This window comes from Microcoleus sp. D3_18_C4 (genome assembly GCF_036702355.1).
Lineage (GTDB): Bacteria > Cyanobacteriota > Cyanobacteriia > Cyanobacteriales > Microcoleaceae > Microcoleus.
In genome coordinates this window covers 1-115,343 of the sequence record NZ_JAUBTF010000010.1, presented here as the reverse complement: position 1 = coordinate 115,343, position 115,343 = coordinate 1, and the positions used below count along the sequence as shown (strand labels likewise).

Sequence of the window (115,343 nt, the reverse complement as noted above, 5' to 3'; positions counted from 1 at the left end):
GTCCGGTCCATTACCCTTAATAGGGTAGGGGCGGGTTCACGAAAAATATCTGCCAATAATTGACAATCTCAAAAACCCGCCCTTTTAATCGCTCGATCAGACATGATATGAGCAAGTGCTAATTAAGTTTGTCGTAATGAAGTCGTTTTTCTCTCGTCTGCCAAGAGCTAACTCTAAACGGTGAGTTTAACAATTGATTTACTGGGTACAATTTAACTGGGGCGAAAGGATTCGAACCTCTGAATGGCTGGACCAAAACCAGCTGCCTTACCACTTGGCGACGCCCCAACGTCTCAACATTTAATATAGTAACACCCAGACACGGGAATCTGTCAAGCATTTTGACAATAAAATTTAAAAAATGTTTTTGGAACCGATCGCCCGCAGGTTTATGCTTTGATCGCACGGGGGCGCGCCACGGGGATTTCAATCCTGAAATCCGCTCCCTGTCCAGGTTTCGAGATACAGTTCAAGCTTCCTCCGTGTTTTTCCACCACAATCTGGTAGCTGATAGACAAGCCGAGTCCCGTACCCTTGCCCACAGGTTTAGTGGTAAAGAAAGGGTCAAACAAGTGGCATTTAGCTTTTTCGGCCAATCCGGGCCCGCTGTCTTGAATCCGAATCACCACAACTTGACCCCTCGACTTTCCTGACTCATCAGCCTCCGAGTCTGGGTTCACCACCGCCGTCGAGATTTTGATCGTCTTAGGTGGAGGCTGATTTTCCAAAGAGTCGATCGCATTCGCCAAAATATTCATAAATACTTGGTTGAGCTGTCCGGGATAACACTCTACCTTCGGCAAGTCGCCGTAGTCTTTAATTACCTCAATTCCCGGCACTAGCCCGTTTGACTTCAAGCGGCTCTGCAAAATCAGCAGCGTGCTGTCAATCCCTTCGTGAATGTCCACCGGCTTCATCTCGGCTTCGTCGTGCCGCGCGAAGTTCCGCAGAGACAGGACAATTTGGCGGATGCGTTCAGTTCCCATTTCTATTGAAGACAGAATTTTCAGCAAATCCGGCACTAGGAACTCAACATCGATTTCTTCGTTTTTGTCGAGAATTTCGGGGCAAGGCTCCGGGTAATGCTTTTGATACAAGTGCAGCAAATCCAGCAGATTTTTCATGTACTGCTTGCAATAAGTCAAGTTGCCGTAAATAAAATTAACCGGATTGTTAATTTCGTGGGCGACGCCGGCGACCATTTGACCAAGAGAGGACATTTTTTCGTTTTGGATGAGCTGAGCTTCTTTCTGCTGCAACTGCTGCAAAGTTTCCGTTAGTTGGCGGGCTTGAGTTTGGGCTGCTAAGGCTGCCGCCCGCGTTTGGGCGTAGAGTTCGGCTTGGTCGATCGCTATCGCCAGTTGATCCACCACCGCTTGCAGCAATTCCACTTCGCTCGTCGCCCAGGAACGGTGGCTGCTGTAATGGTTACAAACTACAGCACCCATTTGACCGGAGCGAGTCTTGACTGGCAGCAGCAGGTTAGAAACAATCCCGATACTGCTCAAAAAAGCTCGCGTGGGCGGTTCGATGCACAGTGCTGTTGCAGCGTCGCCGATCCGGAGCGTTTGGCGGTGGCAAATTTTCTCGGCCAGCAGGGTTACTTGTTCGATCGGGTATTCTGTGAGCCGCTCTTTCAGTTCGGGATTTGCCGCCTCGTGGGTGATGGCAAAGCTTGGCTGCCCGTCTCGCGAGATGGAGTACCACAAAAAGTAGCACTGGTCAACCTGCAACAAGCTGCGAATTTCGTTGACAGCCGTATCTAAAATTTTGTCGAGGTCGAGGGAATTCCGCATCTGGCTGGCGAGGCCGAAGAGCAAGCCTTCCCGGCGGCTCAACAATTCTTCTCGGGCTGCGTGGCGATCGATCGCCACGGCGATGGCGTTAGCCATGCAACCTAGAACTTCTAGCGCTCCCTCGCTTGCCAAAGCGCTACTGCACAGAGTCATCACTCCCACCAGTCGCTCCTCCACAATCAGCGGATAGGCAATGGTGCACAGAGACGGGTTCGACAGTAGGCACACAGGAGCAGTTTGGAGTTTTCCCGCTTCTGTTCGCACCCAATCTTCTATTTCTTTTGCCCACTCTTGGCTGCTAAGTCCTGAATTGGCCTGCAATTCTAACCGCTCTGTCTGCAGGTTAAAAGTCCAGATGCTCACCCCTGTGGCGTCGAGATACTCTACCATTGCCTCGGTGCAGCGGTTGAGGATGACCGATATTTTCCCGCCTTGTCCGAGGGCTGCACCGACTTTAGCTTGCAGGGAACCCAAGCGAGCTCGCTCTTGTAGGGACGTTGCCGTTAGTTGGCGATCGGATGTGTCGCGGGGGCCGGCAACGATTTCTCGGATTTGTTGGGTATCGTCCGCGCGCCCGATGCCCGCTGAAGCTTCCCACACATATTGAGATTTGCCTGTTTCTCCCAGCGTCGGGAGCTTTTTTGTTCCGTATATTGTTGTCATGCTGCTCTGTGGCGTATGTACCGCAGACAAGCTCGATCGGTTCGATCCAGGAACTAACTCCGAGATTTTCTGGCTGTCGGAAGTGATATCTTCTACCTCTGGCAAATGTTTCTGGGCTTTGACTAATTGCCAGCGCAGCTCCACCAAACTCGCAACTTGCCGACTCAAAGCTTGCAGACCTTCTATCGTTTCTTTTGTCAAGTCTCGCGACACCGAGTCCATGACGGATAGCACTCCCAGCATCTGCCCCTCTGAGGTCATGACTGGGATGCCGGCGTAAAATTTCACGAAGGGGTAGAAAACGATCAGCGAATGCTCGCCAAATCTCATATCTGTGGAAGCGTCTCGAACAATGGCGGCAGGCAGTTCTTTAAAGGAATTTATAGGGAGTTCGATCGCAAATTCGGGAGCAACTGGCGGTTGTTGTAGGGAAATTGCCCGGTCAAATTCCGAGTTTGAGTTTGAACTCTGGGCGAACTCTTCGGGAGTTGGGTCCAGGGCGCGAGCGCAAAAATTCAGGTAACGGTGAGCCAAAGTTCGATCGATACCTAATTGCGACTTTAACCAGTGGCGATTACCGTCAATCAAGCTCAAGAAAGCAATAGGAGTTCGGCTGATTTGAGCTGCCAAACCTACCAAATTGTCCAAGCAAGCGTCTGGAGCAGAGCCGAGAAGCTGATACAAGTCAATGTTATGGAGCTTGAACACTTTTTTACCAAGAGGCAAGGGTGATTTCATCATGTGTAACTGCCCGTCTAGTTGCTGGCAACCGCCCTTCTCAATACTTCCCTTGAAAAACAAGCTATGAATTCTGTGCTGGGAGACTCTGGGCGCAAGTTCAGCGCAGGTTGCTTGCGCCGAATTCAGACTAACCTCTTGACTGATCTGGAAACTTTTGAGTTATGGGAGTTAGATCACGCCAAATCTAAGACTATATAAATTATACTTCCAGTTGACTATGCTTTTGAATACCTCCGGCTCTCTAAATCTAAGAGCCTCTGTTGGGAGGAAGCAGGTTTCCAAAATATATGACGATTGCTTACCTAGAATTTTTTTATCAGTTTAATTGTATTTTAACAGACTTGTCTAATCGTGGGTAGCTGGCTTGCTGGTAGATTTAAATCAGGGGTTTGTGCCACAATACCAGTGTCCTTTACCGAGCTGTGCCTTAGCCGGGAGTTCAACTACAGTTAGGAGATTAATTACAAAAGATTGGTAAGATGTTAAACTTTGTAACAATAGTTGTTCAAACTCGACCTTTTAGGGTTTCTGGGCCCGGATGCACATTTTGCAACTGTTGTAATTGCCGATCAACCACTCTCCCAATCCCTTTTTTCGAGTTTGAGGTAAAAAAACGGGGGTAAAGTTTCAACTAACGCTCCAACGGAGTTGACAATTATTGGGTAGAGGCAACGCTCAAAAAATAACTGAACGAAGTATGTTTTGTATTTTCAAGAACTATAAATAAACAGGGAGAAGAATATGTCTGCAAGTAGCAGTCAAGTACCAACTATTTTGGCAGTTGATGATAGCGTCGTAATGCAAGGACTTGTTAAACAGGCCTTAAGCAAAGAGTTTCGAGTTCTCGTAACCGACAATGCAGTGGATGCTTTGTCAACGATTTATCACGAACAAATTTCTGTTTTGTTGCTGGATGTTTCGATGCCTGGTATTGACGGATTGGAACTCTGCCGCACGGTGCGGAGCTTGCCTCAGTTTCAGAATTTGCCGATCGTAATGCTGACAGCGCGAGATGGAGCATTTGATAAGGTACAGGGGCGTTTGGCGGGAGCAACAGAGTATTTAACTAAGCCGTTTGATGCTGATAAGTTGCGCGAGGTAATTGGTAAGTTTATCAAAATCAAATAATCGGACTTAGGAAAAAAAGTCAGTTTTGAGTAATTAATCAAGTAATTTGAGTAATTAATGAACTAAAAAGTTGCGATCGCGCTCTGTGATCCTCGACTTCTTTAACAAGTCGAGGGGCGGGGCATTCTGCACTATTTGCGAGGTAAGTCCTAAATTTTTAATTTAGCCAGGAGTAGGGGAGCGATCGCACTGACAGGTAAAACATATTGGGCGGCACCAAGGGCGATCGCCTCCTTGGGCATTCCGAAGACAATGCAGCTAGCTTCGTCTTGGGCGATTGTCAACCCCCCTTCTCTGGCGATAGCCAACATTCCGTCAGCACCATCTCTACCCATTCCTGTCAGCAAAACCCCCGCTGCTGCCCGACTATAAAAATTAGCTACCGACTTAAATGTCACCGTTACAGAAGGGCAGTGTCCCGCAGCATGAGCAGCTTCTGAATAAACAAATCTCCCTTGAGAGTCCAATTCTAAATGACGTTTTTCTGGCGGAAAATAAACAGTCCCTGCTTGTGGCAATTCCCCAAAAGAAGCTATCTTAACAGGCAGTTTCGATTCATTACCCAGCCAATCAACTAATCCTTGCAAAAAACCTTCACTGATGTGCTGGACACAAATTATAGGCACGGGAAAACTAGCCGGGAGTTTAGAAATAATCGCGTACAGTGCTTGCGGCCCGCCTGTCGAAGCCCCTATAGCCAATACTTTAATAGTTGGAAATTTAACATTTTCGTTGGAAAATTTGTAATTAGGAACAGGTGCTTGGTTGATTTTTACAATTTGATTATTATCTTGTGTTGGCATCTTTTTTTGATGCCGTGTAAATACTTTAACTCCTGACAGGATTTTAACTTTAGCTATTAATTGATTTGCTAGGCGAGCGTAATCAGATACCAACCCGCCAATCGGTTTCGGAAAAACATCCAATGCACCAGCATTTAACACTTGAAATACATTGTGAGTATCATTCGCTTGCACTGAAGCACTAATTACTAAAATTGGTAGCGGATATTTCTTCATTACTTCTTCCGTAAATTCTAACCCGTTCATTGGTACCATGTTCAAATCTGTACAGATTACTTGGGGCTGAAGTTTGGGGATTAATTCTAGTCCTTCTAATCCGTTGCAAGCGGTTCCTACAACTTGGATGTCTGGCGAGGACTCAAAAATTCGTTTGAGGACGAGCGTAACGACTGGAGAATCTTCAACTAACAATAGTTTAATGGGCGATAACATCAGTTTGCTGGGAAATGGGGAATGGGGAACGGGAAATGGGGAATGGGGAATGGGGAATAGGGCACTTGTACTGCCCTTCGACTTACTTTCCTTCGGCGAAGCTTAGCGGGCAAACCGCGCAGGGCGAGTGGCTAAGCTCAGCACGAGTCGCTCAGTAACCGCGTAGTCCAAGTATTGGGCATTGGGCATCGATGCACTGGTAATGGTGCACTGGGCACTGGATATTTGGCCTTGCTAATTGGTAGTAAATAACAAATGCCTCGTAACCAAGGAGTAATGACTAATGACTAAACTAACCTTTTTAGTGTCTCTACCAACACATCTTGATTAAAAGTACCTTTAGGAATATAAGCATTTGCCCCCGCATCAGCACCTCTTTTTTTATCTTCATCCGATGCCAAAGATGTCACTAAAATTATCGGCAACTCACTGTATTCTTTTTGCTCCCGAATCTTAATAGTCAGGGCCAAACCGTCTAAATTTGGCATTTGTATGTCAGAAATCACAGCATCAAAATCGCGAGTTTTTAATTTATGGAAAGCATCCAATCCGTCTACCGCAGTCACAACTTCGTAACCCGCACCTTCCAGGATGCGTTTTTCTTGAGTGCGCGTGGCGATCGAGTCTTCTGCTAATAGTATAACTTGTTTTCTGCTGGCTGTCTCAAGTTGCGATCGCGCACCAGAAACCCCACGGGACGAAACTTGCTGGCGTACAGATTTTATCAAATCGTGGGGATTGAGTACCATACAAACTTCCCCAGTACCGAGAATTGTGGCACCCGAAACATTTCGCACCCGTTTCAGCAATAGACTTTGAGGTTTCATAACCACATCCTGTTCGTCTATCAAAGCATCTACAAATAATCCCAATCTTTCCTCCCCAACTTTCAAAACAATACAAGGCATTTTTGAAGAACTTGAATTTCGGAAGTAGTTTTGATTTTTTGTCGAAATTTCGCTGCCGATTTCCTGTCTCAGATACCGATTTTTTTGCCAGCCTTTTCTATTGTTTAATGCTAGCAAATCTGTCAGATGAGCAACTGACAGAGGCTGACCCTTTGAAAGTATAGTTTCCTTACCTTCTATAGCAAATATCTCAGACTGAGACACCAGTTGTGCCGTGTCTACAAACTCGACTGGCAGACCATAAGGAATTTCTTCAACTGTGACAATTAATACATTTGCTGTAGCTAAAGACGTGCTGATTTGCAGCCTCAAAGTGCATCCTTGTCCCGGTAAAGACTCTACTTGAATACTACCTTTTAGGGCTTCAACATTAGTGCGAACTACATCTAAACCCACCCCGCGCCCCGAGACTTCGGTAACAAATTTTTTGGTCGAAAAACCCGGAGTAAAAATTAAAGATTGTACTTGAGTATCGGTCATTTCTGCCAGTTGTTCAAGCGTACAAACATTACGTTTTACAGCCGTTTGTTTAATGCTCTCTAGATTTAGTCCCCGGCCATCATCAGAAACTTCAATAATAATATTGCTAGCAATATTATAGCCTTTAATTCGGAGAGTAGCCACGGGAGGTTTACCTAGTTTTTTCCGCTCCTCAACAGTTTCAATCCCGTGGTCGATCGCATTTCTAATCATGTGCATTAAAGGGTCTTTCATTTCTTCTAAGATGCGTTTGTCTGCTGTAGTTTCGCCTCCTTCAATCACTAATGCAACTTCTTTACCTTCCCGTTTTGCTAAATCTCGAACAGTTCGAGGAAATAAATTAAAAATAGTAGACAAAGGCAGAAGTCTCAGAGTGCGAATTCCTGATTCTAATGCCTCAGTGATTAATTCGAGTCTAGCAGTATCTTCATAAACTCGATTTCTCAAGCGGTTGACTAAAGTTCCGAGACGTTCTAAACGTTCTTCTGTACGTTGATAGTAATCCTGCAATTGGCTAAATTTACCGCTGGCTTTAATACCGTTTTCAGCTATTTGCATCCGATCAACAGTCAAGCTCGTTACAAAATATTCTCGGCTCCACTCTTCCCACAAAGTTGTAATTTGTTCGATATCTGCAACTCGGTGTCCTAGCCGAGTTTTTGTGACAGTAAGTTCCCCTGCTTGAGTCATTAAATCGTCTAAATTTTGAGTAGCAACGCGAATGGTTTCAATGCGGTAAGATGAGGTTGAGGATGCAGTAACTGCCGACTGCGAAGCCGACTCAGTGGCGGGCCCAGAAGGTGCAGGCAAGTTTTGAGCTTCCAGTAGCAATTCTGGCTGGGATTGTAGGGGTAAAAAAGAGGAATTTTTCTCTAAGGTAAGGGCTTCAGAAGTTTCAACATTTGTTTCTAGTTCTTTGGTAGAAGGCTCAGTAAATTTCGCTTCTACCAAGGGTTGTTCTGGTACTTGTGAAGATGAGGGATCTACTATTGAGGCAGCCGCCTGTGGCTGTGGCTGACTAGAAGCACCCATCATGCTAGCGAGGATGTAAAAAGTATTAACGCCGGAATCTTCGCCGGTAACGGCTTCGTTAACGAGTTTCCGCATGGCGTCTAAACCTTGCAAAAGTCGATCGCTAATATCCGAATTCAGTTGAGTTTCTCCCCGTTTGACAGCTCCCAAAATATGCTCCATTTGATGAGCTAAAGATGCTACATTTTTTACTCCCAGCATCCCAGCATCACCTTTAAGAGAATGGGTTTCCCGCAACAATTGTTCTAACTTAGCTAAGTCGCTCGGATATTGTTCTAAGTACAGCAATCCGTCGTCGAGTTTCTGTAAGTGTTCTTGACTAGCGACTTTAAATACATCTCGAAGTTCTTGATCTTCAATCATCATATAGGTTATTAAGTAATAGCTGATTGGTTATGGCTTAAGGGTAATGATAATTCGTTAACTCCTCCGTTCATTACTAATGACTCATGACTACACTACTTCTTTAAGATTAAATGCAGCTTCTGTGAGTTGTTGAGTACCAATTTTAACTTGAGTAATGCCACTGACTGTTTGAGACGCGGATTCCTTCATAGAACTCATGGCATCACCTACTTGCTGAATTGCTATCGCCTGCTGTTTAACATTAAATGAAATTTGCTGGTTGCTAGCAAACACCAGATTGCAAGCTTCCCTCACACCAGTAAAAGCTTCTGCCGTATCTTGCGCTGTTTTTACCCCTTCTGCAACTGTTTTGCGACTATCTTCAGTTGCTTTTACCGTTGAGTCGATCGCGCCCTTAATTTCTGGAATAATACCATTAATCTTTTGTGCTGCTTGTTGGCTTTCATCTGCTAACTTACGAATTTCGCTTGCTACCACCGCAAAACCTTTACCGTACTCGCCGGCTCTGACTGCTTCAACAGCGGCGTTGAGAGCCAGCATATTAGTTTGGCTGGCTAAATCGCTAACCAAACTTGCGAGAGTCGATATATTGCCAATCTGACTCGTGCTGTCGTCGAGTCGATGATTTTGCTTAGAAATTGCCACCACAGCTTCTCTAAGATTCAGCATTTGATTGAGAGTTTGATCTACCTTTTTAGTACCTTCTTCGGCTAGATTTAAAGCTTGGCGAGCAGCAACGGCAACAGACTCAGCTTGCTCGGCTGTTTGCTGAGAAGATCTGCCCAAATTTTCTAGAGTTATAGTTGTTTGATTAACCGAGACAAATTGTCTATTTGCTATTTGCTCTTGTCGGTTCATATTAGATTCTATTTGCAGTGAAAATGACGATATTTGGTAAATCAACCCCCGAATGAGAGCAACAATTTTTTGCAAAAAAAACCATCCCAATCCCAGCACCACAGCCAGGGAAACAATAGCAATCAGGGCTGCTATTTTTTGAAGAGAATCGATGGAAGAAAATAGCAATTTTTTGGGTGAACTATCCACAATTACTAAAAAATTATTTGTATTTTGTTTGCTGGGGAAAACTGTATTATAGCTAATCACTAGCTCCCTATTATCAATATTTCCCTGACCACCTGAGAGTATTTTAGCAACAATGTCTGCAGAATAATCATTTTTGACATTTTCCTTAGTTTTAAGTTCAAATCCCCATGCTTTTTTAGGATTGGGATGAGCCAGATAATACCCATCTTGATTTAAGATAAAAGATTTGTCTGATAGTTCAGGATTGAAATTTTTAACCATATCGAGCAGAGTGCTACCCAGAGCATTCGTAATGAGAAAGCCTTGTCTTTCTCCTTTGGGATTAAAAATTGGAGTGGCATAGCGAATTGTTGGCTTATAAGGAATTTCTATTTTCCCCCTTTCCTTATTCAGATTTAAGGAAGACACATAGACTTCTCCTGATTTTAGCTTCATAGTTGCCGAGAAGTAATCTGTGTCTGCTTTATTTTGTAGTTGAGAATCTGGAATAACTTTGATATTTGTGCCGTCAGAATCTACGCGCACGATCTCTTTACCACTGTTATCTATATAACGCAATTGCATATAATATGGCTTGGCTTCCATCATGGATAAAAATGTGAGTTGCATTCGATAAACCCAATCTTTATAAGTTGAATTAGTTTGTTTGTCTAATCCATTTCCTTCTCTAGCTCTAATCATTCCCTGAACAGGGGGAGTTTTGCGGAGAAACAAAATATCGGCTCTCAGATTTTCCAATTTGTTACTCATTTGATTGGCGGTGGAATTAACACTGTCACTAAGGGTTATTAATGCTAAATTTTGCAGTGCTTCTGTTGAAGAAGAAATTCCATACCAACCAACAATAGATACGGGAATCAAGGTACTTAAAATTAGGAGTAGCAACAGTCGATGCTGCATTTTTTGGAAAAAATTGTTAATCATTAGTTACTGGGAATCGGTTACTGGTAACTTGTACGCTCGCATAGTCTAAGTATAGAGAACTGGAAAATTGTATGATCGGGTAGCCGAAGTATTGAAAATTGGGAAGTGGTAATAAAGAAAAAATAACAACTCCCTAATAATAACTCACAACTCACTACACTGCTGATTTGATATTAGGTTTTTATTGGCATTTGCCCATAAACAAGTTATTACTCCCGTTAATATCGCTGGAATTGTAGTGAGGTCGATCGCCAAAGCAATTGTTTTAACTCTTAAGGATATATTTGGCCTTTTTGGGGAACTACTCATAATTCATTGCTCTCCTACAAAACTGCTTTCAAATCTAACGCTGCTTCATTCAATTTTTGAGTACCGACTTTAGTTTGACTGATACCGCAAGCGGTCTGGGCTGCGGCTTGATTGAGAGAGTTCATAGCTTGCACTACCTGTTCGATCGCGATCGATTGCTGTTTGGCATTCAGCGAAATTTGCTGAGAACTCAAAACCACATTGTTAATGGCATTGGCAACTCCTGCAAATGCCGCTGCGGTTTCTGAGGCAATATTCACGCCCGATTCCACTGTTTTAGTTCCTTCGTCTGTCACCATTACCGTTGAGTTAATCGCCTTTTGAATATCAGCAACTAATAGATTAATTTGCGCTCCTGACTTTTTACTACGATCGGCAAGTTTGCGAATTTCTGACGCCACCACGCCAAACCCCTTGCCGTGTTCTCCTGCCCGCACTGCTTCAACAGCAGCATTGAGTGCTAACATATTAGTTTGATTAGCCAAATCGCTAACTACACTTGAGATATTACCAATGTGATCTGTTTGTTCGCTCAACTCTATAATTTGTCCTTGGATATCCTGAACTTTAGTTTTCAGAGTTGCCATTGCTTCTAAAGTTTGTTCTACAGCTTTTGTGCCACCTCCAGCTAAATTCAAAGCTTGCATTGCTTGAACCACGGCTGTTTCTATCTGCTGTGATGTCGCCCTGGAAGAGGCTCCCAATTCGTCCATTGTAGTAGTAGTTTGATTTACGGAAGCTGCTTGCTGACTTGCCATGCGTTCCTGTTCTTCCACGGTGGCTGCAATCTCAGTGGAAGAAGTGGCGATCGAGCTAATTGCCCGATCGATAGTTTGGGCAATTCCTGATGATATCAGCCAAGCTATAACCGCACCTAACACCAATAAAAACACGGAACCAAATACCAATGCCGATATCAAAAAAACTAAAGATTGCTTCGTTTTTTCTGTAGCTTGCTTAATCGCTTTTACTTCTACTTCGCGAAATTGCTTATTTACTTCCACAAATTCATCCACAAATTGTGTGTGTTTTCCGGTGTTAAAGAGAGCCAATGCTGCAGTTCTATTATTTTTTTGTAATAAAGCAACTATTTCGTTAGAACCGTCATAATATTCGTTGCAGAGTTTTAGCATCTTCTCTAAACGCATTCTCTGTTCAGGATTTTCCATCTTCAACTCCGCACTATTCCCCGAATCACGAGCTAATTCTCCACCCGTCTTAAAATCATTTAAAAACTGCGGATTTTTATTAATTAAATACCCGCGCATTCCCCGTACCATTTGTTCAGCACCTGCGGACATATCATTTGTGTCTCTGATCACATTTTCTATCCTTTCTACTTCTGCAAAATTATTCAACACTTGATTAGTAGTTGTATAAACTAGCACCGGAAAACCCAAGTATATAGTTGCGGGCGCTACATATGCCAGCAGCATTCTATTTCTAATATTTAATTTTATTAACTTAGAAAACATATTTTTCTCCTTAATTTAAGCACGTGAATATACGAATTAGATTGCTTAGTTAAATCTCGCTTGAAAAGCGGATTTGGTATAACTCAATACGCTTGGGTTAAAACTATTTATTCCTCAGAGATCCCCGTCGCATCCCCGCCCATCGTTGCGAGGACTTTGAGTAAGTTCTTGTCCCCCCATTGAGAAGGGGGGCTAGGGAGATCGAGCTTAACTGAACCGTATTGTGGTATAACTAACTTCTTTAGTCCTGGACGCATTTCAAGATAATTCTCTCATGCTAAGTCCCGCTCGTTACCAGTCTTGATCTCTGCGTTGGATCGGGATTGCGAAGGAAATGAAGTATCAAGCCAGATGGTTCACTGCACTCATGACAGATATACTTTGCGTAAGTCCTGTTCTGGATTCAAACCTCTTCATCAACAACTACTCCTCCTTTTGTCAGCAGTTTTTGCAAGTTGAGAATAGCCATCATTTTTTCCCCGTAAATAGCTGTCCCCCGTAGATATTCGCGGTTGGCAGAATGCAGTGCTGCCGGAACAGCCGCAATTTCCGACACATTTAAGTATATAATATCTAATATTTCGTCAACAACTATACCAGCGACAAAATCGGCCACTTCAACAACGATCGCCTTAGAGAGATAATTTGCAGTCTCCGACATATTTAAAGACATATTTAAAACACTGCGAATATCAATTAGCGTCACAATTTCTCCCCGTAAATTTATATTTCCCACTATGCGATCGGGAGTGCAAGGAACCGGAGTTACTTGGTTGATATCAGTAAATTCGCGGACTAGATCTAAATGAATACCAAAGTATTCGCTATTCAAAACAAAAACCGCCAGGGACATATTAATTGCAGCATCATTTTCCCCCTCGCCTCGCAGCCTCAAATGATTAGCGCGCGATTTAAAAATTGCTTTTTCTTCCGGGGTAGCCTGCGGGCCAAAAACGTGACGCTTGCTCAAATTTTTAGGATTTTTACCTAACAATTTTGAACTTATTTGCCCGTGTAAATTTTCCGTCTCTGCCTCACCTGCTGCTGCTTCACTACCTTCATTGCTTGGAGAAACAAGCCAGCTTTCCTCTGCCTTTTCGGGAGAATATCGAATTAAGTGATCGAGATTCAGCAGCATGATAATATCGGCTTCGCTGCGGGCTAGTCCAGCTACAAAATAATGAGAGGCTTCTGAATTCTCTCGCCCGTAAGATAGCTGCGGAGTGATGGCCTCTTCTGAGAGTTCCTTAACTTCGCGAACTTGATTGACAATTATACCAACTTTCGATTCTTGCCACTCTATGACGATCGTACTATCTGTCACAGAATACTCCTGCCAAACGTATCCGAAACGCAGATTCAGATCCATCACGGGCAGAATTTCGCCCCGAAGGTCGATCGCCCCAACAATATCTTGAGGTGCTTCTGCAATTGCTGTCAACTCCGGCAGAAAGAAAATTTCCCGAACGTAGCAGGCTTCTATACCGCAGAGAAAACCGTTCTGTTCAAAGATAAGATACGGTTTAGTTTCCATATTTTAGTGTACAGTTTCTTTACTGTATAATTTTAACAATTTTTTTTTAACATTCATCAGCACTTGACTAGCTGTCATTTTTCCCTGTGAATCTATGGGAGTGTTTGGCGGCAGCGCTTTCAGGATTTCACAAGATGAATGGTACATTTTAAGAGCTCTTTTTACTTGGCCTTCTTTATTGTATATATTCCCTAGCTCTATATAAGCTGAAACAAAAGATGGACACATATAAATAGTCCTCTTTAATAAATTCTTTGCTGTTTCTAATTGACCCTGTTCTTCAGCAATTTGAGCTTGTAAATAATCAGTATATACTGAGCCAGGCTCTACTTTTCTAGCTCGATTACAGTATTCTATTGCCTGAGAATAATTGCCCGCATTGGCCTGAACTTGAGCGATTAAAAAATAAGCATCAAAATTATGTCCCTGCAAGTCTATTGCCTCTTGTGCCTTGTTGATAGCCTCAGCATAATCTTGATTTTTAAATAATTTCTTAGCCTCTAAAATTAGCATTTGAGGTGTTCTATTTTGAGTATTTTCTGCTATTATTTTTTCTGTAACTGACACGGGATTGTTCGGTAAGCCGTCCTCCAGATAGCGAGATGGCAGCATATTACCCAGCAGATTACTTATTTTTAATCCGGGCGGCATCTCTATCTCTGGAAAATTGCTGTTAGTAGTAAAACTAGGTGGCATAGTTTCCCCTGTTAGCAACTCACCACTATCATCGCCCATAGTATCTGCTTTCGGGAATTCCCGAAATGCCGAGTTTGCTTCCCCTACAGTCGCAACCCTAGACTCTATTTGACAGCGTTCCTCCGGTACTGCATCCCGACGCTGATACACCACTGACTCCGGGAAAATCTTGGGTTCAAACTCGTTCATAATTTGACCGTAAACTTCAGCGTGACCGGTCATTAAGTATCCTCCAGGTCTCAGTGTCTTGGAAAATTTTTGCAGTACCAGTGAAATATACTTATGTTCAAAATACACAAAAACGTTTCTACACAAAATTAAGTCTATGTTATAAAGATTTTGGTAAATATTAGGAAACTCATCTTTGATTAAATTTACACAGCTAAAGTTGACACTTTCGCGCAATTCTAGATTAATTTCCCAATCATTTTGCCTCTGATGAAAATACTGCTTTTGTATCTCCGGTTCAACCAAGCGAAACGACCAATGACTGTAAACTCCTTGGGGGGCTTTTTTGATTACTTTTTCATTGATATCTGTACCTAAAATTAATATTTTCCATTGCTCCCAATCGGGAATCAATTGTTTTAAAACAATAGCTAAAGAATAAGGTTCTTCACCGGTGGAGCAGCCCGCACTCCAGATTCGCAGTGTCGGCTGCATTCCCAAGGTCTTGTGCAAGTTTCTTTTCTGCTCTATCAATTCAGGAAAAATTACTCTTTTTAAGAGAGCAAACTGTCCTTTATCTCGCATAAAATAACTTTCAGTTGTTGTTAATAGCAATACTAATTTTGCCCATTCATTTATACTTTCAAAAGTTTTGGCGGTTAAAAGTTGATAATATTTTTCGGGTTCTGCAATTTTTTTGTCTCTCATTCGAGTCATGATTTTATGAGACAAACCAGCCCGATCTTGGGTTCTAATTCGCACACCAATTTCGGTAGTAATTAAGTTAATAAATAGCTGAATTATGGAATCATTCATTTAATAATTTGGGAAGTGGAAACTTTTACTGAGCTGGTGCTGAGTTTGGGCTGAGGATAGCTGCTAGCCTGCGGCTCGTCGGTTCGCAAAGCTGCAGGGAGCCGAAGGAAGTGCGTAGCTGAACTATTGGAAATTGGGGAACTTGTAAGCTCGTGTAGTAGAAGTATTGGGAATGGGGAATTGGGGAATTTGGAATTATAAATCGGGAATTTAGCCGATCGCCTTAACAAGAACAGTGTTACACCACATCATATCAGAAACTTGCCAGCTACTTAAAGGAAAAAGGCAAAAGGCAGAAGGTAGAAGCCAGGAAAAGAATATTCCTTCTGCCTTCTACCTTCTGCCTTCAAAGGCACTAATCTCCAACTTTAAGCTGGATATATCCGCAGGCGGCGATTGGGTTCTTCCCCAAAACTGTGGGACTTCAGGTGATAGTGTTCCACAAGTTCGTGCTGCATTTTTCGGACGTTGGGAGAACGGGGCAGGAGTTCCACCGGCTGTCCCTTGGGAATGACAATTTGCTCGACTGCCAAGCGGGTTTCTTCGAGAGCTTCGAGCTCGTCAGAAGAACCGCTGCGGGCGAATAAGGCGAGGTCTGCCACTTCCGGGGTACCTGGGTCATCCATGTCCAACAGGCGCCGCAAAGCTCTCGCTACGTGGGGAATAGTGGCGGCCTTAATTGTGTGCAGGGGAACTTGGCGAGTTTTGGCCAAGTGCCTCAATTTTGACTGGTTCCGAACGTTCGATCGTAAAGCCACAACCACGTCAGCACTCTCAATATCCTTCGTCAGCAGTACCGGCAGGTTCAGCGTCGAAATCACCTGTTCGAGCTGGTGGCGAGGTATGCCGTAAGGATAAACGTGGAGGGGCAAATCTTCGCCGTTAGGGCCGACATTATGGGAATAGCGTCCGGCCTTGGGTACCGGTTCGACGGACAGGGATTCTTCGAGCAGTTGCTCGAAATACCGAGTCTCAGAAACCGGCGCGCTCTTAGCAGCTAAGTTCTCGCTGGGAGCGGGCATCGGCACCATTTTGCCAGCACTCCGCCACCCTGAGATCGGTGTGACGGGCCGGATTGCTGATACAGCAGCCGGGCCGCTGGAAGCTGCCATCCCCGGAAACCGGGCGGGGGGAGCGGCTGACTCGCGCTCGATAATTATTTCTCCAGTCTCGCTGACGCTTCTGATTTGCTGGCTCGGTTCGCGTCCCCGCAGCAGAGTGTCGATCGCCTCTGCAACTCGCTCGTGGATTACCCAGCGCTCGCGTTCGAGCATTTCGATGGCAATTTCAAAAGTTGGCGGTGCTTTGCGCTCCAAAACCGTCTTTTGAGAACCGCGCCGTCTTGCTTCGTCATCTCCCAGCGTCACCGCTTGGATGCCCCCAATTAAGTCTGCCAGAGTCGGGTTTTTCATCAAGTTTTCGATCCGGTTCCCGTGGGCGGTACCGACCAACTGCACGCCCCTTTCGGCGATCGTCCGAGCCGCCAAAGCTTCGAGTTCCGTACCGATTTCGTCAATCACGATCACTTGCGGCATATGGTTTTCCACTGCTTCGATCATGACTTGGTGCTGGAGTTCGGGACGGGAAACTTGCATTCTGCGAGCTCTGCCGATCGCTGGGTGGGGAATATCTCCATCTCCGGCAATTTCGTTGGAGGTATCGATGATTACCACCCGTTTTTCCAAGTCATCGGCGAGCACGCGGGCAATTTCCCGCAGGGCCGTGGTTTTGCCAACTCCGGGGCGGCCGAGCATCAAAATTGACTGACCGGTTTCCACTAAATCGCGGATAATGCCGATCGTCCCGAACACAGCGCGGCCCACCCTCAAAGTCAAGCCGATAATCTCGCCGCTGCGGTTGCGAAGGGCGCTAATTCGGTGCAGGGTTTGCTCGATACCGGCTCGATTGTCGCCGCCGAAGTGGCCGACTCGCTCGATGCAATAGTTGAGGTCTGCCTTGGAAACTGGCGTTTGAGAAAGAGGTTCGGCCAAGGATGGAAAACGAGCTTCAGGTTGGCGGCCCAAATCCATGACAATCTCAATGAGATTGTTGCGCTGCGGGTGCTGCTCTAAGGGCTGCCGGATCTCATCTGGCACGATGTCTAATAATCTGTTGAGGTCGTCTGTAATCTGCATTCGCCTCGATGTGTTCGGTGACGTTTTCAACTTTTTAGTCAGTTAACAGTTGTCAGTTGCCAGTTGCCAGTTGCCAGTTGTTTTTTACTTGTAACTAATGACTCATGACTAATGACTAATGACTTCTGACTTCTGACTAAAATTCTTTGATCTGGGAAACTAGAGAACGAGCTAAACTCACGGCCTGTGAGAGAAGTTCTGGGACGGCTTCGAGCTGAGGTAGCCGAGATGTTTGAACTCCGGCTCCTGGCCGCGTGACTGCCACCGGAACGGCATAGGCTCGATCGGTCTGCATTGTTTCTAACTGTTCTAAAATTGGCGATAGCAAAACCCTGGCATAGCTGCCGTAAGCTATACCTGCAATTTTTGGGGCATCAGGAATTGACAAATTTTTCCCATGCTCCCCGATCAGTCCCTCGGCTCTGAGCTTGCTGACAGTGTGAGCATTAGTGCCGCCTGCAAGTTGCACGTATCCCGGCAACTGGGCAGCCAAAACTTTTTGACCGAGTTTGACCGCGGCTCTAGTAGTTCCTGTTCCGATATCTCCGCTCATTGGCCTACCGTCTGTTTGCCAAATTAGGGGACAAGGAAGGGGGGAAATTAGTTGATACAATGTCCGCAAATAATCAATCAAACCGTCTCCATCGGGGCAACTAATTGCTATTACCTTGAGTTGAGCGACCCAAGGAGCTATACTCGACCAAAGTCGCGCAAAATCTGCCTCTCTGCCTACTTGCGTGTGGATTTCTAGGGCGTCCGCACCGGATTGCAAGATTAAAGGTGCGATCGCGGCTGGAGCAGACACGTAAGAACGAGTATAAATCAGTTGGCTCGGACAAATCGGCAGACAGCGACCGCAGCCATAGCATTGCTGGTCTATCACCCCGGAAAAACCACTGCCAGCACTCTGAAAAACTATTGCTTCGGCTGGACATATTTTTTCGCACGGCCGCCAGCAGTCCACCGGACAATCGGCTGGGTTGAATTCGGCTTTGCGAAAATGCGGGTCTTCCCCATCATTTAAACTCACCATCAGCAACGGCAACCCTTTGCCGCCAAACCTGCGGTTTTGAGTTCTTGCCTGTAAGTCGCTGGCCACTTGTAGGGCTTCTTTCGCTGCGGCGACGGCGGCGGGATCTGCCGCGACATCGATACAGTCAGCGCCTGCTAAGGTGTAAGCCAAGGTGAGATTCCGTACAGCAGGCAGGTGTTGAAAGCTCGCCCCACAGATCAGCTTGAACCAATGGCCATCTTTTAATGAGTTTAGGGGATGATAATGTTCTGTCACCCTTATATGCTAATCCTTTCAGCTAAAAATTACTATGTGGAAATTTCTACTTAATTTGAAAATTTAGGCGGTTACAAGCTGGAAACGCTACTGATAGCAGTAGCTGTTGCGCTGTTGGCTCTATATGTAGAGTTCTGCCTTAATTTTTTTTCCTAAATTTGATTTTTTTGAGAGCGACTGCTGAGGGGGATTTGGAGATGGGGCGATCGGTTTTAGTTACGGACAGACTCTCTATTTTATCATAGTTGGGTGGATTTGGCAAGGAAAAAGTAGACTAGAGATTTTTTTTGGAAGTGGCCGTGCAGTGGTCATTGCCATAAAGTTCGATCGAGCATTGAAACCCAGCGACGAACCGCAGATGAACATTCTACTCCCTAACTTGAAGCTACATTCATCTGCGTTAATCTGCGATTCAACGAGCTCTACTACTTGCTCAGCCGCTTATAAACCGTAGCCAAAGCATGGCTATCCCCCACATTTCCCGGAAACAAAACCACGGGTAAATTGGGAAACAGAGGATGATCTGCATCGGTTTTCACCACCGAACAACCTGCGATAATTTGACCGATTTGCCTGACACTTTTTAGCGACAAACCTGTACTCAAAACATCATTAGAAGTAATGCCGCCCTTGCTAATCAAAAACCCGATATCGACAGGCAGTCCCCGCACGATATCCATCAGTAAAGCAGAAACCGCCTCTCCAAATTTTAACCTAATTTCTGCATTGTCAAATTCGAGTTCCTTGCGGCTGGTATAAATTACAGGCGTTTTACCATCGGCATGAGAAGTGCGGACTTTTTCGAGAGTTTCATCGAGCATTTGGGTGCGATACTCTGGTGAATCTTCTAGCAAGTGAGATACATCTATTTCAATGCTAACTATATTGGGTTCTTTTAACAAGCGTTCCAATTGTTCAGTAGTTTTCTTAACGTGGGAACCAACTATTACTGCACCCGGTTTGCCATCTCTCACGTATTTTGCCATTTCGTCGGCTGCTACTGGCTGCGGGCCGAGGTCAGCTAAGGATGTTAAAATACTCGCCCCGCTGCGGAATAAAAACTTTTTTCCTTGACTGGCGGCAGCGAGAATGTGTTTGGCAAATGTGTCTAAATCCCCTTGGCTTTCGCCGTCAACAACTGCACATTGGTTGTCTTTCATCTCCATCAGTCGATCTAAACTTCCGTAGCGGATGTCTGCGAGTAAAATGCGATCGACTGCATCAGCTTTGATGCGACCTTTGGTTTTTTCTTCTACGTAGTCGGGCAAGTAACTGTGACTGTAGCCGAAGACTGAATCTTTGGCAAATTCGGTTTGGTGAACAGGCGTTGCGACGCTGTTAACCATTAGGTAATGCACGCTGTGGCGGGTAATTCTGCCTCCTTCAAAAAAGGCGGGAATTAAAAAATGAGCGTCGAAGGGGCCGAGTTCTTCGGCGATCGCGTCGGTTTCGATGGGATAGTGGCCGCGCAGGGTAGAATCGGAACGGCTAACTATTAGGAAGTCTTCGATTTTTTCGCTGGCGATCGCCCTTTTTAGATTTTGGCACACTTCGCGGGTGACGGAGGCTGCTTTTTCGGGAGTTAGCGATCGAGTATTTGTCAGTATGAAGAAAATCGGGCACTTGTCCCGCAGCCCCAAACGCAGGGTGTCTTCGTCCCAACGTGTCAGCAGCAAGCAACTGTGCACGGTTTGAGAACCAGTCGGATCGTCGTCGAGAACTATAATCTTGGGTTTAACAGAAGACATACTGACCTGGTTGTTAACGTCACCTTTCCAAGATATCCTTAGTTGTTACGTAACAGGAAAAAATTTACAATAATTATGATATTTGTTTCACAATTCTCATAACTTATAATTTGCAGAATATGTTTGAGTTATATCGCTTCAGTAAGCTGCATATTGCTACTGGGTAAGAGGCGCACGCAGCCTTGCACGTTACTAACTTTTGCCCTTTTTAAAATTAGCAGCGTTTCGATCTTGCAACTTTTTCATTTCTGCTTGCACTCCCACGGCTACCTGCAAAGCTTCGTTGAGCAATCGTCCTTGTTCGCTGGCTCGATCGCTAATTTGCAGGGCATTCAAAGTTCTCAAATTATTGGCAAACAATTCGGAGTTAGTAGCGACAAATTTTTTGTTTTCCCTGAGAATTCTTTCGGTTTTCAAAGCTCTAACTAAATCGTCTCTGATGAGCTGCAAGGCTTCAATAACTTTTGCTCGATCGCCTATTTTGACTGCCACATTGCCGGCATCTTCTATCCTATCGTTAATTTCGATCGCTTTGATTATACCATTATAGCGATCGACATCATCAAAAAGATTGATTAAATGTTGGTTTTGGCGGCTGCACTGAATTTTCCACGCATCCTCAAAGATTAAACCGACGATCGCAGCGAAGTGAAGGGCGAACCACCACAAATAAGCTCTAGGAAATATCGCAACCAGCAGCCAACAACTGATGAGAACCAAAACAATTAAACCGACAGTTTTCAAAGCTTCGCGGGCAAACTTAGTCGCTGTCGGCGGCCGGTATACGCGATCGGGCCCGGCGCCGGTGAGGTGCTTGAGCTCACCGAGAGTAATTTCTAATCCCTGAATGTCAGCTCGCATAAATCTTTACAAATATATGTTAATTATAAAGTTTTGTAGTAGAACAAAGAGCTCGTCTACAATAAACCTAACACTTTTTCAAACCAAAACTGCACTATGTCTGCACGTCCTATATACCTCGACAACCACGCCACAACCCCGGTAGATCCACGGGTACTTGAGGCGATGCTGCCGTATTTCACCGAACAATTCGGCAACGCAGCCAGTATCAACCACGTCTACGGCTGGGAAGCAGAAGCAGCGGTAAAACAGTCACGACAAATCATAGCAGAAGCGATCAATGCTTCTCCAGAAGAAATTGTTTTTACCAGCGGCGCAAGCGAAGCAAATAACTTAGCGATCAAAGGCATAGCCGAGGCTTATTTCAGTAAAGGAAAGCACATTATCACAGTAAAAACCGAACACAATGCAATTCTCGACCCCTGTACCTATTTGCAAAAATTGGGGTTTGACATTACTGTTTTACCCGTGAAAAGCGACGGGCTGATTGATATAGGCGATTTGATCAAAGCGATTCGGGCAGAGACAATTTTAGTTTCAGTGATGACAGCTAACAACGAAATTGGCGTCATCCAGCCGATCGCAGAAATTGCTGCAATTTGTCGTGGAAATGACATTCTTTTTCACACAGATGCGGCACAGGCGATCGGCAAAATCCCCCTCGATGTAGAGGAGATGAATATCGATCTAATGTCCTTGACAGCCCACAAAATCTACGGGCCAAAAGGCATCGGTGCTCTCTACGTGCGCCGCAACAAACCGAGAGTGCAGCTAGCGCCGCAGATGCACGGAGGAGGGCACGAACGGGGAATGCGATCGGGAACTCTCTATCCACCGCAAATAGTTGGGTTTGCCAAAGCAGTAGAATTGGCAATTGCAGAAATGCCCTCGGAAACAGAACGAGTTGTGAATTTGCGGCAGCGTTTGTGGGAAAAATTGAGTGAATTGGGCGATGTTTTTCTTAACGGTCACGCTACTAAGAGATTGCCGGGGAATCTCAATATTAGTGTAGCCGGGGTTGACGGTCAAGCGTTGATGTTGGGTTTGCAACCGGCGGCGGCAGTTTCTTCGGGATCTGCTTGCACTTCGGCGAAAATATCTCCATCTCATGTTTTAGCAGCGATCGGGCGATCGGACAAATTAGCTTATGCTTCAATTCGGTTTGGTATTGGCCGCTTCAATACCGAAGCCGAAATAGATGCAGTCGCCGAACACGCGATCGCAACTATTACATCTCTCCGACAAGCTCAAAAAGTTAATCAATTTTAGATTTGAAATTTGAGATTTTAGATGAGAGAATTGAAGATTAGGAAGTAGTTTTGAGTTTTGAGTTTTAAATTATTTAACTTACAACTCAAAACTTTTCCTCTTTTTATCACCGAGTATAATTTGGATCAACCCCTTCCTTATTTAGAACCAAACACCTCGCGCACCCGATAAATCGGTTTTCCCTGCGACTCGTGATAAGTCCGCATCATCACTTCCGCCAGCAAACCAAAACAAAATAACTGCACGCCAGTTAACAGTAAAACCACAGCCAAAATCAGCAGAGGACGATTGCCAATACTTTGACCAAAAGCAAATTTCAGGAAAGTCAAATAAATCCCTAAAACCGTTCCCAACGTCATAGAACTCAGTCCCAAAAGTCCAAAGACGTGCATCGGTCGAGTCAGGAACTTTTTCATAAAAGAAATAGTTAACAAATCCATCAACACGCGAAAAGTCCGCCAAATTCCATACTTACTTTGACCGAAACGGCGGGCGTGGTGTCGCACCGGCAGTTCTGCAATTCTCGCCCCTTCAATAAACGCCAACGCTGGCAAAAAGCGGTGCAATTCCCCGTACAGATTCAAGTCTGCTACCAACTCGGATTTATAAGCTTTCAAAGAACAGCCGTAGTCGTGCAAAGTTACGCCTGTAACGCGACCAATTAACCAGTTCGCAATTTTAGAAGGAATCAATCGGCTAATAGTATTGTCTTGCCTATTTTTCCGCCAGCCGCTAACTAAATCGTAGCCTTCATCTAACTTTGCCAACAATAGCGGAATATCAGCCGGGTCATTTTGCAAATCGCCGTCTAGGGTAACAATAGCACGACCGCGAGCGCGATCGAAACCTGCGGACATGGCAGCAGTTTGCCCGTAATTGCGGCGCAAAATTACAGCACAAAGGTCATCGCGAGTGCTGGCTAACTGCTGGAGAAGTTCACCAGAACCGTCCTTAGAACCGTCATCTACACAAATAATTTGATAGCTGAGTCCAGATGGTTGGATAGAAGAGGCGATCGCCTCAATCAAATGAGGCAAACTTTCCACCTCATTATACACTGGCACCACCACCGAAATGTCGAGAACAACCTCAGCGCCAGCCTGCTGTGCAGCCAATTTTTCCAAAAACAATGCAGCGTCCATTTCTTTGTTAGATAACATCAGTAATCATTAGTCATTAGTCATTAGTCATTAGTCATTAGTTAACCGTCAACCGTCAACCGTCAACCGTCAACCGTCAACCGTTAACAACTAACTAGGCTGATAACTTGCCACAACTTTACCATATCCCCGCAGTTGCTGGTAATAAGCTTGACTGACTCGATCGCCATCCTCCGACAAAACATCGATACCGATACCGTTGCGACCTTGTGCTTTTCCAGAACTGTGAATGTAGCGATTATCTCCGAGATATAATCCTACATGAGTTGCTTTTTCGGGCGAACCAAAAAATACTAAATCCCCCGGTTCTAAAGCAGTGATACTAATAGGTTTAGTAAAAAATTCCTGCTGATAAGCATCCCTCGGCAACCAGATGCCCGCAGCAACAAAAGCAGCTTGCATCAAGCCAGAACAATCATAATTTGGCCCGACTGTACCCCCCCAAAGATAATAATTGGATTGGTTCATAGCCTCGCGAGCGAAAGTAATTACAATTGGTAATTTTTCCTTGATTTGGGTCTCAGAAACCACCAGAGGATGATACACTGTTTCTGCCACATCGAGCAACTCAACATCTCGAATATCCAGCCATCCCGGATAATCATCTTCGCACAGTCGCACCATCACAGCCGTTGTATCCAAGTTTACATCGCTCTGTATTAGGGGGAGTTCAACGACGCGCAAATGTCGCCCCAGCGCTGCTTGAGTTGCCAATCGATCGCACTTTGGGGAATCGTAAATATTTATGTGCGATCGGGCGCGGTACTCCACAACATCCGATAATTGATAATTGGCCATTGCTAATTGCTCATTGTGTGCTGTTAATTGTTCGCATTTATTGTTCGCATTTAACGAGAGATTGCCATTAGCTGCTAGCCGTTAACCGTTAAGCGTCAGCCATTAACCATGACATTTTTTCACAAAGACGAACAATTAGAAAACCTCGGCAGTAGCATTATAGACTCCGCATTGTCAGAATTTACAGGATTAAGTGGCGATCGTATAGCCATGACCTGGATAGTCTACGATCCCCCGGTGCGAGTCAATACAGGCGGCGCCCTGAGTGCAGAAGAATTTTGGAAATATCAACCGCGAGGTTTTAGCGCTAGAGCTTCCGAACGAATTTATCCAGCCAGCATCGTCAAATTATTCTACCTCGTTGCCATCTGGGAATGGGCGCAAAAAGGCATGATTCAAACATCGCCAGAATTAGAACGCGCCGTCCGAGATATGATAGTTGATTCCAGCAACGACGCCACCAGTTTAGTAGTAGACGCCCTCACCGGCACCACCAGCGGCCCAGAATTATCACCCGCCCCCTTTGAAACTTGGAAACAGCAGCGAAACATCGTCAACCGTTACTTTCAATCATTGGATTGGCCAGAATTAGAAAATATTAACGTCAATCAGAAAACCTGGTGTGACGGCCCCTACGGTCGCGAGCGAGCAGTTTTGGGAGAATTAATGGAAAATAGAAATATGCTGACTACAAATGCAGCGGCGCGTTTGCTGCACAGTATAATAGGCGGCGTAGCTGTTTCTGCCCAAGCATCGCAAGAAATGATGGGTTTAATGAAACGCAGTTTAGACCCAGCAGAATTAGAGGCAGATCCCGAAAATCAAGTTACAGGTTTTTTAGGCGGCGGATTGCCAGAATCAGCAAAATTGTGGTCAAAAGCGGGACTGACAAGTCAAGTGCGTCACGATGCTGCTTATATTGAAATATCCGGTTTGCGGCCGTATTTGTTGGTTGTATTTACCGAGGGGAAAGAGAATAGCAAGAATGAAGAGATTTTGCCATTTATATCGCGGCAATTTGTCGAGGCGATGAAAGGACTTAATTAGATTTAGTAGTTGATTATTGCGGCTAGACTAGACTTGAATTGCAAAAACAATTGGGACGGGCTAGAAGCCCATCCCACATGGAAATTTTGTGGGATGGGCTTCTAGCCCGTCCAAAAATTTGATTAAAAGGAATTTTTTCCTAGAAGCTCTAAAACGGAGAGGGAGGGATTTGAACCCTCGAAGGATGTTAACACCCTTAACAGATTAGCAATCTGCCGCTTTCGACCACTCAGCCACCTCTCCAAGATGACAGTAACTAACTATAGCACACACATCTTATTCTTGCCAACCCCTAATTGAAAAATTCCTCAATCCCTTACTCTGTAAAGTTTTCGCGACCTCAACCTCCAGCCTCTTCCCCAAAGCCCCTAGCCTTCAAGTGCTTTTCCCAACTAAAATTGGAACTCAAAAAGAACCTCTTAGTATACAAATACCCCAAGCGGTACAGGTGAGCCTTGCGATCGCCATCGAGATTAAAGTCCGTCGTCGTCACCCCAGCATCAGTCACATCAATATTAATTACCCTGCCCTTATCCATTTCTCGCTGGTGATAGCGGTCTCTTGCTTTCATCATGGTTCGGAACATCGCCGCCAGCATCGACAGCGGAGTATCAATCTTAGCTTTAGTCTCAATTCCGGTATCGACCAATCGAAACCCAAAGGTAAACCAGCGGGGTGGCGCAGGAGTCGCACCAACGGATTGTTTGTCATAAATCCACAGGGGGAAATTGCTCAAAATTCCGCCATCGACAATTAAGTCATCGCCGAGTTTTCCTGGTTCAAAAAAGAGCGGAATACTCATCGACAACCGAACGGCTTCAGCAACGCTAAAATCTTCAGCCCTTTTGAGTCGTAACTGCTCATACAAAGGATCGGAATCCGTCGATTCGCGTCGGTGTAAGTCGTCGGGCAGCACCAACATTTCACCACGAGAGAGGTTGGATATTACTACTTTTAATTCCCGGTCTTTTACGATTTGTTTGACATCGGCAAAAGTGTGCAAGTTACCTCGACCGAGCATTGCTTCCAGCCACTGCCGGAACGGCTGCGCCGAATATTCTCCCATCTGCCGGCTAACTGTTAGGAAAAGCAGCGTCCAAGCAGGAGATTGCAAGTCGTCGGCGGGGTCGCCGTTTAAAATGAGAGGACTGTTTTTTTGAGTTAAAAATAGGCTGTAATCGAGCTGTCCTAAAATTTCCTCTAAATCATCAATTGACAAGTCGGTTGCCAATACTGCGGCAGTAATTGCACCGGCAGAAGTGCCGGCCAATTTTCGCCAGTTGATGCCCAAATCGCTACAGCACCTGAGTGCTCCTAAAAACGCAACTCCGCGCACGCCACCGCCTTCAAAAACCCCGTCGGCATAGATTTGACCGTTTTCGTCGGGAGGCGGAAATTTGCTGAGAATTGTTTGTTTCTCCGTTGGGGTGATCCTGACACCGGGTTCTTGCAAAATTTGCTGCGGATACCACTTGCTCATGGGAAATACCTCGGATAAATTTGGGGTTTTAGATTGGAGATTTATATCTATTGTTCTTGATTTTGGTCGGCATCCATTGCCTCTTTGACGTATTGTTGAACTTGCGATCGCACTTGTTCGTAGGCCACCGACGCGCACCAAGGTCGGAGAGATAAAATAGTTGTATCTGGAGTAATCTCGGCTACCAAACAAGTCGGGGGCGGATTCTCCAACACCAGCGGGTGAGAGTGGGCAATTTCTAATAACTCAGCTACAGTTGGACGAATTGGCCGATCGCCAATATCAATCTTCAAGTCTACTCGCCTCGTTCCCATTGCCGTTGTATTTTTCAGTGTACCGTTAAACAACTGATTGTTCGGGACAATAATTTTTATGCGATCGTCTGTCACCACGGTGGTTGAAAAAATCCCGATGCTGTCCACCACTCCCTTAACATCGCCAGCTTCAATCCCATCCCCGACTTCAAAGGGCCGCAAACTAATCAACATTACCCCAGCAGCAAAGTGGGACAAAGTATTTTGCCACGCCAAACCAATGGCCAAACCCGCCGCACCCACCACCGCAACCACACTGGTAGTTTGAATTCCCAACTGACTCAAAGCAGCGACTACTCCCACTACCAAAATCGTAATTTCAGCAGCTTGAACTAAGAATTTCCGCAGCGTGGCTTCGGTGCGACTCAGTGCACGGCGAGTCACGCGCCCCGCAAAGTTGATCGCAAATCGCGTAATTAACAAAATGCCGATCGCCCACAGCAGTTGAGGTACAATTTTAAACCCCAATTCTACGAATTTTTTCGAGAATTCTTGGGCTAGTTCCAAGGCTTGTGTTCTTTCTGCATTTAGTTGAGAATAGAAGGTTTGGGCTATTGGTAAAAACGTCTGAATAACTGTCATATCAATTGGGAATTGGGAATTGGAAATTGAGAATTGGGCATTGAGCATTGGGCATTGGGCATTGGTAAACGCAGTCTCAGTCTTCTGCATAAGTCGGAGAGTCCGACAGGGGTTAAAAACCCCTGTCTCATAGCTAAAGTCCTCTCAAAGAGGACTAAAATCAATAATTTACTCGCTCAAAATCTTGAGTCGGTTTCAACCGACTTTTGCTATGAGGCAGGGGTTTCAACCCCTGCCGGACTACTGTTAATAGTGTACTGCTACGCGGGGCAATCGATGTTTAAAACCGCAGAGAATTTCCCACGAAATAGTTCCTAAAGTCGCGGCCCAATCGTCAGCAGTAATTTGATATTCCCCATCTTTGCCCAACAGCGTCACCACTTCACCGACTTCTAAATCTGGAATATCAGTTACATCCAGCATTAACTGATCCATCGTCACCGCGCCCACTTGTCGCACGAACTGACCCCGGACTAAAACCTGCATTTTATTAGAAAGATTGCGCGGAATACCATCTGCATAGCCGATACCAATTACGGCAATCTGTGTCTGCCGCTGAGCTATAAATTGATAGCCGTAACTGACGCCGGTTCCTGCTTCAATTGTTTTCACCTGCGTTACCCTAGCTTTTACCTGCATTGCGGGCTTCAAATTGGCTCTCGACTGCAAGTGAGGTGCTGGATAAAGACCGTAAGTAGCTAAACCTACTCGCACTAAATCGTAGTGCAAATCCGGGTCAGCGAGGGCAGCAGCAGAGTTTGCCAAGTGGAGGCGAGGGGGGGTAATTCCTGCTATTTTAATTTGCTCGATCGCCTGTTTAAACCGCTGGTGCTGCTCTCTCATAACTGCGGGGTCGGGACTATCTGCTGTCGCCAAATGAGAGTAAATGCTGGCTAATTTTAAATTGGGCAACCGCTTGACTAATTGCACAAATTCTGTAGCTTCTTGCCAGGGCGTACCCAAGCGAGACATTCCCGTATCCAACTTAGCGTGAACCGGCAAAGATTGGTTGAGATCGGCGAGAACTTCCGAAAAAATTAGGGCTTGTTTGGCAGTACAAATAGTGGGCTGCAAGTGCCAATGGGCGATCGCCTTTACCTGTGGAGCTGTATGGGTTGCCCCCAACAGCAAAATCGGCGCTTCTATCCCAGCTTCTCGCAATTCTATTCCTTCGGGAATTGTCGCCACTCCCAGCCAACTAGCACCTGCTTGCAATGCTGTTTGACTGACTGCAACAGCACCATGCCCGTAAGCATCCGCTTTCACAACTGCCATCAGTTCTGTATCGGGAGATAAGAGTTTTTTAAGCTGTTTTACATTGTGAGTTAAAGCTGCTAAATCGATTTCAACCCAAGCCCGCTGGCAAAGTCCCCCGTTATCGTCCCACAGCAACGTCTGGCGGGATTCTTTTGTCGTTGATTCTGCGGTTGTTTGTTCCCCACTCCACATTGTCGATCGCTCCTACTTGCTTACACCATTAAAAACTGCTTGGAGATTTTACCCTAAGTTTGATTATAATAAGATTCTCTCTTTCATCAAAGTTAACTGGTGTATCATAGCACCAAAAATACCCGGTAAAAACTATGGACGGACTGGCCTACCTACATTTAGCTGAAACTTGGGAAACGGCTGCGGGTCAAACTCGATTGACCAACTTGAAAATGCACCTGAATTTAGCCTCTGCTCCTTTACTTTTCTTTACGATCGCTCTCACAATTTTCAATGTAGTCAATCCCGCACTCGCCATCAAAAAAGGTGATTCAGGCCCGAAAGTAGCCCAACTTCAGAAAACTCTACAAAACGCAGGCTATTTTCGCGGTAAGACTACAGGATTTTATGGTTCTATCACCCAGGCTGCTGTGAAAAAGTTTCAAGCAGAGAACAACCTGAAAGTTGACGGAATAGTCGGCCCTAAAACTTTGTCAGCGCTGAAAGGTAAGCCGGAAGAGGCGAGTATTGAAGCTGCGGAAAAAATCGCGCCCAATGTCGATCGATCTTCGCCATCTCCTACCCCCACAGAAAACCCCAACGAACTCAAAGATAAAACTCAAACTCAGCCCCCAGAACCTCTATTTCAAGAACCCTCTTTGCCACCCTTTAAAACTGAAAATTCCGAGAATAAAGAAAGTGAATTACCATCCACCAAGCTAGTAAATCCTCCCGACAACACTCAAGGGAAAATGGCCTTGAAAAAAACAATTTATGGCAATATCTCGCCAAAATCAATAGTTTATTCGGGAGATGGCTTGTTTTTTGCTCAAAACATGATGTACCGTCACACAATCACAGTTTACGACAGGAACTTTAAATTAGTCAAGACTATTCCCGATACAGTAAACTTGTCGAAGTTCGGCTTTTCTAAATTCAAAGGCAATTATAAAGGCTCTCCCGTAGAAGCTGCTTTTTCAACCGATGGAAAATATGCCTACGTCTCCAACTACAAAATGTACGGTTCGGGGTTTAGCAATCCGGGAACCGACAGGTGTTCTCCAGCGGCAAAACACGACCAAAGTTTTCTGTACCGCGTCAATACCCAAACTTTGAAAATAGAAAAGGTAATTCCTGTAGGTGCAGTTCCGAAATTCAATGCTGTTTCGCCTGACAATCGCTTCGCCCTCGCTAGCAATTGGTGCAGTTGGGATTTGAGCATAGTTGATATCAATAAAAATATCGAAATCGAGCGAGTTAAACTGGGTGCATATCCTCGGGGTATTGTTGTTACTCCCGACTCAAAAAATGCCTATGTTGCCATCATGGGTTCTTCCGATATTGCGAAAGTTAATCTCATCGACTTTTCGGTAGAATGGCTGAGGAATATTGGCAATGCGCCGCGTCATTTGACGATCGCCCCCAATGGAAAGTATCTTTATGCCACTTTAAATGGTGAAGGAAATGTGGCAAAAATTGACCTAAAAAATGGTAAAGTGGTAGACAAAGTTTCGACTGGAAAAGCACCTCGCAGCATGACAATTTCTGATGAGGGAAAACTGCTTTATGTAGTTAACTATTTCTCGAATACTATTAGCAAAGTTAGGACGAGCGATATGAAAGTGCTGCAAACAGTGAAGGTTAATTCAAGTCCGATCGGGATTACTTACGATCCGGAAACTAATCAGGTTTGGGTAGCTTGCTATTCGGGCAGTATTATGGTGTTTCAAGATTAAAGCGATCAGCGATTGAAACCTAAGAAAGAAGGACTGGCATTCCTCACTAGAAACAGGTTCGTAGTGAGGAATGCCAGTCCTCAGAATTAAGGCGGTAGCAAGAAGCGTGACCATGCCTTTGCAACCGAATTTCATATCAATTAAAAAGCTTTGAGATTGATTTTGTGCAAACTTATAAAAAGACAATCGATATCTTTACTACGAGGTACTAACTTATCTTTTCCAGTTAAGAGATGTTGTGTGATTAGTGGTGGAATAGGAAAACAAGCTTTTATTTTAGTATCTTTAGCTTGAGGGCAATAAATTTCAAAATCATGTCGATTACTTACTTGTTGTTTCAATTGATCGATTATGGTGGTGTTTTGGTTATAGTTACATAAATCAATAATTATTATTACACCACCTACAGGTATTTCATTAAGCAAAAAATTGAGATTTGTTTGAACTGTAGATATATTATAAATTTCATTTAGACAATTTTGAAAAATAAACATTTGGCTTTTTTGAATTGTTGTTTTGATTGAGTGAAGAGAATTAGATTCGCATAAATCTAGGTAATTACTATTTAGCTTTAAATCTCCGGACCAGTATTCCGGTATCACAAATTTTTCGGCAATATTTCTGCTTAAAGTCCATTCCTCAGAAGCAATATCATATACATTAACAGTTAATTTTTTAATGTTTTGATACTTATCTGATAAGTATTTACTTAAACCTACGATTTCTGGACATGGCCCTGCACCAAATAAGCATACTTCTAGCGTTTCATTTGTTAGATTATTTAATAAATTTTGAGCGTGTATCATTTCTAATATTGGAAAATTCATGTAGGCATAATGGGGATAATAACGCATCAAATAAACTGCTTGAATTGACGGCTCCGAATAATTTACTTTAACCTGATTCGATCTATAAGAATTCCACAATGCTTCTGCGGGTTTTTGTAATGATTGTAAATAGTTTTCAAAGGTTCCCTGGTTGTTTTTGTGATAAAAGTCTGTCGATTTTTCTAATCCATCTAAAATGCAATTGTACAATATTGTCTTTCTTGTCTTTTTGAGTGGTTTTGCTACTTCAGTTTTAACAGGAATTTTAGGTTTAATTTTTATGTCTTGAGTTTTATGATTAGCAATTACATTGTGCAGACTTTCTCGCTGTATATTGAGAGATTTAACCTCTTCTTTAAGCCGCTCGACTTCGATCAAAATTGAGTTGTATTCTGCTTCAATCGTGGTTTTTAATTTAGTTTTGCTATCAATTGCCTGTACAAGTGTTATTCTTTTATTTTTCAGGTTTAAAATCTGATTTTCAATGCTTTTTAAATTTTCGGCATGGCTGCGGATATTTTCAAGTTCTCGGTCAGATTTTTTGCTTAAAACGAAGGCACTACTAAGGGTGCTAATTGTCGCTATACCACCTATGGCAGCACTTTTAGGAATATTTTTTTCTACTGCTATACCCAAACAAAAAGCAATACTAAAGCTTAACGTTCCTAATAAAAGTAGATTTTTCATAACTCAATTGACCCTGATTTGATAGCAGCGCTGAAATTTTATTGTCTTTGTTTTAAACTGGTTTGATAACTCTAAAAGTTAGATTGATTCTCGGTTCCACAAATTTAGAATTTTTAGGGATTTGATGTTGCCAGCAGTGCTGGGTTTCACCTTTCATCAATAGTAAACTACCCTTGGGCAAATCCAGATTAATTTTGTAGTTTTCTGATGTTTTATGTTTTAAGGAAAATCGGCGACTTCCCCCAAAGCTAATTGAGGCTATAATAGGATTTTCACCTAATTCTGGCTCGTCATCGCTATGCCAGGAAACGCTATCTTTACCGTGACGGTATAGATTGAGAAGCACGCTATTAAAAGTAACTTCTGATATCTCTTCAGCCTTTGATTTAATTAATTTGAGGGTGGGAGTCCAAGGATCGGGATGCTGTTCGATGCCCGAATATGTATAGGATTTGCCTTCATCTCCATACCAACCTGTAAGTCTGGGTAAAGGTATCTTTTTTCCATAAAAATGAATAATGTCCTGTTTCCAGTTAATACTAGAATATAAATCTGAAAAAAGACGATCGCTTTCTTCGATGCTAAAAAAATTGGGATAGAAGATCACTTCTCCATCAGTATCAATAACTACTGTTTTTTGCAGATTGTTGTCTAAAAATGGATCGCTGCTATCTAGCTGATTATCCCCAAGTCTTATCTGATGATACATAATAATTGCCTCAAATCGAATCAATGAGTGTGGAATGATGATTTGGCATGATTGCTGTGATTTTTACATCGATCTCAACTGCCCGCAAACCCAAGAAACCGAGTTTTTGGCTGATTCTGTCAGCTATGACGAAGTATTGTCGCAAAAAAACTGGTTTCTGACGGCCTGCAAACCCAAGAAACCGGGTTTTTGGCTGATTCTGTCAGCTATAACGAAGTATTGTCGCAAAAAACCCGGTTTCTGACTACCCGCAAGCCCAAGTCAGACTAATAGAAAAAAGAAGGGCTTCATTCCTCTAATTAAAGCCGCACAACATACTCAGAAGACTTAGCAGGTACTTGACCTTTTTTGGCCATAGCTTGGTAAATCATGGCTGCTACTTCAGCGCGAGTTGCGGTTCTATTAGGCTGCAAAAGTGCGCGCTTCGGGTGGTTGACAACAATGCCAGCTTCCGTGGCTGCTGCTACTTTGTTAACTGCCCATTTCGGCACTTTTTTCCTGTCTGTATAAACCTGTAAAGTTTTGCTTGCTCTTGTTGATGGTTTCAGGCTCAAACCGCTCGCTAAAGCTGCGATGACTTCGACACGCGGAATCTGTTTTTCGGGACGGAACTCATTGTTTGGGTATCCTTTAAGATATCCAGTTGTGACGGTATGGTCGATCGCAGGAGCGACAGGACTCTTGTCTTTTACGTCTTTAAAATCAATCGATTTTCGGATCGGCTTTTTGTCGTCGGACATTCGCTGAATCAAGCGTGCTAGTTCGGATCGCGTCATCGGTTCGTCGGGCCGAAATTTGCTGTCGGTGAAATCAGTAAAGATTTTGCGATCGACTAAAGCGACAATGAACGGACGCGCCCAATATTTGTCCGGAACATCTGAGAATATAACGGGCCCAACTTTGGGTTTAGCGGCTTTGGGTTTATCGGCTTTCGGTTTGGTAATTGCTGGATTGGGAGTCGATCGCGCAATTGGCTTGGGAGGAACAACGATTACACCCACGGGAGGATTTTCCGGTAAAATCGGCCCTAAAGGTGCAACAGGTGCGACTTCCGGTTTTAACGGAACGGGGGTTGCAGCAGGCGATCGCAAATCCGAACTTGGCGATTCTGGCGTTAATATTCCCGGAGTCGCGGGCGTAACAGCAGGCTGAGAAAAAACGGCTGGAAATTGCCAATTTCTGGCATTCAATCGATCGGGATTTTTACCTGTTACCCAAAATAAAATTGCTCCCATCGTGCCGAAGGCAACCAAGATAGCAATCAATTCATCCAATCCTAGAGGATTTCTTTCCCCTGACGGGGGTTGTGAAGAAGACATATTGTCACCTACAGACCAATGTAGAAATTAAATCACATATTTTTTGGGTCTGGGGGAAACAGAGAAGGCTAAATCAATTATTCCAAAGTTTTCACTCTCCCTACCTGGGGCGGCGTGGCATCGGGAGAATATATAAAATCAACTTTTACCGATGTCATTTGCTGATTTTTGCCATCTTCAACTCAGCGCCTTCTACTCCCGAAAGAGCGATTCCGACTCGGTTGACGAGAATTCCTGCCACTACCAAAACTTGGCTGCCGCTTGTTTTGATTTTGACGTGGCTGCGGCGATCGCCTCAAAGTGCTGCCACCGTAACCCGAACCGGTCGATCGATTGCCATTTGGACGTACTGAGGGTCTTACTGGCTGGTTGTATGTGGGCGATCGCAGGCGGCCGGTTGTCCTTAAAACTTGACGGTTTCTCACCTCTGGAGGCGGAGTTCGGTAGCGAGTTTGATATTGGTTAACAGCTTGGCCGTAAGTATTGCCATAGCCGCCATATCCTGTCATAATTCCCGGCTGATAGACTGGCGGCATATAATATTGCGGTCTAAATAACAAACTGCCGATCGCCTGACCGGCAACAGCTCCAGCAAACGGCGCCCAGAAGCCAGATTGCTGCCGTACTACTACGGTTTGTGGCTGACCGGTTTGAGGATTAGGAACAGTTTCGGTAACGTTGTGGACGTACTCAATTTTAAAATCTTCTGTCAAATGCAAAACCGCTTGATTGTTATCCAAGTTTAGATAACTTTTCTTGCCTGCTGATATTTCTTCATCTGTTAAGCGAGCCATTTGCAAATCCCTAGTCCGGTAAACTGGGGGACTGCCGGCGGGAGTATTCAGCAACATCAAACTGTATTCGCCATCCGCATCGTCGTAGGTAGCTTGCTGTACAGGATATTGACCTTGAGCCAAGTTATTGTTTGGTGCAGGACGCACTGTGTTAATATTTGGATTGCCAGCAGGATTTGTAGAAGTTTGTCTACTAGGAGAACCGCAGGCGGTTGCCGTCCATAAAAAAGTTAAAGCCATTAAATAAACTGTCAGTCTTCGCAGCATCATAAATAGTAATTGGTAATTGGGGATCGGGCATCGCGCATGGGGCAGCGCGCATTGGTAGCAAATAACAAATAACAAATAACTAATAACTAATTACTCCTTCCTTAAAGGGGAATAAGTTCTGGGAAATTGACCAACACTTGGTCGTTGGTAAGTTCGTCTCCCAACTGTGCGGGAGAAAAGTGAACTTGCACAGCTCGGAGCCTTTCTTGGTAATGTAAATTAATCAGGGCTTTTAAACCGACTTTCAGCGCGCTGATGTCAGCAAGGTCTGTTTCTAGGGCAGGGACTTCGCCTTCATAAGCAACTGTCAGCATCACCACCACATTTCTAGTTACCGGCAAAGACAAGGGGGATTTTTTATCGTAAACAGATGTACTGTATTGAGGCTCGCTGAGATAGCGATCGGCTGAATCAGTGAAAAGTTCATCCACATAATCGCCGGCTTCGCCTTCATTCCAAAAAACATCGCCTTCGTTGGCGGCTGCTTGCCAGTAGTTGTCGTACTGCAACAGGTGATTGCAAATTTCTACAAGACCTTCTCCTAAAACTGCTAGGTCGCCATCGCCATCAATTGCTTCTCTGGCGGTGCGGTTGAGAACTCCTAACAGCGGTGCAACTTCTTCGCCTGTTAGGTGAACGAACACCCGGCAAACTGCCAATCTAGTTTTACCTGTAAATTGATTGAATCGATCGCGCCAAGCATTCATAATAACCTCTAGTTGTAATCTGTAGGGCTATATTTCCAACGATAGCAGGCGATTTGCACTCTTGCCGTCTAACCTCAGATTGATATCGAGGGCATTTTGAGCGATCGCCTCGGCAGCGTACTGTCTCGCTTTGACTCATCTAATTTTATAACAGTTTTCAATCGGATCAAATACAGTTCAAATACAGTAGGGAAACCGCACAGCATTGTCCTGACGGAGAGCGGCGACTTTTAATAATTGCTATGAGATTGATGATTGTAGCCAGAGTTTTTTTTATTTAGCTTAATTCAGCGTTCCTTTGCTTTGCCGAAATATGAGATTGTGTGCTATCGATTCATCTGTCTATTGTTGGCAGTGCTTCGCGATCGCCATGACAAGAAATTGTAGGGTAGATAATTTCGACTCAAAAAACCTCCAATCTTGCAAGATTGGAGGTGCGCTAAGCGAATACTTTGGTTTGAGATAACTATTTGACGATCGCGCTTTGGACTTGTTCGATCGCAATTTCAGAACTCAACTCAGCAACTGGCGAAACTGGCAAATCCAGCTCGCCGCCTGGAGCTTCTGGGTGTTCGCGAACGACTGCAACCGCATCTGCTGACTCAGCTACAGCACCCGCCGCCGTCAAATCGAGCAAGGCAGGAACTTCCATGTGTCCAGAAACACCTGCATCTGCCATCGGAGCCGACTCTTCAAAAACTTCAAAATTATCGGTCATCGCAGCGCAAGCAGCAGAGGCGCGCTTCCCGGCACGGTAGCTCATGTAGGCCGCTCCGCCACCCAAAACTCCAGCCAAACCTAGGAAACCGAGAGCTGCTGTTTTGTAGGATTTCCACGGATTCATGCGCTCCGAGCCGCCGGAACCTAGGATCGTTGTCGCAGAACCAGATTTAGCTGCCCCTGATTTGCTGTAGGAACAGGGGAAAGCAGATGCGGCGTCACCTATGGCGATGCTGCTTGCGATCGCGACGACGGAAGCAATGCCAGCTAACACTTGAAACTTCTTCATGGTGCTGTGCAGATTGTAAAGGATAATTAAAAAATTAATGGTAACAGCTCTTTACAAATGTATCAACTCTGCGCGCCGCCCATATCGCTGATCGATCGCAAAAGTCAGCTATAGCCTCACACAATTCAAATTTAAAATTGCCAGCTTAAACATCTGAAATGCTTAGTATGTAAGCATTTGAACTAACAGCTCGGTAGAAGTTCAAGTTTTGTGAACCAATACTTCGATCGCGCCCACATTAGAAAATCTGAGGTGGGACAGTAGAAATTTTAATTACAGAATGGCAAACACTTGGTGACAAACTACTTTTAAGGCTACTTTTGTAAAGGCTTAGTTATTGGAATAACTCTTATTTTTATGACAGACAACGCGACTCAAGGCATTGAGCGAGCTCCTCGCCGATTGTTGGTGACGGGCGGGGCTGGATTTATCGGCTCGAATTTTGTGCATCACTGGTGCAGCAGCTATCCGGGCGATCGAGTAGTCGTACTCGACGCTTTAACCTACGCCGGAAACCGACAAACCCTGGCAACTTTGGAAGGAGGCGAAAATTTTCGGTTTGTGCAGGGGGATATTTGCGATCGTACCTTAGTCGATACCTTGCTCCAAGAAGAAAACATCACCACAGTCGCGCACTTTGCCGCAGAATCCCACGTTGACAGGTCAATTATCGGGCCTGCCGCCTTTGTTCAAACCAACGTTGTCGGAACCTTCACACTTTTAGAAGCCTTCCGCAAGCATTTTGAAGCAATTGATGAGCCATCTCTCAAAGCACAAATGCGCTTCCTCCACGTTTCTACCGACGAAGTTTACGGCAGTCTCGGCCCCGATGACCCAGCCTTCACAGAAACAACTGCCTACTCGCCCAACAGTCCCTACTCAGCCTCCAAAGCTGGCAGCGACCACCTCGCCCGCGCCTATTTCCACACCTACGGCGTCCCGACAATTATCACCAACTGTTCCAACAATTACGGCCCCTATCACTTCCCAGAAAAGCTCATTCCATTAATGTGCATCAATATGTTATTGGGCAAACCGCTGCCAGTATACGGCGACGGTCAAAACGTGCGAGATTGGCTCTACGTTCTCGACCACTGCCGCGCTTTAGATGCCGTTATTCACCGTGGTCAGCCTGGGGAAACCTACAATGTTGGCGGCAACAACGAGGTCAAAAATCTCGATTTAGTCAAAATGCTGTGTCAGCTAATGGACGAATTAGCTTCTGATTTACCCGCCCGTCCTTGCGAACAATTGATCACATTTGTCAAAGACAGAGCCGGGCACGATCGGCGTTACGCGATTGATGCCACCAAAATTAAAACCGAATTAGGTTGGACTCCCTCAGTAACAGTTGAAGAAGGTTTGCGGCAGACTGTAGAATGGTACTTAGCCCATCGGGAGTGGTGGGAACCCCTGCTTTCGGAGGAATATCAAACTTACTACCGGAAAGTCTACTCTAACTAATCTACTCCTGGACGCACGGGCTACCACGAACCAGAACCACTAAAAAACTGGTTTTTCAGCTCAAGAGTGCGTCCAGAAAGGTTTCTGTCTTGCCTTCAAGCTTTACATTTTAACTCTTGGCGCAGAAACCGGGTTTGCAGGAGGAAAATCATTCGTTAAGTGCGATCGATCCGAATTGAAAAACCTGTTGTCTTTGGTCTTTGCACCTAACTTCAGATTTAATTAGGCAAAGGTGATATCACACATATTTGCTCTTGTCAATCTTTGTGAAGATTTAGTGAAAAATCATCCCAAACGCATAAATTCAAGTGTTTGTAGCTGATAATTTTAATAGGGTTACAAGAGTAAGCATTTTAGAAGCTTTTAGGAAAAACAAAAAGCAGCAATGACCGAAATAAACTCGCTCAAGCACATCCAAGAACCTAAATACTGGCTGTTAGGCATCGCCTCCGGTTTGATTGCCATACACCTAACTCTGACTTCCAGAACAAACGACACTGACCTGTTCGGTACAATGTTACTTTTTTGGGGAGTCGTAGCATTTTTAATTTGGGAAAGGCACGAATCCTTAACTTTTGAAAGCGGAGTTTTCGCCAGCTTCTTGGGGTCATCCTTAATTGCTTTAATATTGCTCAAAAGTTCGTCGATATCTGGATACGACTTTTTCATCCGAGCAACGCCTTTTTTGTCAGGAATCAGTCTTGCATTGCTGGCTTCCGGCACAAAAGGACTGAAACAATATTGGCAGGAACTTCTAATTCTTGGCTATACAGCTATTCCTCCCGGATTAATCGGAGTCTTCGTTGATGTCGCCCTATTAACAGCAAAATTTTCAGCTTTCCTCCTGCACTATGTAGGATTTGAAGTGGTGCGGAAAGGGGTTTTTCTAATCCTGGAAAAAGGCAGCGTGGAAGTGTATCACGGCTGTTCCGGCGTAAATGCGATGCTACAATTGTTAGGACTAGCTCTGGTTTTCTTACTGATGTTTCCTACCACTACGGGTCAGAAAATTGTATTGCCATTCGTGGCCATAATTACTGCATTTCTAGTTAATGCCGCGCGAGTTGGTCTCCTGGCGGTGCTGGTATCGCTATCTCAACCCGAAGCATTTAAATACTGGCACGAAGGAAATGGTTCGGTAATATTTTCGATGATTTCTGTATTTATTTTCGGGTTATTCTGCTGGTTTGCAATTTTGAAAGACCAACCCCCAAATAAGGAAGGACAGAATTGCTAATGGCTATTACCTCTTGGAAACCACTTAGGCTTTCCCTGTTGGCTGTTACTTTGGGAGGCGTTTTGTTGGTTGCCGGAAAATTGGTTTTCTATCCATCGGCTAACAATAATCTGGCAACCCCGTTTGAGTTTCCCGAGTCGGTGCCTCTAGCCGATTGGAAACTAAACAAGAGCGCGCTTCTGGAAATTAAGGAAAATTCAGAATTCAAAGCTGCCAGGAAATATGAATATCAAAAAAATAGCATGGCTCTAGAAATAGAGATGCGGTATGCGGTAAACACCATTGGGGATGTGGAAGGTATGATGAAAGGACATACTGTTCTCAAGTCGTCTCCTGGTAAACTAGCATTGGCAAACACTCAAGGTGCGGGGTTTCACGGAATTTTGCAACAGAAAAATCGACTGTATTTGAGTTCGTGTATCAATCCTCGTGGCAGTGCTACAGTAACTTCCCAACAGTTTAGATATAATCGAAATACTCACGATTGGCAGCCAAACCGTATTCTGTTTTGGTTGTTGGGTAGGGGAAATATTCAAGACCGGCGCTGTTTGTGGACTCAGATGTCTGTGCCTTTGGATAAAACAACTCCAGAAGATGCCAAAAAAATTCTAGAGAATGCTTGGGTTTCTTGGTATGAGTGGTGGCAGCCGCGATTCCCCGAGCCTTGAGTCGAGTCAGTCGATTTTAGCTTTTAGCTTTTAGCTTTTATATTTACTCCACAGGTGAATCTGGAAGCTGGAACAAGAGTCTAAAATTTTTGACTCTCCACGACTGTTGTCGGGGGCTTGTCTCCGTTCTGGGGCGGGGTCAAGAGAGATTTTTCTTAACAACAACTCTGATTATTTTATGAATGACTTACAAGGCGAACAAGGTTTTTCTATCTACAGACTGCGTTGGATTGGCTACGGTCTATTAATTTTGTCTGTATTAGATACGATTGCAGTTCTTATACCCGCAAATTTTGGCAATCGCCTCTGGGAATTGCAGACGATTGGGGCTGTAGTGGAACGAGTGCCAGTTCCTCTACTGGCAATGGCGCTGATATTTTTTGGCGAAGGGTACGACCGCAGAGGTTTGGAAGACGTTTTTTTGAAGGTTTTGTCTTGGGTTTGTCTGCTGCTAGGTCTGGTTTTTCTGTTGATGCTGCCTTTGGGAATTTTTGGCACTATCTACGTCAACAACCAAAACAACCAGCAAATTACTACTCAAGCAAACCAACAATTAGCTCAGTTGCAGCAGGTGGAAGACAGGTTAAAAAAGGGTAGTCCTGAAGATTTAAGGAATTTGGCGGGGGAACTTACTCGTTTGGGGGTACAAGCGGATACGCAAAACCCACAGCAATTGAAAGAACAAATTCTTTCGAGAATTACTCCGGCTAAGGAACGGTTACAGACGCAAAGTGCTGCGGTTCAGTCAAATCAGCGCGTGGGGTTATTTAAAAATGCTGTTAAGTGGCTGCTGGGCGCGCTGATTTCTAGTGTTTTGTTTTTTACGCTGTGGCGCGGTACTGACTGGGCTCGGTAGTAGTTTTGAGTTTTGAGTTGAGAGTTTTGAGCTAGTAAGGTGCGCCTAGCGCACCCGGAGAGCGTTGTTGAGGACTAAGATGCGCCTGGTGCACGCAGCAGGCTCAGGAGTGGTGCAGAAGACCCTCAAACTGTCGAAATTTCATTGGGGGACTCGCTCTTCTTCTTTTCAAAAGATATCGGTAATAAATCTTGTTTATTGCCGATAGCCAACACCTAGAAGGAGGCAAATCGGTCGCTCGCACCTTGAGAGGGCTGCCATTGTGCAATCCCCAATCTAAAATCCACAATCTACAATCCCCAATCTAAAATCCATAATCTAAAACCCACAATCTAAAATCCACAATCTAAAACCTAAAATCTAAAATCTAAAATCTAAAATCGATTGATGGTATTTTCTAGTTTGTCGGCAATCCCTTCAACCCAGTTTTCATCTTGTTTTGTATAGCTGCGGGGCGCGTTAGCACCTAAGATTAAAACGCCTTGGCTGCCGATGGGCTGACAGATGACTCCTTGAGTATTTTCTGGCAAATAGTCAAATTCTATTCGCCCAGGGTAAATATTGAGATTTACTAAATAAACTGGTTTATTTTTGTCGAGCACTCGCTGCAATATCGGCCCTGGTTTGACTTCGGGATTGATGCCTAAAATACCGCGCCGCAATAGAACTTTTCCCTGATACACAATTACGATCGACCTTGTGGCGGTATTTGTCAACAGCAAACGCGACGCCCAGGCTAATTCTATTTTCACAGCCTCCGGCAAATCCGGCGCAAATTCAAAACCTTCTTCGCCGATAAGTTTTACGGAATCGGGCGATCGCGCTTGCACCTGCTGCCACAGCAAACCTGTTAAAATCAGCAAAGCGCTGATAATTACTCCCAAAGCGTCCGATCGAGCTTGAGAATCTGTAATTTGCTCTGTCAGCAAGCGGTTGACCATTAGCAGCGTACCTGCTAACCCTCCTGCAACTAAGGGCAATTGCCGCAAAACTTTATTGGGATCAGATTTAGTCATTAGTCATTAGTCATTAGTCATTAGTCATTAGTCATTGGTAATTGGTAATTGGTAGTTGGTAATTTAACTAATGCCAACTGCCAACTGCCAACCGTCAACCGTCAACTGTCAACTGACTTTATCCTACTTCTCCTATTTCGACAATTCGCTGGAACAGATAGCCTGTACCGCGGGCGGTGAGAATTAATTCGGGATTGCTGGGGTCGTCTTCCAACTTTGCCCTAAGCCGCGAGATGTGAACGTCCACTACGCGGGTGTCTACGTGGCGTTCTGGCGTGTATCCCCAGACTTCCTGCAAAATTTCCGATCGCGAAAAAGGCTCTCCAGAACGGCTGACAAGCAGTTCTAACAGGCTGAATTCCATGCCCGTGAGCCGAATTCGTTCGTCGCCTTTGTAAACTTGGCGCTTGTTGGTGTCAATCCTAATATTGGTGACGTGGATGACTCCGGAACTAGGAATGCCTGACGCGCCGTTTTTGTCAACCCGGCGCAATACCGAACGGATGCGGGCTTCGAGTTCTTTGGGAGAGAAAGGTTTGACGACGTAATCGTCGGCGCCTAATTCTAAACCGGTGATGCGATCGGCTACGTCTCCCAAAGCAGTTAGCATGATGATGGGTACGTCTGACTCTTTACGCAACTCCTGACAGACGCCATAACCGTCTAGCTTCGGCATCATCACGTCCAAAACCACTAAGTCTGGTTCGGTGTTGCGAAATGTTTCGAGAGCTTCTTCGCCGTCAGCAGCGGTGACGACATCGTAGCCAATCATGGAAAGGCGAGTCTCCAGAATGCGGCGGATACTGGCTTCGTCATCGACTACCAGAATTTTTTCTTTATGGTTTTCCAAGTTACCGAGCACTCCTTAAGTTACATTTCAGATAATGTTATTTTTTTGTACCCTATCATAGAAGACACAAATTGAATCATGGGCGGTGATCGGTCTGAAAGCTTGATAATTGCTTTAACTCAGACTTTTCTAAATTTTAAGGGTGACTATTTATCATAAAACAATGCCTAAGCCTCGAATACAATATATTTGTCGGGAATGCGGCTATGATTCACCACAATATTTTGGCAGATGTCCTAGCTGTCAGAAGTGGGATTCTTTTGACGAGCAGTTAGAGCAACCTACTGCTGGTGTGCCGCGGGCTGGTTTAACTGGGGTGACAACTAAGACAGTGGGCGGTTCGCCCCCTGATAAGTCGAAGGGTCAACCAAGGGTATCTTTCAGATTATCGCAGATTTCCGACCAAACTCAGTCTCGCTGGCCTTCTGGTTACGGGGAACTTGATCGAGTTTTGGGAGGGGGGATTGTTCCGGGCTCGTTGGTGTTGATTGGGGGGGAACCGGGAATCGGGAAATCGACGCTGCTTTTGCAGGTGGCGAATATGTTGGCCCGCAAGGATAGAATACTCTATGTGAGTGCGGAGGAGTCGGGCCAGCAGGTAAAGTTGCGATCGCAGCGTTTGGGCGTGGCTAATCCGGTTGATTTGTCAAGCAACGGCGGACATAAATCCGGCAGTAACGGGGAAGCTAAAAAGGATTCGGAGGACAATTCAGCGGAGAATTTCTATTTGCTTCCAGAGACGGATTTAGAGGTTGTTTTGCGGGAGTTGGAAGCGCTGAAACCGAATGTGGCGGTGATTGACAGCATCCAAACTATTTATTTTGCTAGTTTAACATCGGCTCCGGGTTCGGTGGCTCAGGTGCGGGAATGTACGTCTGCTTTGATGCAGGTGGCGAAAAGGGAAAATATTACTTTATTTATTGTCGGTCACGTTACGAAAGATGGAGCTTTGGCCGGGCCGAGGGTTTTGGAACATTTGGTAGATACTGTACTGTATTTTGAGGGCGATCGCTTTGCTTCTCATCGACTTTTGCGATCGATGAAAAACCGTTTTGGCGCGACTCATGAAATCGGTGTTTTTGAAATGGTAGCCAACGGTTTGCGAGAAGTAGATAATCCGTCGGAGTTATTTTTAGGCAATAGAGATGAATTTTCTCCGGGTACTTCGACGACTGTTACTTGCGAAGGAACTCGACCGATTTTAGTAGAAATTCAGGCGTTAGTCAGCCCTGCAAGTTTTGGTTCGCCGCGCCGCACTACTACTGGTGTGGACAATGCTAGATTGCAGCAAATTTTAGCTGTTTTGGAGAAAAGGGTGGGGATTCCTTTATCTAAATTAGATGTGATTTTGGCGACGGTGGGCGGGTTGAAGGTGGATGAACCGGCGGCGGATTTGGCAGTTGCGATCGCCGTTGTGGCCAGTTTTCGCGATCGGGTTGTTGATGCGCGCACTGTTTTGCTTGGAGAAGTTGGTTTGGGGGGACAGGTGCGGCCGGTTTCGCAATTAGAGTTGCGGCTGAGGGAAGCAGCGAAATTGGGTTTCAAAAGGGCGATTATTCCTAAGAATCAACCGGTGCCAGAGTTAGGAATGGAGATTATTCCGGTGGCGAAGGTAATCGATGCAATAATTGCGGCGATTCCGGCTACTCCCGCTCAGTTGCAGTCTGGTGATATGGAATTACAGTCTGTTGATTTGGAGGAAGAGGATTTGTTTAATTGAGTAAAAATGGTGCTGTTGTAAATTGAGAGTAAGGAGGCACGAATTATGTATCAAGTAGACATTATTGAAGCAAAAGAAAAACTTCTGGAATTAATCGAAGCGGCAATGAGAGGGGAAGAAATTGCGATCACTCAAGATAACCAGCCTGTTGTAAAATTAGTAGTAATTCCCAAACAAGCTAAACCCAATCGGCAAGCAGGAAGTGCCAAAGGAATGGTTTGGATGTCCGATGATTTTGACGAACCGCTAGAAGAGTTTAAGGAGTACATGGAATGAGGTTGTTGGACACTCAATCCTAACCACGACCGAACGAAAAAAAATATCGTTGTTTAGTAGCAAACACTATGAGACGATTGCAAATAACCACACTTATTCAAGGGATAGTTATGGCAATCGTAACACTCTATCACGGTACAGATATTGAGAGTGCATTGGATATTCTTAATAACGGGTTAAACGGCTCTCGCTTGCTAGCTTTGCAAACTCAGCCAATACAATTAGGTATCGGTTGGTATGCTGCATTCGATCCAGAAGTGGCCTGGTTCTTTGCTACCCTAGCACCCGGTTTAGAGGCATTAGGCTGCACAGTTATTGAAATGTCTTTGCCTGTGGTAGAATTAAACTATCTGTTGGATAGAGGAGAAGCTAAAATTGAGCCAATTGCCAATGTGATGTTCTCTGCACAGCAAATATGGTTTTCAATTAATGCCTTTGAATTTTTAAATGAAAAAGCTGGGTTTCAACCTTACGAAGAAGTAGGATAAATGAAAAAACATTACACTTTGAAGGATTTAACAATTCGTTCTAACAATCGCCCAAGTACAGATAATGGTATTAGTGCACATACTCATACTGTGTTGTTCGCTCGTGCGCTTACAGTTGAAGAACAGCAAGAATTTACACAAATATTACAGATTGTTTGCGAAACCTTTGATTCATCACAAGGTTTAGATAATAACTTTTTAGCTAAGCCTAATGTGACATTTATGGCTCCTAACCAGGCATATTACACAGTGAATCAGGGCATTTGGGCAGGTTCGCGGAAGGATGAGCTATTTGCTAAGTTAGCTGCATTCAGTCAAGAGGTTGCGACTATTGCTGAACATGATGGCAATCCTGTCTTTAGCAAACTAGGAAAGTTAAAGCAACTGCAAGAGTGGGCGCAGTCGCAGATTGAAAATACGGTGCAACCAGAAGTTAGACCAGATATTGCAATTACAGTGTTGCAGTTAATTGATGAAATTGCCAGGTTGCAAAACAAAATCAAGGAATTAGAAAATAAATCACCAACTGTGTAATGTTGTAAAAAAATCATAACTTATCAATTTTTTAATTCGCTTGTTAGCCGAAACATGAAGAAATCAAAAAGACGCAAAAATCAGTGGTCAAATGAGCTAAATGACATCATTCGAGGCGCATCTGGCGGCTTTTTGTTCGGGATTCCCCTGCTTTATACGATGGAAGTTTGGTGGATTGGTTCGTCTACTAAACCAGCGGAAATGTCGATCGCGATCGCAACTACTTTTCTCGTCGTTTTCTTGCTGACTCGCACTGAAGGTTTTCGCAAAACTCAAGACATCCGCTGGCTAGATGCTGCAATCGATACCGTAGAAGCGATCGCCATTGGGATTGTCTGCGCGGCTTTAATCCTGTTTTTGCTCAGGGAAATTACGCCGGAGACTCCACTGCAAGAAACTCTGGGGAAAATCATTTTTGAAGGCCTGCCCTTTGCTTTGGGAGTTGCCCTGGCGAACGGTTTTTTGAGTGGCGATCGCTATCAAAGCTCAGACAGTGACAGCGAACCTAATATTAACCCAACTTTAGCAGATATTGGCGCTACTTTAATTGGCGCGATGATCATTGCTTTCAACATCGCCCCAACTGACGAAATTCCCATGCTAGCGGCAGGTATTTCGCCGCCTTGGCAATTAGCAATTATCGCTGCTTCGCTGCTAATTTCCTACGGTATTGTATTTGTAGCCGGCTTTACTTATCAAGCAAAACGGCAGCAACAGCAAGGGATTTTTCAGCGTCCCCTCAGCGAAACTGTTATGGCCTATTTAGTGTCGCTGGCGGCTTCTGCATTTATGATGTTTTTCTTCCAAAAACTCACTTTTGACGACCCGTGGTCGCTTTGGTTGAGCTATACGTTAGTATTGGGATTGCCGGCGGCTGTTGGTGGCGCGGCGGGGAGGTTGGCGGTATGAGTGAAAGTAATAACGAACAGCAACAAAAAAGAACGCCTGCTGAATGGGTGACATTTGCGATCGCCTGCTTGATCCTCTTTACCCTCACCGGGCTCGTACTCTACAACTGGGTGACTAAAAAGCAGGAACCTCCGATTATTTCTGTCACTCGGAACACGCCTATTCGCGAAACTCAAGGACAATTTTACGTACCGTTTACAGTAACAAACACGGGCGGCGAAACGGCAGAGTCTGTGCAAATTATTGCCGAATTGCGCGTCAACGGTGAAGTTGTAGAATCCGGCGATCAACAAATTGATTTTTTGTCAAGTGGCGAAACTCAAGAAGGAGCTTTTATTTTCAGCCGTAACCCGAGTCAAGGTGAGTTGATTGTGCGATCGAGCAGTTATAAACTACCTTAACAAACATCAAAATCGGCGGTTAAAACCTTTTCACCTCTGTGAACTCTTTCTCTTCCTACCCTACCCTTCGGGAGCCCCTGCGGGGAAAGGGAACGGCTTCGCCGAACGCGCCCTTAGCGTCTTCGCGGTTCGTTCAATCTAAAAACCCCCTTGCGCGTTGGCATTTATTGCTATATGCCGCACAGGCGCGATTTCAATCGCTTTGGAATTGCGATATATCTAACGCTTCACGAGATTGTTTTCCCACTTCCAAACACAGCTCGAAATCAAATTTGTGCAGATATGAGCCGTAATTGGCACTAACAAATTCCCAGTAGCTAAAACACTGTAACCCAACAGCAATCCGACAGCCGTTGCCCAAACAGCATAAGGCCACTGATCCATGCCTCCCAAGTGCAGAATACCGAAACAAAAACTCGATAAAACTAAACCGGTAACATTCAATCCCAAAGCAGACAGCATCACCCCACGAAATAGCAATTCTTCGCTAAGTCCAGGCAGCAGTCCCAGCCAAATCAAATCCGGCCAAAACAAAGGTTTTAGCACTACTTCCAAGTAAACATCCGCACTCCGGCGATAACCCGGCCAGAGGTGATAAACGATCGCACTGCCGCCTGTAATCGCCAGTCCGATCGCAAATCCTTTGAGCAAGTCCATTCCTATCAATTTGACTGGCAAAAGCGATACCGATCCAAATAGCAACCACAATTTAGCTACCGCCAGCAACATAATTGCTGTCACGCCCATTGCTACTAAAACTTGGGTGCGCGTCAAGGGTTCAATTTCAGGATTTCCGGGAAGTTTTTCTGCCACTTAATCACTTTTAGATTTGAGGTTTGAGATTTTAGAGTTGTTTAGTTGAGTCAGACAAACAACGCAGGGAGGAGATTTCTGGGCCCAAGGAAGCTGGACTGATGCCGGCTCGCAAAGCGACCAAAACTCCGATCGCCTCTAAATATGAGTTTACCTGCAAAGCTTTGATTCCGAGTTTTTCTGGAGTCGCCTGCATCTGGGTTTTGTTGTCGCCGACAGCGATGATTTGTACCGACGATCGCCCACTCAAACTCAGAATAGCACTGCCGCCGCAGGCTGTGGCGGGTATCACCACCGCATCGACTCGATCTACCCACAAACCCTGGCGCTCGAAATCTCGCCTGTTTGCATAGAATTTCTCTCTTGTGGGGTGGGCATCTTGCCCGCCCAATAGCTGTGACAGGCAAGATGCCTGTCCCACAGTAGGAGTGACAAATTGTGACAGCCCAGATGCCTGTCCCACAGTAGGAGTGACAAATTGGGGAGCTTTGCTGAGGCCGGCAAGGACGCAAGGTAGGAAAGTATAGCCGATTTCCTCAGCAGCCGATCGCGGCGACAGGTGCGGATCGAGGGGAAGTGCAGACAGCGCGGGGGCGTGGGCGCAGGGGATTTTAAACGTCCTGACGATGAGGTGGCTGATCACAGCTTCGGCGCCGGCGAGGGGGTCAACTCCTTTGCCGCGGCGGTAGTTTTCGAGGGCGAGGCTGCCTTCATCGTCTGGAAATCTGGCTACAACTGCGATCGCCTCTACTTTTGCTTGTTCGATCAATTTTTCTGCGGCGCGCAATAAACTGTCGGGATTGCAGATCGTCCCCCAGGATGCCCCTGATTCAGAAATACGCAATTCTACTTGCAGAGGGCGATCGGTTAAAACACAATCAGTTATATTCAAGCCCAATGTAGCTCTCGCTGCATCAGCCGCTTGCAAGTGTCGCAACTGCAAGTCTGGTTCGATCGCGGAATCTAGGATTAAGCCGATGCGATTTTGATGTACCGGTTGTAGGCCCCAGCATCCGGCAGCAAATTTGTCAAGGGCGTAACCTTCAACGTAGAGAGCGTTAGGTATCGGCCAATAAAGTTGAGCGCCGTTGAGGACGTTGGGGTGAGTGATCAGGGTGTCTGAAATTTGGGCGATCGCCCTAGCCACCGGCAGCGCATCTCCTGCAAACCCACCAATCGAGGCTCCAACGCCTGTGGGGACTATCAAAACCACTGTCAAAGGGCGGGGGTTCACGATGTTGCGGGGGATGCTTCCACGAGCACGTAGCCTTCTACCACAGCCTTTTGCCGATCGACATCCACGTCTGTAACGGCCCAGCGCAGGGGTTCGCCGTGCTTTTGCAGTTCAATTTCAATAGCCGAGTGCAGTTGCTCGGCGGTATCGTGGAGGTCAACTTCTGCGGAAATGAAATGGGTGGTCATAGGGCGATCCATAGTGGTTTTACCGCTAACGGTACTTAGGTCAATTTTAGCTTAGTGCTAGGATTTACCGAATTGGCGATCGTACACAATGTCTTCTTTTTCTGTTTCTATCTTCAAGTTCGATCGGGGATAAGCAACACACAGCAACACATAACCTTCTGCCTGAAGATCGGGACTAACGCCCATACCATCAGCTTGATCGACCGTCCCTTCAATAATTTTACCAGCACAGGTAGTACAAACCCCCGCATTGCAAGAACTCGGCAACTCAATGCCGGCGTCATTAGCGGCGCGGAGAATTTGTTTATCTTCGGGTACTTCTACGGTATAGGTAGAGCCTTGGTGGATCAATTCAACAGTGTAAGTCTTAGACATATTTCAATTATTGGTTTTAATTCCCCAATTGGAATTTACGCTAGATTTGCAAACAAAGCAACTAGAATTTTACCGCTATTGGTGATTTTGTGCAAATTTACAACTGCTGTTTTTATTGATAATTTTTTTTATTATTGGCTGGGGCGAGCTAGCGGCATTTTGTCAATGACTTTTTCACAAATTATTACAATCGTCACGGCGGAACTCTGCCACAAAGCACTTATACCTAATTAATTTTTTGCCTTCAAGCCAACAACTCATCAACCGCAACACTAAAACCCGGCAGCACTAGCTGAGTGCTGACTGTAGAACCCAAGTTAAAAGTTAACTTTTGAGTTTGAGTCATGATCAATATCCAGCGACTTTCTGGAAAAACAATCCAAGCTTCCAGACAACCCGAATCTAAATATTCTTGTGCTTTCAAAAATATTTCTTCCGCAATATCAGTAGGAGAAACTATTTCTGCAATTAACGGCGGACTTTGAGGCAAAGTAGGAACATCACCATATTGTGAGACTAATTCTGGAGTCAGATAAGCTACATCAGGACGGCGCACTCGCCTGTCAGTACGGCAAGGAACTTCCGTATAAACTTCGCCGCCTTGTCCGCTAGAATCTTTGTAATTTCCCCAAGCACGATCTAGTCTAGATTGGATTCGACTGTGTTTTACTGTCATGCCATTTTTCTCCGAGATTTGCCCGTCCACCCATTCCATATCGTCGGGGGGATTAGCCATAAAGTCTTCTAGAGAAACATTTTCTGATAAAACGGCAGCCATTACCATAACTATTTACCTCCTTATAACTTCTAATTAACTTCGGGGGTAAGGTGCGAATTACGCACCCTACATTTTATCTTTCTTTGTCAACCCAATTACCAATGCCCAATGCCCAATGCCCAATTTACTCAATATTAATTTGATTAGGAGGTTTAGGTTGATCCTGTTTCTCATCCTTCAAAGTTTTGCGCCCCGAAGTTGCATAATCCTTATACAAATCCACAAACATCTTTGTCAACTGCTGCAAAGAAAGTTGTTCCCCATTAACTTGAGCTTTCATATAAGCTTTAAGCACTTCAATGTAAGCCAAACCGAGGGCAAGCGTGAGAGTTGCTGCCGTTGCACCGGAGATAGCACCGCCGACAACAGTACCGGCACCAGGAATCATTTTAATCAAATTAGTAACAATACTTCTGCCAACAGCAGTCACCCCACCAGCGCCGCTAATAGCAGACAGCATCGCCGAAATAAACCCCTTATCAAAGGGCATTCCAAAAATCACAGTAATATTAGCAATCATTGCCGTTTGCATCGTCATCAAAATCGGCGCATCAGCAAACGGTACAGGAGTCGCGCCGACTATTGCAGAACCTGCAACATAAGCACTTAGATACTTAAATGCCATATCGGATTTGAGCGCAATATTGGCAATTTGTTCTTTAACAAAAGCTTTTTTAGCTACTTCCGGCAGCAGTTGAAAAGTTGCATCTACCAACTTATCTAAACCGTGAGATTTTACTGTATAATCCTCATCTATTTCTTCCGGCTCAGCCATGACGGGGATGATTTGACTGACGGGCAAATTCATGTGTTCCAGTTGCTTGAAAAACTCGCTCGGCTTTTTAGATGTAGTTTGAGTCAAAACTAAAATCACTGGTACATCTTTGACTTCCATTTCTTTTAGCCAGCTTTCCTCGACAGATTCTATTCTATTGGCGTTGTGATTAATGCAGTACCAAATGACGTGAATGTGTTCTTTTGGGTGCAGGAGTCTTTGGTCTTCAATCAGTTTAGCAACGTTTAATTGAATAATTTTAATTTGTTCGGCGTTGAGTTCGAGTCCGGGAGTATCGTAGACTGTAATTGGGCAATTCGGTTTGGTATATTGGCGAATGCCTTGAGTGATGGGGCGGCCGACTCCGGTTTCGGCTAAGCGTTGGCGAAAAACGGAATTTATTAGGGTACTTTTGCCGACACCAGTTTTGCCGATGACTAAAACATTGCACTGTCCCACTTGGTTTTCTGCGTCTTTGAAGGCGTAATAACTTCTATTTAAAAGCTCGTCTAAGGAAAAGTCGTCTGACATGGCGGTTTGCTCCGATAATGGTGGGATATTAATTCAATACCACCGAATAGAATTCCGATGCTCTACAAACGAAGTCCGCGAAGGCGGACTGAGGAGTCTTAAACATATTGTAGCAATTTGATTTCAGAACTGGTGCAACGGGTAGAGGAGGGTTTTGTCTCGCGTGCGGCTACATGAAAGGTTGTAGAATTTAGTTTAAGCTAGCAATCGATCGACATCGATGCTAAAACCGATCAGGATTTGTTGGGTGCTGGCGGTATCGCCGGATCTAAATGTCAATATTTGATTTTGAGTCATCACGAATATTAAACGACTTTCGGGAAAAACTAACCAGACTTCCTGACAGCTAGACTCTAAATATTCCTGTGCTTTGAGAAATACATCTTCAGCGATATCGGTGGGTGAAACTATTTCGGCAATTAACGGAAAACTTTGGGGTAAAGTGGCAAGATTGCCAAACTGTGCAACTAATTCGGGTGTGAGATAAGCGACATCGGGGCGGCGAATTTGTCGGTTGGTGCGGCAAGGAACCTCGACATAAGCCTCTCCACCTTGTCCGCTAGAATCTTTGTAATTTTTCCAAGCATCCCCCAGGCTTAACTGAATTTTACCCGTCTTTAGTGTCATGCCATTTTTCTCCACAAGTTGGCCGTCTACCAATTCCATGTTGTCGGGCGGCTCGGTGATGAATTCTTCTAAAGTAAAATTATCCTGTACACCAGTAGCAGTGACCATAGTTATTTCCTCGCTTTTACCAAACTCACTGGTTACTATTATGGCTGATCTGCAAGGCCGATCGCACTTTGACCGACACTGCTGAAATTATCCTGTAACGCCGTCAGGCCGAGCAACGTAGGCTGACTTGCTGCTAATAGCGACAGCTTTTAACCTGTCGGTTGTCGGCATTACGGGTATTTCCGGCGATCGACTTATGCAAATAAATCAGTTCCTCGGCTCATTTTTACAGAACAGCACGCAGAGGGAACTTTACAATAGCGACATTCCCAATCGCTAGGTTTTGGGTTGGGAGGTTGAGAATTACAAAGCATGGCGATTAACTGCTGCAAACGCTGTCTAAATTGCTCATTAACATACCACTTAGGAATCTCTAAAATGCCATCTCCATAAACTAAGCGACCGTGCGGAATGTGACCTTTAAACAGATTTTTGGTTTCTGGGGCAAAGGGCAACATTGACATATAGAGAAGCACTTGCATTTTATGTGAATCTTTGCGCTTGCCGGTTTTGATATCTTCGACAACAGCCCAATCATCTTTGATAGCAATGATATCAGGTCTGCCGGCAACGCAGATATCAAAGGTTTGACCTTTATATTTGAAGGAATTTTGATTTTCAACATAGACAGTGAAGCCTTCAGTTTGCAGTTGTACTGCTCGTTGAATCAGCTTTTCTTCATGTTCTGAGGGGTCATAGGTACTCGGTTGTTTTTCAAATTGATAGTGAGTTCGTTGCCATAATGCGTGTAGGCAATCTTTTTCGGTTGCTAAGACTTCGGCAATCCCAGTTACAGTGGCGTAGGGATTGAATCTTTTTTGCGCTTGTGCTGGCATATTTTTTAGAGGTATGTTTGGGATGTTTTTACCATGACACTCACTCCTAAATGATGTCTAGTTAATTTGCGATAATTGTTGGTGATAATAAATGATAATTTTGAGTGATTAAATAATTGCAAATAATGTCAAGTTATGGCAAATTATTTTAAATAATGACTTGCGCTAAGGAGTTGCCAGCTAGATACAAGCTTGCTAAGATAAGCTGATAAAGCTGAGTTATGGCAGTGGATGTATGAATCTTAAACAAAATTTTCCAAACCAAATCGCTGAATCGCTATTTCCTGGAAACCTGAGTGAGGAGAAGGCTTGTTTTCTTCGGCGATTCGCCCCGGACAATCACCCGGATAACAGAGTAAGCACTAATAAAGAAATTGCTAAACTAATGGGCGATGATTTACCAGTTTATTGCAAAGAGAAAATAAATCAAACCCTTCGGAAGGTGATTGAGGTAGTTCATAAAGTCTACGGAGAAGAGATGAAAGCGGATGGCGTGAATATTGAGGCGTTGTTAAATCTTAAAGCAGGGGGGACACTTAAAGGAAAACAAGAGCAAGAGAGTTACAAAAAATTTAGTCCTTGGAAAGAGGCTTATAAGTGGCTATGGAATCATAAATACCTGCGGTGGCTTGATATTAATGGTTGGGAGATTTTAAAGAAACAAGCTAAAAGAACTCCCGATTGGATACAGTTTTTAACTGAGCAAGAAATGGCATCAGTGGGAGTTGGTACTAGAGCACTTAAGCCGCTATCGCCTCGGTATTCTGCACGAAAAATTGACCCCACAATTCCAATTAATCAGCCGTTGTCCATGAGGGTTGATTTGGCATATCCTAACTATCAAATGCTTTTGTTGTATCGCAGTGCTGAGATGAAATATATACTCTGTCCATCTTTGGGATATGCACCTAATGGTGTGAATCAACCACCGATGACGCTGCCTCAAGAGGGTTCTGTGGCAGATGATAATAAAGAAATGTTTACTTTTGAAGAACTAGGGAAGGAAGAATTTTTAGCAATTGCAGTCGAGAGTCCTTTAAATTTAGATTGGTTGGCTCCCTGTAAAGATGAAGATATACCTGTGTGGAATGCTGAACGTCTTAAGGAGTTATTTGAACAGTTGGAAAAACAAGAGAGTTGGCAAGTTTTTTATCAAAGTTTTGAGGTTGTGTAAACTGCCTAATTGTAGTTGGGAGTCATAAAAATAATCACAGAGAATAGAGGAAAACAACAATGTACGAAAATCGCAGTTCCGCCTATTTGCAACTCATTCAAAAACTGCTCGAATCTTCTAAAGGGGAAGAATTGCAAATCTTAAACGCACACTCCGACTTACTCGACCCCGGACTTTTGCAAATCATCATTTTGATTGCTCAACAATTTGATGAGAGCGGCAACCAAAATATAGCTAATTTTTTAACTAACCTTGCCTTGCGGCTGGGGGAAATTCTCGGTAGTAATCAACAGCAAAGGAAAGTAAGAAAAGTAACAGCAGCTATTTTATTCATGTGGGGACACGAGCAATTTGACATGAGGCAGTTTCTCATTGCTTTCCAATGCTGGCAGCAGTCTCTTGTCATTTATCAAGCTACTCACGACAGACAATGGGAAGCCCATTCTCTGGGAAATTTAGGCATCGCTTACCACTTTTTAGGAGAGTCCGAACTTGGGATCGCCTGCCAAGAAAAGCAATTAGCTATTTATAGGAAAATCAAAGATAGGCAAGGGGAAGCCAATTCTCTGATAAATTTAGGCATCTCTTACTATTCTCTCGGAGAATATGACCTTGCGATCAGATCCCACAAAGAATCTTTAGTCATTTGTGGGCAAATCAAAGACCGTCGAGGGGAAGCAGTTTCATTGGGAAAGTTAGGTAGTGCTTACAAATCAATGGGAAAATACAAACGAGCGATCACCTACCACGAAATGTCTTTAGCCATTAAACTAGAAATCAAAGACCGCGAAGGGGAAGGGAATTCACTGGGAAATTTAGGCGACGCTTACTTCTATCTGGGAGAGTACGAACGAGCGATCACTTACTACGAAAAGTCTTTAGCAATTTGTGGGGAAATCAGAGACCGCCGAGGGGAAGCAAATTCACTGGGACGTTTAGGCGACGCTTACAATTGTCTGGGAGATTACCAGCGATCGCTCGCCTACCACAAAAAGTCTTTAGCCATTTGTGGGGAAATCAAAGACCGCCAAGGGAAAGCAAATTCACTGGCAAGTTTAGGCATTTCTTACCGTTCTCTTGGAGAATACAAACTCGCGATCGCTTGTCACGAAAAGTCTTTAGCCATTTGTCTGGAAATTAAAGATCGGCAAGGGGAAGCAGCTTCACTCGGAAGTTTAGGTAACGCTTACCTCTTCCTGGGAGATTACAAACGAGCGATCGCCTACTACGTCAAGTCTTTAGCTATTTGTTGGGAAATCAAATACCGCATTGGTGAAGTTGCTTCTCTCAACAATCTTGGTAACGCTTACCGCGAATTGCAGGAAACAGAGTTAGCAATACAAAAATATCAAGGTTGCCTAGAAATTGCTACCCCCGAAACCATGCCACCCGAATCCTTTACAGCCGGCCATAACCTCGGTAACATTGCTTTGATCAAAGGCGACTGGCATCTTGCCTTAGAAGGATACGAACCCGCCATAAAAGCAGTCGAACAACTCCGCAAAGGTTCAACCACCGACGATCGCCGCCAAGAAATCATTAAAGAAGCCATCTCCGTTTACGCCAACGCCGTCCAATGCTACATCAACCTCAAACAATACGATAAAGCCGTCGAAACCGCCGATCGTTCGCGATCGCGCCACCTCGCCGACTTATTCGCCAGCAAAGACCTCTACCCCCAAGGCGAAATTCCCCCCGAAGTCGAAGAATACTATCGCCTGCAACAACAAAGCGATCGCTTGCGTATTTCTGAAAATGACGGTACAAAAGCGATCGCCGCGACTCGCCAACCAACCCCCAACGGCGACGGTATCATCCAAAAGATTAAAGAATTAGAAGATGAAAAACAGAAAGCTTGGCTAAAAATTCGCAGCAAAGACCAAGTTTTGGCCGCTCAATTGCAACCAGCCCCCCTCAGTTTCGACCAGATGCAAGCCTTAATTCCCGATGCCGAAACCGCCATCCTCAATTTTTACACCACTGATGAGCATACCCACATTTTCATTTTGCGCCAAAGTCAACCAACCCAACTCCACACCTGCGAAGGTCAAGGACTTGAAACCTTGCAAAATTGGCTATTGAACAACTGGTTAAGGCCTTATGTCGAAAACAAAACCGCATGGAAAAATCAAATGGGTGAATTTCTCCCAGAACTCGCCAATCGCCTGCAAATTAATCAATTAATTTCCCAACATCTCAACGGCATCAAAGAACTGATTATTATCCCTCACCTGTATCTGCATCAAATCCCCTTTGCTGCCTTACCTTTAAACAACATTCCCATTCCCCACACCTATACAGCCTCCGACAGAACACGCGGCTTAAAACCTCTCAGCAAACCCACCCTCACCCCTGCCCAAACCCCGCCCCAAAAACAACCCGAATACCTCAGCGATAAATTCCGCCTCCGCATCGTTCCCAGTTGCCAAATACTCAACTTTTGCCACCAGCGAGGCAACCTCAAAGCTGCGACAATGGGAATCGTCGAAAATGCCACAGGCGACCTAGTTTTCACGGGCTACGAGTGCGAAACCCTGGCAACCATGCACCAAATTGATAAAAATTCCCGCCTCCAATATCAGCAAGCGACGATCGGCAACTATCAAAATTTACTCAACCAAGTGCAAGTCCTTCATTCCAGCCATCACGCCAGTGCCGATCTGAATAATTCCCTAGAATCAAAACTGCATTTATTTGATGGCGATATCAACCTCGGTCGTGTTTTTACCTGGAGATTTTCCGACTTAGCCGAAGTGTTCCTCTCCTGCTGCGAAACCAATTTAACCTTTACCCAAATTACCGACGATCCCCTCTCGATAGCTAGCGGTTTCCTCTGTGCGGGTGCGCGAAATGTGGTCAGTACCTTGTGGGCTGTGGATGATTTAGCAACCGCTTTATTTTGCATTTTATATTATCAGGAAAAGCAGCATAATAGCCGTTCGGAAGCGCTACGAAAAGCACAATTGAAGCTACGAAGCTTAACAGGCGATGAGTTGTCTGCTAAATATAAACGGCAGTTAGAGGATTATTTTGAGCAGCAACAAAAAGGAGAACTGCAAGCAGAAATTGTCAAAAATGTGCGATTGCGTTTAGATTTGCTTTGTCGGCAAGAATTGCCGTTTGTTAGTCCCCATTATTGGGCGGGGTTTGTGTCGCAGGGTTTGGCGTAGGAGAAACAGTAGCATTTACATTCCTGGACAGATCAAAACCACAGAAACCGGGTTTTTTACCGTATCTGTCGGCTGTAACGCATCTTCTGGGCAAAAAACCCGGTTTCTAACCACCCCTGCGTCTAGGACTAATTTAGAAATGTTCTAGCAGATATTTCTCTTGTGCGTAAACCTTTCGCAGCGACTCCACGGCTATTGATCGCAACATAAACTTAATCACGCCCACCATTTCCCCCCACTCCAACAATTCAGAAACACAAACAGCTTTCTGAAATCTCGCCGCATAAAAATCCACCCAAAAATCAGGCGCGTGTCTCTCTTTCTGACTCGCCATCCGGCGCTTCCAATAACCAAAATCTAAACCAGAGGGCGATTCCACTCCCAAAACAGGCGGAAAGTCGGCATAACTGACAAACCGACTCATGCCTTTGGCGTGCACGTACAGGATATGCGCCCAGCACTCGAAGCGATATATTTGTTCTACCTTGATTTTCAGCAGCCGCGCGATCGCCTCTTTTGTCACAAACCGGCTCAATCTGTGTCTGGGGGTTGATTTTGGTCGAAAGCTTGCTAACATAGTTGATAAGTTTCCTGATTTGAATAGATCGATTCCTGATTTGGATAGATAGATTCCTGATTGGGGAATTTGATAGATAGAGCAGTCCCTTATATGGGATTTGAACTTTGATAGGCGATCGTCCTTGAGTTTTCCAGACGTTGGGGCGATCGCTTTTTACGATAAAACCATCCTATGATGGTGTACCATCATTTGTCAAGTATGGGTTTAGTCAGGTTAAAAGTCAGAGAACTAGCTAGCGAGAAAGGCTGGACGCTGAAAGAAGTTTCAGAACGATCGGGAGTAATTTACAGCACCGTCAGACACTACGCCCGCTGTCCGGGAGTGTCAACCATTGACTTTATTTCTATACACAAGTTGGCTCGCACCTTTGATGTAATGATTGAAGACTTGGTGGAAATTGTGCAGGAGTGAGCGATCGCTTTTTAGGATAAAATTTTATCCCAGAGTAAATCTAGTTTTTTGTCAATGGGTTTAATTAGATTGCGGGTTAAAGAATTTGCTGCTGAGAAAGGCCCGACGATCAAAGAGGTTTCAGAGCGATCGGGAGTCATTTACAGCACACTCACCACCTATTCACGTTCTCCGGGAATGGCAATGGTTGATTTTACTTGTCTGCTGAAGTTGGCACGTACTTTTGACGTGATGGTGGAAGATTTGGTTGAGGTCGTCAAAGAGTAGTCGATCGCTTTTTACAGTACAATTCTCTGACTTATATTAATCACATCTCAAGAGGTTATGGGCTTAATTAAGTTGCGGGTTCGAGAGTTGGCTGCTGAGAAGGGCTGGACGATCAAAGAGGTGTCAGAGCGATCGGGCGTAGTCTACAGTACCCTCAGAACCTATGCCCGATCGCCCGGATTAGCAACAGTTGACGTGACAGCCTTGCACAAGTGGGCGAGGACTTTTGATTTGTCGATCGAAGATTTGTATGAAATTGTGCAGGAATAGTCGATCGCAGTTATTAGCAGGTTGGAATGACTTCTTTAATGGTTGAGTTGCTAGAAATCCCCCAAGCACAAAACGTAGTTGTTACAGACGACACGCTAACAGTCGATCTATCCGATGGTCGTACTATTTCTGTTCCTTTAGCTTGGTATCCTCGGCTATTGCAGAGCACACTAAACGAACGCAATAATTGGCGATTTATTGGTGGAAATGATGGAATCCACTGGCCTGATATTGACGAAGACATTAGCATCAAAAATATTATTCTCGGTAAACCGTCTGGAGAAATTCAGAAGTCTTTTCAGCGGTGGTTAGAAGAACGTAAAAAATCCCATAGAACATGAGTATATCGCCTAAAATAAGTTAATTCAGCAAAAAGTCATAGTGAGATATAAGCAAGGAGCGATCGCGATGACATTAACTACAGCAAAATGGACAATAGATCACTACCATAAAATGATCGAAGCCGGCATTTTAAACGATCGCAAAGTTGAATTACTAAATGGAGTAATAGTCGAAATGGTACCGGAAGGAACGGCGCATACTTATTTTAGCGATCGATTTGCCAACCGATTGCGAGTCGCATTATCTACGAGAGCCCAAATTCGCGAAGCCAGACCAATTACTCTGCCAAATAACTCAGAACCCGAACCCGATATTGCCGTCGTTCAACCTCTCAACGATATATACCTGGAACATCACCCATATCCAGAAAACATTTTTTGGCTGATTGAATATGCTGATTCCAGTTTGAGTAAAGACTTAGAGGAAAAAAGCAAGATTTATGCAGCAGCCGGAATTGAAGAATATTGGGTTGTTAACCTGCGCGATCGACAATTAATTGTGTTTCGCTTCCCGGAAGGCGATTTTTACCAGCAGCGAAATACTTTCCGAACTGGCACCATTGAACCCCTTGCTTTTCCCGATCTTACCATCCATATTTCTCAACTAATGAACAGGTAAATTATTGCCACCATACATCCCACATTCCGCATCCCCAACTGGCACACTACGAATTTTGGTTATTCGATCGCTTGAAACTGCCGATCGTTGCCACGAGCGAGCGGTACCTTTGTATAAAAAAAACTTAATTTTCGCTCCTACTCCCGAAAAAACCGATTGTGACCAAGAATTTCTTGAGGGTACCCGCCACGTGATGTATCCGTGGAATCAATCCCAAATCGAAAATCGAAAATCCTCAAGCCCCCGCATTTATCCGTGGGGTCAATCTAAAATCTAAAATCTAAAATCTAAAATCGATTGACAGTCTCGGTGCGGAATGTGGGATATATCAAGGTAAGTTTAGAGCGTCGAATTTTTTTGTATTTTCACTAAAAAAAGCGCCTGAGTTCCCCCAGACGCATACCATAAAATCAACAAATTGTCAAACCTAACCTAACCATTCAAAGCCTCAGCACCGCCGCAAACTTCCAGGATTTCCTGAGTAATTGCCGCTTGCCGCGCCTTGTTATAAGTCAGCGTCAAACTACCGATCAAATCGCTAGCATTCTCACTAGCATTGTTCATCGCCGTCATCCGCGCCGCCAACTCGCTAGCAGCAGACTCTTGCAAAGCCCGCAGCAATTGGTTGTTCAAATACAAGGGCAAAAGAGCCTCCAGAATTTGCGCCGGATCTTGCTCGAAAATCATGTCCCTGGGCAAACTCTTCGTAGGTGAAGCAACCTTCTCGCGCGATACTTGAAACTGTCCGCCTTGCGATGTCAAGCGGAAGATTTCATCATCGGGAGTTTCCAAACCTTGGGGGTCGAGGGGCAGCAAGGTTTGAATTACCGGACGCGAACTAATTAGCGAGACAAACTTGGTGTAAATTAGCTCAACTCTGTCCACAGTTCCTGACAGGAACAAAGAAAGCAATTCGTCAGCGATTTGTGCCGCTTCCGGTGCTGTGGGAATTTGTTCTAAGTTAGCGTAAGTAGCATCGATCGGCTGTTCGCGGCGCTGGAAATACTGAGTAGCTTTGCGTCCTACCAACACGTATTTGTAGTCTAAGCCTTCAGCTTTGATTTCCTTAGCGCGATTTTCGGCGTATCTGATGATGTTGCTGTTGTAGCCGCCGCACAAACCCCGATCGCCCGAAACTACCAACAGTCCGACCGATCGCACTTCGCGTTTTTTCAGCAGCGGCAAATCCAGGTTTTCAAACTGCAAGCGTTCCGCCAAACCATACAATACCTCTGCCAGTCGATCGGCAAAAGGCCGAGTAGCAGTCACCTGTTCTTGAGCGCGGCGCACCTTTGCAGCGGCCACCAAGCGCATTGCTTCTGTAATCTTTTTAGTGTTCTTGACCGACTTAATGCGATCGCGAATAGTTTTCAGATTTGCCATAACTTTCTCCTTACATCCTTGCCCGCATCTTCTTAATTAAAACCGCAGATTAACGCAGAGTAACGCAGATTAACTTCAGATTATCTACGTTAATCCGCGTTCATCTGCGGTTCAAAATTCCTACTTGTCTACTACGCAGAAACTAGAAAACTTTGCTTGTATTCAGTGATGCCTTCTTTCAGCAGCTTTTCAGCTTCATCAGTCAAGGCCTTTCCGCCTTGAACAATTTCGCCGTACTTCGGCTTGCTAGTCCGCAAATAGTCGCGCAAACCAACAGTAAACTTGGTGACTTTTTCCACAGGAATGTCATCCATATAGCCGTTAATACCGGCATAGATTACAGCCACTTGTTCGTTCATCGGCAGAGGCGAACTTTGCGGCTGTTTCAACAGTTCCCGCAAGCGCTGACCGCGCGACAATTGATTCTGAGTAGCTTTATCCAAGTCAGAAGCAAACTGAGAAAATGCTGCCAGTTCTTCAAACTGTGCCAATTCCAATTTCACCTTACCGGCTACTTTTTTCATCGCCTTAGTTTGAGCTGCCGAACCTACCCGCGATACGGAAATACCGGGGTTTACTGCCGGACGCAAACCAGCGTTAAACAAGTCAGAAGAAAGGAAGATTTGACCGTCGGTAATCGAAATTACGTTCGTCGGAATGTAAGCAGAAACGTCACCAGCTTGGGTTTCGATAATTGGCAAAGCAGTCATGCTGCCTTCGCCCAAGTCGTCGCTCAATTTAGCAGCGCGTTCTAGCAAGCGAGAGTGCAGGTAAAACACGTCTCCTGGATAAGCTTCGCGACCGGGAGGACGGCGCAGCAACAGAGACATTTGGCGGTAAGCTTGTGCTTGTTTGGAAAGGTCATCGTAAATGACCAAAGTGTGCTTGCCTTTGTACATGAAATACTCGGCTAAGCTAGCACCTGTGTAGGGAGCCAAGTATTGCAGTGTTGCGGGGTCGCTAGCGTTGGCTGCTACTACGATCGTGTAGTCCATCGCGCCCTTTTCTTGCAGGACGTTGACGATGTTAGCTACTGTAGAAGCTTTTTGACCGATCGCCACGTAAACGCAGATCACGTTTTCCGATTTTTGGTTAATAATCGTGTCGATCGCGATCGCAGTTTTACCGGTTTGTCTGTCACCGATAATCAGTTCCCGCTGTCCTCTTCCCACCGGAATCATCGCATCAATAGCGGTAATTCCTGTTTGCATGGGTTCGTAAACAGAACGGCGAGAAACAATCCCCGGTGCCGGAGATTCAATCAAGCGAGATTCAGTAGTTTTAATTTCTCCTTTGCCGTCAATCGGACGGGCCAAAGCATCAACTACCCGTCCCAACATTGCTTCACCCACGGGGACTTCCGCAATTCTGCCAGTAGCAGTAACTGCCGAACCTTCTTGAATGCCGAGGCCTTGGCCCATCAACACTGCACCCACGTTATCTTGTTCGAGGTTCAGTGCAATGCCCACGGTGCCGTCGGCAAATTCTAGCAATTCCCCAGACATGGCTTTATCCAAGCCATAAATCCGAGCAATGCCGTCGCCTACTTGCAGAACAGTACCGACGTTAGAGACTTTTACGTCTTGGTCGTACTGCTCAATTTGCTGGCGAATAATGCTGCTAATTTCGTCAGGTCTGATTGCTGCCATGTCAGTTGTTTGTTGTCAGTTGTTTGTTGTCAGTTGTCAGTGGTCAGTTATCAGTTGTTCAAAACTACCAACCGTTAACTGCTAATTAAATTAGCTAATAGTCATCAGCTATTAACTATCAGGAATTCAAGCGAATTCCCAGACGGCGCAATTGTCCCCGCAGGCTGGCATCAATTACTTGAGAGCCTACTTTGATTACCACACCGCCGATTAAATCTGCGTCTATTTTGGTTTCAATTTCTACGCTTCTAGCGCTGGTCATCGCCTGCACTTTCTCGCGAACAGTCTGCTGTTGAGCGTCTGAAAGCGGGACTGCCGATGTAACTTCAGCCAATACTGTTTGGTTGAGTTCTCGGAGCCTTGCCAAGTATTGTTTGCCAATTCCTTCTAAAAAAAGAATTCTTCCTTTGTCTACTAATAGCTTCAGAAAGCTGTGCATCAAGGGGTTCATTTCTTCACCCGCTATTTGCTGAATCACGGCTTTTTTAGCATCCGGTTTTATCAGCGGATTGGCTAAAAATTGACGCAAGTCTTCCGAACCTTCTAGCAGGCTCAGCAAGGAACGAATATCTTCGCCAAACTTGTCTGAGAGATTGTTGGACTGAGCCAGTGACATCAAGGCAGATGCGTAAGGCTGTAAGACTTCTGTGCTGACTGTACTCACGTTTTAGCCTCCCAGTAACGCAATGCTGCGATCGATTAATTGGTGTTGAGCGCTGTCGTCCAAGCTAGTTTTTAGCTGGCTTTCCACCTTTGCTAATGCCAGAGATACAACCGCCGATCGCAGTTGGGCGATCGCTCTTTCCCGCTCCGCTTCCAACTCTTGACCTGCTGTTGCTCTCATTCTTTCAACGTCTTGCGCTGCCTGAGCTAGAATTGCTTCTTTTGCTTTCTTGGCAGTTTCTTCAGCCGCGGCACGAATTCGTTCCGCTTCTGCTTGCGCTTGAGTCAATTTTTGCTGTTGCTCTGCTAGAGCTGCTGCTGCATCTTTTTGGCGTTTTTCTGCTTCTTGAATCGCCTCTTGGATGGCCGAACGCCTCTCTGTCAGGATTTTACCTACAAATCCGCGCCCGAAATAAAACAGCACTGCAATAATAATGACCAGGTTAATCAGGTTGGTTTCTAAAATATCGAAATTTAAACCGAAACCACCTTCGCCGCTAGCTTCTGTGGCTAGCAATAAAACAGTCCCCATGATACTCTTCCATAATTGCGCGTGCAGATTGGGTGAAGCGATTTTAGATTTGAGATTCCATCAAAAATCTAAAACTCTTCTGTCTCGCTATTTGGCCAGCGACTGCCCTAATAGCTTTTCGAGAATTTGGCCGCTGAGCGCGTCTACTTGTTGTTCTAGTGAGCGCATTGCTTCTTGCTTTTGCTGCTCTATTTCTTGCCCAGCCTTTTCTCGCGCGACTTGAGCTTCTTGTTGAGCCTCAGCTACTTTTGCTGCCCCAATTTTTTGGGCATCAGCTTGAGCAGCCGCAATTACTGATTGAGACTGTTTGCGAGTTTCTCCCAGTTTTTGCTCGTACTGCTGCGCTAGTTGCTGAGCTTTTGCCAAGCGTTCTTGGGCGGAGACTTGAGTGTTGCGAATGTAATCGGCGCGATCGTCAATTGACTTGCTGAGCGGCTTGTAAAAAATTACATTCAAGACTGCGACTAGAATTAAAAACTGCACCGCCATCAGAGGCAGCGTAGCATCTATATCAAACAGTCCCCCTTCCTTAGCCGCTTCTTCAACTGCTAGTAATACTGTCCAGTGCATCATGATTTTTTGACGGCTTCCATCTAATTCGCTTAATCGATTTTAGATTTGAGATTTTGGATTAGAATCGCCAAAACCTCAAATCTAAAATTTTCAATTATTATGCGAAGGGGTTGGCAAACAGCAGCACTAGGGCTACGACCAAACCGTAAATTGTGAGCGCTTCCATGAACGCCAAACTCAACAGCAAGGTGCCGCGAATTTTACCTTCTGCTTCCGGCTGACGGGCAATCCCTTCTACAGCCTGACCTGCTGCATTACCTTGACCGATGCCAGGGCCGATTGCAGCTAAACCTACTGCCAAAGCGGCGGCAATTACGGAAGCGGCAGCAACTGTTGGGTTCATGATGATTTTCCTTATCTAAAGTACAAAATTGAGAACAGAAAGTCTAGAGAATTGTCCGATTTTACGGTAGAAAGTTTAAGTTCAGAAATTATTTTTTTCCTCCCTCATGCTTCGCCGTTTATCGTTAGTTAATCGTGGTGTTCTTCGCCGTGACCGCCTTCTAGAGCTTCACCAATGTAGGCGGCGGCTAAGGTAGCAAAAATCAAAGCTTGAATTGCACTCGTAAATAGTCCCAGAACCATCACTGGCAGAGGAACAAATAAAGGCACTAGCAACACTAGCACTCCGACTACCAATTCGTCCGCAAGAATGTTGCCAAACAAACGGAAACTTAGGGACAGAGGCTTAGTGAAATCTTCTATGATTTTGAACGGCAACATGAAAGGCACCGGTTCAACATAGTGGGCGAAATACCCCAAGCCGCTTTTGCTGAGACCTGCATAAAAATATGCTAGAGAAGTCAGCAGTGCAAATGCTACCGTCGTGTTGATGTCAGCGGTAGGAGCTCCCAATTCCCCTGATGGCAGCTTAATCAGCTTCCAAGGAATTAGAGCGCCAGACCAGTTTGACACAAAGATGAACAGAAATAATGTACCAATAAACGGTACCCAAGGGCGATATTCTTTTTCCCCAATTTGGTTTTTAGCCAAGTCCCGAATAAATTCCAGCGCATACTCCATAAAATTTTGCATTCCGCTGGGAATTCGCTGGATTTTGCGGGTTCCTAAAATCGAAACTACGACTAAAACAGCAATTACAAACCACGAGGTTAGAAAAACCTGCCCGTGCACTTTCAGATTGCCGAGTTGCCAGTACAACTGCTGGCCAACTTCCAATTCGGCGAGGGGGAAACGATTAAAGGTGTTTAGAACGTCAAGCATTGCCATTCAACGGGCTTCCCCATACAAATCGATGAGTTGAGTTTTGCTCTTCTTGCCTGACCTACCTGTAGTCTAGTGCTAATGCACTTCGGATCACGTAAACCAACAGCGCAGCTTTGTAAGTCAGAAATCCCAAAAATATCGGTAAAATCTGTAGCTGATTCCACTGTGTTCCTACTATCATCACCGCTAAAAACACACCCAGCCTTGTCTTGCTGATGCGCTGATTTTGGCTGCCGATTCGTTCAACGTCTCTAGCCAACATCTTTAAGTAAACCACACCTGTGCTCGCCCCAAGCAAATAATTCAGGGCAATATTGAGGGAGTAAAAAATCCAAACGGAGATAAAAATAATCGCCGTAAAAGCAAGGGTGTACGCCAACAACTCTTGTTGGAGGCGATAAAAGTCTTGCATGGGATTGCTAGTCTCGGACGAGGCTGTCGAAACTGTCGAGACTGTGCCAGCTTGAGGAATATCCTCGTTTGCTGCTGCGGGTTCGGTGGGTGTGTTTTGCGTGTTCACGAAGCTCAGAAACTAATGCAGGTAGCAGGCGAGTGCTTTGCAAACTCAGAAAAATCATACCACGCTGCGGTAACAATACTTAAAATAAAATTAATCATATTTTCGGAATTTGGTGTCTGGCGCTTCGGAAACCTCAAGCCGTTCAATGTCCGATCGACCTCACCCTACCTCTCCTACCGCCAGACCCCACTTTCTTACACATTGTTCTCGTGCTTCTCACTAAGTAAACCTCACTTAGTGAGTTAATACAGAGGACGATCGCCCGAATCGATGAGGTAACTCTCTGTTGTCTGCCTCTGCGCGCTACAAGAGTTAATTCAAATTCGATCTCATTCAATAACCTTAAACTCTTGAAGCGCCGGAATGAAATTTTTATTCTCGTGGCTCGATCGACTAAGCTTAATCAAAGCAAATCGCTGTAGTGGCTGCAAACTCGCCCACTGTCCCAAAGAAATTGTCACGCCGAGCTCTTGCGCTTTTGCAGAAACAGACTCCGGTACAGTTGCAGCATCCATCCACGGGGGATTTTCATCAACCGCCAAATCAGTTCCCGGTTTGCCTGTCTGTTGAATTAATACTTGGTTTAGCTTTTCTCGGTAATCAATAATTTCTGCTTTTGTCAAGCAAGGCTTCTCTACAAGGATTTGACGTTCTGCTTGGTTGAAATGATTCCAATCCTGCAACTTCAATTTAATGCCGCAAGTATCTAATTTGAGACGTACTTGCATCGGAATGCAGCGCAAAGCTTCCACAAAATCAGCTTCAAATTCAAAAAACATATATTTAGCAAGTTTATTTTAGTTGTGAATGAGATTTTTTTTATTAACCGCAGAGGGCGCAGAGGGCGCAGAGTAAGAGAGGTGGGGGAAGGTGAAAAGAAATTGATGCAGGTTTATTGCTCTCTATCAATAATTGCAGAAAATCGAGTCAGCATTTATAATTAAATAATATTACAAACTATTGACATGGATACCGTAGACTACCTTCGGATTAGCTTGATAGACCGCTGCAACTTCCGCTGTCTCTACTGTATGCCGGAAGGTAGCGAGTTGGACTATGTATTGCAGCAGCAGTTGTTAACTCACTCGGAATTGCTAACTCTGCTGCGGGAAGTTTTTATACCCGTGGGATTTACCAAGTTTCGCTTGACTGGAGGGGAACCGCTACTGCGGCCTGGGGTGGTGGAATTGGTAAGGTCGATCGCCTCAATGCCCGAAACGCGAGATTTGTCAATGACAACTAATGGTTTTTTGCTGGCGGGAATGGCGGAAAATCTCTACAATGCTGGTTTGCGCCGGATTAATATTAGTTTGGATTCCTTGGAACCGGAGACTTTTGATAAGATAATTGGTAGTCGGGGACGATCGCGATGGACGCAGGTTTGGGAGGGAATTCAAGCGGCTTATCAAGCTGGATTCGACCCGCTGAAGCTGAATGTTGTGGTAATTCCCGGTGTGAATGACAGCGAAATATTGGATTTGGCGGCGTTAACAATTAACCGGAATTGGCACGTTCGATTTATTGAGTTTATGCCGATCGGCAATGGGGATTTATTTGGCGATAAAGGTTGGGTAGCATCGGCAGAATTGCGGCAACAAATTAGCGACAAATACGGGTTAGCCGGGTCGGGTGTTCGCGGAAATGGGCCGGCGGATGTGTTTCAAATTCCGGGGGCGAAAGGCACTTTAGGATTTATCAGCCAAATGTCCGAGTGTTTTTGCGATCGCTGCAACCGGATGCGTTTGTCTGCTGACGGGTGGCTGCGGCCTTGTCTGCTGAACGAAACGGGGCAAATTGACTTAAAAACTGCTCTCCGGAATGGGGTGTCTACAGGCGAATTGCGCGATCGAGTGCGGCACATATTAGAGATTAAACCAGAGATTAATTTCAAGCAGCGAGATTCGGGAACTACTCAAGGAAATTACAGCCGCACCATGTCTCAAATCGGTGGCTAATTATCTATTATCAGCTATAAGTCAGTCTGAAGTAACGCTCTCGCCTTGCGCGCGGATAGATCATAAGCTGGCGTTACCTGTCCTAGGTCGCAGGACTTCGACATTCAACTCTAGTTTCTCTCCTAGCCACAAAGAATGTTTCGTATGGTCGGCCACATCGTCGCCTGTTTCAGGGTGAATGAGAATATCGAGCCCCTCACGATTCAGCATTAACCAGGGAACGACTTTGCCAAACTGGTCTGGTAAAAATGCAACTTGATACATTGCTTGGGGGTGGGGGCCAATGGGTTTGTCCTGCCAACGCCCAAGCTGCACCTCAAACTGAGTCAATCCTTCTCGTACACGCGCTGCGGCATCGCGATTATCAGCGTCGAAGTAAATATGTCCATGAAAACCAACGATGTTAACAGTGTCTTCTTTCATCATTTTCAGTGGATTATTGAGCTGAGATCAACAACTTTATATTAGCTTAACTTGCTGGATATTTTCTTCACTCCTGTAAACTCCTTAAGTTGATCTCTCCTCAGTCTTTGCTTTTTGGGTTTCATGCTAAGACAATACCAGTATACTCTCTGCTTCTCTCTCTCCAAACTGACTAATGATGTCGATTTCACATCGCAGAATTTGAACAATTTTAGATGTTGAGCAATTGCCAACACGGAGATAAATAAATTTGGGAGGATGACCGTAAAGTAAACTCCGTTGATGAAAATCAGAATCTTTGGAAACAATTACAAAATCATTTGTCTTTGCATATTCCCAAATTTCTGCATCATCAGTATTTGTCAGTCCTAGGGTTTTGACATGAGCAGAATCGGGATACAAACCAATAATTCTCTGAAGAATTCTGTCTGAGAGGTTTTCGTCCAACAGTAGTTTCACAGGGATGCCACAAATAACTTTTTCTCACGATCGGCTGCAAAAGCAAGGCAGGCTTTGATGTCTGCCGAAGTTAGTTCTGAAAAATCTTCCAGAATTTCTGCTTCCGTCATGCCACCTGCGAGATATTCTAAGATGTCGTAGACGGTGATTCGCATTCCCCGAATACATGGTTTGCCACTGCGTTTTCCCGGTTCAATTGTGATGATGTCGTGGTAGTCCATAAAGCAATATTTTGTACTAATAAGCGTAATTATACCTGTAAATAATCCTGGTTTGTTTAGGTCAGGATTTCAGGTTTGAGCAAGTAGTGAGAAAAAAAGAACCCTGTCGTTGAAAGTAGCCAGGGCAGATCAGTTTTCTCATGGTCTGTGGCAAAAGCAAGGCAGGCTTTGATGTCTGCCGAATTTAGTAGGGTTTTCCACCAATAAGACTCCAAAATTGGCGGCAGTCCGATCGACACGGGGCGATCGTCTCCACATCTCCGACGGCTGGCACGGCTGGCAAGGCTCCAAAATTGCACCATTTAGGGCGGTGTGGGTGAGTTTGAGGTGATTGGATGGTGAGGACTGCCACGGCTGGCACAATTGCACCTAACCACGGTTGGAGCGGTGGGAGTGTTGGCAGTGTCGGAGCGGTGGCGGTCTAGCTTTTTTGCGTCACACTCGCACGTTGCAACCCACAGCTTTTTTTAAAACTGGTAGAGGTGGAAGCACTGGCACGTTCTTAAATTCGATTTTATTTAATTAAATAGGCGTAATTATCCTTAATTTTTAATCCCAACACTTCTGCAAGTTTGCCAGATTGAGAGTGCATTAATTCTCCTTTCAAAGGGTCGGGAAATTTTTCTAATGCTAACTTTGCCTTTTTATAATCTGATAAATTAATTGTTAGATTCTCATGAGAAGGGAAATAATTCCAACACCCACTTGAATGCTTTACTGCTATCTTTAATTCACCCTTGCCGTTGGAAGTATCCTTACCTTTGTGAATTATTAAGTTTTCTCCCCAGTAAATGATATAGTTTTCGTGAAAAGCTAATCCTATTTCTATGGTTGTTTCTCCAATCGTAATATATTGTGTCTCAATTTCTTTTAAAAAATCTTTATAAGACTTGCCTAAATAATTATGCAATTCGTTTACGGCTAATATACTTATACCTTTTATACGAGTCAGCCAATACCAATGTTGGGGAAGTCTAATGTCTATTCTTCCCAATACATTAACAACATCAACTTCCCAATACGTTTTCCAAAAATTTACGGCTTCCGTTTTCGTAATACTTCTTTCTTTTGCGAGTTGAGAAAAAGTAAGCATACGCAGCCAAATTTCAGCCACTAAGGGAGATTGTTCGCGAGCTTGTAATAATTCTAACTTTCCGTAGCAATTAAATTCTTCACTCATCTTTGCAAAATATTTTTCAAATTTAGTAAAATAACTTTTGCTCTTAGGTACTGTTTGAATACCATTAGCTTGTGCTGCTTTTCTGCGTTTTGCTTCTCCCATAATGCCTCTTAATTATTCAAAATTATCCCATTTAAAAACTTTTAATTAATCTCATTAAAACTCTTATTCAACATAAGGATAATCAAAAATATCACGAAGTATTGATTCATCAACTTCTTTGATTTTCTTTTTCACATTTTTTACATATATTAATCCTGTTTTTGTAAGTGCAACAGCAGCATAATATCCTTGTTTTTTTATAAGTAATCCTGTGAGGGGGGATATTTCTTTTATCCAACCACAATCTAGTAAATACTTTAAAATGTCGTATAATTCCTTATTATTTTTCATGCGTATATAGCTTATAATATCGGAATTACTGGTCATTAGTTGACCTCTACTTTCCCATTTATAAATAGTGAGTAAGACCCTGATAGGTTTATTTTCTTTTTCTAAAAAATCATTTTTAGAAGCCATTTTTAACCTCGGTTGATTGTAATCCTTTTGTACGTCAATTTTAATATATCACATAAAGTGTTTACATACCATACCATCCATAATGCAAGGGTTACAGGGCTTAGGCGGGGAAATTTGGGTATCCCCGCCTAGCTTGATTTATAGATGTTTCAGCCTCTAAATCAGGATATGCTCTTATCCTGATTTAGTAAAATAACGTGCCTGATATTTGTCTTATTAACTGGTTCCCAGGCTAAGGCCTGGGAACCGAGATCCAGAGGCTCTGCCTCGCTAACGGATAAAAACAAAAACAGGAGGCAGATGCTCATGGAATGTGTTCCCAGGCTAAGGCCTGGGAACGAGCAAACACCTACGCTTTGCGCTTCCGACGGCGAATCAGCACACTCATTACTTGCTTCGGATTAGCTGCACGTTGTAGGGGACTCCAATCGCCAACTTGGGCAAATCCCAGGCGGTACAAGGTGAGTATGGTTTCCCTGACACCCTTGGGCGAACCTGTAACCGTTACACACACCACATCCTGTTCCGATTCTGCTGCTGAGTCGTCATTTGGCCGTGCAAATTTGTTGTCGTCAGGCAAGAATTCCTGTGACATAATATGTTCTCCTGGTTTTGGGTTTTCTAGAAAAACCCAAAAACCCAGCCGCCCCGCATTTCAACACATAGCAGGGCGGCTACAGAGAGTGTTATCATACTCCGTTAGCCTCCAGACTGCTGTGATCAGTTTGGCGGTTAGCTGTCCATTGCTGCTCGCAACAGCTTTGGGCAGTGCAACTAGATTTTTGGGCGACGCGGGCTACTTCCTCTACAAGCAAAGCAACCTCTAACTTCAAAGCGTAGCCGCAGACGGGGGCCTGTGTCAATCCATTTGGGATTTGGGATTTGGGAAAGGTGCGTCAGCTTTGAGATTGCTTCACTACCTTCGCAATGACAGAAAATCCTAGTACGTGCATCCAGGATTAACTGGTTCCCAGGCTAGAGCCTATTCGTGACAACTTAACGTCAAACCCAATCACAGACTGCTGTTTGAGTATTAAGCTCAGATCCCCCCTAGCCCCCCTTAAGAAGGGGGGGACAAGAGTCTTCTCAAAGTCCCCCTTCTTAAGGGTAAGAGAGAGGGGTTATCTACAGACTCTAAACTAAGGACAAGAGTCTTCTCAAAGTCCCCCTTCTTAAGGGGGATTTAGGGGGATCTAGACTTAGCTAAATGCGAGATTTATCAATGGTTTCAGTCTTAAGTTGTCACCAATGGGCTGGAGCCTGGGAACGAGCAATCGCCTACTTCCTAGGCTTTGCGCTAGAGTTATAATATTAAAATCAATTTAAAAAGTGCGATTTATTTTGTTATCATCATCCCAAAAACTTACACTCAAGGATAACTATGCTGCACAATCTTCAGCAATCTCACGAACAAGAAATACAGACGATTACTCAAGTTTTGGGAAAAATCACCAACCGCACGGCGGATCAGATTAAACCATTACTAGATGCGATGCTCAAACAGCTAATAGAACCTCAACAACGTCCATTTTATGAAACAGCTACCCCAACAGAATGGTCAATAGCATTTCAAGAATGGGTTGACAGTCATCGTACCCTAAATCTCCCCACTCTTTCAGATGAAGGTATTAGCAGAGAGAGCATTTATGGAGACAGAGGTTAAATGCCGTTTCTCGTAGATACAAACATACTGCTGCGTAGCATTGATACAGCACACCCAATGAATCCTGATGCCGTTAATGCCGTGATTACTCTGCGCGATCGCGGGGAACAACTTTATATCGTACCCCAAAATTTGATCGAGTTTTGGAACGTTTGCACGCGCCCGATCCAGAGAAATGGATTAGGGCGTACTGCAACAGAAGCCGAGGCAGAAATTAATCGCTTAAAACAGCTTTTTCCTCTGTTGTTGGATACCGAAGCAATTTATCAAGAATGGGAGCGACTGGTGATAACGTATAAGGTTATACCAATTTTTTATGAGGCTGCATAGAATCTGATCCCCCCTAACCCCCCTTAATAAGGGGGGGACAAGATTCTTCTCAAAGTCCCCCTTCTTAAGGGGGATTTAGGGGGATCGAGATATGTGCAACTTCACATTAAATTGGTATTATAGGTGTTAACGTTCATGATGCGCGGCTAGTTGCTGCTATGCTAGTTCATGGTTTAACCCATATCCTAACTTTTAACATTGCTGATTTCGCTCGTTATTCACAAATTACGGCTGTTAATCCTCCAACTGTAAAACCTTGATTAATTGGGAATTTAACATAAATTATACTCCGAGCAAAGAACAGGCAAGATGCCTGTTCCACAAAAAGCTAATTAGATTGTGGGGAGTAGGAGTTAAGCATCTTGCCCGCCCTTAGATTTTACGGGGTGTTAGCAAAATTAGCTGTTTTGATAAGATCGATCGCACTTCATCCAATCCCATCTCCACATCCGCCAAAATCTCTCCCACAGTTTTGGTATTGCAACCTTGCAAAAACTCAAATTCAGCACTTGACAAATTGACCAATTGGTAATTGCAATCAAACACTTGCTGGCTCGGCCAACCGTGCATACAACCACTCAACTCTGGAATTGCCGCCAAAAGTGCCTTATCGTCCGACCAATCAATTTTATTAACAGGCTTTTTGCCCAAGAAAAACTCGTAATGAGTGATTTCCGTATCCAACAATTCAATTAATCGATAAAGCTCTCTTTCCGTCAAACCCTGAGCTCTTGCTATCAATTCCGGCGCTTTCCCCAAAAGTCTTTCTAACTGCCAATATCCCGGATTTGAGAAACCAATAAATTCCAATCCCGAAGCGTCGATTAACTCGAACAAAGTCTCAATATTGTAGTCAATTTCCTGCGGGTGAACGTACATATCAGCAAAACATTCGTCTCGCTGATTTTCTCCTGCCCAACGCTGTTTTTCGTACTTGACAAGACGGTTGTTTTCTGGTAATGAAGCAAAGATTTGACGACCGACTTTCACACCATCGGGATAGTCACCTTTTTGCGGGCCTTGGAGAAGGGCGATCGCCCTTTGCATCAGTTGAATTTCCCAGCGTCCGAGCTCAGCATACACAAAAATGTGCATCAAACCGCCCTCCGCCAACTTCGCCGCCAGCGCTTGAATGCCCCGGATCGGATCGGGTAAGTGGTGCAGCACGCCCACGCAGTTGATCAAATCAAACTCGCCCTCTAACTCAGCCGCATCGTACAGGCTGAGGTGGCGGAAATCAGCTTCCCGCGCTCCCGATCGCCGACAGCGTTCTTGTGCTACCTTCAAAGCACCGGCACTCAGGTCGATCGCCGTCACCGAAGCTTCAGGATTGAGGTGAATCAGATAATCGGTGCTCGAACCAGTGCCGCAGCCAGCATCTAAAATCCGAATATCGAGTTTTGGCGGCTTTTGGCCGGTGCAAAAATTGTAAGCATCAGGCCAACTCCAGCGCCAGTTGTATCCTGGCGGCGGTTCATCGGACAAAGGATCGGGCGGAAAAGGGAAAGTATCGTAAAGCCGCCGCACGGCAGCACTGATATCAGGCGTAGTATCCATAGGTGAGGTAATTGTGCGTGAGTTTGGAGATTGGTTGTCAGTAGCTACGGACGAACAGCGCGACGCGATGCACTTCTATTGCTTCCTTACTGGCAACCAAAGTGGCGTCTCGCCAAGTTGGGAAGCCTAAGAGAGAGGGATCGGGCGATCGACTAACCCCTGGTAGCCAAGCCCTGACAGCTTCTGCGTAATAAAACTTATCATTTTTTCTCATATAAGCTCTCTTAAATCTATACAATAAATCTCGACAGGCTTTTTAACAAACAAGGACTGTCAATAACCCACCGCTGACCTGTCGGGTAAAGCGGAGGCGTCTTTCAAGAGAGCAAGAGGCCCCGAAACAGGCAGAAGAAAATTTTTGATTTTCTTTTCCTTTAATTCAAGGCACTGGCTGCGATCGCCCAAAGGCAACTCTCCTGCCGAGTCTTTTTTTCCACGGGTATGCCGGCGGAGTGCAGCGGAGGGAGTACCCCGTGCCTGCCTTCGGATCGGACATTTCCCCGCAGGCAGAAAGATGAAACCAAAACATTTTAATCTAAGAAAGTAAGCGCGCCCGAACCTCGTGACAGGTAAAGGCAAAAAGTAAACAAAGCAAAAATACCTACTTTGACCTGCATCAGAAGGCAAGGTTAGTCTGGTTAAATGCTGCAACTATTTGGATAGGGAGCTAAGGAGTCTAATGACTGTAAAAGCAAGTGGTGGAAGCTCGGTTGCGCGTCCGCAACTATATCAAACTGTACCGGTCGCAACAATTTCGCAAGCAGAACAGCAAGACCGCTTCCTACAGCGGGGCGAACTCAGCGAACTGGCAAGTTATTTCAGTTCCGGGGCTCTTCGGATCGAGATCTCTGCGACGCTGACCCAAAACTCGGAACTGATAGTATCCCGCGCAGCCAACCGGATTTTTACCGGCGGTTCCCCGCTGGCATTTTTGGAAAGACCACAAGAACCTGCGATGGCTGTAGCAGGCGCGGCTCGCGGCGGCTCGGCGAATGTCTCTGAAGGCATGAAACTGGGAAATGTCACCTACGTAGAAAGCCGCGCTGGTGGCAACGGCGGTGGCGGCGGTGGTTTCTTGGGGCTAGGAAATCTATTTTCTGGCAACGGTGGCGGCTACAGCGGCCCAATCCCAGCAGGATTTCAGCCGATCAATGTCTCGCGCTACGGCCCGGGCAACATGACCAAATCTCTGCGCGACTTGAGCTGGTTTTTGCGCTACATCACCTACGCGATCGTCGCGGGCGACCCGAACATTATTTCGGTGAACGTGCGCGGATTGCGGGAAATCATCGAAAATGCTTGCTCTTCGGCGGCCACAATTGTGGCAATGCAGGAAATGAAGGCAGCATCTTTGGGCTATTTCAGAAACAATGCAGAGGCAAGTGCGATCGTCGGACAGTATTTCGACGTAGCAATTACCGAATTCAAAGCTCCCACACCTTCAGACAAGGTGCGGCAGCGCGAAAGCAACGACCAGCAAGGCTTGCAACTGCCTCAAATCTACTTCAACGCAGCCGAGCGGCGATCGAAATTCGTCATGAAAACCGGTCTGTCATCGGCAGAAAAGATAGAAGTAATCAAAGCCGCTTATCGCCAAGTATTCGAGCGCGACATTAGCCGCGCATACAGCCAAAGCATTTCTGACTTGGAATCCAAGGTCAAAAATGGCGAAATCTCGATGAAAGAGTTTATTCGCCGCCTTGGTAAATCTCCTCTGTACCGTCAGCAATTCTACGAGCCGTTTGTCAACAGCCGCGCTGTAGAATTAGCCGCTCGTCACTTCCTAGGTCGCGGTTTGAGCTCGCGGGAGGAATTTAGCAAGTATTTTGCGATCGTCAGCAAAGGCGGCCTGCCAGCCCTCGTAGACGCGATGGTCTATTCCCAGGAATATTCCGATTACTTCGGCGAAGAAACAGTGCCTTACCTACGCGGTTTGGGCCAAGAAGCTCAGGAGTGTCGCAACTGGGGCCCGCAAATTGATTTGTTCAATTTCAGCGCTCCGTTCCGCAAGGTTCCTCAGTTCATCACCTTGTTTGCCGGCTACAACCAGCCTCTGCCAGACCAGCACGTTTACGGTGTTGGTAATGACCCCTTAGAAATTCAGTTCGGCGCGATTTTCCCCAAAGAAACTCGCAACCCCAAGAGCCGTCCGGCTCCCTTCGGCAAAGACACTCGCCGTATCCTGATCCGTCAAGGTGCGGGGATTGACAATCAGTTGAGCAATCCGGCGGCTCGCGGTGCTGCTCCTGGTTCTCTGGGCCCCAAGGTCTTTAAATTAGACCAGTTACCGAGCAACTATGTTGCTTCCAAGAAAACGGCCCGCGGTGTCTCTAGCAGCTACAGCAATGCTTCCAGTGTCAAATATACCGAAAGTTCCACCCAAGCGGTGATTCGGGCAGCTTACCTGCAAGTGTTCGGTCGCGACGTGTTCGACGGCCAGCGCCAAAAGGTAGCGGAAATTAAGCTGGAAAACGGCGAGATTCCGATGCGCGAGTTTATTCGGATGTTGGCGAAGTCGGACGTGTTCCGCAATATGTACTGGAGCAAGCTCTACGTTTGTAAGGCGATCGAGTACATTCACCGCCGACTCCTGGGACGCCCTACCTATGGCCGTCAGGAAATGAACGCTTACTTTGACATTTGCGCCAAGAAGGGTTTCTACGCGCTGGTCGATAGCATCATGGACAGCACGGAGTACAACGAAGCTTTCGGGGAAGATACAGTGCCCTACGAGCGCTATGTGACTCCCGGTGGTTTGTCGATGCGGACGATGCGATCGGGTTCCGTCGCTGAGCAAAATGTCCAAGCTCAGACGCCCGAAACTCCTCGGTTTATCGAACTCGGCACTGCGCTCGATCGGGGCGATTTCGAGTTACAAAATAGCCTCGCTCAAGGTGTCAGCAAGCGGCGTGAACAAACTAAGGTGTTCAAGCTGACGACTACTTCGGACAAAGTAGCTTTGAAAACTTTAATTCAAGCTACTTACCGTCAAATTTTTGAGCGCGACATCAACCCGTATGTTGTGAAGAATGAATTCACGGCGCTGGAAAGCAAACTGGGCAACAATGAAATCAATCTCAAGGAGTTCATTGAGGCTTTGGGCTGCTCGTCGCTGTACATCAAACAGTTCTACGCACCTTATCCGAATACTAAGGTGATTGAGTTGGGAACCAAGCACTTCTTGGGCCGCGCTCCCCGCAATCAAGCGGAGATTCGGACGTACAACCAAATCTTGGCAAGTAAAGGGATTAAGGGCTTTATCAACGCGATGTTGAACAGCGTTGAATATGCCGAGGCGTTTGGCGAGGATACTGTTCCTTACCGTCGCTTCCCGACTCTGCCTGCTGCGAATTTCCCGAATACTGAAAGGCTGTACAATCTACTCACTAAGCAGAATGATGAGTTGGTGGTTCCAAGCTTTGAGCCAGTAGCTGCTACTGACAGAAGCTAGATTGATTTGAGGTTTGAGATATTAAATTAACATTAATTTAACATCTCAAATTAATTGAAGGGCTGGTGTAATTGCCAGCCTTTTTTTTGTATAATTGGGGTATTTTTAACCGCAGATAAAGAGGATATAAAAGTCTTATTTTAGTTGGGATAAAGACTTTTTTAAATAACCGCAGAGGACGCAAAAATCTCAGAGTTAGGGAAGAGAGAGTGTGCTAAGAAAGCCATTTTCTACTAAAATAAGAGATTTAGTAAGGAGAAATATAGGAAGAAACCTGGTTTCTGAAGAAAGCGTGGGGAAGTCTTAGTTTCATTAAACTGGTACGATTCTAGCATCCGTTTTGGGGCAAGATCCAATCTGCCGAATCGGTGCAGCTAACAGTGTTAAATCTGCCACGGGATTGGCTGAAGCAATTAGATTTTAGGTTTGAGATTTGAGCCTATGTTGACTTGATAACCGCATCGGGCCGGATGCAAGTTCCCGCCCTTTATATATTCGGTTAACCGTACTCAAATACCCACTTTGACGCGAGAACATTACCGCCCACTCTTCGTCGTTGATTTCATTCAATATACAAAATTGTGGCACAGACAGAGCGATTGCTTAGTTATCGGGTATTAGTGATTTCCCTTCATTCTGTGTAGGCAAAAATTAGGTATAATTGGTGAGTGCGTATGATGATAAAAGTTTAAAAAAAGAATAGCCCGGGAGGGAAGAACTCAACCCTGAGAGTGATGAGTCATTACCATCTAAAATCTACAATCTCAAATTTAAAATCTAAAATTTTATGAGCTAAATCAAGATATTGACCGCAAAATAAAACAGCAGAATAAACGGGCCACTTGTGCTGATTATTACCATAGCAAAACGAATAAGGTATTAGGGCATAATGTTGTGAAAGATGGAACAGGGTATGGAACTAAATTTACAGAAATTTTATAGCGCCTGCAATCCCAGCTACACCCTGGCAGTAGCAAATCAACAAGACCGACAATACTATATCGATTTCTCTTCAGTGCGGGGCGGCACAATCGTAGAACAATTGGAGCGCACCATCAGCCGTCTGTCCCCCGATGCACCTACCTGTCAATTATTCACCGGTCACATCGGCTCTGGTAAATCAACAGAATTGCTGCGGCTGCAAGCTCAATTGCAGCAACAAGGATTTCATGTTGTTTATTTTGAGTCGAGTAAAGACTTAGACATGGCAGATGTAGATATCACTGACATTTTGTTGAGCGTTGCTCGTCAGGTGAGCGAAAGCATCGAGAAAATGAAAATTAAGCTGCAACCGACGGGTTTTAAAGCTTTGCTCAAAGGGATTGCTGATGTTTTTCAAACTCAAATAGACTTGAGCGCGGAAGCTAATGTTCCGGGTTTTGGGGAAATAAATGCCAGCACGGAGGGAGAATTTTCTCTGGCGTTGGGAATTGGCAAAATTACTGCTAAGGCGAAAGATGCTCCGAATCTGCGATCGGAGTTGAGGCAATATTTGGAGCCGCGAACTAACGTAATTTTAGATGCGCTGAATAAGGAGTTGCTGGAGCCGGCTAATCAAGAACTCAAACGCCAAGGGAAACAAGGACTTGTAGTAATTATCGACAATCTCGATCGCATACACCTGTGCGCGAAACCGACGGGGCGGCTACAGCCGGAATACCTGTTTGTCGATCGCGGCGAACAGTTGGCAAGACTAAATTGCCACGTCGTGTATACAATTCCCTTGGTGCTGATTTTCTCTAACGATTTGGGCCAGTTGACCAATCGATTTGGGGTAGATCCGAAGGTTTTGCCGATGGTGCCGGTGCAGTTGAGCGACGGTTCTGAGTGCTCTGAGGGTGTGGAATTGCTGCGACAGATGGTTCTGGCGCGGGCCTTTCCAACGGTGCATCCTTCGCAGCGCTATGCTTTGGTAGGCAAAGTGTTCGACTCTGCGGAAACTCTCGATCGCCTGTGTCGAGTCAGCGGCGGTCATGTCCGCAATTTGCTGCAACTGCTGTATAGCTGTCTGCAGAAACAAGACCCTCCTCTGTCGCGGGAAACTTTGGAAAATGTGATCGTCCAGCGCCGCCACCAGCTTACTTTGGCGATCGAACCCGATGAGTGGAAATTGCTGCGCCAAGTATCCGCTACCAAAACTGTGAACGGGGAAACTAAATACCAAATATTGCTGCGGAGTCTCTGGGTGTTTGAATACCGTTACGGCGAGGATTATTGGTTTGATGTCAATCCGATTTTGGCTGACGCCAAAGAGTTTCGGCAAACTGTTGATGGTTGATGGTTGACAGTTGACAGTTGACGGTTGAGAGTTGACAGTTGACAGTTGATGGTTGATGGTTGATGGTTGAGAGTTATCTCCGCCGAATCATAAACAGTCAACAGTCAACTAACAAAAATGATTAAAGGCACTACTAAACTGTTGGGAGTAATTGGTCATCCCGTCGAACATTCTCTGTCGCCGGCGATGCACAATGCTGCTATTTCGCACTTGGGAGTCGATTTTGTTTACTTGCCCTTTCCGGTAAAACCAGGGGATTTAAAAGCTGCTCTTGCAGGATTTGCGGCGATCGGCGTTCGGGGATTTAGCATCACGATTCCGCACAAACAAGCAATCTTACCACTGCTGTCGGAAGTTTCCCCGATCGCCCGAGCGATCGGCGCAGTCAATACCGTATACCTGACTGACAAAGGTTGGTGTGGCACAAATACTGACGTTGAAGGCTTTCTCGCGCCGCTGCAAACCCCCCCAACCCCCCTTTACCAAGGGGGGGCTAAAGACGCGACCTCTCCCTTAGAAAGGGGCAATACGGCTGTTGAATCCTGTCCCCCCCCTTACCAAGGGGGGGCTAGGGGGGGTTCCGATTGGAGTCAGAAAGTAGCAGTAATTTTGGGCAATGGCGGGGCGGCGAGAGCTGTTGTGGCTGGATGCGCTCAATTGGGATGTGCAGAGATTCACGTTGTCGGTCGTAGCGAACAAAATTTAGCGGAATTTCAGCAGAGTTGGGTGGATTCTCCGATGCCCGTGCAGAATTTGCAGGTGCATACTTGGGATAATTTGTCAATGTTAATCTCGCAGGCAGATTTGCTGGTGAACACGACGCCTGTGGGGATGTATCCGCAGGGGGAAAAATCGCCTGTTGCGGATAGTGCGCTCGATCGAATTTCAGCAGGTGCGATCGTCTATGATTTAATTTACACCCCTAATCCTACCCAATTTCTCAAAGATGCGAAGATTCGGGGAGCGCGAGCTATTGACGGACTCGAAATGCTAGTTCAACAAGGAGCAGCCGCCTTAAAAATTTGGCTGGATAAAGAATCCGTCCCAGTCGATGTGATGCGCCAAGCCTTGCGACAGCATTTAGGTCTAGACTAATGCCATTTCTTCAAAAAGTAGCTGTAGTTTTCAGAATTCCTATAAGTAAGAATTTGAGGCTGAATTCGCGCTAAGCTGAGAATTAAAATATACTTTCCCCGCCATTTATGAAATTTCGAGCTATCAGCCTTTTTTTTGCTACTTGCCTAATCGGAATTTTTAGTTTGGTATACACTCCACCTGCTTGGGCTCTGACGCAGATTAAACTTTCCGACCTTTCTTATCGCGAATGTCCTGCCGAAATGGGAGAAGGAACAGTCACCAGTGGCAGTTCTATGGAAGCTACCTGCTTTTTGATTACTGGGAAAGCTGAAAATAGCACCGGCAAACCAGTTGTCAATGCCGATATTTTCGGCCGCATTTATGATGCCGACGACAATCCGGTGATGCAAAATCGCACTCGCTTGGGTTCTATAGAAGAAGTTCCTCCCGGAGTTAGCGATTTTCAGCTCAGAATTTCGGTTGCCGCCAATCAGAGAACACCTTTGAAGCTCAAACAATTTAAAGCTACAGGTTTTACTGGCGTGGTTCGCCGCTAACAAAACTCTTTGAGATTTTAGATTGCTGAGAAAGAGATTTTGGGTTGGCTGCCCGTGAAAGTGCGATGCTGTTTTAGATTTGAGATTTTCGATTTGAGATTGTTGAGTGGCTGGCAATTTCTCATTTCTCATGTACGATGAACTCCCCAGCTTTTCAACCGGGGAGTCCATCTAAAAATCTCAAATCTAAAATTTAGTTGCCGGCTGCTAGGTCTGCCAAAGAATTTACGCTCGATGCTTAAAAACTTAAGCTTTTCCAACTACAAGGATGTTTGCAAGCTGGTCAAAAGACCGATCAAGAATTCCGAGCCGAACTGAAGTACAAAAAATGCAATCAGTGGCGAAAAGTCAATCCCTCCTAAGGGGGGGATAATCGATCGGAATAGATTCAGGTAAGGGTCTGTTAACTGACTCAAAATTGAAAAGGGGGGGTCGTACCAATTGATATTCGGGAACCAGCTTAATAGCACGCGACAAATCATTAGGGCTACATAGATTTGCAGAAATGTGGACAGCGTGGTTGCCAAAAGGCCTATGGAATAACTCATATATTCTCGTTGAAGTTTGAGTAAAGTTTACAGACACTTTAACTTAAAGTTTAGCATAGGTGGGGGAGAGGGGGAGCATCACGCTGTTTGCGGGCGGGCTAGAAGAGCAACTGCCCACAATAAAAATCACTGTTTGCTTCACAGACTCGAAAGGTCTGTGAAGCGAGAATGGTGCAAGATGTGAGTAGCCCGCATTGATGTGCCCGACTAATCTAAAATCTTAAATGGAGTTATGAGTCTTGAGCGATCGATCCCTCGCTGCCCGGAGCCGGCGTGTTGCCGTTTACGTCTCCGAGTTGCAGCCGCACGTCATCTATTGCCTGATTTAGCTGGGCAATTTTATCTTCTAAACTCAGTCTTGCTACCTCCATCCCGTCGGCTTCGAGTTGGCTGGCTTTCCTCTGGCGGATTTTTCTGGTTTTTGCGTCTGAAGGTTCACTCAGCAAAGCTTCAGCAGCGCGCCGCGACAGCACCGCGCCCAAAACTGCACCCACCAAGCCGCCAACGGCAGCTCCGGCAATAAATCCCCCTGTAAAACCCTCTCGATTACTCATAGCTCAACTCAACTGCGCGATATTTCCTTAATTTGTTTATTTTGACACTCTCCCGGTGAGAAACCGGGAGATTGTTAGTTGTCAGGTGTTGCACAATTTGAGAATGATTATGGTGGCGTGTCCCGCCTGCTGTGAAAATACACGCCTTCGGGATCAGGGGCCCATCCCCCAAAACAATCAAAATCATCCCGCAATTATGCAACACCGTCAGGTAAGGCGAGAATTCCGACTTCAGAGTTAAAGCGGATCATTTCCAAAGATCGATCGCCATAAAGATCTTCAATGTGTTCCAAGCAGCACTCGATCGCGAAATCGTTCAATTCAGTCGGCTCAACGCCGTACATTTCCTGAAACACCTCTGAGTCTACCCGACAAAAGCGCGGTCGATCGGCGTAAATTCCGCATTCTCTGGTGGTTTTGTCAAAATTTATACACCAACCGTCATCTCCGACTAAGCTCAAATAGACCGCTAATTCGTCTTCAGATAAATACTCGTCTAAGTCTGGGCGCTCTGTTGGGTCGAGGTAACAACAAGCACCGCACTGCTTTACGCAACGCCAAGTAGCCATAGTTTGATTTTAGATTTTAGATTTTAGATTTTAGATTTTAGATTCGGAGCATTATGTGGAAAATGCCAAACTTTAGGAAATTGGGGCTCTTAAAGTATATCAATTGCCAGCGCCGGAGACGGATATCCCGAAAGGGGGTTCGATTTGAGATTTGAGATTGGAGATTGGGGGGAGTTTCCGGGAAGGGGCATCAAGTCCCTGGTTTGCTGTCACTGAGAGGTCGATCGTAGTTTACATTTTGTTGAATTTTGTAAAGTTCCTTAAAAAATATGGTCGATCGCCCGGTAAAATCAGAAGCGGATTTTCTAATTCAACAATCTAGACTTAATCACTACAGTCAGGAGGACACATGGACTTTATAACCGATCTTTTCAGTGGTATGGGTGGTGTAGACTACCAACTCATTGTTCAGGTAGCTTTACTCGCAGCCGTCGTGCTTTCGGGCCCGATCGTGATTTTTCTCTTGGCAGCTAAAGGCGGCGACCTGTAATTATAGCACGCTCCGGGGCGATCGAGAGTTGGGAGTTTTGAGTTTTAAATGATGCAAAATTCACAAGGCTCGATCGCCAATTTTCGATGCTGCACCTGCTTTGTTATCAAATACCGAGTTATCAAATACCGAGGGCGTGTTTAGCAGTTTGAATCAAATTCTCAAAAAAAGGTAGAGATACATCGACTTCTCTAGCATCTTTGCGGGAGTTACCTAACAAACCGATGTTTTGTCCGGGTGCAACAGCCAAAACTTGCCCTTGAGAGTTGCGAATTCTCAATTCCTCGATCGAGCCTGCAGGAGATAGACTGCAAGAATAAGTGCGATCGCAATAATCAAACTCCACTTTTCCGAACTTCGGTGGCCTGGAAGTAGCAGTATTTGCCGGTAGCCGAACGCCCAACAATTCTAATTCAACCGATGTCTTGCCATTAAAACTATTTTCCCGCAATCGGTAAGCAATATCAACCCGCCGAGGCAAAGGAAAATATTCCCCCCAACGCCAAGCAATCGCCTTCACACTAGCCGATACATTTCCATCTTGAGTTGCAGTTAGTTTAACGTGGCCTCCTTTACCCACAATTTTCTGTTCTGTTATGCAAACATTAGGCGTCCAAAATACAGGAGCCTTATTTTCAATCCCGCAAGGTTCCAGAGCATCAATTTGTCGGTAAAGGTCAAGATTAATCTCAGCCAAATCTGCCTGCACATCTACTGAAACCAGAGGTTTTAGATGTTCCGGCTGCAAACATTGATTGGCAAAAATTGACAGTTGATTGCGGAATTCTTCGAGATTATCAGCCGGCATCGAAAAACCGCCCGCCGCTTTGTGTCCGCCAAATTTAGTTAATAAATCCGCGCAAAAATTCAGCCCGTCAAATACATTAAACTCAGGAATTCCCCTCGCCGAACCCCTGATAATTTTATGGGCAACCGCCCCTACAGGCTCATCCTCAAAAGTACCAATAAACACAGGTACGCCGTAGCGTTCCACTAACCGAGAAGCCACAATCCCGATCACCCCGTGGTGCCAACCGGGTTGCACGACAACTAAAACTCGTTCTTGCTGCAAGTCGAGATCACTTTCCTCGCACCAAGCGATGGCTTCCTGCTCAATTTCCTGGCACAGCTCCTGCCGGCGCTGATTAATTTGTTCGCACTGCATCGCGTTTTTGAGAGCCAATTCGCGATCGTCAGTAGTGAGCAACTCTATCACAATTTGAGGGTCTGCCAGCCGCCCCACAGCATTAATCCGGGGGCCAAGCCTAAAACCAATATCTTCAGGCTTTAACGTATTGCTAGCTTGGCTTTTTGAATTCAGAAGAGGTAAACTTTCCGCACTTCCCGGCTGCACTCCAGCCACCTGAATCAAAGCCTGAATACCCGCCAATTGCGAGTGAGGCAACAGCCGCAAGCCACGCTTCACCCAGCGCCGATTAACTCCAGTCAAAGGTGCTAAATCCGCAATAGTTCCTAAAGTAAATAACTCCAGCAAGGGATTCACCAACCCGCCCACTTTCTGCATATCCTGAGCCAAAGTAATAGCCAAAATATAAGCAACACCTACGCCTGCCAAACCGCGATAAGGTGAAGATTCCGCAATTAATTTCGGGTTGAGAATAGCATCAGCCGGCGGCAGTTTGGGCGGCAAATCGTGGTGGTCTGTAATAATAACTTTGACACCGAGTTCTCGCGCTCTGGCAACCGGGCCGTAAGCTGCAATTCCGTTGTCAACCGTGAGAATGAGAGCGACACCTTCCGAGTGAAATTCTTCTACAATGCGATCGTTAATCCCATAACCTTCTCGCATCCGGCTGGGAATAGCATAATCCACATTCGCCCCCAGCAGCCTCAGAGCGCGTAACAACAAAGCCGTGCTCGTCATCCCGTCAGCATCGTAGTCACCGCAAATCGCAATTTTTTGCGCTCCCGAAATCGCCTCCCGCAACAATTTGACACTCGCCGCCAAATCGGGAAACTCATCGGTTGGCGCGGGCAAAACCAGAGATTCCGGTTCGATAAACCCTTGCACTTCTTTCAGAGAATCGATGCCCCGGTTAATCAGTACCTGTGCCAGCAAGGGCGACAAACCGATTTCAGTGGCAAACTGTTCGGCTTGCTGTGTTTGAGGCGAATAAATTTGCCACCGTTGGTTTGGCAATCGGTGAAAATGCGGGGGTACAGATGTCGGTAGCTCTTGCACGGAAGCTGAGGTTTAAATATACATAGTTAATCTTACCTAATTAAGTGCATCCATCCATCAATTTTAGATTTTAGATTTTAGATTGATGAGTTTTTTGGGTAAAATCCAAAGGTTGTTTGTAGGAAAGCTTTTTTCGGAAGCTCTCACCGCACCCAAATAGGGATACAAGCCCCTGACAGCAGTCGTGGAGACCAAAAAATTTTAGACCAAAGTTCAAACGCCTCAGATTTATCTGTGGAGTCAATCTAAAATCTCGAATCTCAAATCGACTGGTGGGAGCCGAAGAAATAAGTGTAGCAGGCAGTTGTGCCGCCCGTGCTAGGACGGGGCTAATTTAATTTAATGAGGAGACTTGCATGAGTGTCGATCGACCACCTTGGTTTAAAATTGCATTACAGGTTCGGGGGTCTGTCATTCCCTCAATTTTGCCCCGCGTTTTGCTGTGTGGCGGCTTTGGAGTTCTTATTTCCCTGCTGCACTTTTTAAAGTGGCCGGTTTCCTTACCAATTTTGTCTAGTATTGTACCCAGTATTGTCCTGGGTCTACTGTTGGTTTTTCGGACAAATACAGCCTACGAAAGATTTTGGGACGGTCGAAAAATGTGGGGAACTTTAGTCAACAACGTCCGCAATTTGGCGCGCCAAATCTGGGTAGCAATCGAGGAAAAAGACCTGCAGGATATCGTAATCAAAAAGTCAGTCCTGCGCCTCTTACCTGCCTTTGCAGTAGCCCTGAAACTGCACTTGCGCCAAGAATTAGTAAATTCAGAATTGGAGCATTTGATGTCCCCATCGCAGTACCAAAAGCTCAAGTCGATGAACAATCCGCCCCTAGAGATTGCCTTTTGGATTGAGGATTACTTGCACGAACAGTACGAGGGCAATTGCGTTGATGTCTATCAGCTAACTGGTATGAAGGAGTTAATCAACTCTATGATAGATGTATTAGGTGGCTGCGAGCGAATTTTAAAGACCCCTATCCCTTTGGCTTACGCGATTCACTTGAAACAACTATTGTTGCTTTACTGTTTGGCACTGCCCTTTCAAATGGTAAACGATGTGAGTTGGGGAACTGGCCCTGTTGTGGCTTTAATTAGTTTTACTTTGTTCGGGATTGAAGAAATCGGCATTGAAATAGAAAATCCCTTTGGACACGATGCCAATGATTTGCCTTTAGACAATATTTGTGCTGCCATGCAGCGCAATATCGACGATTTAATTTCTTTATCTCCTAGCGTTCACGAACACGTGAAAGATAAGTAGAGTCATTCGATTTTAGATTTTAGATTTTAGATTTTAGATTGTACATAAAATCTAAAATCTAAAAGCTTCGGATTAATTTTTTTTAACAATAAACAGCATTAACCCAGCCCATACTAACAATACAGGCGTCAGCCAATCTCCCCACCGCACGTACAAAGTCCGAGTTCGCCGCCGATAAATAGTAACATCTCGGACTTCATAAGTATTAATTCCCGACTTCCAAATTGTCTCACCGTGAGGATTAACAAAAGCAGAGTAACCTGTATTAGTTGCGATAACTGCCCATCTATCCGTCTCAATTGCCCGCATCACATCTAAAGCGTGATGTTGAGCTAACATCGGCGGTTTGTAATGGGCATTATTGGAAGCGCTAATCATAAATTCGCCTCCCATCGCCGCCTGATATCGGAAGATTTCAGCAAAGGCTGAATCGTAACAAATTCCGACAATGGCGCGGCCAAACGGCGTATCAAACAATTGTTTAGAATTACCGGGTACTAAATGAGCATCTAAGGGAGAAAGACGATTAATAATCCCGCCTAAGATTTCGTAAAAAGGGATATATTCGCCTAAAGGTACGAGCTTTAGTTTATCGTAGCGGCCGACAATTTCTCCAGTGCCATCGATCGCCAATAAGCTGTTAGTGATACTATTATCTTGCTGTCCGAATCCTCCCACCCAAGCCACAACGCCGCGTTCGAGAATAGCTTGGTAAAAAGAAAGAGTAGAACGCTGATACTCGTTTGTCCAGATAAAAGGCAAAGCTGTCTCTGGAATTAACACAGCATCGACTTTTCTGTCTGCTAACTGTTTGTATCCAGTGGTGTAACCTTCCAAAGCGCGCTGCCAACCCCCTGAATCAAACTTAATGTCGTTAGGAATGTTGCCTTGAATAATGCCAATTTTTAAAGCGGTTGCAGCTTCTTGATTCAAAGGGCGGTTGTATAAACTCCATCCTGCAATATGCAAAACTAAACACAAACTCGCAGGCAAAATATAAGCAATCCAATTCTTCCTTCTTCCTTCTTCCTTCTTCCTTCTTCCTTCAATAAAAGCTTCGGCGATTAAGCCATTTACTGCTACAATAGCGGCTGTTACTGCGCTGGGCCCGGAGAGTTGACCGAGGTGCAATATTGCTAAATTGTGGGGGCTTTGCGTGTAAGATAGTGATGTCCACCACAGCGATCCTGTACTCCAAATACTTTCTAAGGCACACCACAAAGCTGTGCCAATTAAAACGCGAGTTAATGCTGAAAATTGAGCTTTACCCCCCCCAGCCCCCCCTTGTAAAGGGGGGGAGTTAAGAATAATAAGATCGGAGCTACCCCCCCCAGCCCCCCCTTCTAAAGGGGGGGAGTTAAGAAGAACAATAGGATTTTTGCCTGGTAAAGTGAGGGAGTTGAGAATTACAAATAGCCACGCCCAAACGGTGACTAAGGCGGCTCCCCAGAGGGTGATGAAGGCCCAGCAAAAAAGTGCGATCGCCAAACTCGGCCACCAAGGAACTCCCAACCAAGTCATCGGGTGAATTCCCATAATCCAAGATAAAGCTAATCCGTGATAGCCAATTCCCCAGAGTGAAGGAAGAAGGAAGTTCGGCAACGGATTCTGTAACGGATGTAACGGATGGATGTTGAGGAAAGAAGGAAGAAAGAGAAATTTTTGTTTTTGTTGTTCTATTTTTGGCTTTTGATAAGTGACAACCAAAACCCACAGGGGAGCTAATGCTACCCAAGCCAATAGCCAAGCATTTACTGGTGCGGTTGTCAATGCCATCAAAATGCCGCTGAAAAGTGCGATCGCCCAGGCTAATGTTTTTGATTTATGAACCACGAGTTTTTCAAATTTGTGCCTGTTAAATATCGCCACTTTGATGATTGCCAAAAATAATAATTCTTAATCAATATATCAGATCGATCGCGAAGTTCGGCAAAGCGCAGTGTATGGGATTTAACGGATCTAACGAATTTAACAGAAGGAAATCTCTCAAATTCTAGTTGCCAAAACAAAAAGCGCCCCTATTACTAGGAGCGCTTTTTGTTAATCAAAAGCTAAATTTAGCCGTTGATGGAAGGAGCAACCATTGCTACGGGAGTTGTTTCACCAGCAGCCAAGTCGAGAGGGAAGTTGTGAGCGTTGCGCTCGTGCATTACTTCCATACCCAGGTTAGCGCGGTTTATCACATCAGCCCAAGTGTTGATGACGCGACCTTGCGAGTCGATAATCGATTGGTTGAAGTTGAAACCGTTCAAGTTGAAGGCCATCGTGGAAATACCCAAAGCGGTAAACCAGATACCGACAACTGGCCATGCACCTAACAAGAAGTGCAAAGAACGGCTGTTGTTAAAGCTCGCGTATTGGAAGATTAACCGACCGAAGTAGCCGTGGGCTGCCACGATGTTGTAGGTTTCTTCTTCTTGACCGAATTTGTAACCGTAGTTCAAAGATTCAGTTTCGGTTGTTTCGCGAACCAAAGAAGATGTTACCAATGAACCGTGCATGGCGGAGAACAGAGCACCGCCGAAGACACCAGCTACTCCCAACATATGGAAGGGGTGCATCAGGATGTTGTGCTCAGCTTGGAACACGATCATGAAGTTGAATGTGCCGGAGATACCCAAGGGCATACCGTCAGAAAAGCTGCCTTGTCCGATCGGGTAAATCAAGAATACTGCGGTGGCTGCTGCAACTGGTGCAGAGTAAGCGACGCAGATCCAAGGACGCATACCTAAGCGGTAGGACAGTTCCCATTCACGACCCATGTAGCAGAAAATGCCAATCAGGAAGTGAAATACTACCAATTGGTAGGGGCCGCCGTTGTACAACCACTCATCCAGAGAAGCTGCTTCCCAGATGGGATAGAAGTGAAGCCCGATCGCATTCGATGAAGGAACAACAGCACCAGTAATGATGTTGTTGCCGTACATCAAGGAACCAGCAACTGGTTCGCGGATGCCGTCGATGTCTACTGGAGGAGCAGCGATGAAGGCGATGATGTAGCAGATGGTGGCGCTGAGCAAGGTAGGAATCATCAAGACGCCGAACCAACCGATGTAAATCCGGTTTTCCGTGCTAGTTACCCACTCGCAGAACCGTTCCCAAACGTTGCCGCTTTCGCGACGCTGTACGGTTGTTGTCATTTGGTTTATGATGGCTTAATTGAATTTTCAAGGTTCGTTGTGGGGATGCCCCACGCTTATATTAGTAACACCATTCACTAAAGTTTGCCAAGGGATTACTGGTGACCATTTAAAAATTTTACAAACATTTACAAAAATTGGATTCTTGGTAAATATTTATAGTTTTTTACAAATTAATATTACCCACCTAACAGGTTAAATATAGCGACCTGAAGAACTGAATCTATTGGCAGTAGATGGGTTCACCAGTTTGAGCAAATTATTTTTGTTCAGGTCGATTCTCTTTCTATCTAAATATCTGTTAATTAGGTCTTGAAGAGATAATTTTTAATATTTATTAACATATAACTGGTGGCTCTTGCGAGGAGAAATTTTTATCGGGAGAATACTGAAAAGCTGGTTTTTAGTGCGATCGGGCTGCATTTTCAATAATCTCCAATCAACGGGGTGTATTGACGAAAAAAGAAACCCGGTTTCTGAAGCGCTTGGCAATAGAAATCAACTGGGTTTCTGAGGATGAGTCCGCAAGTTCGGCGTAAAAATTAGGCTTTAGCCTGGGGGCCAGTTCATCTGCCGACCGCCGAGAATGTGAAGGTGCATGTGGTCTACAGTTTGGCCGCCGTCGCTCCCGCTATTAATGACGACGCGATAGCCGTTGCTAAGTCCGAGTTGTTGTGCTACCCGCTTGACAGTCAGCAGCAGGTGTCCCATGAGAGCATGATCTTCCGACTCGGCATCGGCTAATTTGGCAATAGGCTGTTTGGGAATGACGAGAATGTGGACGGGTGCTTGCGGATGGATATCTCGGAACGCGAGGGCCAAGTCGTCTTCATAAACGATGTCTGCGGGAATCTCTTTGCGGATGATTTTGCTGAAAAGCGTTTCTTGAGTTGTCATGGGTGTTAATGAACGAAGGAAGAAGGAAGAAGGAAGAAGGAAGAAGGCGGAAGTGGGAAGGCGGAAGTGGGAAGACGGAAGACTCAAGGGGGAAGCGGATGAGGGAAGAGGGAAGACTCAGCAGGAGAGAGGGAAGAGGAGAAAAAGAAGAGGCAAGGAAAAGTTTTTCTTGCCTCTCCCGATATTCATTAGTCATTGTTAATCATAATAGATGATGAATCAAGGACAGGCAAATTAAGGATAAAGAAAAATGCTTGCTAGGGTTTGGAGTGCATCGATCGTTGGAATTGACGCGGTAAAGGTGGGTGTTGAGGCTGATGTGTCAGGGGGGCTACCGAAAATTGTGGTTGTGGGATTGCCAGATTCTGCGGTGCAAGAAGCTAAAGAAAGGGTTAAGGCTACGCTAAAAAATTCGGGATATGCTTTTCCGATGCGGAGTATTGTGATTAATTTGACTCCGGCGGATTTGCGCAAGGAAGGGCCGAGTTTTGATTTGCCGATCGCCATTGGCATTTTAGCAGCATCGGAACAAGTCAGCGCTGAACTTTTGGGAGATTATTTGTTTTTAGGGGAACTTTCTTTAGATGGGAGTTTGCGGCCTGTGGCTGGGGTTTTGCCGATCGCCGCGGCTGCTCAAAAAATGGGTATTTCAGGATTAGTTGTACCTGCTGGTAACGCGCAAGAAGCGGCTTTGGTACACGGAATATCTGTTTATGGTTTTGAGAATATTTTTGCAGTTACTGATTTTTTGAACAATCCTGAAGTTTATTCGCCTGTAGAAGTAAACGGTCGAGAAGAGTTAGCCAAAACGCGGTTTTCTGGCCTAGATTTAAAGGATGTAAAGGGGCAAATTCACGCGCGGCGGGCTTTGGAAATTGCGGCGGCGGGGGGACACAATTTAATTTTTGTGGGGCCGCCAGGGAGCGGTAAGACTATGTTGGCGAGGCGTTTGCCTGGTATTTTGCCACCGCTGACTTTTGATGAAGCTTTGGATGTGACTCAAATTCATTCCGTGGCTGGGTTGTTGAAGGATAAGGGAAGCTTGGTGGGCGATCGACCTTTTCGCAGTCCTCACCATTCAGCATCTGGCCCTTCTTTGGTAGGTGGCGGCAGTTTTCCGCGTCCGGGCGAAATTTCTTTAGCACATCGCGGCATTCTTTTTCTGGATGAATTAACTGAGTTTAAAAGAGATGTTTTGGAGTTTTTGCGGCAACCGCTGGAAGATGGTTATGTGACGATTTCTCGCACTAGACAATCGGTGATGTTTCCGGCGCAATTCACTTTAGTTGCGAGTACGAATCCTTGCGCTTGCGGTTATTACGGCGATTCGATCCAACAGTGTACTTGTTCGCCGCAAAAGAGGGAGCAATATTGGGCTAAACTTTCGGGGCCTTTGATGGATCGGATCGATTTACAAGTGGCGGTTAATCGTTTGAAACCCGAGGAAATTACGCGACAGCCGACGGGGGAAGAGTCGGAACCGGTGCGGGTGAGGGTGCAGCGGGCGCGAGAACTCGCAACTCGCCGTTTTCAGTCGGAATCTAGTTTGCGCTGTAATGCGGAGATGCAAAGCAGTCACATTAACAGATGGTGTCAGTTGGATGATGCTTCTCGGAATTTATTGGAGATGGCGATTCGGAAGTTGGGGCTTTCAGCGAGGGCTAGCGATCGCATTTTGAAGGTTGCTAGAACTATTGCTGATTTGTCGGGGGATGAAAGCTTGAAAACGAATCATGTGGGGGAGGCGGTGCAGTATCGGACGATCGATCGAATGCAGTAAACAGCGGCTCAAAAGACACAATCCCCCGATCCCCGACTTCTTAAAAAAGTTGGGGATCTAACAGTTGATTCGGCGATTTAAATTGCTTCTAAACATACGAAGTCGCAGCAGAGGGGGACGAAGGGATTAAGGGGGTATTGAAGCTCGATTGATGTTGTCCAAGTATTTAATTGAGCAACTGAAACGCCCCAATATTCCCATGTTTATTGTCTGATTTTTTGGTGCATGGTGTCAGGATAACTTGTGACAGTTGTGTAAGTTCTGTTAGTGTTAGATTGGGGATGCGACAGCAAACCAAGGCAGCAGTTAAAGTGGCGATCGAGGAAGCTTTAGGCCAACTGCCCGAACGCTAATCAACTCAAGTGTATCAGCGCAAATATCAAGAGGTTTATCAGCAAGTCTAGGAATCTTATTCTGAGGCCGGACGCAGTATTTATACCACCGCAGTTTGATGCTGGTGTCAAGGACACCCACCCACAGCTTTTGTCAAAAATCCCTCATAATTTCATCAAAAATTCATCAAGTTTTTACCCACTTTTTATCATTTTTACTGTAATTTATGATACCGATCGCCCAAGTTGCCCGAATCTCCACAACGGCCGAATTTTTAATATTTAATTTCCCGCTCTCGCTTTCCCTCGCTCTCCCTCGCTCTTCCTCCCTCTTTCTCTTTCCTTCGCCCCCTCTCCCTGTTTCACCATAAAATTTGAAATTTTTGAGTGACGAATTATGGCACGATCGCAGCGCGTTTTGATACCATTCAATCAAGCGCAAGACAATCAGGGAATGCACTGGAGGTGTGTAAATGGAGCTTTTGGCAGAACAAAAACGGTGCTTGGATTGCTTGGTAAGCTCGATCGAGCAATTGGGAGGCAGAGTAGACATTCCAAAGCTGGAGCAGATAGCTGAGCTAATTATTCAAACGATGAGAGGGCCTTGGCGCTACTTTCACACGTCGGAACACATTTTTGAGGTCGGGGGGTCAGTCGATCCGATCGAGGTGCTGGCTGCGCTGTTTCACGACCTCGTGTACGTGCAAGTCGATCAGGGCGTTAGTTTCAATATTAGCAGTGCCCTTTGTCCTTTTGTCAAAGAGGTGCGATCGCAGTTAGTTATTAGAGATGAAACCGAACTGCCCGACGATGCCATGTATCAGCTAGTGGCCTCAGTATTTGGGTTTATTCCCGGCAAGACTCTCTCTCCGTTTGGCGGCCAAAACGAATTTTTGAGTGCCGTTATTGCTGCCAAATCTTTGGAGCCTTTTTTGCCAGCTAGTACGATCGCTGAGATAACAGCTTGCATCGAAGCTACTATTCCTTTTCGTCCGGTTGCGCCCAGCGGTTTGAGCGCGATCGAACTTTTGCACGAGCGTTTGGTAAGTATAAATGGCGATTTTAACTTGGGATGGAACCCTGCAGAAATTGTAGAACTTGTCAAGCGTGCTGTCAGGTTAGCAAATAGAGATGTCGAGAATTTTGCCTCTCGAAATTCCTCTAATTTCTTAGACAATACCTGGAATTTGATGCCAGAAACCAACCACGAATTGACAAATGTTAATTCCTATACTGTTGCCGGATATCGCAGGTCTCTGCAAAAAATGGAAGGATTTTTGAACTTCCTCAAACCCGAACTGGTTTTCCAGCAGTTTATGCAAGAGCCCGACGATGAAACCTACGCTAACCTGGTTGCCCGAACTCGCAAAAATATCGAAGTTGCTAAACTTTATCTGGGGGTAAAGCTAATTACTATCGCCATTTTAGAAGCTCTTTCCTACCGTTTGGGCCGCGATATTCCGCTTTCAACTATGATGGGAGAATTGCGTACACCAGGATTTAAAACCTCGGTTTTGGAGGATTACTTGCCCAACAGACAGAGCGCCTACCCCTTAGACAGTCAGTTGCAAAGAGAAGTGTTAGACCTGCTAGAAATAGGACGCAATCAAGAATCGCGCTATGATATTAAAAACTCCCCCGTTTCTACGTTTATTATCAAATCTATCGGCTTTGCTGAAACAGAAAACTTTTTGAAGAAAGCTCAAGAGTTTTTTGCAGATCCTACTTCCTCGGAAGAGTTTCTCTCTTACTGCGCTCCTGATGTCATCGAGACCATCTCCTCCGGCGTGATGAAACTCTTTGATAGCAGAAAGACGGCTTTAGGGAAAGTTAAATTAGTTCACCAAACAGTTTCTTAGGATAGGTTGGCATAATCTTAAAACGTTTTCCATCGCATAAACCAGGTTTCTTGATCTCAGCCACAATGTCCGGTTAGTCTGAGATGTTGCACCATTCTCAATAACGGGATATGGGGCCCGTTCCACAAAGAATGAGTTTTCTTGTGGGGAGTAGGGGTTGGGTAGGAGAACCCGCAAAAAAAAAGATTATTAAGAATGGTGCAATATCTCAGTTTAAACCCTAAAAAAGTCCTCTTTAACTGAGATATTGCACTATTCTGAATTAGCCTTTTATGAACAGGCTTTCCCCCCTGTTCGACAAGAAAATCTACTCTTTGTGGAACAGGCCGGAAAGCCTGTTCTTGAGAATGGTGCCAGATATCAGCTTTAAAGGACTTTAGCTATGAGTCAGGGGTTTGAACCCCTGGCGGACTAATTCGCCATCAAATTTTTATTGCGGTGAACCAGCCGTACCCTCTGCGCCGGAGTTGCTATCAGGTACCGCCGTATCTCTAGGATTAGAATCGCTCTGGCTTTCGGTATTAGTTTCGCCGCCGGTACCTGCTCCAGAAGCACCATCATCTTGAGTTGGAGATGGAGTAGCTGAACTCTCAGGTGCTGGAGTTGGTGGAGTGGAATCTGGCTCCGTCTGCGAATTCGGAACCGTAGTATTGGTATTATTTGACGGCGAAGATGGAGACGGCGCTGCTTGTTGAGCGGGTGCATCTTGCTGCTGTGAATTTGGAATTGTAATATTGATATTGGGAGCCGGACTTGGTTGAGAAGTCGGAGTTGCGTTTTGAGCTGGACTTGGTTGAGGAGCAGGCGTAGCCTTTTGAACTGGAGATGGTTGAACCGGAACAACCCTTTCAATGATCGTTTTTTCTCTCTCTATAGTCCGAGTCGGAGCTGGTGTTGCTGAAGGCTGATTCGCTTTCGGTACAACAATCACAGGAGCAGCGGTAGGAGTAGGAGCCTCCTCACCCCGATTGAAGTAATATACACTGCCGAGAACTAAGCCTACCAAAGAAGCAAGAAGAATTCCTAACAGTAACCCGCGACCAGCATTCTCGTTATCGCGGACTTCTTGGACTCCAAGTTGGCGGTGGTTTTCCGCCATTTCACCCTGTACATAACCTTGATGATGAGCTGCTTCTTTAGAAGCCTTCGCAGTTGTACTCGGAACATTTGTAGTGGTTCGCGTTGTACTGACGTGACCGTTAGTTGCATCGGTGTGAACTTCTTCATGAATTTCACGGCTCGAACTATTTTCTTCGTTAGGTTTCATAATTATCTTCGCCACAACTATTCAAAAAATATTTGTCTGTAGGAGATGCTCTGGTTGGAAAACTTGAGCTAAGCTGTTGAGCATTTAAATCACTTATTTTGATTTACTGTCAAGATTCAGGTGTAAGCGTTGGGTGTTGGGTTCATGAGTTTAAATGCTTAACAGCTTTTAGCTTAGGGAGTTTAGAGAACTTTTGGTTTTTCCTTCATATGTATCCAATGTAACTCGTTAAGGTATTAACCAGGCTCTACCCTTAGAGTGATTCCCAAGTCCCCAAAGGCATAGAATTAGCCATACTTCAACAAAGAATATCGGCTAAATGAGTTATTTATAATGCTTACTGTGCAAGCAGATAGCAATCATTGCAGGAGTCGTAAAAAAAATTACGACTCCTGCAATGATTGCTATATTTATAAAGCCAGTTTGTGCTTGAAATGTGTTTAAGTCCGGTTAGATAACCACAATTAAGTTTTTAGTAATAAAGACAAGTTTTTTCTCATCTATCAAGAGAGGATAGTCGTACTCACTACCAAGAAGCTTGATTACGGGAAATTAACCGGACAGGAGCCTTACTAACAACTGAATTTTTTTTATTCTGTTCTTTCAATGATGATGGTCATGTGAGCGACTAATGCACCTATCGCTCCCACTGCTGCAATGACTGGAAATAAGGCGGCACCAATCACTCCACCGACTACTCCCACTGTCAGAGGAACTTCTACCAAGATCCGCCCCTCTTCATTTTTGATAATTATGCGTCGGATATTTCCTTCGTGAATCAGTTCTTTAACTTTAGCAACCAAATCGTCGCCGTTAATTTTCACCTCCTCGACGCTAACTTTTTGCTGAGTATAAGCAGGGGTTTCTAAAGGAGTCGTTTCAAAATTAACCTCAGTAACTTTTTGGGCAGAAACTTTTTCAGATACAGGTATTGATTCGAGTTCTCTTGTCCCGACAGGTTCTTGTTCGCGATCTGTAGGTGTGTCCATTTTTTGTTCTCCTTTTAGGTAAAAGTATTTTTGTATAGAATTATATTTAAATATAACACGCAACTTTTTTTGAATCAATCATTCTTTTGGGTGATCTTGGTGCTGCTGTCGTGATTTTATGAAGGTATGATGATGAAAATTCTCTCACTCTCTCGCTTCTGGGCTTATCCCATCTGTCCCTCTCTCCTTGTGCAGTTTAGTTAACTGTCTGCTTCTGGTCCTCGCGTCGCCCCACCCTTGAAAAACCTCCAATTCAGATAGCCAAAGGATGAGAGCGACTTTCACACTCTCACAGACTCAGACTCAACAGGTGTACCGGTTGAAATAGTGACATTGTACTGAAAGTACGATCGTCCCGCCGTGTATACAATTACCACCTCTCGTTCGGGAAACCGCACATGGAAACCGTCGTTTACTTTCCTCATATGTCATTTCAATTTAGCTCAGTGCGATCGCCCAACCAAACCCCACCCCCGGAGGTTCCTCAAATCAACATCTTAGAGTTTCTAATGAGAATTGCCTAAAATCAAGGGGGAGGAGAAGTAATAATGATCGAAAGATTATCGCAACCAAACCAACTTCCTCAAAGTGAAGTGGAGGTTGGAGAAAAGTCGGGTAAGATACAATTATTTCCTTCTGCTTCCTCTTGATTCTCCGTCTCGGATTTTCCAGCGAGAGAATTTAAATATCAAGTTGGCAGCCAGACGGTACTTTTCTGCAAATTTTTAAGGAACATCAAGCGGATGTGTGGAGCATGAGTTTTAGTTGCGATCGCACAACTTAAGCATCTGCCGGGAAAAATTTCGTCGGTGAAGCTTTGGAGCATCGATGCGGCTAAACTATAAGCTGCCCAACTTGACAAATTGCTCGCCATCGGCTGTCCCTGGCTCGGAGACAACCTACAATACAATCCCCAGGTTGAGTGCGATCGGCAATTTGTGCAAAAAACTGACAATTGAGATTTATTAGCAATTGCCGGAAACCTGTTTTGCCTGAATTTTAAAATCGCGCGATCGGCAGCCGATTTGTCGCTATTCTTGTCTTATTGTAATATAATTTTACGCAAGGGGTAATACGAAATGTACTGCCACAGGTCGCAGATGTTTATCCATCTGAACCAAATTAATGTCATCAAACATTAAAAATAGTTATGACTGTTATATTCGGATTAGTAAAATCTTGGATATATAAAATTTACTACATAGTCAGGTTTCAAAGGGGTGTCTGCTGTTAAATCAATCTAACCTGCAATATCGTTTCGGGGGACACCAGCACGATTTAAGGAAAAAAAATCCTGCTGAATTAACTGGATTCGAGGGAGCAGAGAGAAGTTGATGACTAAGCTATAAAAAGAGTTGAAAAAACCTTCTAAATAGTAGGCAAGACTCCAGCAGCCAACCGCAACTGCCAATTACCAAAGGAGGGAGCAGTGTATGAAACTGACGGGTTGAGTCCCCTAAAATCGCCGCTTGGTTTGCGATCGACTCTACAGGAATTAACCCTGTACGACTTTCTCTTAGAATCTGAGTGTCCGGGGGCCGAAGTTGCTAAAATTTTTCAAGCAAACCCTTTAGTTCCCGGCATCATCATCACTCAGCAAGGAAAGTTTATCGGGATGATTTCGCGGCGGCGTTATTTTGAACACATGAGCCGCCCCTACAGCTTGGAGTTATTTTCTCAACAGCCTTTGTTCATACTCTACCGCTTTACTAAAACTGATATGTTGGTTCTCGATCGCGAAACCTCAATTATGACGGCAGTGCGGCAGTCTTTGGAGCGATCGCCCGAACTAATCCACGAACCAATTGTAGTACAAGTAGAACCGGAAACTTACAAACTTTTAGACGTACACCAACTGCTGCTTTCTCAGTTGCAAATTCACGAGTTATCAACCGTAGCGATGCGCGAGTCGCAAGCGCAATTGAGACATCAAGCCCAACAGCTCGAACTTGCCTTGCTGGAACTTCAGCGCACTCAAACTCAACTAATTCAAACAGAAAAAATGTCTTCTTTGGGGCAGTTAGTAGCAGGAGTAGCTCACGAAATCAACAATCCGATCGGCTTTATTTATAGCAATTTGCACCACGCTAAAGAGTACACGCAATGTTTAATGCGGATGCTCGACATCTACCGACAGCACTGTCCCGAACCCATCGCAGCAATTGAAGCGGAAGCAGAAAAAATCGAACTCGATTATTTGCTAGAAGACTTGCCTAAAGTCTTAAATTCTATGCAGCAAGGTGCAGAAAGAGTGCGCGACATCGTTTTGTCGCTGCGGAATTTTTGCAGATTAGACGAAGCTGAAATGAAGCAGGTCAACATTCACGACGGTATCAACAACACGATTATGCTTTTGCAAAGCCAGCTTAAAGGGAAACCGGGGCAGGAGGCGATCGAAATTCACAAAGAATACAGCGACTTGCCGCTGGTGCAGTGCTATCCCGGACAGCTCAATCAGGTATTTATGAATATTTTACTTAATGCAATTTACGCTCTGGTTGAGTCTAATAAACATGAAAAGGTTGATAAAAAAAACGCGAAAAAGTCGCAATCCGGCGAAGAAAAGCAGTCTTGTACAAAGACTCAATTATCACTTTCTCAGTCTACCCGCCTCGTTCCTACGATTCGGATTCGCACCGAGTTAATTGAGAAAAAAAAGGTACTAATTAAAATTTCTGACAACGGCCCTGGGATGACAGAAGATGTTCGGAAGCGGTTGTTTGACCCTTTCTTTACTACTAAGCCGGTCGGCCAAGGAACGGGTTTGGGACTGTCGATTAGCTATGAAATTGTTGTCAACCAACACCGTGGCGCATTGAAGTGCTTTTCGGAACCAGGAAAAGGAGCAGAATTTGCGATCGAAATTCCGCTTCAACAGTCTTCCCTAGCACAGATTTTGCCTCGCTTTGCGTGATATAGCAGAAGGAAGTTCGGCAACGGATTCGCTCGACGGATGTAACGGATTTAACTGAGATATTGTACGATTCTCCAGAACAGGCTTTCCGGCCTGTTCCACAAGAAAATTCACTCTTTGTGGAACAGGCCGGAAAGCCTGTTCATAAAAAGCTTATTGAGAAGGGTGCAAGATTTCAGATGTAACGGATGTAACGGATGTCAGGAAGAAGGAAGAAGCAATAAAAGTTAGGGACTCGGCCGTTGAAACCGCTTAAGAGTCAAACTTTCGTCCCTTTTGCTTGAGACTAAAGAATAAAGCCAGTCAGCTACCGCGAATTTTTGCAAACCCACTTCCACAAAGGATGACTCGGCCCCTGTTGGCGAATGCGGCGAACTTGTTGTTCCAAACCCTGTTTTTCCCGCAGGGGCAATCCTCGCACCATATTGCGACTTTGCCAAGTTAGCACTCCTAAAGTCATCCCCAAGCACAAACCCAAACCGAGAGTGGGCCAGCGATGAAAAGATAAACCGTAGCGCACCGCCGCCCAAGTGAAGTGTTCTAACCACAAAGCGATTTCGCGGCGCAAACCCCAAATGCTCAAAGAACCGACGCTAATCCACAGCAATATCACTGTTAACCAGCGGCCGTAAACTGTTAGTTTGTGAAGCCTTTGGACTTCGATTTGAAAAGTTTGGTCAGTAGTCATTTGTTATTTGTTATTTGTTATATTATGTCCGGTCGATTACCCCTAATACGGTAGGGGCGGGTTCACGAAAAATATCTGCCAATAATTGACAATCTCAAAAACCCGCCCTTTTAATCGCTCGATCGGACATGATATTATTTGTCATTTGTCATTTGTCATTTGTTATTGATTATTTATTAGTCAGTCAACAGTTAACCGTCAACAGTTAACCGTCAACAGTTAACCGTTCACAGTTAACCGTTCACAGTCAATTAAACTTCCTCTGACTGGTTGATTCCTTCTGCTGGGACGGGGATAGAGTGGGCCGTCCGAGTGCGCCACCAAGCTAGCAGCGTACTGGCAATGAAAATACTCGAATACGCACCCGCAATAAAGCCGACAATCAAAGCTAAAGCAAAGTATTTGAGGGTTTCGCCGCCAAACAAAAAGATTGAAAACAATGTCAGCAGCGTGGTAAATGTTGTGTTAATTGACCTTCCCAGTGTCTGCATGACAGCATCATCGACAATTTGATCGATCGACTGTCCCGGATTTAGCTTGATTACTTCTCGCACGCGATCGTAAATTACCACAGTATCGTTAACAGAAAAACCGATAATTGTCAAGAGCGCGACCACAAATAAACTGTCAACTTCCACTCCTTGAACTAAACCCAAAAATGAGAAAACACCCAGAGTAACCAACACGTCGTGGAAGAGAGCAACGAAAGCAAAAAAGGCATAATCCAACTGAAACCGAAATGTTAGATAAACCGTAATTCCAGCAAAGGAAAGAAATAAAGCCAACAATCCCGAAGTAAATAATTGTTTACCGAGGGTAGGCCCAACCGTATCAATTTGAGTAGATTGAGGAGCAAAAGCCCCTATTTTTTCGCTCAAAGCTGTTTGCAAATTAGTCCGCTGTTCGACATCCAAAGTTTTTGTTCGCAGCGATAAACCTCGCTGTTCTTTGCCGATAACTTGAATGCTACTGCCCGCTAAACCTTGGGTGTCCAGGACTTGGCGGACAGCAGCAAGATCGATGGGTTTACAATTTCCCGGTTTCGTGCAGTCGAGTTCAAATTGCAGCCGAGTGCCACCGATAAAGTCCAAACTGGGGCGCAGTGGTGCGCGGATGTCGGGACGAGTCCAAGAAATCGCCATCGACACTATACCTGCGAGGATTATAGCGGCGGAAATACTCCACCAGAGCGATCGATATTTGATTACACTAAATTTCATAATTTGAAGGAAGAGGGAAGTTCGGCAACGGATTGTGTAAGCTGTTACGCATCTAAATTGTATTTTTGGGCGGGCGGGACGCCCACCCCACAAGAATTTGCTCGAATTTGATTGTCAAATTTAGATGCGCCTCAGCTTAACGAATGTAACGGATGTAAGAAGGAAGGAAGAAGTTAACAGTCAACAGTCAACAGTCAACAGTCAACAGTCAACAGTTAACTATTAGCAGTTTTCGACAAATCGGGACAGAACCACTGAGGTTTCCGCAATGCTGGAAAGCTCAATACTACGAACAGCAGAGTGCGGCTGCAAGTAATAGCAGTAAACATACTCACTACTACGCCCAATGCTAGAGTTACAGCAAACCCTTTAACTAAACCAGCACCCAACCAGAACAAAGCAGCACAAGCAATAACTGTTGTGACGTTACCGTCTAAAATGCTGGAAAAAGCGCGGTAAAAACCCGATTCAACCGATCGATAAAGCGATTTCCCCGCCCGCAACTCTTCCCGCGTGCGCTCAAAAATCAGCACGTTAGCATCCACTGCCATCCCGATGCTGAGCACAAAACCAGCAATTCCCGGCAGCGTTAATGTCACTCCCAAAAGCACGAAAGCTGCCCAAGTTAATAGAGCATAAATTAACAGCGCAATATTAGCAATTACGCCAGGGAGTCGATAGTAGGCAACCATGAAAATCAAGACTAAAACTAAGCCGCCGATACCTGCGTTAATACTGCTTTGAATGCTGTCTTTACCCAAGCTAGCGCCGATCGTGCGGTTTTCTACAATTTCGACAGGCACCGGCAAAGCGCCGCCCCGCAATTGCACTGCCAAATCGTTGGCTTCTTGCGTTGTAAAGTTGCCTTGAATTACGGCACTTCCACCAGTAATTCCTGCCTGGGCAAATTCAACGCCGACGACTGGAGAACTGATCATTCTTTCGTCTAGGAAAATACCGATGCTGCGTCCGGTACCTGCTAAATTTTTAGTTAGTTGGGCAAAGAGTTCGCCTCCTTTGGTATCGAAAACAAGAGCAACATTCCAGTTGTTCCCAGCCGCCAAGGGTTGAGGTTGAGCGTCTTTGAGGTTTTCGCCACCGAGGCCGGTGCTTTTGAAGAGTTTGGCTATCGCCTCATTGCTTCTTTTCAAAGCAGCCTGATTTTCTTTAATTGCTGCCTCATTAGGGCTGGTTTTCAATTCTGCTTGTTTGACCAGCAATTCCTGCTGCAACTGCCTTTCAATGGCTAATTGTGCTTCTGTTCCAGGCAGTTGTTCCAGAAATTCTAGCTTTGCCGTGCCTCCCAAAACTCGTTCTGCTTGCTGCGGGTCATTTACTCCGGGCAACTGCACGAGAATTTGGTCTTCTCCTACTGTTTGGACTAATGCTTCGGAAACTCCCAAACCGTTAACCCGGTTTTCGACAATCCGCCGCACAGCTTCTAACATTCCCTGGTCTATTTTGGGAATTGTGGGGGTAGTTTTTACCTGAATTGTGAGTTGCGATCCTCCTTGCAAGTCTAATCCCAGCCGCGTCGGAATTGTTACTATTACAGTAATAGCGGCGATGATTAAAACAAAAATTAGGGCTAATATTGAACGTTGTTTTTGCATATTTAATTATTAGTCATTAGTCATTAGTCATTAGTCATTAGTCATTAGTCATTAGTCATTAGTCATTAGTCATTGGTCATTAGTTAGTAGTTAGATGGAAGAAATAATCAATCTGTGCATCCGTGTTTTAGCATCAATGTCCTGCTGGCAGATATCGTTAGTTTTAGCGAACAACCAAAGAGTGATAACTAATGACTAATGGCTAATGACTGATGACTATTTATACTCGCAAAGCTACCATTTTTTGGACGGCTTCGACAATTTGAGTGGGCTGGACAATGGTCAGTCTTTCCAAATTGCCGTTGTAAGGTGTGGGAATATCTTGTGAAGACAGGCGCAAAACCGGTGCGTCGAGTTCGTCAAAAAATCGATCGCTAATCGAAGCAATGAGTTCGGCACCAATGCCTCCTGTTTTCATGCACTCCTCTACAATGATTACTTTGTGAGTTTTGCGAATGGATTCGCCAATTGTCTCCATGTCCAGGGGTTTGAGAGAAATTAGGTCGATTACTTCTGGATCGTAACCTTCTTTTACCAGGGCGGGCACGGCTTGCATGACGTGGTGCCGCATCCGGGAATAAGTCACGATTGTGACATCTTTGCCCGATCGCACAATTTCTGCTTTGTCCAGCGGCACTAAATATTCTGTTTCTGGCAAATTTTCTTTGAGGTTGTAAAGAAGAACGTGCTCGAAAAACAGAACGGGGTTATCGTCGCGGATGGCTGATTTTAAGAGTCCTTTGGCGTTGTAGGGAGTCGAACAGGCGACTATTTTCAAACCCGGTACAGCTTGGAAATATGCTTCTAACCGCTGGGAGTGTTCCGCGCCGAGTTGCCGGCCCACGCCGCCAGGCCCACGAATTACCATCGGCATTTTGAAGTTGCCGCCGGATGTGTAGCGCAGCATTCCGGCATTATTGGAAATTTGGTTGAAGGCCAGCAGCAAAAAGCCCATGTTCATGCCTTCGATGACCGGCCGGAGTCCCGTCATTGCTGCGCCTACTGCTAGGCCTGTAAAGCTATTTTCGGCGATCGGGGTGTCGAGCACTCTAAGTTCGCCGTATTTGTTGTAGAGGTCTTTGGTGACTTTGTAGGAACCGCCGTATTGACCTACGTCTTCGCCGAGTACGAATACGGCGGAGTCGCGGGCCATTTCTTCGTCTAACGCCTCGCGGAGGGCGTTGAACAATAAGGTTTCTGCCATAGGAGGTTAAGCAATGATTGCAGGAGGGTCAGACTAGAATATTAACCTTTTGGGGGTGTCGATCTAGGAGTCGATCGCAAATTTGACAGTTAAAACCTGAGACTTGGCCAATCTTTATCATAACATTTGTATTATGTCAACGAATATTTAAGTTAAAATAATACTAACTTGCCTGCCCACAGCAGAGGAATATTATGCTCCAGACAAAAACTCAACTCACTCTGGAAGAGTTTCTCTCTCTTCCCGAAGGAGAAGGCGATATTACCTACGAACTTATTGACGAGCAAGCAGTACCGAAAATGTCACCTAAAAAATTTCATTCTCGCCTCACCAGAAGCCTAATAAAACTCCTAGAACAGTGGGGTGAGGAACGGGGAGAAATTGGTGTAGAATGGGCGGTAAAATTAACCCGCCACGGGCGAGACTGGGTGCCAGTACCCGATCTTTTATATGTTTCTTACCAACGCTTATCTCCTGACTGGAATCAAGATGAAGCCTGTCCTGTAGTCCCTGAATTAGTCATAGAAATTATTTCCCCAGAACAAACTTTCGGTCAGTTAGCTGCTAAAGCGAGAGATTATTTAGATGCTAAGGTATTGCGGGTTTGGGTAGTAGATAGCAAGGCGAGAAGCATTACAGTTTTTTACCCCGATGCAGCACCGCAGACTTATATGGGAGATACGCTATTAATAGATACACTTTTTGATGGATTAGAATTTACAGCGCAACAGCTATTTCAGATGGCAAAAATACCGCCAAACTTTTAACTAATAGGCTTATTGCATAAATGTTTTATTGTCAGAAAAGCGCAGATTAACGCAGATTAACGCAGATGATTTTAAGAGGGAGGGCGAGTTTTCTTATCTTGTCTAATGACTAATTTCAGCAAAATGTTTTTGCAATAAATCGTGAATAAATCGATAGCGCCGATCGCCCGTTTTTTGCAGTAGCAGGCGATCGGTCGCAGCATCGAGAAAACGCTTGTAATCCCAAGGAATGTAGCCGTTCGACCACAGCACAAGGCGCAATATAAAACTTTCAATCCCCGGAATTCCCGGCAAAAAAGCACTAATTACCGCAGCAACAGCACCCGCAATTATTCCCCAAATCGACCCGGAGACTAGGGTGGCAATTAATCCCAAAATCACCCAAATCAGCCCGCCAAGCAGCTTAACTCCAAACTGATACTTGCGCCGTTCCTCCTCTGTCTGCAGCCAGCTAGACGGTATGCGATCGAGGTAAAATTCTTGAATTCCTTGCTGTTCCATCCTTCTGGCCAACCATCCCAGCCAGTGGCGAATTTGTTCCGGCCGCAGTTCCTTACCTCTGGGATACTGCTTGACTTGCCCGGTCATTTGGTGGCGAATATAGGCAGTTAACAGATATTTGCGCTGTTCTTCTGGAGAAGTTATGCGCTTCCAAGCTTCAATTAAAATATCGTCGTAAGCCAGAGCCATCATGCTCAAAAGCAAGGGAACTTTTGCCAATTTCAACAACTCCGGCTCGTGTTCAATGCTGTACCAAAGTTCGCGGCTTCTGGCTTCTAGCAGATAATTTTGAATTTGAGTTTCTCTTAAAGGTTTCAACAAAACTGCTGCTTGCAGGCGAAATCTAGTTTCGCAGTTTTTGTAAGCTTCAAAACTGCTGCAAGCTACTAAATGTTTGGGTTTAAATTCGCTTTCCACAAACTGATTGATTGCTTGAATGCAGCTATTTTGGCGGTGGGTTTCTACTTCGTCCAAGCCGTCGAGGAGAGGCAGCAATTGTTGTTCGGTCAGCCATTTTTTGCCGACAGCAGGAGAGATGCCGTATTTGAACTGAAGTTGAGCAATTAACCAATCGGCGATCGCCCCAGATTCTGCTTTCCACGATCCGAGTTCAAACAGCACTGGTACTGGCAAACTAGCATCTTTTTGGGCGCGGGAAACTAACACGCGAGCTAATTCTAGCAGCGTCGTAGTTTTGCCTGCACCCGTGGCTCCCAAAATTACCAATTTGCCGCCGGCGCGATCGAACACTTTAGCCATGCTTGCTTTGGGAGGAAGCCGAAAACTCGGACGGTTGCCCGCTTTCACTTCCACATCCCAACAGCGGTTAACACCCGTTGGCGACGAGTCTTGACTGAGGTTAGCCAGTACAGCGGCGTGCAAAGACTGCGCGAGCCCTGCTTGGACTTCCTGCTTCACCTTCTCCAACAATCGATCGCGAGGCGGTTGTAATCTTAGAGGAATCAATTTTGACATTTTATGTACCTCGCGCTGAACGCTTACCTTCGCAAATTGGCGCGCAAATAACCCAGAGCAAGATTACCATCAGTATAGGCGTCCAGTATATATTTACTCAAATTATTGCGACAATTATGGCTCTGAAATTTTATCTAAAAATCCTGACCCTGTGGGCAGCACTAGGTATTTCCACTGTAAATTAACTGGCGATCGCCCCAACTCCCAAACAAAAATTATTAGTACAGATACAGAGAGGGTTTTTTATGTCATTTACGAAGGCTCAAATCATCACAGTAAGCTTAGCAGGAGTGGCAACAGCGGTGGGAGTGGCTGTTGCAACTATACAGTCGGGTGCGATGAAACAATCCGATCTTCCCCTTGCAGAATCCCCGGCATCCACCAGAAACGAGATTGCAGGGCCGACGAACAACCCTGAATCTCGGCAACCAGAACCTCTGCAAGCACAAACCCCGGCTGCAGAATCTCCGAAATCCCCACGCCAACCGGCAAAAACCCCGGCTGTTCAATCCTCGCTAGTTGCAGGAGTCCCTCCACGAAAAGTTGAGCCAGTAGTTGTCACACCCCCAGATTCGGGTTGCAAAATCAGTATGGCTGTAGTCAGCGATCCGAATCCACCGCTAAATGTGCGATCTATCCCGCAAGTAAGGGGCAGCAACGTAGTAGGAAAACTTAAAAATAATACCTTTGTTTCAGTTGCCGAAGAACAAAACGGTTGGCTGCGAATTACCGATCCGCCCGGTTGGATTGCCAAAAACCGCACCGAAAGCAGTTGTTCTAATGTCACCCAGCAGATTAATTTTCTGCCGGGAGGAGATGAGGCGATTGTTAAAGGGCGAATTATCGGCGGCGGCAGCCACTCTTACCGGATTCGCGCCCGAAAAGGTCAAACAATGACTGTTACGAATCGCCAAGAAGTTTTCCCGCAAATTATAACTCCTCGTGGCAAACTTTTAGCTGGAGATCCTTATCAAGGCAATGAAACAGAGTGGACTGGAAAAGTCCCAGTAACAGGCAATTACACATTACAATTAGACTCTAATTTCCGGGGATACGAATACGAATTTTCGGTTAAATTGCGCTAATTTACTTGACATCTGTGGGAACAGGCACTGCCCTGCCCCTACCCGGATCTGCGACTTTTAATCAATAGTATAATTAAGGAATCGTTCCCAGCGAGATATCAAGAATCGCAAATTTCTGCCAATCTTCCGAATCAAAGTGCCACCATTCAGTTGTGATACCGATAAATCCGTGTTTTTTCATCGCATCCTTAAGTAATTGACGATTTTTCCGAGATTCCGCGCTGCCGCCTTGATAATCTCCATGAGCTTTTTCGGTAAAATCATCGTAAGGTGTAGGCATTTCTAATTCTTTGCCAGTGCGATCGACTAAAGTCAAATCAATAGCAGCGCCGCGATTGTGCCGCGAACCTCTAGCAGGATTAGCAACATAGCGCGGATCGGGCCAAGCTTGCCACATTTGCTTAGTCACAGAGAAAGGCCTGTAGCAATCGTAAACTTTCAACCCCAATCCGATTTTTTCCAAATCTGTTTGAACTCGCCCTAACTGTTGAGCAACAGAACTTCTCAAGGCGCATTTCGATATAGGGTAAAGCTTTCGTTTCAAGAAATTGTTAGTAGTGGCGTATCGGATATCGAGGCGAATGTTGGGATTTACGGTGCGGATGTCAACCAGTCGCGCCGAACTGGGAAGTTGACTCATGAAAATACTTTCAGGTACTACTTGGTGTGGTTCTGGTTGGGTAATTTGCACTTGTGGCGGCTCCTGGGCGCGAATCGACGTTGTATAATTCAGTGTGGTTGTAGATAGCAATATTAGAGCGAATACAATTAAATATTTTGTAAATCGGTTTAATTTCATAGCTCTGTTAATTGGATATTTAATAGAGTTTTTACATTTCATATCTTGGGGAATTTTCGCGCTTTTCGTGTTGTCTGCTAGCCCGCCAGACCGACAGGGGTTGAAACCCCTGTCTCATAGCTAAAGTCCTCTGAAGAGGACTGAAATATTTCTCTAAAACTTTTATTTTATGAGTCTTTCAGTCGGTTTTAACCGACTTTAGCTATGAGACGGGGGTTTAAACCCCCGGCGGACTGTGGGACAAGCGCGAGAACGCTCGCTCTCTTTTCTCTCTGAGTCATTTTTAATTGTTAATTGTCCTCAAATTCCCAAGCGCTGATACACTAAATCTAAGTGCCTCAATTGATACTGCGGATCGAAACAATCATCAATTTCTTTGGTCGTCATCTTAGCTGTTACCCGATCGTCCTTAGCAATTAAATTGTAGAAATTGCCGCCCGGTTTGTTCCAAGCTTCGTGAGCACAAGATTGCACAATTTTGTATGCGTCTTCGCGACTCGTGCCTTTTTCTACTAAGGCTAACATCACGCGCTGGCTGAAAATGACTCCGCCGTAAAGGTTCATGTTTCGCTTCATGTTTTCGGGATAGACTAGCAGGTGTTTTACTAAGTCTGTGGTTTCTACTAACATGAAGTGAGTTACTGTAGAACTGTCGGGCAAAATCATCCGTTCTACGGAACTGTGAGAGATGTCTCGTTCGTGCCAAAGTGCAACGTTTTCTAAGGCTGCGACGGCGTTGGCGCGGACGATTCTCGCCATTCCTGTGAGTCTTTCCGATCGAATCGGGTTGCGTTTGTGGGGCATGGCGGATGAGCCTTTTTGCCCTTTGGAAAAGAATTCTTCGACTTCGAGAACGTCGGTGCGTTGCAGGTTGCGGATTTCTACTGCAAAACGCTCGATCGATGCTGCTAACAGTGCTAAGGTTTGGACGTATTCGGCGTGTCGATCGCGCGAAATGACTTGAGTCGATGCGGTATCCGGTTCGAGTCCGAGGTTTTGACAGGCGATCGCTTCAATTCGCGGGTCAATATTAGCATAGGTTCCGACTGCGCCGGAGATTTTGCCGACTGCAATCGACGATCGCAAATGCACCAATCTTTCACGACTGCGAAAGACTTCTGCCAGCCATCCTGCTAGTTTAAAGCCAAAGGTGATGGGTTCGGCGTGAATTCCGTGCGATCGGCCAACCATGACGGTATTGCGATGCTGTTGAGCCTGATAGCGAATAGCTTGACTCAATTCTTCGACACGTTCTAACAAGATATTGACGCTGGCGACTAATTGCAGCGCCAAAGCAGTATCGAGCACATCGGAACTGGTTAAGCCGAGGTGGATGTAGCGTCCGGCATCGCCTACATATTCGTTGACATTTGTCAAGAATGCGATCATATCGTGGCGGACTTCGGCTTCAATTTCGACGACTCGTTTGGGGTCAAAATTAGCCTTAGCTTTGATTTCTTCGACTGCGGCGGCGGGGATGTAGCCGAGTTCGGCTTGAGCTTCGCAGACAGCGATTTCTACTTGCAGCCAGCTTTTGAGTTTGGCAGTTTCAGTCCAGATGTTGCCCATTTCGGGCAAAGTGTAGCGCTCTATCACGGTGGGAGTTGGGGAATGCGATCGTCCTATTGTACCTCTGCGAGGCCTCCGTCTTGAGTCGGGATGGGGAATTTCGGGCGATCGGGCGTCAAGTTTCCGACTCCCCAACCACCGGACAAGACTGCGTGGACTCCTTATTCTAAATTGGAATATTTGTCAAGCTCGACCTTGTACAAAATTTGCTAGAATGAAAGGGTAAACTTTAAAAATCTACTAAGGTCATTCGTTATGAGTAATTATCGCAATAATCTATATGGAAAGACTCGCCTTGAAGTTAAAAATATTAGGTCAGAAGTATACTGCGTGGTTTCCTATACACCCCGAATAATAGCAGGCTTCGTAAAGCCTGATGGAAATTATCCTACACCAGTTGTAACTAACTCTGAGAAATATAACACCCCAGACTACTCAACAGCAGATGAAGCCATTGCTCATGCAAAGGGATGGGTGGATTGTATGGAGCATTATTACTCTTGTAACCAGACTGATCCCGACGGAAATGAAGATTACTACAAAAAGGCTTATAAAAAGGATTCATTAACGCATAAATCTTCTCCTGATTACAAAGATGCTTTTTCCATTAATTCTGCTGAGGCATTGGATCTAGCCTATCAAACAGGCTGGGAAAATAAGTTATCCGAATTAAAAAATATTGATGTAAGGAATTAAGCCGGAAGGGAAGGTATAGACCCCAAATCGGAGCTATACCTTCCCAACCTTTTAAGTATCAGTGGTCATAGCAGAATCCTCAAGATTTGTATCTTTGTCCACTTTGAAACAGTATTTACTATCACTAAACTCGGGGTTCGCTGTATCTCTAGTCCTGAAAGGAATATAAAACCTTTCGGGGCAAGGTTCCAAAGAGATATCGAAGGTAGAGATAACGATATCAAACAAAGATTGCTTTTGGGGTATTCCAAATTGAGCGCAGAACATCACAACTACAGCACCAACAGAGTGAATCGCATGAAGTAATGTTGCTTCATGTAAAGATGCTTCTCGGTCATGTTTGGTTTTGTTGTAGGCATTATACCAATAAAGTGATTGGGTAGCTTGATCTGGATTCCAGGAACTAAAAGGTTGAAAATGAAGAAAATTTGGATACGATCTAAGAGCTAAGCTATAATTAGCTAAGCACATAGGTTCCAAGAGTTTTACATAATCCTTGGTATTCCAGGGTTGTTTACTGTTTTTAATGTATTCGTGCTCTTTTAATACTCCTTTCCAAGAGGCTTCGACTTCCATACAAGCAAGTAGTAATAATTCGCGTATTTTAAGTCCAAACACATGAACATTTTTATGTGTGGGTTCTATGGTCAAAAATAATTCATTCATTTTTTTTATCAATAGTTCAATTACCACAAGAGATTGGGTATAGCTTTCTGGATTAGATATAAGTAATTCTGGCAATAGATAATCTGATGGATGCCACATACGTTTATAAAATTTCCCAGCTTGATTCACTGAAGGGCGAATATCAGTTGCTTTAAACTTATTTTTAATCCAGTCTTCTAGGGTTGTATATTTAGATTTTTGTTCTTCTATAGCTAGAAGGTTAAAGGGAATATCTTTAGATAAAGCATAATAAAAACAGCTATCTTCATATGCAAAAGCATAGGGAGCATTAAAAAATGTAGCGAAATCGGGATAGAAGTGGGGGTTCATGTCCCCAGGGGTAATATTAGGTTTAAAAACCAACAACTTACTCATTATTGCCTCCAAGGTTTTCCACCATTATATAATAAATAATTGGTAAATTCAAGATTGGAGAGTGCGATCGTCCTATTGTACATCTGCGAGGCCTCCGTCTTGAGTCGGGATGGGGAATTTGGGGCGATCGAGATATGTGACACATCGTCCGTAGACCGATAGTCCGCAGAGACTGAAAATTGGCAGATGAGTCGATCGAAACATAAGATTCTGCCCGCTTTAGGTCATCTCGTCTGAGATGTTGCGAGTTATCATAGATATATGTAGCAATGCAGAAGATTTTGAATTTCTGGGTTCCATTTGTTGTAATTTCTATTTATATGATTCAAACGAACGTTCCTAATTCAGAAGAGCTATTAATTTCAGCTTTACTTGGGCTTACTTTACCTGGGCTTTTGCTGGCATACAGGCTGAATGTTTTTAATTCCTTAAAAAATATAAATGATAAATATAAAATTATTATACCTTCATTCTCAGTGCTTGTTTTTCCGTTCTTGTTTCCACTACTTTTGATTCACCCACTTCCTGGCTCTTTATCATCAGTTATTCCTGTTTCTACTTTTATAATTGGGCAATTATTAGCAGAAGCAAATAATAAAAAAATGAACTCCGATAGAGAAAAAGCTGCAATCCACGTACTTTATCGCAAATTACTCAGCAATTCTACGATAGCCAACGAAAACAAATCTCATATCAAAGATTTTAGAAAACACAAATCTTATGCCACACTACTAGACAAGCTAAAAAAAATGGAAGACATAAAAGCAGACTTAATTAAATTAGAAACTTTTCAGGGCCTAATCCCATTAGAAATGCAGTTGACTAATTCTCAGATATATACCTCGGCTTACTCATGTGAGAAATTAATTGACGATTTTAATACAAAACTCAACCAGCTCACAAAACTCAACCAGATAACAAGCGATGAAAAACAAGAATTTGAATTTTCTCCTCGCAAGAGAGATATTGTTGAGAGGCTATCAGAACATACAGACGATTTTTTAGAAGATGAGGCTGAATTTTCAAAGGCTGTGTATCCGATAACAGACTTTTTTATGTAAATACCTTAATGATTGCATAATGCCTAATACCAATTTTATGTGAAGTTGCATATAATAGAGAGATAGCTTTTATGGTGCGTTTATGAGTCGTAGTTTAAAAA

At 45.0% G+C, this 115,343-nt stretch carries 111 protein-coding genes and 2 tRNA genes; 40 read left to right on the top strand and 73 right to left on the bottom strand.

Features of this window, described 5'->3' with window-relative positions; genetic code table 11:
* Positions 1-216 precede the first annotated feature (216 nt).
* Both QUA90_RS07545 and QUA90_RS07540 read right to left on the bottom strand, forming a co-directional pair.
* Positions 217-288: transfer RNA gene (locus QUA90_RS07545), tRNA-Gln, on the bottom strand.
* A gap of 101 nt (positions 289-389) precedes the next feature.
* Positions 390-3,200, bottom strand: coding sequence for a GAF domain-containing protein (locus QUA90_RS07540; RefSeq protein WP_333444707.1), 2,811 nt, complete (start codon positions 3,198-3,200; stop codon positions 390-392).
* A 741-nt stretch (positions 3,201-3,941) separates the two neighbouring features.
* On the opposite strand from QUA90_RS07540, the gene QUA90_RS07535 reads away from it, so the two are divergent.
* Positions 3,942-4,328: a response regulator gene (locus QUA90_RS07535; RefSeq protein WP_015175702.1), complete on the top strand. Its 387-nt coding sequence runs from the start codon at positions 3,942-3,944 to the stop codon at positions 4,326-4,328.
* A 149-nt stretch (positions 4,329-4,477) separates the two neighbouring features.
* On the opposite strand, the gene cheB is transcribed toward QUA90_RS07535, so the two are convergent.
* The gene (gene cheB / locus QUA90_RS07530; protein ID WP_333444728.1) at positions 4,478-5,497 is read right to left on the bottom strand and encodes a chemotaxis-specific protein-glutamate methyltransferase CheB; all 1,020 of its coding nucleotides are present in this window, start codon (positions 5,495-5,497) and stop codon (positions 4,478-4,480) included.
* On the opposite strand from cheB, the gene QUA90_RS07525 reads away from it, so the two are divergent.
* Positions 5,421-5,669 carry a hypothetical protein gene (locus QUA90_RS07525; RefSeq protein ID WP_333444737.1) on the top strand — a complete coding sequence of 83 codons (249 nt, stop codon included), beginning with the start codon at positions 5,421-5,423 and terminating at the stop codon, positions 5,667-5,669. The genes cheB and QUA90_RS07525 overlap by 77 nt on opposite strands.
* A 181-nt stretch (positions 5,670-5,850) precedes the next feature.
* Here QUA90_RS07525 and QUA90_RS07520 read toward each other — a convergent pair whose 3' ends face one another.
* The 9 genes from QUA90_RS07520 to QUA90_RS07480 all read right to left on the bottom strand — a co-directional run bounded on the left by QUA90_RS07520 (position 5,851) and on the right by QUA90_RS07480 (position 21,350).
* Entirely contained in the window at positions 5,851-8,346 is a 2,496-nt protein-coding gene (locus QUA90_RS07520; protein WP_333444726.1) for a hybrid sensor histidine kinase/response regulator, read from the bottom strand.
* Between the two features lie 90 nt (positions 8,347-8,436).
* Positions 8,437-10,320, bottom strand: a complete 1,884-nt coding sequence (locus tag QUA90_RS07515; protein ID WP_333083419.1) for a methyl-accepting chemotaxis protein — start codon at positions 10,318-10,320, stop codon at positions 8,437-8,439.
* A gap of 323 nt (positions 10,321-10,643) precedes the next feature.
* Complete coding sequence (locus tag QUA90_RS07510) at positions 10,644-12,104, bottom strand: methyl-accepting chemotaxis protein (RefSeq protein WP_333324804.1); 1,461 nt, start codon at positions 12,102-12,104, stop codon at positions 10,644-10,646.
* 403 nt (positions 12,105-12,507) lie between these two features.
* Positions 12,508-13,638, bottom strand: coding sequence for a chemotaxis protein CheW (locus QUA90_RS07505; RefSeq protein ID WP_333444704.1), 1,131 nt, complete (start codon positions 13,636-13,638; stop codon positions 12,508-12,510).
* Between the two features lie 3 nt (positions 13,639-13,641).
* On the bottom strand, positions 13,642-15,210 hold the full coding sequence (locus tag QUA90_RS07500) for a CheR family methyltransferase (protein WP_333444702.1): 1,569 nt from the start codon (positions 15,208-15,210) through the stop codon (positions 13,642-13,644).
* A gap of 476 nt (positions 15,211-15,686) precedes the next feature.
* Positions 15,687-17,453, bottom strand: a complete 1,767-nt coding sequence (locus QUA90_RS07495) for a R3H domain-containing nucleic acid-binding protein (RefSeq protein ID WP_333444700.1) — start codon at positions 17,451-17,453, stop codon at positions 15,687-15,689.
* Between the two features lie 136 nt (positions 17,454-17,589).
* Positions 17,590-18,741: a circadian clock protein LdpA gene (gene ldpA, locus QUA90_RS07490; RefSeq protein ID WP_333324796.1), complete on the bottom strand. Its 1,152-nt coding sequence runs from the start codon at positions 18,739-18,741 to the stop codon at positions 17,590-17,592.
* Positions 18,742-19,166: 425 nt separating this feature from the next.
* Positions 19,167-20,489: a four-carbon acid sugar kinase family protein gene (locus QUA90_RS07485; RefSeq protein ID WP_333444697.1), complete on the bottom strand. Its 1,323-nt coding sequence runs from the start codon at positions 20,487-20,489 to the stop codon at positions 19,167-19,169.
* Between the two features lie 192 nt (positions 20,490-20,681).
* Positions 20,682-21,350: a hypothetical protein gene (locus tag QUA90_RS07480; RefSeq protein ID WP_333444695.1), complete on the bottom strand. Its 669-nt coding sequence runs from the start codon at positions 21,348-21,350 to the stop codon at positions 20,682-20,684.
* Positions 21,351-21,446: 96 nt separating this feature from the next.
* On the opposite strand from QUA90_RS07480, the gene QUA90_RS07475 reads away from it, so the two are divergent.
* Positions 21,447-22,619: an IscS subfamily cysteine desulfurase gene (locus QUA90_RS07475; RefSeq protein WP_333069058.1), complete on the top strand. Its 1,173-nt coding sequence runs from the start codon at positions 21,447-21,449 to the stop codon at positions 22,617-22,619.
* Positions 22,620-22,756: 137 nt separating this feature from the next.
* Here QUA90_RS07475 and QUA90_RS07470 read toward each other — a convergent pair whose 3' ends face one another.
* Together QUA90_RS07470 and QUA90_RS07465 are read right to left on the bottom strand one after the other, a co-directional pair.
* Positions 22,757-23,779: a glycosyltransferase family 2 protein gene (locus QUA90_RS07470; protein ID WP_445242785.1), complete on the bottom strand. Its 1,023-nt coding sequence runs from the start codon at positions 23,777-23,779 to the stop codon at positions 22,757-22,759.
* Between the two features lie 90 nt (positions 23,780-23,869).
* On the bottom strand, positions 23,870-24,577 hold the full coding sequence (locus QUA90_RS07465; RefSeq protein ID WP_333324789.1) for a C40 family peptidase: 708 nt from the start codon (positions 24,575-24,577) through the stop codon (positions 23,870-23,872).
* 108 nt (positions 24,578-24,685) lie between these two features.
* Between QUA90_RS07465 and QUA90_RS07460 the strand changes: the two genes are divergently transcribed.
* The gene (locus QUA90_RS07460; protein WP_333324787.1) at positions 24,686-25,624 is read left to right on the top strand and encodes a serine hydrolase; all 939 of its coding nucleotides are present in this window, start codon (positions 24,686-24,688) and stop codon (positions 25,622-25,624) included.
* Between the two features lie 154 nt (positions 25,625-25,778).
* Here the strand turns inward: QUA90_RS07460 and QUA90_RS07455 are convergent.
* From QUA90_RS07455 to alr, 4 genes are all read right to left on the bottom strand, one after another.
* Positions 25,779-25,867, bottom strand: a tRNA-Ser gene (locus QUA90_RS07455).
* A 97-nt stretch (positions 25,868-25,964) separates the two neighbouring features.
* Positions 25,965-27,104 carry a patatin-like phospholipase family protein gene (locus QUA90_RS07450; protein WP_333324786.1) on the bottom strand — a complete coding sequence of 380 codons (1,140 nt, stop codon included), beginning with the start codon at positions 27,102-27,104 and terminating at the stop codon, positions 25,965-25,967.
* Positions 27,105-27,151: 47 nt separating this feature from the next.
* A complete protein-coding gene (locus tag QUA90_RS07445) occupies positions 27,152-28,000 on the bottom strand; it encodes a mechanosensitive ion channel family protein (RefSeq protein WP_333324783.1) in 849 nt (282 codons plus the stop codon).
* A 246-nt stretch (positions 28,001-28,246) separates the two neighbouring features.
* Complete coding sequence (gene alr / locus QUA90_RS07440) at positions 28,247-29,449, bottom strand: alanine racemase (RefSeq protein WP_333444693.1); 1,203 nt, start codon at positions 29,447-29,449, stop codon at positions 28,247-28,249.
* A gap of 134 nt (positions 29,450-29,583) precedes the next feature.
* On the opposite strand from alr, the gene QUA90_RS07435 reads away from it, so the two are divergent.
* Entirely contained in the window at positions 29,584-31,164 is a 1,581-nt protein-coding gene (locus QUA90_RS07435) for a peptidoglycan-binding protein (protein WP_333444691.1), read from the top strand.
* A gap of 140 nt (positions 31,165-31,304) precedes the next feature.
* Here the strand turns inward: QUA90_RS07435 and QUA90_RS07430 are convergent, their stop codons facing one another.
* The 7 genes from QUA90_RS07430 to QUA90_RS07405 all read right to left on the bottom strand — a co-directional run bounded on the left by QUA90_RS07430 (position 31,305) and on the right by QUA90_RS07405 (position 37,486).
* Positions 31,305-32,678: a hypothetical protein gene (locus QUA90_RS07430; protein ID WP_333444688.1), complete on the bottom strand. Its 1,374-nt coding sequence runs from the start codon at positions 32,676-32,678 to the stop codon at positions 31,305-31,307.
* Positions 32,679-32,730: 52 nt separating this feature from the next.
* Positions 32,731-33,411: an alpha-ketoglutarate-dependent dioxygenase AlkB gene (locus tag QUA90_RS07425; protein WP_333444686.1), complete on the bottom strand. Its 681-nt coding sequence runs from the start codon at positions 33,409-33,411 to the stop codon at positions 32,731-32,733.
* 275 nt (positions 33,412-33,686) lie between these two features.
* A complete protein-coding gene (locus QUA90_RS07420) occupies positions 33,687-34,706 on the bottom strand; it encodes an S-layer homology domain-containing protein (RefSeq protein ID WP_333444684.1) in 1,020 nt (339 codons plus the stop codon).
* 77 nt (positions 34,707-34,783) lie between these two features.
* On the bottom strand, positions 34,784-34,864 hold the full coding sequence (locus QUA90_RS30415; RefSeq protein ID WP_445242648.1) for a hypothetical protein: 81 nt from the start codon (positions 34,862-34,864) through the stop codon (positions 34,784-34,786).
* 24 nt (positions 34,865-34,888) lie between these two features.
* Complete coding sequence (locus tag QUA90_RS07415) at positions 34,889-35,770, bottom strand: hypothetical protein (RefSeq protein WP_333444682.1); 882 nt, start codon at positions 35,768-35,770, stop codon at positions 34,889-34,891.
* A 101-nt stretch (positions 35,771-35,871) separates the two neighbouring features.
* Entirely contained in the window at positions 35,872-36,477 is a 606-nt protein-coding gene (locus QUA90_RS07410; RefSeq protein ID WP_333383573.1) for a DUF1517 domain-containing protein, read from the bottom strand.
* Positions 36,478-36,943: 466 nt separating this feature from the next.
* On the bottom strand, positions 36,944-37,486 hold the full coding sequence (locus QUA90_RS07405) for a hypothetical protein (protein ID WP_333444680.1): 543 nt from the start codon (positions 37,484-37,486) through the stop codon (positions 36,944-36,946).
* A 357-nt stretch (positions 37,487-37,843) separates the two neighbouring features.
* Here QUA90_RS07405 and rfbB point away from each other — a divergent pair, with 357 nt between their 5' ends.
* From rfbB to hpsJ-A, 4 genes are all read left to right on the top strand, one after another.
* A complete protein-coding gene (rfbB, locus tag QUA90_RS07400) occupies positions 37,844-38,950 on the top strand; it encodes a dTDP-glucose 4,6-dehydratase (RefSeq protein WP_333444679.1) in 1,107 nt (368 codons plus the stop codon).
* A gap of 385 nt (positions 38,951-39,335) precedes the next feature.
* Entirely contained in the window at positions 39,336-40,187 is an 852-nt protein-coding gene (crtA, locus tag QUA90_RS07395; protein ID WP_333324761.1) for a cyanoexosortase A, read from the top strand.
* Positions 40,187-40,855: a cyanoexosortase A system-associated protein gene (locus QUA90_RS07390; RefSeq protein WP_333324759.1), complete on the top strand. Its 669-nt coding sequence runs from the start codon at positions 40,187-40,189 to the stop codon at positions 40,853-40,855. The genes crtA and QUA90_RS07390 overlap by 1 nt, the downstream gene beginning before the upstream one ends.
* A gap of 178 nt (positions 40,856-41,033) precedes the next feature.
* The gene (hpsJ-A, locus tag QUA90_RS07385; RefSeq protein WP_333324757.1) at positions 41,034-41,711 is read left to right on the top strand and encodes an HpsJ-like protein, cyanoexosortase A-associated; all 678 of its coding nucleotides are present in this window, start codon (positions 41,034-41,036) and stop codon (positions 41,709-41,711) included.
* A 374-nt stretch (positions 41,712-42,085) separates the two neighbouring features.
* Here the strand turns inward: hpsJ-A and QUA90_RS07380 are convergent, their stop codons facing one another.
* Positions 42,086-42,727, bottom strand: coding sequence for a cofactor assembly of complex C subunit B (locus tag QUA90_RS07380; protein ID WP_333324756.1), 642 nt, complete (start codon positions 42,725-42,727; stop codon positions 42,086-42,088).
* Positions 42,728-42,845: 118 nt separating this feature from the next.
* A complete protein-coding gene (gene rpaB / locus QUA90_RS07375; protein WP_071587789.1) occupies positions 42,846-43,577 on the bottom strand; it encodes a response regulator transcription factor RpaB in 732 nt (243 codons plus the stop codon).
* 163 nt (positions 43,578-43,740) lie between these two features.
* Between rpaB and radA the strand changes: the two genes are divergently transcribed.
* From radA to QUA90_RS07345, 6 genes are all read left to right on the top strand, one after another.
* Positions 43,741-45,297, top strand: a complete 1,557-nt coding sequence (gene radA / locus QUA90_RS07370) for a DNA repair protein RadA (protein WP_333444676.1) — start codon at positions 43,741-43,743, stop codon at positions 45,295-45,297.
* A 45-nt stretch (positions 45,298-45,342) separates the two neighbouring features.
* A complete protein-coding gene (locus QUA90_RS07365) occupies positions 45,343-45,573 on the top strand; it encodes a type II toxin-antitoxin system prevent-host-death family antitoxin (RefSeq protein ID WP_333444674.1) in 231 nt (76 codons plus the stop codon).
* A 110-nt stretch (positions 45,574-45,683) separates the two neighbouring features.
* Positions 45,684-46,061, top strand: coding sequence for a hypothetical protein (locus tag QUA90_RS07360; protein WP_333444672.1), 378 nt, complete (start codon positions 45,684-45,686; stop codon positions 46,059-46,061).
* A complete protein-coding gene (locus QUA90_RS07355) occupies positions 46,062-46,595 on the top strand; it encodes a hypothetical protein (protein WP_333444670.1) in 534 nt (177 codons plus the stop codon).
* Positions 46,596-46,649: 54 nt separating this feature from the next.
* Complete coding sequence (locus QUA90_RS07350) at positions 46,650-47,504, top strand: TIGR02587 family membrane protein (protein ID WP_333444668.1); 855 nt, start codon at positions 46,650-46,652, stop codon at positions 47,502-47,504.
* Positions 47,501-47,905: a TIGR02588 family protein gene (locus QUA90_RS07345; protein ID WP_333383588.1), complete on the top strand. Its 405-nt coding sequence runs from the start codon at positions 47,501-47,503 to the stop codon at positions 47,903-47,905. The genes QUA90_RS07350 and QUA90_RS07345 overlap by 4 nt, the downstream gene beginning before the upstream one ends.
* A 219-nt stretch (positions 47,906-48,124) precedes the next feature.
* On the opposite strand, the gene QUA90_RS07340 is transcribed toward QUA90_RS07345, so the two are convergent.
* From QUA90_RS07340 to QUA90_RS07305, 8 genes are all read right to left on the bottom strand, one after another.
* The gene (locus QUA90_RS07340; RefSeq protein WP_333383591.1) at positions 48,125-48,718 is read right to left on the bottom strand and encodes a CPBP family intramembrane glutamic endopeptidase; all 594 of its coding nucleotides are present in this window, start codon (positions 48,716-48,718) and stop codon (positions 48,125-48,127) included.
* Between the two features lie 31 nt (positions 48,719-48,749).
* Positions 48,750-49,952, bottom strand: coding sequence for a DUF3326 domain-containing protein (locus QUA90_RS07335; protein ID WP_333444666.1), 1,203 nt, complete (start codon positions 49,950-49,952; stop codon positions 48,750-48,752).
* Positions 49,949-50,140, bottom strand: coding sequence for a hypothetical protein (locus QUA90_RS07330; protein WP_333076025.1), 192 nt, complete (start codon positions 50,138-50,140; stop codon positions 49,949-49,951). The genes QUA90_RS07335 and QUA90_RS07330 overlap by 4 nt, the downstream gene beginning before the upstream one ends.
* A 57-nt stretch (positions 50,141-50,197) precedes the next feature.
* Complete coding sequence (locus QUA90_RS07325; RefSeq protein ID WP_333083700.1) at positions 50,198-50,515, bottom strand: 2Fe-2S iron-sulfur cluster-binding protein; 318 nt, start codon at positions 50,513-50,515, stop codon at positions 50,198-50,200.
* 244 nt (positions 50,516-50,759) lie between these two features.
* A complete protein-coding gene (locus tag QUA90_RS07320) occupies positions 50,760-51,299 on the bottom strand; it encodes a Uma2 family endonuclease (RefSeq protein WP_333444664.1) in 540 nt (179 codons plus the stop codon).
* Between the two features lie 118 nt (positions 51,300-51,417).
* Positions 51,418-52,599 (bottom strand): GTPase, encoded by a 1,182-nt coding sequence (locus tag QUA90_RS07315; RefSeq protein ID WP_333444662.1) that lies wholly within the window; start codon positions 52,597-52,599, stop codon positions 51,418-51,420.
* Positions 52,600-52,794: 195 nt separating this feature from the next.
* Positions 52,795-53,334: a Uma2 family endonuclease gene (locus tag QUA90_RS07310; RefSeq protein ID WP_333444660.1), complete on the bottom strand. Its 540-nt coding sequence runs from the start codon at positions 53,332-53,334 to the stop codon at positions 52,795-52,797.
* Positions 53,335-53,528: 194 nt separating this feature from the next.
* On the bottom strand, positions 53,529-54,170 hold the full coding sequence (locus QUA90_RS07305) for a PD-(D/E)XK nuclease family protein (protein ID WP_333444658.1): 642 nt from the start codon (positions 54,168-54,170) through the stop codon (positions 53,529-53,531).
* Positions 54,171-54,405: 235 nt separating this feature from the next.
* Between QUA90_RS07305 and QUA90_RS07300 the strand changes: the two genes are divergently transcribed.
* Positions 54,406-55,344 carry a hypothetical protein gene (locus tag QUA90_RS07300; RefSeq protein ID WP_333444656.1) on the top strand — a complete coding sequence of 313 codons (939 nt, stop codon included), beginning with the start codon at positions 54,406-54,408 and terminating at the stop codon, positions 55,342-55,344.
* 59 nt (positions 55,345-55,403) lie between these two features.
* Complete coding sequence (locus QUA90_RS07295) at positions 55,404-58,514, top strand: CHAT domain-containing tetratricopeptide repeat protein (protein ID WP_333444654.1); 3,111 nt, start codon at positions 55,404-55,406, stop codon at positions 58,512-58,514.
* Positions 58,515-58,647: 133 nt separating this feature from the next.
* On the opposite strand, the gene QUA90_RS07290 is transcribed toward QUA90_RS07295, so the two are convergent.
* Positions 58,648-59,091 (bottom strand): hypothetical protein, encoded by a 444-nt coding sequence (locus QUA90_RS07290; protein WP_333444652.1) that lies wholly within the window; start codon positions 59,089-59,091, stop codon positions 58,648-58,650.
* 201 nt (positions 59,092-59,292) lie between these two features.
* On the opposite strand from QUA90_RS07290, the gene QUA90_RS07285 reads away from it, so the two are divergent.
* Genes QUA90_RS07285 through QUA90_RS07265 form a run of 5 tightly spaced genes read left to right on the top strand, consistent with a single transcriptional unit; the run spans position 59,293 to position 61,002 of the window.
* On the top strand, positions 59,293-59,505 hold the full coding sequence (locus tag QUA90_RS07285; protein WP_190735550.1) for a helix-turn-helix domain-containing protein: 213 nt from the start codon (positions 59,293-59,295) through the stop codon (positions 59,503-59,505).
* A 54-nt stretch (positions 59,506-59,559) separates the two neighbouring features.
* Positions 59,560-59,772, top strand: coding sequence for a helix-turn-helix domain-containing protein (locus tag QUA90_RS07280; RefSeq protein ID WP_332948907.1), 213 nt, complete (start codon positions 59,560-59,562; stop codon positions 59,770-59,772).
* Positions 59,773-59,829: 57 nt separating this feature from the next.
* The gene (locus QUA90_RS07275; protein ID WP_333444649.1) at positions 59,830-60,042 is read left to right on the top strand and encodes a helix-turn-helix transcriptional regulator; all 213 of its coding nucleotides are present in this window, start codon (positions 59,830-59,832) and stop codon (positions 60,040-60,042) included.
* A gap of 26 nt (positions 60,043-60,068) precedes the next feature.
* On the top strand, positions 60,069-60,383 hold the full coding sequence (locus tag QUA90_RS07270; protein WP_333444645.1) for a DUF2442 domain-containing protein: 315 nt from the start codon (positions 60,069-60,071) through the stop codon (positions 60,381-60,383).
* A gap of 40 nt (positions 60,384-60,423) precedes the next feature.
* Positions 60,424-61,002 (top strand): Uma2 family endonuclease, encoded by a 579-nt coding sequence (locus QUA90_RS07265; RefSeq protein ID WP_333444643.1) that lies wholly within the window; start codon positions 60,424-60,426, stop codon positions 61,000-61,002.
* A gap of 432 nt (positions 61,003-61,434) precedes the next feature.
* On the opposite strand, the gene QUA90_RS07260 is transcribed toward QUA90_RS07265, so the two are convergent.
* From QUA90_RS07260 to QUA90_RS07220, 9 genes are all read right to left on the bottom strand, one after another.
* The gene (locus QUA90_RS07260; RefSeq protein WP_006631110.1) at positions 61,435-62,385 is read right to left on the bottom strand and encodes a F0F1 ATP synthase subunit gamma; all 951 of its coding nucleotides are present in this window, start codon (positions 62,383-62,385) and stop codon (positions 61,435-61,437) included.
* Between the two features lie 131 nt (positions 62,386-62,516).
* Positions 62,517-64,034, bottom strand: coding sequence for a F0F1 ATP synthase subunit alpha (gene atpA, locus QUA90_RS07255; protein ID WP_333162173.1), 1,518 nt, complete (start codon positions 64,032-64,034; stop codon positions 62,517-62,519).
* 118 nt (positions 64,035-64,152) lie between these two features.
* Entirely contained in the window at positions 64,153-64,698 is a 546-nt protein-coding gene (atpH, locus tag QUA90_RS07250) for an ATP synthase F1 subunit delta (protein ID WP_333327144.1), read from the bottom strand.
* Positions 64,699-64,701: 3 nt separating this feature from the next.
* Entirely contained in the window at positions 64,702-65,229 is a 528-nt protein-coding gene (locus QUA90_RS07245; protein ID WP_190740265.1) for a F0F1 ATP synthase subunit B, read from the bottom strand.
* An 87-nt stretch (positions 65,230-65,316) separates the two neighbouring features.
* Entirely contained in the window at positions 65,317-65,802 is a 486-nt protein-coding gene (locus QUA90_RS07240) for a F0F1 ATP synthase subunit B' (protein WP_006631106.1), read from the bottom strand.
* A gap of 97 nt (positions 65,803-65,899) precedes the next feature.
* The gene (gene atpE, locus QUA90_RS07235) at positions 65,900-66,145 is read right to left on the bottom strand and encodes an ATP synthase F0 subunit C (RefSeq protein ID WP_006631105.1); all 246 of its coding nucleotides are present in this window, start codon (positions 66,143-66,145) and stop codon (positions 65,900-65,902) included.
* A gap of 128 nt (positions 66,146-66,273) precedes the next feature.
* Complete coding sequence (atpB, locus tag QUA90_RS07230; protein WP_333071398.1) at positions 66,274-67,032, bottom strand: F0F1 ATP synthase subunit A; 759 nt, start codon at positions 67,030-67,032, stop codon at positions 66,274-66,276.
* A 55-nt stretch (positions 67,033-67,087) separates the two neighbouring features.
* A complete protein-coding gene (locus tag QUA90_RS07225; RefSeq protein ID WP_006631103.1) occupies positions 67,088-67,549 on the bottom strand; it encodes an ATP synthase subunit I in 462 nt (153 codons plus the stop codon).
* A 329-nt stretch (positions 67,550-67,878) separates the two neighbouring features.
* Entirely contained in the window at positions 67,879-68,328 is a 450-nt protein-coding gene (locus tag QUA90_RS07220) for a nitrate reductase associated protein (protein ID WP_333327147.1), read from the bottom strand.
* 186 nt (positions 68,329-68,514) lie between these two features.
* Here QUA90_RS07220 and moaA point away from each other — a divergent pair, with 186 nt between their 5' ends.
* Positions 68,515-69,504, top strand: coding sequence for a GTP 3',8-cyclase MoaA (moaA, locus tag QUA90_RS07215; RefSeq protein WP_333444640.1), 990 nt, complete (start codon positions 68,515-68,517; stop codon positions 69,502-69,504).
* Positions 69,505-69,564: 60 nt separating this feature from the next.
* Here moaA and QUA90_RS07210 read toward each other — a convergent pair whose 3' ends face one another.
* The 8 genes from QUA90_RS07210 to QUA90_RS07175 all read right to left on the bottom strand — a co-directional run bounded on the left by QUA90_RS07210 (position 69,565) and on the right by QUA90_RS07175 (position 73,169).
* On the bottom strand, positions 69,565-69,930 hold the full coding sequence (locus tag QUA90_RS07210) for a DOPA 4,5-dioxygenase family protein (protein WP_333444638.1): 366 nt from the start codon (positions 69,928-69,930) through the stop codon (positions 69,565-69,567).
* Positions 69,931-70,053: 123 nt separating this feature from the next.
* Complete coding sequence (locus QUA90_RS07205; RefSeq protein WP_333444636.1) at positions 70,054-70,386, bottom strand: DUF5615 family PIN-like protein; 333 nt, start codon at positions 70,384-70,386, stop codon at positions 70,054-70,056.
* Positions 70,383-70,607: a DUF433 domain-containing protein gene (locus QUA90_RS07200; protein ID WP_106332354.1), complete on the bottom strand. Its 225-nt coding sequence runs from the start codon at positions 70,605-70,607 to the stop codon at positions 70,383-70,385. Before QUA90_RS07200 ends, QUA90_RS07205 begins: the two co-directional genes overlap by 4 nt.
* Before the next feature lie 184 nt (positions 70,608-70,791).
* A complete protein-coding gene (locus QUA90_RS07195; protein WP_333444633.1) occupies positions 70,792-70,968 on the bottom strand; it encodes a hypothetical protein in 177 nt (58 codons plus the stop codon).
* Positions 70,969-71,121: 153 nt separating this feature from the next.
* Positions 71,122-71,889: a hypothetical protein gene (locus tag QUA90_RS07190; RefSeq protein WP_333444631.1), complete on the bottom strand. Its 768-nt coding sequence runs from the start codon at positions 71,887-71,889 to the stop codon at positions 71,122-71,124.
* Positions 71,890-71,952: 63 nt separating this feature from the next.
* A complete protein-coding gene (locus QUA90_RS07185) occupies positions 71,953-72,306 on the bottom strand; it encodes a hypothetical protein (RefSeq protein WP_333444629.1) in 354 nt (117 codons plus the stop codon).
* Positions 72,307-72,655: 349 nt separating this feature from the next.
* A complete protein-coding gene (locus tag QUA90_RS07180) occupies positions 72,656-72,901 on the bottom strand; it encodes a hypothetical protein (protein WP_333128634.1) in 246 nt (81 codons plus the stop codon).
* Positions 72,902-72,995: 94 nt separating this feature from the next.
* Entirely contained in the window at positions 72,996-73,169 is a 174-nt protein-coding gene (locus QUA90_RS07175) for a hypothetical protein (protein WP_333444627.1), read from the bottom strand.
* 518 nt (positions 73,170-73,687) lie between these two features.
* Here QUA90_RS07175 and QUA90_RS07170 point away from each other — a divergent pair.
* Together QUA90_RS07170 and QUA90_RS07165 are read left to right on the top strand one after the other, a co-directional pair.
* A complete protein-coding gene (locus QUA90_RS07170) occupies positions 73,688-73,969 on the top strand; it encodes a hypothetical protein (RefSeq protein ID WP_333444625.1) in 282 nt (93 codons plus the stop codon).
* Entirely contained in the window at positions 73,970-74,299 is a 330-nt protein-coding gene (locus QUA90_RS07165) for a PIN domain nuclease (RefSeq protein ID WP_333444623.1), read from the top strand.
* Between the two features lie 372 nt (positions 74,300-74,671).
* On the opposite strand, the gene QUA90_RS07160 is transcribed toward QUA90_RS07165, so the two are convergent.
* Positions 74,672-75,856 carry a class I SAM-dependent methyltransferase gene (locus QUA90_RS07160; protein ID WP_333444621.1) on the bottom strand — a complete coding sequence of 395 codons (1,185 nt, stop codon included), beginning with the start codon at positions 75,854-75,856 and terminating at the stop codon, positions 74,672-74,674.
* 37 nt (positions 75,857-75,893) lie between these two features.
* The gene (locus QUA90_RS07155) at positions 75,894-76,070 is read right to left on the bottom strand and encodes a hypothetical protein (RefSeq protein ID WP_333318896.1); all 177 of its coding nucleotides are present in this window, start codon (positions 76,068-76,070) and stop codon (positions 75,894-75,896) included.
* Positions 76,071-76,535: 465 nt separating this feature from the next.
* On the opposite strand from QUA90_RS07155, the gene QUA90_RS07150 reads away from it, so the two are divergent.
* The 4 genes from QUA90_RS07150 (at position 76,536) to QUA90_RS07135 (ending at position 83,219) form a co-directional block, all read left to right on the top strand.
* A complete protein-coding gene (locus QUA90_RS07150) occupies positions 76,536-79,307 on the top strand; it encodes a phycobilisome rod-core linker polypeptide (RefSeq protein WP_333444619.1) in 2,772 nt (923 codons plus the stop codon).
* Between the two features lie 913 nt (positions 79,308-80,220).
* Complete coding sequence (locus QUA90_RS07145) at positions 80,221-81,585, top strand: P-loop NTPase fold protein (RefSeq protein ID WP_333444617.1); 1,365 nt, start codon at positions 80,221-80,223, stop codon at positions 81,583-81,585.
* A gap of 117 nt (positions 81,586-81,702) precedes the next feature.
* The gene (locus QUA90_RS07140) at positions 81,703-82,680 is read left to right on the top strand and encodes a shikimate dehydrogenase (protein WP_333444615.1); all 978 of its coding nucleotides are present in this window, start codon (positions 81,703-81,705) and stop codon (positions 82,678-82,680) included.
* Positions 82,681-82,787: 107 nt separating this feature from the next.
* Positions 82,788-83,219 (top strand): hypothetical protein, encoded by a 432-nt coding sequence (locus tag QUA90_RS07135; RefSeq protein WP_333083661.1) that lies wholly within the window; start codon positions 82,788-82,790, stop codon positions 83,217-83,219.
* Between the two features lie 260 nt (positions 83,220-83,479).
* Here QUA90_RS07135 and QUA90_RS07130 read toward each other — a convergent pair whose 3' ends face one another.
* From QUA90_RS07130 to QUA90_RS07120, 3 genes are all read right to left on the bottom strand, one after another.
* The gene (locus tag QUA90_RS07130) at positions 83,480-83,767 is read right to left on the bottom strand and encodes a YggT family protein (protein ID WP_333083660.1); all 288 of its coding nucleotides are present in this window, start codon (positions 83,765-83,767) and stop codon (positions 83,480-83,482) included.
* 230 nt (positions 83,768-83,997) lie between these two features.
* Complete coding sequence (locus QUA90_RS07125) at positions 83,998-84,321, bottom strand: hypothetical protein (RefSeq protein ID WP_333211073.1); 324 nt, start codon at positions 84,319-84,321, stop codon at positions 83,998-84,000.
* A gap of 194 nt (positions 84,322-84,515) precedes the next feature.
* Positions 84,516-84,890, bottom strand: a complete 375-nt coding sequence (locus QUA90_RS07120) for a YkgJ family cysteine cluster protein (RefSeq protein WP_333211071.1) — start codon at positions 84,888-84,890, stop codon at positions 84,516-84,518.
* A gap of 349 nt (positions 84,891-85,239) precedes the next feature.
* On the opposite strand from QUA90_RS07120, the gene psb30 reads away from it, so the two are divergent.
* On the top strand, positions 85,240-85,380 hold the full coding sequence (gene psb30 / locus QUA90_RS07115; protein ID WP_333054512.1) for a photosystem II reaction center protein Ycf12/Psb30: 141 nt from the start codon (positions 85,240-85,242) through the stop codon (positions 85,378-85,380).
* A gap of 121 nt (positions 85,381-85,501) precedes the next feature.
* Here the strand turns inward: psb30 and recJ are convergent, their stop codons facing one another.
* Positions 85,502-87,583 carry a single-stranded-DNA-specific exonuclease RecJ gene (gene recJ, locus QUA90_RS07110; protein WP_333444613.1) on the bottom strand — a complete coding sequence of 694 codons (2,082 nt, stop codon included), beginning with the start codon at positions 87,581-87,583 and terminating at the stop codon, positions 85,502-85,504.
* A 356-nt stretch (positions 87,584-87,939) separates the two neighbouring features.
* On the opposite strand from recJ, the gene QUA90_RS07105 reads away from it, so the two are divergent.
* Positions 87,940-88,845 carry a bestrophin family ion channel gene (locus QUA90_RS07105; protein ID WP_333383654.1) on the top strand — a complete coding sequence of 302 codons (906 nt, stop codon included), beginning with the start codon at positions 87,940-87,942 and terminating at the stop codon, positions 88,843-88,845.
* Between the two features lie 72 nt (positions 88,846-88,917).
* Here the strand turns inward: QUA90_RS07105 and lnt are convergent, their stop codons facing one another.
* From lnt to QUA90_RS07090, 3 genes are all read right to left on the bottom strand, one after another.
* Positions 88,918-90,714 (bottom strand): apolipoprotein N-acyltransferase, encoded by a 1,797-nt coding sequence (lnt, locus tag QUA90_RS07100; protein ID WP_333444724.1) that lies wholly within the window; start codon positions 90,712-90,714, stop codon positions 88,918-88,920.
* Positions 90,715-90,902: 188 nt separating this feature from the next.
* Positions 90,903-91,985, bottom strand: a complete 1,083-nt coding sequence (gene psbA, locus QUA90_RS07095) for a photosystem II q(b) protein (protein ID WP_333246561.1) — start codon at positions 91,983-91,985, stop codon at positions 90,903-90,905.
* Positions 91,986-92,534: 549 nt separating this feature from the next.
* Positions 92,535-92,882 (bottom strand): histidine triad nucleotide-binding protein, encoded by a 348-nt coding sequence (locus QUA90_RS07090; protein ID WP_333246562.1) that lies wholly within the window; start codon positions 92,880-92,882, stop codon positions 92,535-92,537.
* Between QUA90_RS07090 and QUA90_RS07085 the strand changes: the two genes are divergently transcribed.
* The 3 genes from QUA90_RS07085 (at position 92,881) to QUA90_RS07075 (ending at position 96,853) form a co-directional block, all read left to right on the top strand.
* On the top strand, positions 92,881-93,084 hold the full coding sequence (locus QUA90_RS07085; protein WP_333444610.1) for a hypothetical protein: 204 nt from the start codon (positions 92,881-92,883) through the stop codon (positions 93,082-93,084). The genes QUA90_RS07090 and QUA90_RS07085 overlap by 2 nt on opposite strands.
* 48 nt (positions 93,085-93,132) lie before the next feature.
* Positions 93,133-94,662, top strand: a complete 1,530-nt coding sequence (locus QUA90_RS07080; RefSeq protein WP_333444608.1) for a YifB family Mg chelatase-like AAA ATPase — start codon at positions 93,133-93,135, stop codon at positions 94,660-94,662.
* Between the two features lie 805 nt (positions 94,663-95,467).
* Complete coding sequence (locus QUA90_RS07075) at positions 95,468-96,853, top strand: hypothetical protein (RefSeq protein ID WP_333327188.1); 1,386 nt, start codon at positions 95,468-95,470, stop codon at positions 96,851-96,853.
* Between the two features lie 430 nt (positions 96,854-97,283).
* On the opposite strand, the gene QUA90_RS07070 is transcribed toward QUA90_RS07075, so the two are convergent.
* Together QUA90_RS07070 and QUA90_RS07065 are read right to left on the bottom strand one after the other, a co-directional pair.
* Positions 97,284-98,120: a hypothetical protein gene (locus QUA90_RS07070; RefSeq protein ID WP_333327190.1), complete on the bottom strand. Its 837-nt coding sequence runs from the start codon at positions 98,118-98,120 to the stop codon at positions 97,284-97,286.
* Positions 98,121-98,710: 590 nt separating this feature from the next.
* The gene (locus QUA90_RS07065) at positions 98,711-99,109 is read right to left on the bottom strand and encodes a DUF4342 domain-containing protein (protein ID WP_015175606.1); all 399 of its coding nucleotides are present in this window, start codon (positions 99,107-99,109) and stop codon (positions 98,711-98,713) included.
* A gap of 398 nt (positions 99,110-99,507) precedes the next feature.
* Between QUA90_RS07065 and QUA90_RS07060 the strand changes: the two genes are divergently transcribed.
* Positions 99,508-99,633: a hypothetical protein gene (locus tag QUA90_RS07060; protein WP_333444606.1), complete on the top strand. Its 126-nt coding sequence runs from the start codon at positions 99,508-99,510 to the stop codon at positions 99,631-99,633.
* Between the two features lie 164 nt (positions 99,634-99,797).
* Here QUA90_RS07060 and QUA90_RS07055 read toward each other — a convergent pair whose 3' ends face one another.
* The gene (locus QUA90_RS07055; RefSeq protein WP_333327192.1) at positions 99,798-99,983 is read right to left on the bottom strand and encodes a hypothetical protein; all 186 of its coding nucleotides are present in this window, start codon (positions 99,981-99,983) and stop codon (positions 99,798-99,800) included.
* Positions 99,984-100,538: 555 nt separating this feature from the next.
* Between QUA90_RS07055 and QUA90_RS07050 the strand changes: the two genes are divergently transcribed.
* Complete coding sequence (locus QUA90_RS07050; protein ID WP_333444604.1) at positions 100,539-102,023, top strand: ATP-binding protein; 1,485 nt, start codon at positions 100,539-100,541, stop codon at positions 102,021-102,023.
* 307 nt (positions 102,024-102,330) lie between these two features.
* Here the strand turns inward: QUA90_RS07050 and QUA90_RS07045 are convergent, their stop codons facing one another.
* From QUA90_RS07045 to QUA90_RS07030, 4 genes are all read right to left on the bottom strand, one after another.
* Positions 102,331-102,711 carry a hypothetical protein gene (locus tag QUA90_RS07045; protein ID WP_333383671.1) on the bottom strand — a complete coding sequence of 127 codons (381 nt, stop codon included), beginning with the start codon at positions 102,709-102,711 and terminating at the stop codon, positions 102,331-102,333.
* A 251-nt stretch (positions 102,712-102,962) separates the two neighbouring features.
* Positions 102,963-103,931, bottom strand: coding sequence for a protein translocase subunit SecF (gene secF, locus QUA90_RS07040; protein WP_333383675.1), 969 nt, complete (start codon positions 103,929-103,931; stop codon positions 102,963-102,965).
* A gap of 215 nt (positions 103,932-104,146) precedes the next feature.
* Entirely contained in the window at positions 104,147-105,544 is a 1,398-nt protein-coding gene (gene secD / locus QUA90_RS07035; RefSeq protein WP_333383678.1) for a protein translocase subunit SecD, read from the bottom strand.
* A gap of 220 nt (positions 105,545-105,764) precedes the next feature.
* A complete protein-coding gene (locus QUA90_RS07030; RefSeq protein ID WP_333327202.1) occupies positions 105,765-106,748 on the bottom strand; it encodes an alpha-ketoacid dehydrogenase subunit beta in 984 nt (327 codons plus the stop codon).
* Between the two features lie 194 nt (positions 106,749-106,942).
* Here QUA90_RS07030 and QUA90_RS07025 point away from each other — a divergent pair, with 194 nt between their 5' ends.
* Entirely contained in the window at positions 106,943-107,515 is a 573-nt protein-coding gene (locus tag QUA90_RS07025; protein WP_333444602.1) for a Uma2 family endonuclease, read from the top strand.
* Positions 107,516-107,617: 102 nt separating this feature from the next.
* Here the strand turns inward: QUA90_RS07025 and QUA90_RS07020 are convergent, their stop codons facing one another.
* Positions 107,618-108,991, bottom strand: coding sequence for an NACHT domain-containing protein (locus tag QUA90_RS07020; RefSeq protein ID WP_333444599.1), 1,374 nt, complete (start codon positions 108,989-108,991; stop codon positions 107,618-107,620).
* Positions 108,992-109,236: 245 nt separating this feature from the next.
* Between QUA90_RS07020 and QUA90_RS07015 the strand changes: the two genes are divergently transcribed.
* Complete coding sequence (locus QUA90_RS07015) at positions 109,237-110,076, top strand: SH3 domain-containing protein (RefSeq protein WP_333327209.1); 840 nt, start codon at positions 109,237-109,239, stop codon at positions 110,074-110,076.
* 73 nt (positions 110,077-110,149) lie between these two features.
* On the opposite strand, the gene QUA90_RS07010 is transcribed toward QUA90_RS07015, so the two are convergent.
* Positions 110,150-110,875 carry a M15 family metallopeptidase gene (locus QUA90_RS07010; RefSeq protein ID WP_333444597.1) on the bottom strand — a complete coding sequence of 242 codons (726 nt, stop codon included), beginning with the start codon at positions 110,873-110,875 and terminating at the stop codon, positions 110,150-110,152.
* Between the two features lie 300 nt (positions 110,876-111,175).
* Positions 111,176-112,471: an adenylosuccinate lyase gene (gene purB / locus QUA90_RS07005; protein ID WP_333444722.1), complete on the bottom strand. Its 1,296-nt coding sequence runs from the start codon at positions 112,469-112,471 to the stop codon at positions 111,176-111,178.
* A 228-nt stretch (positions 112,472-112,699) separates the two neighbouring features.
* On the opposite strand from purB, the gene QUA90_RS07000 reads away from it, so the two are divergent.
* Complete coding sequence (locus tag QUA90_RS07000; RefSeq protein WP_333444595.1) at positions 112,700-113,140, top strand: hypothetical protein; 441 nt, start codon at positions 112,700-112,702, stop codon at positions 113,138-113,140.
* A gap of 51 nt (positions 113,141-113,191) precedes the next feature.
* Here the strand turns inward: QUA90_RS07000 and QUA90_RS06995 are convergent, their stop codons facing one another.
* On the bottom strand, positions 113,192-114,181 hold the full coding sequence (locus QUA90_RS06995) for a hypothetical protein (protein WP_333444593.1): 990 nt from the start codon (positions 114,179-114,181) through the stop codon (positions 113,192-113,194).
* A 320-nt stretch (positions 114,182-114,501) separates the two neighbouring features.
* On the opposite strand from QUA90_RS06995, the gene QUA90_RS06990 reads away from it, so the two are divergent.
* Positions 114,502-115,242 (top strand): hypothetical protein, encoded by a 741-nt coding sequence (locus QUA90_RS06990; RefSeq protein ID WP_333444591.1) that lies wholly within the window; start codon positions 114,502-114,504, stop codon positions 115,240-115,242.
* Positions 115,243-115,343 lie beyond the last annotated feature (101 nt).

Excerpts from the sequence above, each read along its gene's own strand:
- QUA90_RS07160 (WP_333444621.1), bottom strand. The coding sequence starts at position 75,856 with ATGGATACTACGCCTGATATCAGTGCTGCCGTGCGGCGGCTTTACGAT.
- QUA90_RS07285 (WP_190735550.1), top strand. The coding sequence starts at position 59,293 with ATGGGTTTAGTCAGGTTAAAAGTCAGAGAACTAGCTAGCGAGAAAGGC.
- QUA90_RS07345 (WP_333383588.1), top strand. The coding sequence starts at position 47,501 with ATGAGTGAAAGTAATAACGAACAGCAACAAAAAAGAACGCCTGCTGAA.
- QUA90_RS07045 (WP_333383671.1), bottom strand. The coding sequence starts at position 102,711 with ATGACTACTGACCAAACTTTTCAAATCGAAGTCCAAAGGCTTCACAAA.
- QUA90_RS07120 (WP_333211071.1), bottom strand. The coding sequence starts at position 84,890 with ATGGCTACTTGGCGTTGCGTAAAGCAGTGCGGTGCTTGTTGTTACCTC.
- QUA90_RS07465 (WP_333324789.1), bottom strand. The coding sequence starts at position 24,577 with ATGGCCAATTATCAATTATCGGATGTTGTGGAGTACCGCGCCCGATCG.
- QUA90_RS07445 (WP_333324783.1), bottom strand. The coding sequence starts at position 28,000 with ATGACAGTTATTCAGACGTTTTTACCAATAGCCCAAACCTTCTATTCT.
- QUA90_RS07495 (WP_333444700.1), bottom strand. The coding sequence starts at position 17,453 with ATGCAGATTACAGACGACCTCAACAGATTATTAGACATCGTGCCAGAT.
- secD (WP_333383678.1), bottom strand. The coding sequence starts at position 105,544 with ATGCAAAAACAACGTTCAATATTAGCCCTAATTTTTGTTTTAATCATC.
- hpsJ-A (WP_333324757.1), top strand. The coding sequence starts at position 41,034 with ATGAATGACTTACAAGGCGAACAAGGTTTTTCTATCTACAGACTGCGT.
- QUA90_RS07010 (WP_333444597.1), bottom strand. The coding sequence starts at position 110,875 with ATGAAATTAAACCGATTTACAAAATATTTAATTGTATTCGCTCTAATA.
- QUA90_RS07140 (WP_333444615.1), top strand. The coding sequence starts at position 81,703 with ATGATTAAAGGCACTACTAAACTGTTGGGAGTAATTGGTCATCCCGTC.
- QUA90_RS07405 (WP_333444680.1), bottom strand. The coding sequence starts at position 37,486 with ATGAAGAAGTTTCAAGTGTTAGCTGGCATTGCTTCCGTCGTCGCGATC.
- QUA90_RS07185 (WP_333444629.1), bottom strand. The coding sequence starts at position 72,306 with ATGGCTTCTAAAAATGATTTTTTAGAAAAAGAAAATAAACCTATCAGG.
- QUA90_RS07350 (WP_333444668.1), top strand. The coding sequence starts at position 46,650 with ATGAAGAAATCAAAAAGACGCAAAAATCAGTGGTCAAATGAGCTAAAT.
- QUA90_RS07260 (WP_006631110.1), bottom strand. The coding sequence starts at position 62,385 with ATGGCAAATCTGAAAACTATTCGCGATCGCATTAAGTCGGTCAAGAAC.
- QUA90_RS07165 (WP_333444623.1), top strand. The coding sequence starts at position 73,970 with ATGCCGTTTCTCGTAGATACAAACATACTGCTGCGTAGCATTGATACA.
- QUA90_RS07085 (WP_333444610.1), top strand. The coding sequence starts at position 92,881 with ATGGGTGTTAATGAACGAAGGAAGAAGGAAGAAGGAAGAAGGAAGAAG.
- QUA90_RS07435 (WP_333444691.1), top strand. The coding sequence starts at position 29,584 with ATGGACGGACTGGCCTACCTACATTTAGCTGAAACTTGGGAAACGGCT.
- QUA90_RS07295 (WP_333444654.1), top strand. The coding sequence starts at position 55,404 with ATGTACGAAAATCGCAGTTCCGCCTATTTGCAACTCATTCAAAAACTG.
- atpA (WP_333162173.1), bottom strand. The coding sequence starts at position 64,034 with ATGGCAGCAATCAGACCTGACGAAATTAGCAGCATTATTCGCCAGCAA.
- QUA90_RS07355 (WP_333444670.1), top strand. The coding sequence starts at position 46,062 with ATGAAAAAACATTACACTTTGAAGGATTTAACAATTCGTTCTAACAAT.
- atpB (WP_333071398.1), bottom strand. The coding sequence starts at position 67,032 with ATGGCAATGCTTGACGTTCTAAACACCTTTAATCGTTTCCCCCTCGCC.
- QUA90_RS07155 (WP_333318896.1), bottom strand. The coding sequence starts at position 76,070 with ATGAGAAAAAATGATAAGTTTTATTACGCAGAAGCTGTCAGGGCTTGG.
- QUA90_RS07505 (WP_333444704.1), bottom strand. The coding sequence starts at position 13,638 with ATGGAAACTAAACCGTATCTTATCTTTGAACAGAACGGTTTTCTCTGC.
- QUA90_RS07380 (WP_333324756.1), bottom strand. The coding sequence starts at position 42,727 with ATGACTAAATCTGATCCCAATAAAGTTTTGCGGCAATTGCCCTTAGTT.
- QUA90_RS06995 (WP_333444593.1), bottom strand. The coding sequence starts at position 114,181 with ATGAGTAAGTTGTTGGTTTTTAAACCTAATATTACCCCTGGGGACATG.
- moaA (WP_333444640.1), top strand. The coding sequence starts at position 68,515 with ATGGATACCGTAGACTACCTTCGGATTAGCTTGATAGACCGCTGCAAC.
- QUA90_RS07000 (WP_333444595.1), top strand. The coding sequence starts at position 112,700 with ATGAGTAATTATCGCAATAATCTATATGGAAAGACTCGCCTTGAAGTT.
- QUA90_RS07430 (WP_333444688.1), bottom strand. The coding sequence starts at position 32,678 with ATGAAAAATCTACTTTTATTAGGAACGTTAAGCTTTAGTATTGCTTTT.
- QUA90_RS07315 (WP_333444662.1), bottom strand. The coding sequence starts at position 52,599 with ATGTCAGACGACTTTTCCTTAGACGAGCTTTTAAATAGAAGTTATTAC.
- QUA90_RS07015 (WP_333327209.1), top strand. The coding sequence starts at position 109,237 with ATGTCATTTACGAAGGCTCAAATCATCACAGTAAGCTTAGCAGGAGTG.
- QUA90_RS07020 (WP_333444599.1), bottom strand. The coding sequence starts at position 108,991 with ATGTCAAAATTGATTCCTCTAAGATTACAACCGCCTCGCGATCGATTG.
- secF (WP_333383675.1), bottom strand. The coding sequence starts at position 103,931 with ATGAAATTTAGTGTAATCAAATATCGATCGCTCTGGTGGAGTATTTCC.
- QUA90_RS07480 (WP_333444695.1), bottom strand. The coding sequence starts at position 21,350 with ATGCGAGCTGACATTCAGGGATTAGAAATTACTCTCGGTGAGCTCAAG.
- QUA90_RS07460 (WP_333324787.1), top strand. The coding sequence starts at position 24,686 with ATGACATTTTTTCACAAAGACGAACAATTAGAAAACCTCGGCAGTAGC.
- radA (WP_333444676.1), top strand. The coding sequence starts at position 43,741 with ATGCCTAAGCCTCGAATACAATATATTTGTCGGGAATGCGGCTATGAT.
- QUA90_RS07145 (WP_333444617.1), top strand. The coding sequence starts at position 80,221 with ATGGAACTAAATTTACAGAAATTTTATAGCGCCTGCAATCCCAGCTAC.
- QUA90_RS07510 (WP_333324804.1), bottom strand. The coding sequence starts at position 12,104 with ATGTTTTCTAAGTTAATAAAATTAAATATTAGAAATAGAATGCTGCTG.
- QUA90_RS07410 (WP_333383573.1), bottom strand. The coding sequence starts at position 36,477 with ATGAATGCTTGGCGCGATCGATTCAATCAATTTACAGGTAAAACTAGA.
- QUA90_RS07360 (WP_333444672.1), top strand. The coding sequence starts at position 45,684 with ATGGCAATCGTAACACTCTATCACGGTACAGATATTGAGAGTGCATTG.
- QUA90_RS07270 (WP_333444645.1), top strand. The coding sequence starts at position 60,069 with ATGACTTCTTTAATGGTTGAGTTGCTAGAAATCCCCCAAGCACAAAAC.
- QUA90_RS07330 (WP_333076025.1), bottom strand. The coding sequence starts at position 50,140 with ATGACCACCCATTTCATTTCCGCAGAAGTTGACCTCCACGATACCGCC.
- QUA90_RS07220 (WP_333327147.1), bottom strand. The coding sequence starts at position 68,328 with ATGTTTTTTGAATTTGAAGCTGATTTTGTGGAAGCTTTGCGCTGCATT.
- QUA90_RS07080 (WP_333444608.1), top strand. The coding sequence starts at position 93,133 with ATGCTTGCTAGGGTTTGGAGTGCATCGATCGTTGGAATTGACGCGGTA.
- QUA90_RS07125 (WP_333211073.1), bottom strand. The coding sequence starts at position 84,321 with ATGAGTAATCGAGAGGGTTTTACAGGGGGATTTATTGCCGGAGCTGCC.
- QUA90_RS07390 (WP_333324759.1), top strand. The coding sequence starts at position 40,187 with ATGGCTATTACCTCTTGGAAACCACTTAGGCTTTCCCTGTTGGCTGTT.
- QUA90_RS07030 (WP_333327202.1), bottom strand. The coding sequence starts at position 106,748 with ATGGCAGAAACCTTATTGTTCAACGCCCTCCGCGAGGCGTTAGACGAA.
- QUA90_RS07540 (WP_333444707.1), bottom strand. The coding sequence starts at position 3,200 with ATGATGAAATCACCCTTGCCTCTTGGTAAAAAAGTGTTCAAGCTCCAT.
- QUA90_RS07170 (WP_333444625.1), top strand. The coding sequence starts at position 73,688 with ATGCTGCACAATCTTCAGCAATCTCACGAACAAGAAATACAGACGATT.
- QUA90_RS06990 (WP_333444591.1), top strand. The coding sequence starts at position 114,502 with ATGATTCAAACGAACGTTCCTAATTCAGAAGAGCTATTAATTTCAGCT.
- QUA90_RS07105 (WP_333383654.1), top strand. The coding sequence starts at position 87,940 with ATGAGTGTCGATCGACCACCTTGGTTTAAAATTGCATTACAGGTTCGG.
- QUA90_RS07290 (WP_333444652.1), bottom strand. The coding sequence starts at position 59,091 with ATGTTAGCAAGCTTTCGACCAAAATCAACCCCCAGACACAGATTGAGC.
- QUA90_RS07180 (WP_333128634.1), bottom strand. The coding sequence starts at position 72,901 with ATGTCACAGGAATTCTTGCCTGACGACAACAAATTTGCACGGCCAAAT.
- QUA90_RS07305 (WP_333444658.1), bottom strand. The coding sequence starts at position 54,170 with ATGCCAGCACAAGCGCAAAAAAGATTCAATCCCTACGCCACTGTAACT.
- QUA90_RS07320 (WP_333444664.1), bottom strand. The coding sequence starts at position 51,299 with ATGGTAATGGCTGCCGTTTTATCAGAAAATGTTTCTCTAGAAGACTTT.
- QUA90_RS07535 (WP_015175702.1), top strand. The coding sequence starts at position 3,942 with ATGTCTGCAAGTAGCAGTCAAGTACCAACTATTTTGGCAGTTGATGAT.
- QUA90_RS07130 (WP_333083660.1), bottom strand. The coding sequence starts at position 83,767 with ATGAGTTATTCCATAGGCCTTTTGGCAACCACGCTGTCCACATTTCTG.
- QUA90_RS07485 (WP_333444697.1), bottom strand. The coding sequence starts at position 20,489 with ATGTCTTCTGTTAAACCCAAGATTATAGTTCTCGACGACGATCCGACT.
- psb30 (WP_333054512.1), top strand. The coding sequence starts at position 85,240 with ATGGACTTTATAACCGATCTTTTCAGTGGTATGGGTGGTGTAGACTAC.
- QUA90_RS07300 (WP_333444656.1), top strand. The coding sequence starts at position 54,406 with ATGAATCTTAAACAAAATTTTCCAAACCAAATCGCTGAATCGCTATTT.
- QUA90_RS07075 (WP_333327188.1), top strand. The coding sequence starts at position 95,468 with ATGGAGCTTTTGGCAGAACAAAAACGGTGCTTGGATTGCTTGGTAAGC.
- QUA90_RS07135 (WP_333083661.1), top strand. The coding sequence starts at position 82,788 with ATGAAATTTCGAGCTATCAGCCTTTTTTTTGCTACTTGCCTAATCGGA.
- atpE (WP_006631105.1), bottom strand. The coding sequence starts at position 66,145 with ATGAACCCAACAGTTGCTGCCGCTTCCGTAATTGCCGCCGCTTTGGCA.
- QUA90_RS07190 (WP_333444631.1), bottom strand. The coding sequence starts at position 71,889 with ATGGGAGAAGCAAAACGCAGAAAAGCAGCACAAGCTAATGGTATTCAA.
- QUA90_RS07420 (WP_333444684.1), bottom strand. The coding sequence starts at position 34,706 with ATGTCTTCTTCACAACCCCCGTCAGGGGAAAGAAATCCTCTAGGATTG.
- QUA90_RS07325 (WP_333083700.1), bottom strand. The coding sequence starts at position 50,515 with ATGTCTAAGACTTACACTGTTGAATTGATCCACCAAGGCTCTACCTAT.
- QUA90_RS07150 (WP_333444619.1), top strand. The coding sequence starts at position 76,536 with ATGACTGTAAAAGCAAGTGGTGGAAGCTCGGTTGCGCGTCCGCAACTA.
- QUA90_RS07500 (WP_333444702.1), bottom strand. The coding sequence starts at position 15,210 with ATGAGAGACAAAAAAATTGCAGAACCCGAAAAATATTATCAACTTTTA.
- QUA90_RS07245 (WP_190740265.1), bottom strand. The coding sequence starts at position 65,229 with ATGGGGACTGTTTTATTGCTAGCCACAGAAGCTAGCGGCGAAGGTGGT.
- QUA90_RS07515 (WP_333083419.1), bottom strand. The coding sequence starts at position 10,320 with ATGATTAACAATTTTTTCCAAAAAATGCAGCATCGACTGTTGCTACTC.
- rfbB (WP_333444679.1), top strand. The coding sequence starts at position 37,844 with ATGACAGACAACGCGACTCAAGGCATTGAGCGAGCTCCTCGCCGATTG.
- QUA90_RS07200 (WP_106332354.1), bottom strand. The coding sequence starts at position 70,607 with ATGGACTACCACGACATCATCACAATTGAACCGGGAAAACGCAGTGGC.
- QUA90_RS07065 (WP_015175606.1), bottom strand. The coding sequence starts at position 99,109 with ATGGACACACCTACAGATCGCGAACAAGAACCTGTCGGGACAAGAGAA.
- psbA (WP_333246561.1), bottom strand. The coding sequence starts at position 91,985 with ATGACAACAACCGTACAGCGTCGCGAAAGCGGCAACGTTTGGGAACGG.
- QUA90_RS07475 (WP_333069058.1), top strand. The coding sequence starts at position 21,447 with ATGTCTGCACGTCCTATATACCTCGACAACCACGCCACAACCCCGGTA.
- crtA (WP_333324761.1), top strand. The coding sequence starts at position 39,336 with ATGACCGAAATAAACTCGCTCAAGCACATCCAAGAACCTAAATACTGG.
- QUA90_RS07280 (WP_332948907.1), top strand. The coding sequence starts at position 59,560 with ATGGGTTTAATTAGATTGCGGGTTAAAGAATTTGCTGCTGAGAAAGGC.
- QUA90_RS07060 (WP_333444606.1), top strand. The coding sequence starts at position 99,508 with ATGGAAACCGTCGTTTACTTTCCTCATATGTCATTTCAATTTAGCTCA.
- alr (WP_333444693.1), bottom strand. The coding sequence starts at position 29,449 with ATGTGGAGTGGGGAACAAACAACCGCAGAATCAACGACAAAAGAATCC.
- QUA90_RS07025 (WP_333444602.1), top strand. The coding sequence starts at position 106,943 with ATGCTCCAGACAAAAACTCAACTCACTCTGGAAGAGTTTCTCTCTCTT.
- QUA90_RS07210 (WP_333444638.1), bottom strand. The coding sequence starts at position 69,930 with ATGATGAAAGAAGACACTGTTAACATCGTTGGTTTTCATGGACATATT.
- QUA90_RS07090 (WP_333246562.1), bottom strand. The coding sequence starts at position 92,882 with ATGACAACTCAAGAAACGCTTTTCAGCAAAATCATCCGCAAAGAGATT.
- QUA90_RS07275 (WP_333444649.1), top strand. The coding sequence starts at position 59,830 with ATGGGCTTAATTAAGTTGCGGGTTCGAGAGTTGGCTGCTGAGAAGGGC.
- QUA90_RS07365 (WP_333444674.1), top strand. The coding sequence starts at position 45,343 with ATGTATCAAGTAGACATTATTGAAGCAAAAGAAAAACTTCTGGAATTA.
- QUA90_RS07470 (WP_445242785.1), bottom strand. The coding sequence starts at position 23,779 with ATGTTATCTAACAAAGAAATGGACGCTGCATTGTTTTTGGAAAAATTG.
- QUA90_RS07415 (WP_333444682.1), bottom strand. The coding sequence starts at position 35,770 with ATGATGCTGCGAAGACTGACAGTTTATTTAATGGCTTTAACTTTTTTA.
- QUA90_RS07240 (WP_006631106.1), bottom strand. The coding sequence starts at position 65,802 with ATGATGCACTGGACAGTATTACTAGCAGTTGAAGAAGCGGCTAAGGAA.
- QUA90_RS07070 (WP_333327190.1), bottom strand. The coding sequence starts at position 98,120 with ATGAAACCTAACGAAGAAAATAGTTCGAGCCGTGAAATTCATGAAGAA.
- QUA90_RS30415 (WP_445242648.1), bottom strand. The coding sequence starts at position 34,864 with ATGACATCGGTAAAAGTTGATTTTATATATTCTCCCGATGCCACGCCG.
- QUA90_RS07055 (WP_333327192.1), bottom strand. The coding sequence starts at position 99,983 with ATGGCGAGCAATTTGTCAAGTTGGGCAGCTTATAGTTTAGCCGCATCG.
- QUA90_RS07310 (WP_333444660.1), bottom strand. The coding sequence starts at position 53,334 with ATGGTCACTGCTACTGGTGTACAGGATAATTTTACTTTAGAAGAATTC.
- QUA90_RS07450 (WP_333324786.1), bottom strand. The coding sequence starts at position 27,104 with ATGAGCAAGTGGTATCCGCAGCAAATTTTGCAAGAACCCGGTGTCAGG.
- QUA90_RS07520 (WP_333444726.1), bottom strand. The coding sequence starts at position 8,346 with ATGATTGAAGATCAAGAACTTCGAGATGTATTTAAAGTCGCTAGTCAA.